The 115,343-nt window shown below is 71.2% G+C and carries 93 protein-coding genes and 1 pseudogene (2 of these 94 cut by a window edge); 33 read left to right on the top strand and 61 right to left on the bottom strand.

Annotation, left to right across the window (positions count from 1 at the left end; all coding sequences use genetic code 11):
* The 21 genes from I596_RS15920 to I596_RS15820 all read right to left on the bottom strand — a co-directional run.
* On the bottom strand, positions 1-2,467 hold the 5' portion of the coding sequence (locus tag I596_RS15920) for a winged helix-turn-helix domain-containing protein (RefSeq protein WP_083965650.1). The gene continues 62 nt to the left of window position 1, outside the view; the window shows 2,467 of its 2,529 coding nt (coding positions 1-2,467); its start codon is at positions 2,465-2,467; the stop codon falls past the left edge of the window.
* 3 nt (positions 2,468-2,470) lie between these two features.
* Positions 2,471-4,675 (bottom strand): WD40/YVTN/BNR-like repeat-containing protein, encoded by a 2,205-nt coding sequence (locus tag I596_RS15915; RefSeq protein WP_150132211.1) that lies wholly within the window; start codon positions 4,673-4,675, stop codon positions 2,471-2,473.
* 448 nt (positions 4,676-5,123) lie between these two features.
* Complete coding sequence (locus I596_RS15910) at positions 5,124-5,567, bottom strand: excinuclease ATPase subunit (RefSeq protein WP_067650175.1); 444 nt, start codon at positions 5,565-5,567, stop codon at positions 5,124-5,126.
* A gap of 31 nt (positions 5,568-5,598) precedes the next feature.
* Positions 5,599-6,849 carry a beta-ketoacyl-ACP synthase gene (locus I596_RS15905; RefSeq protein WP_067650172.1) on the bottom strand — a complete coding sequence of 417 codons (1,251 nt, stop codon included), beginning with the start codon at positions 6,847-6,849 and terminating at the stop codon, positions 5,599-5,601.
* Between the two features lie 10 nt (positions 6,850-6,859).
* Positions 6,860-7,591, bottom strand: a complete 732-nt coding sequence (fabG, locus tag I596_RS15900; protein WP_067650170.1) for a 3-oxoacyl-ACP reductase FabG — start codon at positions 7,589-7,591, stop codon at positions 6,860-6,862.
* Positions 7,588-8,067 carry a hotdog family protein gene (locus I596_RS15895; RefSeq protein WP_067650168.1) on the bottom strand — a complete coding sequence of 160 codons (480 nt, stop codon included), beginning with the start codon at positions 8,065-8,067 and terminating at the stop codon, positions 7,588-7,590. Before I596_RS15895 ends, fabG begins: the two co-directional genes overlap by 4 nt.
* Positions 8,064-9,251, bottom strand: coding sequence for a beta-ketoacyl-ACP synthase (locus tag I596_RS15890; protein WP_067650165.1), 1,188 nt, complete (start codon positions 9,249-9,251; stop codon positions 8,064-8,066). The genes I596_RS15895 and I596_RS15890 overlap by 4 nt, the downstream gene beginning before the upstream one ends.
* Positions 9,248-9,859 carry a DUF3261 domain-containing protein gene (locus I596_RS15885; RefSeq protein ID WP_223303854.1) on the bottom strand — a complete coding sequence of 204 codons (612 nt, stop codon included), beginning with the start codon at positions 9,857-9,859 and terminating at the stop codon, positions 9,248-9,250. Before I596_RS15885 ends, I596_RS15890 begins: the two co-directional genes overlap by 4 nt.
* Positions 9,847-11,073, bottom strand: coding sequence for an NAD(P)/FAD-dependent oxidoreductase (locus tag I596_RS15880; protein ID WP_067650162.1), 1,227 nt, complete (start codon positions 11,071-11,073; stop codon positions 9,847-9,849). The genes I596_RS15885 and I596_RS15880 overlap by 13 nt, the downstream gene beginning before the upstream one ends.
* A gap of 165 nt (positions 11,074-11,238) precedes the next feature.
* Complete coding sequence (locus I596_RS15875) at positions 11,239-13,569, bottom strand: MMPL family transporter (RefSeq protein ID WP_223303985.1); 2,331 nt, start codon at positions 13,567-13,569, stop codon at positions 11,239-11,241.
* A 1-nt stretch (position 13,570) separates the two neighbouring features.
* Entirely contained in the window at positions 13,571-14,227 is a 657-nt protein-coding gene (locus tag I596_RS15870) for an outer membrane lipoprotein carrier protein LolA (RefSeq protein ID WP_067650156.1), read from the bottom strand.
* Positions 14,224-14,661, bottom strand: coding sequence for an acyl-CoA thioesterase (locus I596_RS15865; RefSeq protein ID WP_067650153.1), 438 nt, complete (start codon positions 14,659-14,661; stop codon positions 14,224-14,226). Before I596_RS15865 ends, I596_RS15870 begins: the two co-directional genes overlap by 4 nt.
* A complete protein-coding gene (locus I596_RS15860) occupies positions 14,654-16,198 on the bottom strand; it encodes an HAL/PAL/TAL family ammonia-lyase (protein ID WP_067650150.1) in 1,545 nt (514 codons plus the stop codon). The genes I596_RS15865 and I596_RS15860 overlap by 8 nt, the downstream gene beginning before the upstream one ends.
* Positions 16,179-17,117, bottom strand: a complete 939-nt coding sequence (locus tag I596_RS15855; RefSeq protein WP_067650147.1) for a lysophospholipid acyltransferase family protein — start codon at positions 17,115-17,117, stop codon at positions 16,179-16,181. Before I596_RS15855 ends, I596_RS15860 begins: the two co-directional genes overlap by 20 nt.
* Positions 17,114-17,851, bottom strand: a complete 738-nt coding sequence (locus I596_RS15850) for a glycosyltransferase family 2 protein (RefSeq protein WP_067650144.1) — start codon at positions 17,849-17,851, stop codon at positions 17,114-17,116. Before I596_RS15850 ends, I596_RS15855 begins: the two co-directional genes overlap by 4 nt.
* Positions 17,848-19,533 (bottom strand): ApeI family dehydratase, encoded by a 1,686-nt coding sequence (locus I596_RS15845; protein ID WP_067652156.1) that lies wholly within the window; start codon positions 19,531-19,533, stop codon positions 17,848-17,850. The genes I596_RS15850 and I596_RS15845 overlap by 4 nt, the downstream gene beginning before the upstream one ends.
* A complete protein-coding gene (locus tag I596_RS15840; protein ID WP_067650141.1) occupies positions 19,530-20,087 on the bottom strand; it encodes a COG4648 family protein in 558 nt (185 codons plus the stop codon). Before I596_RS15840 ends, I596_RS15845 begins: the two co-directional genes overlap by 4 nt.
* A gap of 75 nt (positions 20,088-20,162) precedes the next feature.
* Positions 20,163-20,408 carry an acyl carrier protein gene (locus tag I596_RS15835; RefSeq protein ID WP_067650138.1) on the bottom strand — a complete coding sequence of 82 codons (246 nt, stop codon included), beginning with the start codon at positions 20,406-20,408 and terminating at the stop codon, positions 20,163-20,165.
* Between the two features lie 14 nt (positions 20,409-20,422).
* Positions 20,423-20,686 (bottom strand): phosphopantetheine-binding protein, encoded by a 264-nt coding sequence (locus I596_RS15830; RefSeq protein WP_067650135.1) that lies wholly within the window; start codon positions 20,684-20,686, stop codon positions 20,423-20,425.
* A 135-nt stretch (positions 20,687-20,821) separates the two neighbouring features.
* Positions 20,822-21,643, bottom strand: coding sequence for a lysophospholipid acyltransferase family protein (locus I596_RS15825; protein WP_067650132.1), 822 nt, complete (start codon positions 21,641-21,643; stop codon positions 20,822-20,824).
* Positions 21,636-22,346 carry a beta-ketoacyl synthase chain length factor gene (locus I596_RS15820; protein ID WP_223303853.1) on the bottom strand — a complete coding sequence of 237 codons (711 nt, stop codon included), beginning with the start codon at positions 22,344-22,346 and terminating at the stop codon, positions 21,636-21,638. Before I596_RS15820 ends, I596_RS15825 begins: the two co-directional genes overlap by 8 nt.
* A 162-nt stretch (positions 22,347-22,508) precedes the next feature.
* Here I596_RS15820 and I596_RS15815 point away from each other — a divergent pair, with 162 nt between their 5' ends.
* Positions 22,509-23,453: a lysophospholipid acyltransferase family protein gene (locus I596_RS15815; RefSeq protein ID WP_067650128.1), complete on the top strand. Its 945-nt coding sequence runs from the start codon at positions 22,509-22,511 to the stop codon at positions 23,451-23,453.
* A gap of 56 nt (positions 23,454-23,509) precedes the next feature.
* On the opposite strand, the gene I596_RS15810 is transcribed toward I596_RS15815, so the two are convergent.
* Both I596_RS15810 and I596_RS15805 read right to left on the bottom strand, forming a co-directional pair.
* Positions 23,510-24,115 (bottom strand): hypothetical protein, encoded by a 606-nt coding sequence (locus I596_RS15810; protein ID WP_150132210.1) that lies wholly within the window; start codon positions 24,113-24,115, stop codon positions 23,510-23,512.
* Positions 24,116-24,541: 426 nt separating this feature from the next.
* On the bottom strand, positions 24,542-25,309 hold the full coding sequence (locus tag I596_RS15805; RefSeq protein WP_067650123.1) for a glycosyltransferase family 2 protein: 768 nt from the start codon (positions 25,307-25,309) through the stop codon (positions 24,542-24,544).
* A 218-nt stretch (positions 25,310-25,527) separates the two neighbouring features.
* On the opposite strand from I596_RS15805, the gene hemF reads away from it, so the two are divergent.
* Positions 25,528-26,433 (top strand): oxygen-dependent coproporphyrinogen oxidase, encoded by a 906-nt coding sequence (gene hemF, locus I596_RS15800; RefSeq protein WP_067650121.1) that lies wholly within the window; start codon positions 25,528-25,530, stop codon positions 26,431-26,433.
* A 122-nt stretch (positions 26,434-26,555) separates the two neighbouring features.
* Here the strand turns inward: hemF and I596_RS15795 are convergent, their stop codons facing one another.
* A complete protein-coding gene (locus I596_RS15795) occupies positions 26,556-27,050 on the bottom strand; it encodes a DUF2782 domain-containing protein (protein WP_067650118.1) in 495 nt (164 codons plus the stop codon).
* A gap of 200 nt (positions 27,051-27,250) precedes the next feature.
* On the opposite strand from I596_RS15795, the gene I596_RS15790 reads away from it, so the two are divergent.
* Positions 27,251-28,126, top strand: a complete 876-nt coding sequence (locus I596_RS15790) for a pirin family protein (RefSeq protein ID WP_067650115.1) — start codon at positions 27,251-27,253, stop codon at positions 28,124-28,126.
* A gap of 200 nt (positions 28,127-28,326) precedes the next feature.
* On the opposite strand, the gene I596_RS18810 is transcribed toward I596_RS15790, so the two are convergent.
* The 9 genes from I596_RS18810 to I596_RS15745 form a co-directional block, all read right to left on the bottom strand.
* Entirely contained in the window at positions 28,327-28,710 is a 384-nt protein-coding gene (locus I596_RS18810) for a hypothetical protein (RefSeq protein WP_190278929.1), read from the bottom strand.
* A 320-nt stretch (positions 28,711-29,030) separates the two neighbouring features.
* Positions 29,031-29,588 (bottom strand): response regulator transcription factor, encoded by a 558-nt coding sequence (locus I596_RS15780; protein WP_067652147.1) that lies wholly within the window; start codon positions 29,586-29,588, stop codon positions 29,031-29,033.
* A complete protein-coding gene (locus tag I596_RS15775) occupies positions 29,581-30,888 on the bottom strand; it encodes an ATP-binding protein (RefSeq protein ID WP_150132209.1) in 1,308 nt (435 codons plus the stop codon). Before I596_RS15775 ends, I596_RS15780 begins: the two co-directional genes overlap by 8 nt.
* Position 30,889: 1 nt before the next feature.
* Positions 30,890-31,921: an alpha/beta fold hydrolase gene (locus I596_RS15770; protein ID WP_083965649.1), complete on the bottom strand. Its 1,032-nt coding sequence runs from the start codon at positions 31,919-31,921 to the stop codon at positions 30,890-30,892.
* Positions 31,922-31,967: 46 nt separating this feature from the next.
* Positions 31,968-33,365 carry an ATP-binding protein gene (locus I596_RS15765; RefSeq protein WP_067650109.1) on the bottom strand — a complete coding sequence of 466 codons (1,398 nt, stop codon included), beginning with the start codon at positions 33,363-33,365 and terminating at the stop codon, positions 31,968-31,970.
* Between the two features lies 1 nt (position 33,366).
* The gene (locus tag I596_RS15760) at positions 33,367-34,071 is read right to left on the bottom strand and encodes a response regulator transcription factor (protein ID WP_067650105.1); all 705 of its coding nucleotides are present in this window, start codon (positions 34,069-34,071) and stop codon (positions 33,367-33,369) included.
* 72 nt (positions 34,072-34,143) lie between these two features.
* Complete coding sequence (locus tag I596_RS18575; RefSeq protein WP_150132207.1) at positions 34,144-35,589, bottom strand: TolB family protein; 1,446 nt, start codon at positions 35,587-35,589, stop codon at positions 34,144-34,146.
* The gene (locus tag I596_RS18215) at positions 35,576-37,132 is read right to left on the bottom strand and encodes a M12 family metallo-peptidase (RefSeq protein WP_083965648.1); all 1,557 of its coding nucleotides are present in this window, start codon (positions 37,130-37,132) and stop codon (positions 35,576-35,578) included. Before I596_RS18215 ends, I596_RS18575 begins: the two co-directional genes overlap by 14 nt.
* A 140-nt stretch (positions 37,133-37,272) precedes the next feature.
* The gene (locus I596_RS15745) at positions 37,273-37,908 is read right to left on the bottom strand and encodes a phosphatase PAP2 family protein (RefSeq protein WP_067650096.1); all 636 of its coding nucleotides are present in this window, start codon (positions 37,906-37,908) and stop codon (positions 37,273-37,275) included.
* Between the two features lie 174 nt (positions 37,909-38,082).
* Between I596_RS15745 and gcvPB the strand changes: the two genes are divergently transcribed.
* From gcvPB to I596_RS15700, 9 genes are all read left to right on the top strand, one after another.
* The gene (gene gcvPB / locus I596_RS15740) at positions 38,083-39,546 is read left to right on the top strand and encodes an aminomethyl-transferring glycine dehydrogenase subunit GcvPB (protein WP_067650093.1); all 1,464 of its coding nucleotides are present in this window, start codon (positions 38,083-38,085) and stop codon (positions 39,544-39,546) included.
* 21 nt (positions 39,547-39,567) lie between these two features.
* Positions 39,568-39,939, top strand: coding sequence for a diacylglycerol kinase (locus I596_RS15735; protein ID WP_067650090.1), 372 nt, complete (start codon positions 39,568-39,570; stop codon positions 39,937-39,939).
* 110 nt (positions 39,940-40,049) lie between these two features.
* Positions 40,050-40,793: a TerC family protein gene (locus I596_RS15730; RefSeq protein ID WP_067650087.1), complete on the top strand. Its 744-nt coding sequence runs from the start codon at positions 40,050-40,052 to the stop codon at positions 40,791-40,793.
* A gap of 79 nt (positions 40,794-40,872) precedes the next feature.
* Entirely contained in the window at positions 40,873-41,775 is a 903-nt protein-coding gene (cysD, locus tag I596_RS15725) for a sulfate adenylyltransferase subunit CysD (RefSeq protein WP_083965821.1), read from the top strand.
* Positions 41,775-43,673, top strand: coding sequence for a sulfate adenylyltransferase subunit CysN (gene cysN, locus I596_RS15720; RefSeq protein ID WP_067650084.1), 1,899 nt, complete (start codon positions 41,775-41,777; stop codon positions 43,671-43,673). The genes cysD and cysN overlap by 1 nt, the downstream gene beginning before the upstream one ends.
* A gap of 186 nt (positions 43,674-43,859) precedes the next feature.
* Positions 43,860-44,168, top strand: a complete 309-nt coding sequence (locus I596_RS15715; RefSeq protein ID WP_067650081.1) for a lipid-A-disaccharide synthase N-terminal domain-containing protein — start codon at positions 43,860-43,862, stop codon at positions 44,166-44,168.
* 110 nt (positions 44,169-44,278) lie between these two features.
* Positions 44,279-44,887: a LemA family protein gene (locus I596_RS15710; protein WP_067650078.1), complete on the top strand. Its 609-nt coding sequence runs from the start codon at positions 44,279-44,281 to the stop codon at positions 44,885-44,887.
* Positions 44,888-44,907: 20 nt separating this feature from the next.
* A complete protein-coding gene (locus I596_RS19320) occupies positions 44,908-45,813 on the top strand; it encodes a TPM domain-containing protein (protein WP_067652138.1) in 906 nt (301 codons plus the stop codon).
* 10 nt (positions 45,814-45,823) lie between these two features.
* Positions 45,824-46,312 carry a TPM domain-containing protein gene (locus I596_RS15700; RefSeq protein ID WP_067650075.1) on the top strand — a complete coding sequence of 163 codons (489 nt, stop codon included), beginning with the start codon at positions 45,824-45,826 and terminating at the stop codon, positions 46,310-46,312.
* An 80-nt stretch (positions 46,313-46,392) separates the two neighbouring features.
* Here the strand turns inward: I596_RS15700 and I596_RS15695 are convergent, their stop codons facing one another.
* Genes I596_RS15695 through I596_RS15675 form a run of 5 tightly spaced genes read right to left on the bottom strand, consistent with a single transcriptional unit; the run spans position 46,393 to position 52,357 of the window.
* A complete protein-coding gene (locus I596_RS15695; RefSeq protein ID WP_150132206.1) occupies positions 46,393-46,971 on the bottom strand; it encodes a hypothetical protein in 579 nt (192 codons plus the stop codon).
* Between the two features lie 40 nt (positions 46,972-47,011).
* Entirely contained in the window at positions 47,012-49,750 is a 2,739-nt protein-coding gene (metH, locus tag I596_RS15690; protein WP_067650069.1) for a methionine synthase, read from the bottom strand.
* Positions 49,750-50,349: a short chain dehydrogenase gene (locus I596_RS15685; RefSeq protein ID WP_067650066.1), complete on the bottom strand. Its 600-nt coding sequence runs from the start codon at positions 50,347-50,349 to the stop codon at positions 49,750-49,752. The genes metH and I596_RS15685 overlap by 1 nt, the downstream gene beginning before the upstream one ends.
* Complete coding sequence (locus I596_RS15680; protein WP_223303852.1) at positions 50,346-51,431, bottom strand: homocysteine S-methyltransferase family protein; 1,086 nt, start codon at positions 51,429-51,431, stop codon at positions 50,346-50,348. Before I596_RS15680 ends, I596_RS15685 begins: the two co-directional genes overlap by 4 nt.
* Positions 51,428-52,357: an ArsR family transcriptional regulator gene (locus tag I596_RS15675; protein ID WP_067650060.1), complete on the bottom strand. Its 930-nt coding sequence runs from the start codon at positions 52,355-52,357 to the stop codon at positions 51,428-51,430. The genes I596_RS15680 and I596_RS15675 overlap by 4 nt, the downstream gene beginning before the upstream one ends.
* Positions 52,358-52,557: 200 nt before the next feature.
* Here I596_RS15675 and I596_RS15670 point away from each other — a divergent pair, with 200 nt between their 5' ends.
* The 4 genes from I596_RS15670 to I596_RS15655 all read left to right on the top strand — a co-directional run bounded on the left by I596_RS15670 (position 52,558) and on the right by I596_RS15655 (position 59,937).
* On the top strand, positions 52,558-53,718 hold the full coding sequence (locus tag I596_RS15670; RefSeq protein WP_067650057.1) for an acyl-CoA dehydrogenase family protein: 1,161 nt from the start codon (positions 52,558-52,560) through the stop codon (positions 53,716-53,718).
* A gap of 78 nt (positions 53,719-53,796) precedes the next feature.
* Positions 53,797-56,199, top strand: coding sequence for a winged helix-turn-helix domain-containing protein (locus I596_RS15665; RefSeq protein WP_067650053.1), 2,403 nt, complete (start codon positions 53,797-53,799; stop codon positions 56,197-56,199).
* A 180-nt stretch (positions 56,200-56,379) separates the two neighbouring features.
* On the top strand, positions 56,380-57,780 hold the full coding sequence (locus I596_RS15660) for a Kelch repeat-containing protein (protein ID WP_067650050.1): 1,401 nt from the start codon (positions 56,380-56,382) through the stop codon (positions 57,778-57,780).
* A 126-nt stretch (positions 57,781-57,906) separates the two neighbouring features.
* A complete protein-coding gene (locus I596_RS15655; protein WP_067650047.1) occupies positions 57,907-59,937 on the top strand; it encodes a bifunctional diguanylate cyclase/phosphodiesterase in 2,031 nt (676 codons plus the stop codon).
* Positions 59,938-59,959: 22 nt separating this feature from the next.
* Here the strand turns inward: I596_RS15655 and I596_RS15650 are convergent, their stop codons facing one another.
* The 5 genes from I596_RS15650 to I596_RS15630 form a co-directional block, all read right to left on the bottom strand.
* Entirely contained in the window at positions 59,960-60,883 is a 924-nt protein-coding gene (locus I596_RS15650; RefSeq protein ID WP_067650044.1) for a transglutaminase family protein, read from the bottom strand.
* Between the two features lie 3 nt (positions 60,884-60,886).
* Positions 60,887-63,415, bottom strand: a complete 2,529-nt coding sequence (locus tag I596_RS15645; RefSeq protein ID WP_083965645.1) for a circularly permuted type 2 ATP-grasp protein — start codon at positions 63,413-63,415, stop codon at positions 60,887-60,889.
* Between the two features lie 79 nt (positions 63,416-63,494).
* Positions 63,495-65,228, bottom strand: a complete 1,734-nt coding sequence (locus tag I596_RS15640; RefSeq protein WP_067650041.1) for a DUF2207 domain-containing protein — start codon at positions 65,226-65,228, stop codon at positions 63,495-63,497.
* Positions 65,225-65,779: a LemA family protein gene (locus I596_RS15635; RefSeq protein ID WP_067650038.1), complete on the bottom strand. Its 555-nt coding sequence runs from the start codon at positions 65,777-65,779 to the stop codon at positions 65,225-65,227. Before I596_RS15635 ends, I596_RS15640 begins: the two co-directional genes overlap by 4 nt.
* A 24-nt stretch (positions 65,780-65,803) precedes the next feature.
* Positions 65,804-67,165, bottom strand: coding sequence for a M28 family metallopeptidase (locus I596_RS15630; protein WP_190278928.1), 1,362 nt, complete (start codon positions 67,163-67,165; stop codon positions 65,804-65,806).
* A 191-nt stretch (positions 67,166-67,356) separates the two neighbouring features.
* On the opposite strand from I596_RS15630, the gene I596_RS15625 reads away from it, so the two are divergent.
* From I596_RS15625 to bfr, 4 genes and pseudogenes are all read left to right on the top strand, one after another.
* Entirely contained in the window at positions 67,357-67,950 is a 594-nt protein-coding gene (locus I596_RS15625; RefSeq protein WP_067650033.1) for a hypothetical protein, read from the top strand.
* A gap of 146 nt (positions 67,951-68,096) precedes the next feature.
* Positions 68,097-68,573: pseudogene (locus tag I596_RS15620) on the top strand (RNA pyrophosphohydrolase); the annotation flags it as partial.
* Positions 68,574-68,684: 111 nt separating this feature from the next.
* Positions 68,685-68,897: a bacterioferritin-associated ferredoxin gene (locus tag I596_RS15615; RefSeq protein WP_067650030.1), complete on the top strand. Its 213-nt coding sequence runs from the start codon at positions 68,685-68,687 to the stop codon at positions 68,895-68,897.
* 116 nt (positions 68,898-69,013) lie between these two features.
* Positions 69,014-69,484 carry a bacterioferritin gene (gene bfr / locus I596_RS15610; RefSeq protein ID WP_067650026.1) on the top strand — a complete coding sequence of 157 codons (471 nt, stop codon included), beginning with the start codon at positions 69,014-69,016 and terminating at the stop codon, positions 69,482-69,484.
* Between the two features lie 147 nt (positions 69,485-69,631).
* On the opposite strand, the gene I596_RS19240 is transcribed toward bfr, so the two are convergent.
* The 3 genes from I596_RS19240 to I596_RS15595 form a co-directional block, all read right to left on the bottom strand.
* Entirely contained in the window at positions 69,632-71,986 is a 2,355-nt protein-coding gene (locus tag I596_RS19240) for an ATP-binding protein (RefSeq protein WP_190278927.1), read from the bottom strand.
* Positions 71,970-74,576: an EAL domain-containing response regulator gene (locus I596_RS15600; protein ID WP_067650020.1), complete on the bottom strand. Its 2,607-nt coding sequence runs from the start codon at positions 74,574-74,576 to the stop codon at positions 71,970-71,972. The genes I596_RS19240 and I596_RS15600 overlap by 17 nt, the downstream gene beginning before the upstream one ends.
* Before the next feature lie 232 nt (positions 74,577-74,808).
* Positions 74,809-75,225 (bottom strand): CopD family protein, encoded by a 417-nt coding sequence (locus tag I596_RS15595; RefSeq protein WP_067650017.1) that lies wholly within the window; start codon positions 75,223-75,225, stop codon positions 74,809-74,811.
* A 64-nt stretch (positions 75,226-75,289) separates the two neighbouring features.
* Here I596_RS15595 and I596_RS15590 point away from each other — a divergent pair, with 64 nt between their 5' ends.
* From I596_RS15590 to I596_RS15555, 8 genes are all read left to right on the top strand, one after another.
* A complete protein-coding gene (locus I596_RS15590; RefSeq protein ID WP_150132205.1) occupies positions 75,290-76,105 on the top strand; it encodes a DUF6776 family protein in 816 nt (271 codons plus the stop codon).
* Entirely contained in the window at positions 76,095-76,508 is a 414-nt protein-coding gene (locus tag I596_RS15585) for a bactofilin family protein (protein WP_067650011.1), read from the top strand. Before I596_RS15590 ends, I596_RS15585 begins: the two co-directional genes overlap by 11 nt.
* Positions 76,509-76,564: 56 nt before the next feature.
* On the top strand, positions 76,565-76,933 hold the full coding sequence (gene erpA, locus I596_RS15580; RefSeq protein WP_067650008.1) for an iron-sulfur cluster insertion protein ErpA: 369 nt from the start codon (positions 76,565-76,567) through the stop codon (positions 76,931-76,933).
* Positions 76,930-77,889 (top strand): NAD(+) diphosphatase, encoded by a 960-nt coding sequence (nudC, locus tag I596_RS15575; RefSeq protein ID WP_067650006.1) that lies wholly within the window; start codon positions 76,930-76,932, stop codon positions 77,887-77,889. The genes erpA and nudC overlap by 4 nt, the downstream gene beginning before the upstream one ends.
* Positions 77,890-77,969: 80 nt before the next feature.
* On the top strand, positions 77,970-78,851 hold the full coding sequence (locus I596_RS15570) for a cobalamin biosynthesis protein (protein ID WP_067650003.1): 882 nt from the start codon (positions 77,970-77,972) through the stop codon (positions 78,849-78,851).
* A 2-nt stretch (positions 78,852-78,853) separates the two neighbouring features.
* Entirely contained in the window at positions 78,854-79,567 is a 714-nt protein-coding gene (locus I596_RS15565; RefSeq protein WP_190278926.1) for a PDZ domain-containing protein, read from the top strand.
* A 172-nt stretch (positions 79,568-79,739) separates the two neighbouring features.
* Positions 79,740-81,113 carry a M16 family metallopeptidase gene (locus I596_RS15560; protein WP_067649997.1) on the top strand — a complete coding sequence of 458 codons (1,374 nt, stop codon included), beginning with the start codon at positions 79,740-79,742 and terminating at the stop codon, positions 81,111-81,113.
* Positions 81,110-82,546, top strand: a complete 1,437-nt coding sequence (locus tag I596_RS15555) for a M16 family metallopeptidase (RefSeq protein ID WP_067649994.1) — start codon at positions 81,110-81,112, stop codon at positions 82,544-82,546. The genes I596_RS15560 and I596_RS15555 overlap by 4 nt, the downstream gene beginning before the upstream one ends.
* A 63-nt stretch (positions 82,547-82,609) precedes the next feature.
* On the opposite strand, the gene I596_RS15550 is transcribed toward I596_RS15555, so the two are convergent.
* From I596_RS15550 to I596_RS15540, 3 genes are read right to left on the bottom strand one after another with little or no spacing between them, the layout of a single operon-like run.
* A complete protein-coding gene (locus tag I596_RS15550; protein ID WP_067649991.1) occupies positions 82,610-84,880 on the bottom strand; it encodes a S8 family serine peptidase in 2,271 nt (756 codons plus the stop codon).
* On the bottom strand, positions 84,861-85,622 hold the full coding sequence (locus I596_RS15545; RefSeq protein WP_067649988.1) for an NAD kinase: 762 nt from the start codon (positions 85,620-85,622) through the stop codon (positions 84,861-84,863). The genes I596_RS15550 and I596_RS15545 overlap by 20 nt, the downstream gene beginning before the upstream one ends.
* Complete coding sequence (locus I596_RS15540; RefSeq protein WP_425478780.1) at positions 85,619-90,658, bottom strand: NAD-glutamate dehydrogenase; 5,040 nt, start codon at positions 90,656-90,658, stop codon at positions 85,619-85,621. The genes I596_RS15545 and I596_RS15540 overlap by 4 nt, the downstream gene beginning before the upstream one ends.
* Before the next feature lie 223 nt (positions 90,659-90,881).
* Here I596_RS15540 and I596_RS15535 point away from each other — a divergent pair, with 223 nt between their 5' ends.
* Entirely contained in the window at positions 90,882-94,193 is a 3,312-nt protein-coding gene (locus I596_RS15535; protein WP_067649982.1) for a transglutaminase family protein, read from the top strand.
* Between the two features lie 48 nt (positions 94,194-94,241).
* Here the strand turns inward: I596_RS15535 and I596_RS15530 are convergent, their stop codons facing one another.
* From I596_RS15530 to I596_RS15505, 6 genes are all read right to left on the bottom strand, one after another.
* Positions 94,242-94,625 carry a hypothetical protein gene (locus I596_RS15530; protein WP_067649979.1) on the bottom strand — a complete coding sequence of 128 codons (384 nt, stop codon included), beginning with the start codon at positions 94,623-94,625 and terminating at the stop codon, positions 94,242-94,244.
* Positions 94,622-95,767: a hypothetical protein gene (locus I596_RS15525; protein WP_150132203.1), complete on the bottom strand. Its 1,146-nt coding sequence runs from the start codon at positions 95,765-95,767 to the stop codon at positions 94,622-94,624. The genes I596_RS15530 and I596_RS15525 overlap by 4 nt, the downstream gene beginning before the upstream one ends.
* Before the next feature lie 7 nt (positions 95,768-95,774).
* The gene (locus tag I596_RS15520) at positions 95,775-96,347 is read right to left on the bottom strand and encodes a hypothetical protein (RefSeq protein ID WP_150132202.1); all 573 of its coding nucleotides are present in this window, start codon (positions 96,345-96,347) and stop codon (positions 95,775-95,777) included.
* Positions 96,348-96,547: 200 nt separating this feature from the next.
* Complete coding sequence (locus I596_RS15515; protein WP_150132201.1) at positions 96,548-96,931, bottom strand: fibronectin type III domain-containing protein; 384 nt, start codon at positions 96,929-96,931, stop codon at positions 96,548-96,550.
* The gene (locus I596_RS15510) at positions 96,931-98,010 is read right to left on the bottom strand and encodes a hypothetical protein (RefSeq protein WP_150132200.1); all 1,080 of its coding nucleotides are present in this window, start codon (positions 98,008-98,010) and stop codon (positions 96,931-96,933) included. Before I596_RS15510 ends, I596_RS15515 begins: the two co-directional genes overlap by 1 nt.
* 166 nt (positions 98,011-98,176) lie before the next feature.
* Positions 98,177-98,680 carry a hypothetical protein gene (locus I596_RS15505; protein WP_150132199.1) on the bottom strand — a complete coding sequence of 168 codons (504 nt, stop codon included), beginning with the start codon at positions 98,678-98,680 and terminating at the stop codon, positions 98,177-98,179.
* A gap of 379 nt (positions 98,681-99,059) precedes the next feature.
* Between I596_RS15505 and I596_RS15500 the strand changes: the two genes are divergently transcribed.
* Together I596_RS15500 and I596_RS15495 are read left to right on the top strand one after the other, a co-directional pair.
* Positions 99,060-100,142, top strand: coding sequence for a flagellar motor protein MotA (locus I596_RS15500; RefSeq protein ID WP_067649962.1), 1,083 nt, complete (start codon positions 99,060-99,062; stop codon positions 100,140-100,142).
* A complete protein-coding gene (locus tag I596_RS15495) occupies positions 100,139-101,200 on the top strand; it encodes a peptidoglycan -binding protein (protein ID WP_067649959.1) in 1,062 nt (353 codons plus the stop codon). Before I596_RS15500 ends, I596_RS15495 begins: the two co-directional genes overlap by 4 nt.
* Positions 101,201-101,214: 14 nt before the next feature.
* Here the strand turns inward: I596_RS15495 and I596_RS15490 are convergent, their stop codons facing one another.
* Entirely contained in the window at positions 101,215-101,754 is a 540-nt protein-coding gene (locus tag I596_RS15490; RefSeq protein ID WP_067649956.1) for a pseudouridine synthase, read from the bottom strand.
* Positions 101,755-101,805: 51 nt separating this feature from the next.
* The gene (locus tag I596_RS15485) at positions 101,806-102,693 is read right to left on the bottom strand and encodes a class I SAM-dependent methyltransferase (RefSeq protein ID WP_083965642.1); all 888 of its coding nucleotides are present in this window, start codon (positions 102,691-102,693) and stop codon (positions 101,806-101,808) included.
* A gap of 254 nt (positions 102,694-102,947) precedes the next feature.
* Between I596_RS15485 and I596_RS18210 the strand changes: the two genes are divergently transcribed.
* Positions 102,948-103,115: a DUF1328 family protein gene (locus I596_RS18210; RefSeq protein WP_083965641.1), complete on the top strand. Its 168-nt coding sequence runs from the start codon at positions 102,948-102,950 to the stop codon at positions 103,113-103,115.
* A gap of 843 nt (positions 103,116-103,958) precedes the next feature.
* Here I596_RS18210 and aceK read toward each other — a convergent pair.
* The gene (aceK, locus tag I596_RS15480; protein WP_067649953.1) at positions 103,959-105,698 is read right to left on the bottom strand and encodes a bifunctional isocitrate dehydrogenase kinase/phosphatase; all 1,740 of its coding nucleotides are present in this window, start codon (positions 105,696-105,698) and stop codon (positions 103,959-103,961) included.
* 167 nt (positions 105,699-105,865) lie between these two features.
* Positions 105,866-107,125 carry an NADP-dependent isocitrate dehydrogenase gene (icd, locus tag I596_RS15475; protein ID WP_067649950.1) on the bottom strand — a complete coding sequence of 420 codons (1,260 nt, stop codon included), beginning with the start codon at positions 107,123-107,125 and terminating at the stop codon, positions 105,866-105,868.
* 193 nt (positions 107,126-107,318) lie between these two features.
* Here icd and I596_RS15470 point away from each other — a divergent pair, with 193 nt between their 5' ends.
* Positions 107,319-110,684, top strand: coding sequence for a DEAD/DEAH box helicase (locus tag I596_RS15470; RefSeq protein WP_223303851.1), 3,366 nt, complete (start codon positions 107,319-107,321; stop codon positions 110,682-110,684).
* A 79-nt stretch (positions 110,685-110,763) separates the two neighbouring features.
* On the opposite strand, the gene I596_RS15465 is transcribed toward I596_RS15470, so the two are convergent.
* Both I596_RS15465 and I596_RS15460 read right to left on the bottom strand, forming a co-directional pair.
* The gene (locus I596_RS15465; protein WP_067649947.1) at positions 110,764-114,771 is read right to left on the bottom strand and encodes an Ig-like domain-containing protein; all 4,008 of its coding nucleotides are present in this window, start codon (positions 114,769-114,771) and stop codon (positions 110,764-110,766) included.
* Between the two features lie 139 nt (positions 114,772-114,910).
* Positions 114,911-115,343, bottom strand: partial view of a hypothetical protein gene (locus tag I596_RS15460; RefSeq protein ID WP_067649944.1) — the 3' portion only. It continues 311 nt past the right edge of the window; the window shows 433 of its 744 coding nt (coding positions 312-744); the start codon falls outside the window, past its right edge; it ends in the stop codon at positions 114,911-114,913.

Raw genomic sequence — 115,343 nt, 5'->3', positions numbered from 1 at the left:
GGGCGCGGTCGAGCGCCGAGCGCCAGGCCTGCGCCTGGCCCAGCGCGCGATACAGGCGGGCCTGCAGCGCGGCGGCGGCGAAGTCGCCGGCCGCGTAGCGGTCCAGCTGGCCGACGATCGGCACGGCACGGCGCAGCTCGCCACGGGCGATCAGCGTATCGGCCCAGGAGATCGCGACCTCGGCCAGGTCGAGCGGCACGTTCTGCCGGTTGGCGTCGCTGAGCGCCTGCGCGTACAGCGGATCGGCCGCCGATGGGCGGCCTTCGGCGACGGCCTGCTCGGCCAGCGCCAGCTGCGCCTGGATGCGCACCGAGCTGTTGCCGGTGCTCTCGGCCCAGGTCGAGAACGCCTGCGCGGCCTGCGTCGCTTCGGCGACCCGGTCCAGCCGGCGCAAGGCGCGCAGCGAGATCAGCCAGGCGTCGGCGCGCGCGCTGTCCAGGTCCGGGCCGGTCGTCGCCGCGCTGGCCGGTGCGGCCAGCGCCAGCGCGTCCTCGACCTGGCCGCGTGCCAGCGCGACGCGTGCGCGCTCGATCGCGACCAGCAGCGCCGACCCGGGCTCGCGCGCGGTGTCGATCGCGCGACTGAGTTCCTCGAGCAGGCCATCGGCCTCGCGCCACCGGCCCGAGTCCACCAGGGCCTGGGCGCGCCGCAGCTTGATGAGCTGGGCGGTCTCGACGTTCAGCGGTCCGGCGAGCAGGGCCAGGCCGCGCTCGCTGGTGGCGAGGCCGGCGGCGGGCTGCAGCAGCGCGCGATGCGCGACGACCTGGTTGGCCAGGGCGGCCGCCAGCTCGCCGGAAATGCCGAAGCGCTCGAACTGCACGGCGGCACGCTCGAAGCTGGCGAGCGCGGCGGCCGGATGGTTGCGCATGCCGTTGAGCGCGCCTTCGTTGAGTTCGATCTGCGCCAGGCCGAGCGAGTCGCCGGCCAGCTGCATCGCGATGCGCGCCTGCGCGAAGTCGGCCAGGGCATCGTCGTGACGGCCGAGCAGGCTGCGGGCGACGCCGCGCCGCATATGGGTCTTGCCGATCAGGGCCGGGTCGCCGTGGCTCTCGAGCAGGGCCAGTGCGTCGGTGGTCTCGCGCTCGGCCTGGGCGATCTCGCCCAGGCGCACGTGCACGGCGCCCAGCCCGCTGACGACGCGTGCCCGCAGCAGCGGATAGGTTTCGGCGGGAAGGTCGTCGAGCAGGCGCGCCAGCACGCGGCCGGCCTCCTCGTTGCGGCCGGCGACGAAGTCGATCTCCGCCTCGCGCAGCCGCAGTTCCGGCGTGGCGCGCACCGCGGCGGGGGCGGCCAGCACCAGGCGCCGCGCCGTCTCCAGGTCGTCGATCAGCAGGGCGGCGTCGATGCGCGACAGGCGCTCCTCCGCGTCCGGGCTGGCGGCCGGTGTCGCCGCCTCGGTGGCGGTGCCGCCGACCGCGCCGAGGAGCTGGTCGGTGGCGATCCGCGCCGCGGTCATCGCGTCGTCGGCCCGTCCCGGGAATGCCCGCGGGGCACCGCCGCGCTCGCGCAGCTCCAGGTTCACGGTCCAGCCGGCATCGGCCTGGCGGATCTGCGGGACCACCTGCCAGCGCGGTTCGAGCGTGCGCTGCACGCGTTCGGCCAATGCCGCCGCGTCGGTGCCCGACCGCAGCAGCGAGACGACGTTCTCGCTCGGCGCGACGCGCTGGCCGGCATGGCGCAGGCGGCCGGCCACGAATTCCATGACGCCCAGCCGCAGCCAGGACCATTCGGCCGGGGCGTCCACCGTGGCCGGCAGCACCGCGACCAGGTTGTCGGCCTGCGGCGGGACGGACCCGGCCGGTGCGGTGGTTGCGGCCGGGGGCGGTACCGCCGGTGCGCTCGCCAGGCGCTGGCGCTGCCAGGCGAGCGCCGCCAGGCCGGCGAGGACCAGCGCGAGTACCGCGCCCGCACCCCACCACCGGCGGTCGGGCGAAGTCGGCCGGGGGGCCGGCTCGGTCGCTGGTGCCGGGATCGCCGCCGGGCCGGCGGCCGGCGCTTCGTCCGGCGTGATGCCGGCGTCGGCGGCCGGCGGAGGTTCGGGGTCGTCGCTTTCGGCGACGACCTCGGCCACCCAGCGGTAGCCGAAGCCGGCGACCGTGCGGATCATCTGTTGCGCTTCGCCGGAATCGCCGATCGCGCGGCGTGCCTTCAGCATGACCTGCGCCAGCTGGGTATCGGCCACGTCGGCCTTGCCCCAGACCGCCGCCATCAGCTCGTCACGGCCGACGGCACGGTCGCGGTGCTCGATCAGGTAGGCCAGGCAGTCGAAGACGCGCGGCGACAACGGGCGCAGGCGGCCGTCCTCGGACAACTCGCGTGTCGCCAGGTCGATCAGATGGGAGCCGAAGCGCAGCCGTCGTGTCACCGGGGCGAGGGTAATCGCCGCGTGCGCGCGTGACCAGAGCGCCGCTGTGGGCGGCGCTCCGGCTGCGAATCCGCCCGGTGTCGCCAGGGCGGAGGATGTCATCGTTCAGTCGAAGCCGTCGGCGAACAGCGTTTCGCTGGACGGATCGCGCAGGGTGACGAAGCTGCCGCGGCTGGTGGCCAGGTACAGCAGCGGCAGGCCGCCGGTCTTGGACAGGGCCAGCTCCACCGGTGCCCCGGCCGCGCCGAGGCCGGTCGCGAACGGCGTGAAGCTGGTGCCGCCGTCGGTCGAGCGGATCACCGCGTCGGCGCTCTGCTGGGCCGCGTACAGCACACCCGGCTCGTGCGGATGGCAGGCGACGTCCGACAGGTTGCCGCCGGTCCAGCCACGGGTCCAGCTGGCGCCGTCGTTGGTGCTGCGGTAGATCGCGCCGGTGCCCCACGAGTCCCACATCGACATGTACATGGTGCCGGGCGTGGCGGCGGTGGAGCAGAGCCGGCCGAAACGGGCGAAGTCGGGCAGGCCGTTGCGTGTTTCGGTCCAGCTCAGGCCGCCGTCGCTCGAGCGCAGCGCACCGCCGGCCGGGCCGTCGTAGGTCGCGACCAGGTACTGGCCGCCGCGGCCGGCGACGCTCTCGATGTCGGCGACCTTGTCACCGTCGGTGCCCTCGTGCGTCTTGGCCCAGGTCGTGCCGCCGTCGACGGAGCGCCAGACCGTGCGCTCGGAGCCGGCCACGCCGAAGTCGGCGCCGCCGAGGTAGATCGTCGAGGCGGTGGTGCCGAAGCGGATCGTGATCAGGTCCGATTCGAACAGGGTGCCCTGGTCCGGGCCGAGGCTGGTCCAGCTGCCGTCGCCGTTGCGCCGGTAGAGCCCTTCGGGCGCCACCGAGCTGGGGCCGGCCGACAGGGCGTACAGCGTGCCGTCCGGCGCGAAGCGGACGCTGCTGTAGCGCGTCGGCGGCACGGACTCGGCGGTCCAGTCGATGCCACCGTTGCTGGAGCTCAGCACGCCGCCGTTGTTGTTGCCCTGGAACGCGACCGCGATGAGGTTGGGATCGGTCGGGCTGGTGTCGACCGCGTACAGCGCCAGCTCGGCGATGCCGATCGTCGACGCGGCGAACGCGTCGCCGCCGTCGGTCGAGCGGTACACGCCGAGCGAGGCTGCGCCGACCAGCACGGTCTGCGAGCTGCCGGGGGCGTAGCGCACCGACTGCGCCGACAGGATCGAGCTGCCGCCGACCGCGATTTCCCAGGTGTTGCCGCCGTCGGTCGAGCGGTTGATGCCGGCGCCGTCGATCGAGGCGAGGATCGTCTGCGGGTCGTTCGGGTCCACCGCGATGTCGGTCACGCACAGCAGCGGCCAGCTTTCGTCGTGCAGCGCGCTCCAGTTCTGGCCCAGGTCGTTGGACAGGTACAGGCCGACGAACTGCGAGCCGAACATCTGGCCGCCGCCGACCAGGAGGCGCGAACCGTCGAGCACGACGGCCCGCAGCGGGTTGCTCGGCAGGCCGGCCGAGCGGTTGGTCCAGGTGGTGCCGCCATTGGTGCTGACCCACAGCTCGGTGCCGCCGATCCAGCCGGCGAAGGTGGCGGCGACGTTCTGCGAATTGGTCGGGTCGACGGCGACGGCCGTGGCACTCATCGCGGTCGAGCGGGGCGGCGTGACGTTGCTCCAGGTCAGGCCGCCGTCGGTCGAGCGCACCAGGTTGATCGGCTGGCTGCCGAAGGCGTCGTCGACGCCGGCCCAGATCACCGACGGGTTGGTCGGGTCGATCGTGAGGTCGGTGACGAGCTGGGCCGTGCCGATACCGAGGTTGTGCTGCGTCCAGTTGACGCCCTGGTCGGAACTGCTCCAGACGCCGCCGTCGGTGGCCGCATAGGCGGTGCCGCTCGGCGTGAACTCGATGTCGAAGATGCTGCGGAAGGTCATCGCCGGAACGGCCGTCCAATTCGCGGCGCCGTCGACCGAGCGGTACAGCGTGCCGCCACCCCCATTGGCCGGCGCGGTGCCGGCGAGGACCAGCGCGGCGTCGACCGGCGAGACGGCCACGCTGGTGACGTCGCCGCCGTAGGGACCCAGTGCCGCCCAGGCCGCCGGCATGCCGGTGCCGCGGCCGGCGGCCGCCGGTGCCGCCTCGCCGAGCCGCGATGCGGCCAGCGGGCGGCGGCCGGCGTAGTCGCCACGCTCGACATGGCGGGCGTCGAAGCCGGCCGCTCCGGCCGGCAAGGGTTGTGGCGTTGCAGCAATGGTCAGCGGTGCTGCCAGTGCGGCACAGAAGCCAAGAGTCAGGGAAAGGCTGCGTTGGGTCATCGGACACCTCGGTGCAGGGGCGTGAAAACGAAAGCAGCGCGACCGCCGGGCAGGCCGGGGGGCGCTACCGGTCCAGCCTGCCGCAAATCCGCACCGAAGACTTTTGCGTCGTCTTTCGTTTGTGTTTGCCCGTGATGCGCAGTGGCTCCGCGGGCGGTTGGGAGCGTTCCGGGCCGCGGCAACGGGCCGTACCGCCATCATCCGGCGTGCATGCCGGCGATCGAGCCGGCGATCGGGCCGGGGTCGCGGAAGGCATCGCGGCCGGGCGGCGGTGCGTGCCACCGCTGCTGGCCGTTCCTGGCCGCGCCGGCGATGCGTTGAGAAGCCGAAAGAGATGTTGCGATGCCGCAGGATACGCCGGCGCCGCGGGCGAAACGCGAGGGGAAACGAGGCGGCCCGTCTGTGTACGCCGCCCGCTGCCGGCCGGCAGCGGGCGGGGCCGGATCGCCTACTCGGCGACCTTGGCGTAGTTGCCCTTCAGCGTCACGCCGGTCACGAAGGCGCCGTCGTGGCACTCGTAGTCGGTCGGGCTGGCCTTGGTGTTCTTCTTGTAGTAGCTGACCAGGTCGATCACGGCGTTCGCGCCGAGCTGCCTGGCCTTGTCCTGGAACGCGATCAGCGCCGAGAGCGCCGCCCACTGGCAGGCGCGGTCGATGCCCTTGCCGGCGCTGTTGGTCTTCTTGTTCGAGACGTCCGAGCTCAGCTTCTGCACCACCTTGGGCGTCTTCTGGCCCTGCAGGTAGAACTGCACCGTGCCATCGAGCTTGCCTTCGGCCTTGCCGAGCTCGATGACGTCCTTGAGCGGCATCATGTGGGCATCGTCACGGGCGAAGGCCGGCGCGGCGACGGCGAGCAGCACGGCGACGGCGGCGGAGGCGAGAGCGGTCTTCATAGGCGGTTCTCCTGCAGGTGGCGGGTGGCGTTCAGTCGCTCCAGCGGCGCAGCACCAGCGAAGTGTTGATGCCGCCGAAGGCGAAATTGTTGGTCATGACGAGGTCGGTGTCGATGTGCCGCCCGTCGCCGGTGACGTGATCGAGCGGGGCACAGCGCGGGTCCGTGGTCGCGAGATTGACGGTCGGCGCGAACCAGCCGTTGCGCATCATCTCCAGGCTCATCCACGCCTCCAGCGCGCCGCAGGCGCCGAGCGTATGGCCCATGTAGCTCTTGAGCGAGGAGATCGCCACGCGTTCGCCGAACACCGCATGGGTGGCGGCGGCCTCGGCGACGTCGCCCTGGTCGGTCGCCGTGCCGTGCGCGTTGACGTAGGCGATCGCCGACGGCGGCAGGCCGGCGTCGTCGAGCGCGAGCTGCATCGCCGTCGCCATCGTCTGGCTGTTGGGGTGGGTGACGTGGCGGCCGTCGCTGTTGGTGCCGAAGCCGACGATCTCGCCGTGGATCGTCGCGCCGCGCGCCCGGGCGTGGTCCAGCTCCTCCAGCACCAGGGTGCAGGCACCCTCGCCGAGCACGAGGCCGTCACGCTCGGCATCGAACGGGCGCGGCGTCAGCTGCGGCGCGTGGTTGTGGCGCACGCTGGTCGCGAACAGCGTGTCGAACACCGCCGCCTGGGTGGCGTCCAGTTCCTCGGCACCGCCGGCGAGCATCGCCACCTGGTGGCCGGCCTTGATCGCCTCGTAGGCGTAACCCAGCCCCTGGCTGCCGGACGTGCAGGCGCTGGAGGTCGTGACGACGCGGCCGGTCACGCCGAAGAACACGCCGATGTTGACCGGCGCGGTGTGCGACATCATGCGGATGTAGGTCGTCGCGTTGATGCCTTCGGTGGTCTTCTCGGCGATCATGCGGCCGAAGTCCCCGATCGCCACCGGCGAGCCGGACGAGGAGCCGTAGGCGATCCCGATGCGGCCGCTGCCGAGCAGCGGATCGCCGAGCAGGCCGGCATCGGCCAGTGCCATCTCGCTGGCGCGCGTGGCCATCAGCGCGACGCGCCCCATGCTGCGGGTGTTCTTGCGGTTGTAGGTCGGCGCCGGCAGCTCGAACGGCGCGGCCCGCGCGCCCACGCGCGTGTTGAGCCCTTCGTAGGCATCCCATTCGTCGATGTAGCTGACGGCGTTGCGGCGCTCGCGCAGCCGCGCCTGGACCGTCGCCCAGTCGTTGCCGAGCGGACTGATCGCGCCGATGCCGGTCACGACGACGCGGCGAGTACCCGCCGGCTTCATGCCTGACCCCTCATCCCACCAGACCTCCGTTGACCGAAATCACCTGACGCGTGATGTAGGCCGCGTCCTCGCCCATCAGGAAGCTGACCAGGGCGGCCACCTCGGCGGGCTTGCCGACCCGGCCGGCCGGGATCGCCTTGAGCGCCTCGTCGAGGACGCGCGCGTCGACCATCTCGGTGTCGATCAGGCCCGGCGCCACGCAGTTGACCGTGATCGCGCGGCTGGCCAGCTCGACGGCCAGCGCCTTGGTGGCGCCGATGATGCCGGCCTTGGCGGCGCTGTAGTTGACCTGCCCGCGGTTGCCGATGATGCCCGAAACCGATGCCAGCGTGACGATGCGCCCGGGCTTGCGGCGCCGGACCAGCGGCATCGTCAGCGGATGCAGCACGTTGTAGAAGCCGTCCAGGTTGGTGTGGACCACCGCGTCCCAGTCCTCCGGCGGCATCGCCGGGAACGCGTTGTCGCGGGCGATGCCGGCATTGCAGACCACGCCGTACGGGCAGCCGTGCGCCTCCACGTCGGCCAGCAGCGCCGCGGCCGCCGCGGCACGGTCGCCGACGTCGAACTGCAGCACGCGTACGCCGCGGCCGAGCGCGGCGATGTCCGCGGCCACCGCGGTGGCCTCGTCGAGGCGGCTGCGGCAGTGCAGGACCAGGTCGTAGCCGTCGCGCGCCAGGCGCAGCGCGATCGCCTTGCCGATGCCGCGGCTGGAGCCGGTCACCAGGATCGTCTTGTCAGTCATGTCGGAGCGTCTTGTCGGTCATGCGCCGCCCGTTGCAGCAGCGCGGCCGGGTCGGCCGGTTCGTACACCGTCAGCGCCGCGGTGGCGACCGGCGTGCCGTCGATGTCGATGCGGCAGTCGAACTGCCCGAGGCCGTTGTCGGCCAGGTAGTCGCAGCGGATCCGCACGCGCAGGGTCTGGCCGGGCAGGAAGTGCGCGACCTCGCAGCGGTAGCGGCGGCTGCCGAGCAGGAAGCCGATGCGCGGCGTCCCGCCGCCGGCGCGTGCCTTGAGCCCGGCCCAGGCGGCGATCGCCTGCGCCATGTACTCGATGCCGACCCAGCCGCCGACGCCGGTGCCGTCGAAGAACAGGCCGTCCGGGCGGATGTCGACCTCGGCCACCAGGTGCTCCGCATCGCCTTCGATCGCGCGGTCCAGCAGGCGCATGCGGCCCGCGTGGGGCAGCAGGTCGGCGACCGGCACGGTGATCGGCGTCATCGGCCGCGCCCCAGGACCAGGCTCGCATTGCTGCCGCCGAACGCGAACGAATTGCTGAGCACATAGGCCGGTGGGCGGCCGAGCCGGCTGCCGGGGCCGGCGATCGCGACCGGCGCCAGGTCCGGATCGACGGCGCCGTCCCACCAGTGCACCGGCAGGCGGCCTTCCGGGTTGCCGGCCAGCGTCAGCCAGCCGATCGCCGCCTCGATCGCACCGGCGGCGCCGAGGGTGTGGCCGGTCAGCGGCTTGGTCGAGCTGGAGGGCGTGTCCTCGCCGAACAGCGCATGGACCGCCAGGCACTCCATCAGGTCGTTCTGCGCGGTGGCGGTGCCGTGGAGGTTGATGTAGTCGATCGCGTCCGGGCCGATGCCCGCCCGGTCCAGCGCCGCGCGCATCGACGCCAGCGCGCCGCGGCCGGTCGGGTCGGGCGCGGAGATGTGGTGGGCATCGGAGGATTCGCCCCAGCCGGCCAGCGTGACCGGTCCGGGCTCGCGCGTCATCAGGAACAAGGCCGCGCCTTCCCCGATGTTGATGCCCGACCGGTTGCGGCTGAGCGGATTGCAGCGCGTAGGGCTGACCGCCTCGAGCGCAGAGAAGCCCGCCACCGTGAAGGCGCACAGCGAATCGCCGCCGCCGGTGATCGCCGCGTCGCACAGGCCGGCCCGCAGCAGCCGCGCGGCGCTGGCCATGGCCTTGGCACTGGAAGAGCAGGCCGTGGACACGACGATCGACGGGCCGGCCAGGCCCAGCAGGCCGCCCAGCGCCATCGCCGGCGAACCCAGTTCCTGCTGGCCGACGTGGTAGTGGCCGGGAAGCCGGCCGGTGCGCAGGTACTCGTCGATCGCCGCCTCGCTCTCGCCGATGCCCGACGTGCTGGTGCCCAGCACCAGGGCGACGCGGTCGGCGCCGTAGCGGGCGATCGCCGCGTCGACCGCCGGCCGGATCTCCTCCAGCGCGGTCAGCAGCAGCGCGTTGTTGCGGCTGCGCTGCGACGCCGGCAGCAGCGCCGGATCGGCCAGCGGGGCGTCGACGCGGCCCAGGTGCAGCCGGCGCCCCGGCAGCACCTGATCGTCCGCGGCGACGCCGCCCGGCGTGTCGGCGAACAGCCCCGCACGCAGCGCCTCGCAGCCGCGGCCGAGCGCGCAGACGACACCGAGCGCGTTGAGATAGGCGGGCGAGGTCACGGCGCCTGCTCGTGCGAGGCGATCGTCAGGCGATAGCCTTCGTGCCGGTTCTCCAGCACGACCTCGCCGGCCCAGCGCGACGCGGCGGCGTAGCGGATCGCGACGGCGACGCGTTCGCCGTGCAGCAGCTCGCGCTGCCGCTCGGCTTCGCGCAGCGTCCAGCCGGCCGGAAGCGCCGCGCGGATCGCCGCGGCCGGCCACAGCACCAGCTGCACGTCGCGCAGCACGCGCGCCGGATCGACCTGCGGCGGCAGCTGCGGGTCGCGGTCCACGTCCAGCCGCTGGCCGTCCCAGGTCAGGCTCAGGATGCGCCGGTTCAGCGCCAGCGCCGCCAGCCGGACCGCACCGGCATCGATTTCCAGCAGCGCGTCCAGTGGATGCGCCGCGACCGACCGGCCGTCGAGCCGGGCGAAGGTCAGCCGCTGCGCCAGGCTGACCGTGCCGCCGAACGCCGCCGGTGCCAGCGCCAGGTCCGGCAGCGGTGCGGTATCGCGGCGCGGCGCGTGGGCGCAGGCCGCCAGCAGCGCCGCCAGCCCGGCCAGCAGGAGCCGGTGCAGCCAGGGCCTCGCGCCGGCCGGTGTCGGCCGGCCGCGGCCTATGCCGCGCACAGCTGCTCCAGCGTCTTGAGCCGCCGCGGCTCGGCGACATACGGATTGCTGCGGTCCCAGGCATAGCCGGCCAGGATCGCGGAAATCATCCGGCGCACCTCGGCGGACTGGTTCGGGTGGAAGATGACGTCCTGGAAACCGCCCGCATACCAGCTCTCGACGAAGGCGCGGAATGCGTCGACGCCGCTCTTGAGCGGGTCGGCGTAGTCGCGCTGCCAGTCCACGCGCTCGCCGTCGAACTCGCGCGCGATCGCCGCGGATGCCAGGCTGGCCGACTTGAACGCGATCGTCACGCCGCTGGAGAACACCGGGTCGAGGAACTCGCCGGCATTGCCGAGCAGGGCGTAGCCCTTGCCCCACAGCGACTTCACGTTGGCGGCGTAGCCGACCAGCTTGCGGGCCGGGGTGTCCCAGACCGCGTCCTTGAGCAGGCCGGCCAGCGTCGGCGTCTCGGCGATGATCGCGCGCAGCCGGTCGGTCTCGCTGCCGGCATAGCGCTCCAGGAAATCGGTGCGGGCGACCACGCCCTGCGAGCAGCGGCCGTTCGAGAACGGGATCGTCCAGAACCACACGTCCACGTGCTCCGGGTGCACGCTGACCAGGATCTTGTTGCGGTCGAACGTGCCGCTGGGGATGTGGTCCTCGACATGGGTGAAGTAGGCGCCGCGGACCGGGAAGTCCGACGGCGTCTCCAGGTTCAGCAGGCGCGGCAGGATGCGGCCGAAGCCGCTCGCGTCGAGCAGGAACCGCGCCCGCACCTGGTACATCGCGCCGTCCGGCCCGACCACCTCGACGGTCGGCTGGTCGCCGTCGACATGGACCGCCACCACCTGGTGGCGGTAGCGCACCTCGGCGCCCGCCTTCTCGGCGGCCTTGGCCAGCACGTGGTCGAAGTCGGCGCGCTGCACCTGGTAGGTGGTGCCCCAGCCGGGCGAGAACTTGTCGCGGAAATCGAAGGCCGTGCTGCGCGCGCCGCGCACGAAGGCCGCGCCGTTCTTGTACTGGAAGCCCGCCTCGACGACGTCGCGCAGGAAACCGGCCTCCTCGATGTACTGCATGCTCTGCGGCAGCAGGCTCTCGCCGATCGAGAAACGCGGGAACTGTTCCTTCTCGAGGACCAGCACCTGCCGGCCCTGCTTGCGCAGCATGCCCGCGGCCACCGATCCGGCAGGGCCGGCGCCGACGATCAGGATCTGGGTGGTTTCGGTCTGCATGGTGTTCCTTCGTGAAAGGGGACGCCGCGGGGGTTCAGGTCGCGGCGCCGGCGAGCGCCGGCTGGCGCGCGCAGTATGCCGGCAACCCCGGCCGGCCCCCATCCTGCGCCGCCGCACGGTACCGGCGGGTTCGGCAATACGTACGCAGTGTGGCGGCGGATCCGATCATGCGGCGTGGTCGGCATCCATGAACAGCGGCGTCAGCAGCCAGGCCAGGAAGATGCCGAACAGCATCGTCAGGCCGAACGCGCGCAGTGCCGGCGTCTGCGACAGCGCCAGCAGGCCGAAGGCCAGCTCGATGCAGGCCGCCGCGATCGTCACCGACAGGAACGGCCGCCGCTCCGAGCGGCCGGGCTGTTCGAGCAGGAAGATGCCGTAGTCCACGCCCATGCCGAGGATCAGCAGCAGTGCCAGCACGTTGAACAACTGCAGCGGCTGGCCGAGCAGGGCCAGCAGCGCGATCGCCAGCGCGCTGGCGATCGCCGTCGGCGCCAGCGCGCGCCAGCCGCGGCGACCGAAGCGCAGGCACAGCGCGACCAGCACCAGCGCATAGCTGGCCACGATCACCCAGCCCATCAGTTGCCGGTAGCGCGCGAGCACCTCGGACACCTCGCCGACCTTGTCGACGAAGCGCACGCCGGGCACCTCGGCGGCGATCGCGGCCAGTGCGCCGAAGCGGGCCGGATCGTGGGCGCCGCGCAGCAGCATCACGCTGGCGTAGCCGTCGCCGAAGCGTCCCAGCCACTGGTGGCGCAGCGGTTCGGACACCGGCGCGGCCAGCCAGTCGGCCACCGCCAGCGGCACGACCGCCGCCGCGGCGGCCGGCGCGAGGGTCTCGCCCAGGCGCGCGGCGGCCAGCGCCAGCACCCCGCCGTCGCCGTCGATGCGGCGCGCGACCAGTGCCGCGTCCTGCTGCTGGCGCTCGCGCGAGGGCACCCAATCCGATACCGCCTGCCAGCCGTCGAGCGTGCCGTCGGCGACCCGGGCCGCCAGGCGCTGCTTGACGGCTTCCTCCGCGGCCAGCACGCCGTCCTCGCTCGGCGCCGTCACCAGGTAGAACTGCGCCGGGCTGGGCAGGTCGAGCAGTGCGCCGAGCCGGAGCTGCTGCTCGATCAGCGTCGGCGGCGAGTTCTGCAGCAGGCGGATGTCGTCGTTGCTGCGCAGCCGGGCCAGGCCCGCGCCGACCAGTCCGGTCACCGCCACGGCGAACACCACGGTGAACGCGTTGCGCCCGAGGGCCGGCCACAGCGCGCGACGGCTGCCGAGCCAGGCGGCGAAGCGGTTGAACTCGATCCGCCGCCGGTCCAGGAACGGGAACCACCACAGCACCGTCACGAATGCGGCCAGCAGGCCCACGCCGGAGAACACCGCGATCTGGCGCAGGCCCGGGAACGGCGCCAGCGCCAGCAGCGCATAGCCGATCACCGTGGTCAGCATCGCCAGCCACATGACCGGCGCCTGGCGCCGGCGCATCGCCCAGCGCTCCTCCGGCGGCCGGCCCAGCCGGTTGCAGAACCAGTTGGTGCCGTAGTTCTCGGCGACGCCGACCAGGCTGGCGCCGAACACCAGCGTGATCAGGTGGATCCGCTCGAACAGCAGCGCACAGACCGAGATCGCCGCCAGCAGGCCGACGCCGATCGACAGCGCCACCAGCAGGCGCGGCCGCAGGCCGTTGAACGCCAGCACGGTCAGCACCAGGATGCCGGCCAGCGAGCCCAGGCCGATCGTGTGCACCTCGCGGTGCGCCTGCTCGGCGGCGTGCGCGGCGTAGAGCGGAACGCCGGCGTTGACGACCTCGGCCGCCGGCACCGCCGCCAGTGCCGCCGCGCGCGCGGCATCGAGCACCGGCATCAGCGCGCGCTGGGCCGCGATCGAGAATGCCGGCCCGTGCTGCTCCAGCATCAGCAGTGCGTACTGGCGGCCGTCCCCGGCCACCGACAGGCGGCCGTCGACCACGCGCACCGGGCTCTCGGCCGCGCGCGCGGCCAGCCAGCCGCCGAACAGGTTCAGCGGATCGTCCTGCCAGGTGCCCACGCGCGGCAGGCCGAACGGCCGGTACAGCGCTTCCACCGCGCGCGCGGCCAGCCGGTCGGCCGGCTCGGTTTCCATCTGCGCGCGTTGCGCATCGGTCAGCAGTTGGTGGCGGTACGGTGTGAAGAAGCCGATCCAGTCGTCGGCCAGGTCGTCGCCGACGCGGTAGCGCAGGGCCAGCGACGGCCCCGCGGCGCCGACCGCCGCGGCGTAGGCGTCGGCCGCGGTGCGTGCCGACGGCCAGTCCGGCGCGCCGACCAGCACCACCACGCGCCGCCCGGCAGCGTCGGCCAATTGCCGCGTCGCGTCCTGCGCGGCACGGTCGCCGGCGCGCTGCGGCAGCATCGCCAGCATGTCGGTTTCCAGGTGCAGGCGGTCGCCGCTCCACAGCCACAGGCCGTGGCCGGCCATCGCCAGGACCACCAGCAGCCAGCCGATCGCCAGCCGGCGCGCCCGGAGCGGCACGTCACTCAAAGCGCCGGGCCTCCTCGGCCGTCAACGCGGCGGGCGTGTCGCGCTGCTCGCTGAAGACGATCCCGGTACGGTCGCCATTGGCCTCGGCCAGTTCGATGCGGCGCACGTGGCGGTCGCCCGCCAGCGTCACGCCGGCCAGCAGCTTGGCCAGTGCCGGCTGCCGCGGCGTCAGCGCCAGCGTCCAGCCCTCCGCGCCGCTCTCGCCGGCGATCGTGAAGTGCTCGCCCAGGCGATCGACGTCGCCGTTGAGCAGCGAGAACATCAGGCCGTTGATGACGCGCACGGTCGGTTCCTCCTGGGCGCTCAAGCGGAACGCGGTCTCGCCGCCTTCGGTCGCGACGATTTCCTCGCGTGTCAGGCGCAGCTCGCCGGCGAACGGTTCGCGCGTGCGCCAGAGCACGCCGTGGTCGCGTGCGACGAGGAAGTCGCCGCTCGACCGCAGCGGCCGGCTGAAGCCGGCCACCTGCTTGGTCTGCTCGAAGCGGCCACGCAGCACGGCCGGCTGGTCGAGCTGGGCGCGGATGCGCGAAGCCAGGGCATCGACGTCGGTGGCCGGCGCAGGAGCCGCCGCCTCGCCCGCGCCGATCGCCGGGCCGGCGGCGGCCAGTGCCGGCAGCAGCACCGCCAGGACGAACGGGATGATCTTCATGGATGGACTCCGAGGCGTTCCCACAGGACACGCGGGCAGACGTACTGCATCTGGCCGCTGGCGATCTCGACGGCGACCTGGATCGTATGCGCGCGCGTCATCCGCTCGCCGCTGGTGGCATCGCTGATGAGGTAGTCGATCTTCAGGCGGTTCTCCCACTCGACGATCGTCGCGCGCACGCTGAGTGGGCGGCCCCAGGTCGCCGGGCGGATGTACTTGCTGCGCAGGTCGACGATCGGCCAGAAGTAGCCCGACTCGCGCATCTGCGGGTAGTCGTAGTCGAACCGCTGCAGCAGCGCGCAGCGCGCCAGCTCCAGGTACTTGAGGTAGTGGCCGTGCCAGACCACGTTCATCGGGTCGAGGTCGTGGAAGGCCGGCGTCAGCTCAATCGCATGGCTGAACCGGTCCGGCACGGGGGCGCCGGCGTCAGGCATACAGGCTCCAGGCCTCGTCGCGGATCGCCGCCAGCAGGCGGCCGAGGTCGGTGTCCAGCGCGCGGTCCTCGTCGACCAGGGCGATGCGCCGCTCCAGGTCCGCCTGCATCGCCGCCAGCGGCGGGCTGAGCGCCAGCCGCGCGTCGGCGCGGGCACGCAGCGCGATGCCCTGGCGCGCGGCGATCAGCATCGCCGCCGCCACCTGCTCGGTCAGTTCCAGCACGCGCAGCGCGTCGCGCGCGGCGATCGTGCCCATGCTGACCTTGTCCTGGTTGTGGCACTCGGTCGAGCGCGAGAACACCGAGGCCGGCATGGTCAGCTTCAGCGCCTCGGCGGTCCAGGCCGAGACGCTGATCTGCAGCGCCTTGAGGCCGTGGTTGATCGCCGCGCGCGGGCCTTCCGCGGCGCTCAGGTTGCTCGGCAGGCCGTGGTTGAAGCGCGTGTCCACGAGCAGCGCCAGCTGGCGGTCGAGCAGGTCGGCGATGTTGGCGACCGCGTTCTTCAGGGCGTCCATCGCGAATGCGATGTGGCCGCCGTAGAAGTGCCCGCCGTGCAGCACGCGCTCGTCGTCCGGATCGACCAGCGGGTTGTCGTTGGCGCTGTTGAGCTCGTTCTCGATCAGCCCGCGCAGGAACGGCAGCACGTCCTCCAGGACGCCGATCACGTGCGGTGCGCAGCGCAGCGAATAGCGATCCTGCAGGCGTTGCTCGTTGCGCGGCGGGCGGTCGCTGGCCAGGTCCTCGCGCAGGCGCGCGGCGACGCGCTGCTGGCCCGGGTGCGGCTTGGCGGCAAAGAGCTTTTCGTCGAAATGGTGCGCGTTGCCGGCGCTGGCCAGCACGTTGAACGCGGTCAGCCGCGTGGCCAGGCGGCCCAGGTAGTCGGCCCGCGTCCAGGCCAGGCAGGCCAGCGCGGTCATGACCGCCGTGCCGTTCATGATCGCCAGCCCTTCCTTGGGACGCAGCCGCAGCGGCGCGATGCGCAGCTCGGCGAACACGTCCGCCGTGTCGCGCCGGACGCCGCCGTGCCAGACCTCGCGCTCGCCGCACAGCACCGCCGCCACGTACGACAGCGGCGTCAGGTCGCCGCTGGCGCCGACCGAGCCTTCCGCCGGGATCAGCGGCAGGATGTCGTGGTGCAGCAGGCGCTCGAACTGTTCGAGCAGGCCGGTGCTGACGCCGGACATGCCGACCGCCAGCGAAGCCATGCGCGTCGCCAGCACCGCGCGCGTCTCCTCCGGCGTCAGCAGCCGGCCGGTGCCGCAGCCGTGGTAGGCGTACAGGTGGTGCGGCAGCTCGGCGACCAGTGCCGGCGGGATCGTCACCGTGCACGAGTCGCCGTAGCCGGTGGTCACGCCGTAGATCACCCCATCGGTCGCCAGCAGGCGGTCGAGGAACGCCGCGCCGCGGCCGATCCGCGCGCGGAACGCCGGATCGGCCGACAGCTGCGCCGGGCGCTGCCGTCGCGCCAGCGCGACGACGTCCTCGATGGCGAGGGGGTGGCCGTCGAAGCGGACCGGGTCAGGTGCGGTCGGAGCCATTCGTCTGATCCCAGAAAGGGAAGAAATTGAACCAGTCATAGGGTGAACGCTTCAGCATCCCGGTCAGCGCGGCGACGTAACGCGAAGCATAGTCGGCAATGGCCTCGCCGCGGCGGCCGCGCGGCAGCTCCACGCGATCGGCCAGCGGCTCGAAGCGGATCGTGTAGCTGCCGTGCTCGTGGATGCAGGCCAGCAGGTGCACCGGGCACTTGAGCAGGGCCGCCAGCACCCAGGGGCCGGCCGGCAGCGGCGCCGGATGGCCGAGGAAGTCGACCTGGACCGTCTGGCTCGCGAACACCGGCACGCGGTCGCCGGCGATCACCACGTACTCGCCGGCCGCCACCTTCTCGCCCAGCAGCAGGGCGGTTTCCGGGCCGATCGCGGTGACCTCGATCAGGTTGACGTCCTGGTCCGGGTTGAGGCGCTTGAGCAGGCGGTTGAACTGCGCCGCATGGCGCGTGTGCACGAGGATGTTGAGCCGGAACACGCCGCGGTGCCCGGCCATCGCGCGGCCGATCTCCAGGCAGCCCAGGTGCGCCGTGACCAGCAGGCCGCCGACACCGCGGCCGGCGATCGCATAGATCTCCTCGCGCCCCTCGGTGTGCACGTTGGCGAAGCGGTAGCGTCCCGACACCGCCAGCAGCTTGTCCAGCAGCGTCTCGGCGAACAGGCCCACGTGGCGCAGGCCGTCGCGCCAGGTCGGCGCGTGGCCGAGCGCGCCGGTCGCCGCCTGCAGGCGCGCCAGGTACTGCAGCGAGGCCGCCCGCACGTCGCCGCGGGCCAGCCAGTAGGCCGCGATCACCGGGTACAGCGCCAGGCGGAACGGCCAGCGGCCGAGCAGGCGATGGATCCAGTACAGCAGCCAGATGCCGGCGACGAAGGTGTTCTCGCCGATCTGCGCCCAGTGCCGCACGCTCATGACGCCACCTTGCGCCAGAGCAGCTGCGGCAGGCGGGCCAGCATGCCGAAGAACAGCCGGGCATGCATGCGCGAGATCAGCAGGTTGTCGCGCAGCACGTCGAAGTGCGACACGCCGTCGGCCGGGTAGCGCACCTGGGTGGGCAGGTTGACGATGCCGACGCCGCGCCAGTGCAGGCGCACCAGTACCTCGCTGTCGAAATCCATGCGCCGGCCCAGCCGGACCCGGTCGATCAGGGCCACGGTCGGCGCCAGCGGATAGACGCGGAAGCCGCACATCGAGTCGCGGATCGCCAGCGACAGCGTGTTGATCCAGACCCAGACGTGGGTCGCGTAGCGTCCGTACAGGCGGCCCTTGGGCACCGAGTCGTCGAAGATCGGACAGCCGCAGATCACCCGGTCGGGGTGGCGCGCGGACAGTTCCAGGAAGCACGGGATGTCGCGCGTGTCGTGCTGGCCGTCGGCGTCGATCTGCAGCGCGTGCGTGAAGCCGCAGTCGTGGGCCGCGCGCAAGCCGGCGATCATGGCGCCGCCCTTGCCCTGGTTGACGGCCAGGCGCACCAGGCGCACGCGGTCCGGATCGGACGCGGCCAGGAGGTCCAGCACGGCCGCGCAGCCCGGCTCGCTGCCGTCGTCGACCAGGATGCACGGCAGGCCGTGCACCTTGATCGCCTCCACCACCGCGCCCACCGCCTCGCCGTGGTTGTAGACCGGGATGACCGCGCAGGTCTTCATGGCGATCCGGAAAAGACGATGCGGCCGCTGGCGTGGGCGCCGGCCGCCGAGCCCAGCCGGAATGCGAGCTGGCCACGCTCGGGCACGAACTCCAGCTCCAGCAGCAGATCGGCACCCGGCACGATGACCTGCTGGAACTTCAGTGCCTCCAGGCCTTCGAACCGCGCCGGCAGCGCGAACAGCTCGCGGCCGAAGCCGATCGCCCAGTCGACCTGGGTCACGCCCGGGAGAATCGGCGCCTGCGGGAAATGACCGTCGAACCAGGGCAGGGTGGCGTCCGCCACCAGCCGCAGGCGCGCCTGGCATGCATCACGCGTCAGCAGGCGCGCGAACGGCCGTCGCGGGTCGAACAGCGCCAGCAGTGCCGCCTCGGTGGTCTTGCCCTGGCTGTTCACCGGCAGCGCCCAGGTCGCGCGCCAGCGGCGCGGGCGGGCGCTGGCTTCCACGTGGCCGGCCAGCGCATCGCGCAGGGCGGTGTTGAATGCACGGCGGCCATGCGCGTCCAGGCAGGCCCAGCCCGCCGCGCTGGGCACCACCACCGCGCCGATCTGGCTGCGCGCGCCGGGCAGCACCACCAGGCGTGCCGCTTCGACCCGATCGTCGGTGGCCAGGGCGTGCTCGATCGCGTCCAGCGAGATGCGCTTCTCCTCGATCTTGGCGATGCGGTCGCTGCGGCCGAGCAGCACGAAGCCCGCGCCTTCCGCCCGCGCGCGGTCCGCGCTCGGCTGCCAGTCCGTGTCCGCCAGGTGCGGCGAGCGGACCCACAGCTGGTCGGCGTCGATGCGGATCGCCACGCCGGGCAGCGGTTGCCACGGCGCCTCGTCCGTGTCCTCGCGCCGGCGCCAGGCGATGCCGCCGGTCTCGGAGCTGCCGTAGACCTCGGTCGGCGCCCGGCCGAGCAGGCGGCGGCAGTCCGGCAGCGCCTCGGCCGGCAGCGGGCCGCCGGACGAGAAAAGCCCCCGCAGCTGCGTGCGTGCCGCGTCCCACGGCAGGTTCGGCGGCAGGCGCTTCAAGTGGGCGGGACTGGCCACCAGCACCGCCGGGCGCCGTCCCAGCGCCGCCACGATGTCCTCCGGGAACGCCAGGCGGGCCGTCGCGAACGGCCGCCCGGCCGCCAGCGGCCACAGCACGCGGAACAGCAGGCCGTAGATGTGCTGGTGCGAGACCGTCGCCTCGACGACCGCGGCCGGCCCGAGCGCCGGGAAGGCCTGCTCGAGCGTCGCCGCCTCGTCGAACACCTGCCGCAACCGCTTGCCGATGGCCACCGGCTCGCCGCTGGAGCCCGAGGTATAGACCGCCAGGCCGTCCCAGTCCGGGTCCAGCGTGTTCCAGTCCGCGGCTGCCGCCGTCCGCGGCGCCAGGGCGGCCGGCACGTCGCCGGCCCAGGCGCCCACGCAGGCGTCCAGGCGCGCGCGCGTCGCCGGCAGCGTGTCGGCCGGCAGCCATACCCGCGTCCCGGCATGCCAGGCGCCGAACAGCGCCGCGGCGAAGTCGAAGCTGTCCTCGAAGTAGAGCGCCGCATCGGTCCTGGCGGCCGCCGCGAAGCACGTCCGCCAGGCCGCCGCGGCGGCCGCGAAGTCGGCGAACGTCAGCACCGTGCCGGCGCGCAGCGCCACCGGGTGGTCCGGCGCACGCCCCTCGGCCAGCAGGCGGTCCAGGGCGATGAACGGCGCCGCCGTCATCGTCCGCCCCGCGAAGCCGCCGCGTGGCGCGCGCGTACGCGCCGGCGCACCAGCCATTCGCCGGCGAACAGCGCGCCGATCAGCCCATACGCGATCAGGCCGTTGTAGAGCGCCCAGGTGGCCGCATCGGCCCACAGCGCCGTCGCCAGCGCCAGGCTGCCGTTGAGGACGAAGAAGCCGCACCACACCCAGGTGACCTTGCGCGTATAGGCGACCGCAGCCGGCGCCAGGTCCGGCTCGCGCAGCCGTGCCAGGCGCTCGATCGCGCTCGGCGGATGGATCAGGCTGGCGGCGAACACCGCCAGCAGCACCGCATTGACCAGCGCCGGGTACAGCTTGAGCGGCAGCAGCGCGTTGCCGAACGCAGCGAACGCCGCCAGGCCCAGCGCCCCCGCCGCGGCGACCAGCCAGAGCCGCTCGCGCGTGGCCGCCGCCCGCGCCAGCGCCAGCGCCGCCAGCAGCACGGCCAGCCAGCGCGGCTCGAAATGCGCCATGCCCAGCCACACCAGCAGCGGATAGGCCAGCGTCAGCAGGGCGATCAGTGCGACGCGCATGGCGGCAGCGGGTGCGCCGGCCGGCCGCGGTGCGGCGGCGCAATGCCGGGCGCGGCAGGTCGGGTCACGGCACGCTCAGTCGTTGAGCAGGCCGTGCAGCGCGTCGACGACATCCTGCAGCGTGCGCACCGACTTGAACGCATCCGGTTGCAGGCGCACGCCGACGATCGGCTTGAGCTTCACGATCAGGTCGACCGCATCGATGCTGTCGATGTCCAGGTCCTCGTACAGCCGCGCCTCCGGCCGGATCGCGGCCGGGTCGATCTCGAAGGTTTCCTGCAGGATCGCCGACAGGCGCTGGAAGATGTCCTCGGGGGTCATGGGTTTTCCGGGGTTCACGCAGTCCGCGAGGCGGCGACGAAGCCGGCCAGGGCGCGGACGCTGGCAAAATGGCGGCGGGTTTCCTCCGACTCGGCCGACAGCGTCACGCCGTAGCGCTTCTGCAGGGCCAGGCCCAGCTCCAGCGCATCGATCGAGTCCAGCCCCAGGCCGTCGACGAACAGCGGGGCCTCCGGGTCGATGTCGGCAGCGTCGACGTCTTCCAGGTTGAGCGCCTCGATGATCAACAGCTTGATCTCCTGCTCCAGCGGGTCGTGCATGGGGGATGGGGCCCTGGTGTTCGGTGGGGGCGAAGTTTAGAGGGTGTTAAGAACTTTTTGGGGGTGGATGCCGCGCGTCCGGCCGGCCGAGCGCACGGTCGCCGGCCGGCCCGCGCCGCGGGCCGGGACCCCGGTTCATCCCGCCGTCGGCTGCTGTCGCGCTTCCGCCAGGGGCGAGAAGGCCTCCCCGGGCTCGTCCAAGGACGAGAAATAGCGGTGCAGGCCATCGGTGATCCGGCGCGCGGCCACGCTCGCCTCGCCGCCGGCCGCTTCGAGGAAGCCGGCCACCGGGATGTCCTCGCCGACGCGGATCGTGTACTGCATGCGCCGCGGCGGCACGCGCCACCACGGCAGGCCCTTGGTCAGGCTGCGCGGCACGCAGCGGATCGTCACCGGCGTGATGTCGCACGGCGCCCGGGCCGCGATGTTCCCCGCGCCGCGCTGCAGCTTCATCGGCCCGTCCACCGGCGTGCGCGTGCCTTCCGGGAAGATGATGAGGTTGCTGCCCGCCTTCAGCGAGGCGATGCAGTCCTCGATCAGGCCTGCGCCCGAGTCGTTGCAGAGGTAGTCGGTCGCACGCACCGGACCGCGCGTGAACGGATTGCGCGCCAGCCCCGAGCGCACCACGCAGTCCGCCTCCGGCACCAGCGAGACCAGGAACACCACGTCGAGCAGGGTGGGGTGGTTGGCCAGGATCAGCAGGCCCTTGCGGTCCAGCCGCTCCAGGCCCTCGACGCGATAGTCCAGCACGCCGAGCACGCGCATCCATTCGACGAACAGCCGGAAGGCATGGTGCACCGAGCGCCGCGCCAGGCGCGTCCGGCGCGCGCGGTCGCGGACGATGAGCCCCAGCAGCGGAAACCACACCAGCCCCAGCAGCACGCCGCCGACGCCGAACGTCGCGAACGACAGCCCGGTGCCGATCACCCGCCAGCCGCGATCGATCGCCTCACGCATGGCGCCGCCACTCCCATACGCGTGCACCGGCCTGGTGGGTCAGGCGCTCGGCGTCCGAATGGAAGAACTCCAGCACGCGGCGGTCGGCCACGCGGTCCGCCGGTGCGGCCACCGCGTCCGTGCCGGCCAAACGCGAGGTCAGGCTGAAGCCGCCTTCGTCTATCGGTGCCACGCGGCAGGCCCAGGCATGCGCCGTGTCGGCGTGCCCGGCGTAGATGTCGTATGGCGGCGGCAGCGGCTCGTCGTAGCACACCACCATCGCCGCCGGCGTTCCGTCGGCCAGCAGGCCCAGCGCCTCGATGAACGCCGCTTCCACCGTTTCGTCGCCGGCCGCGATCGCCGTGTACGGCGCCGTATCGCCCGAGGCGATCGACCACAGCGCGCCGATCGCGTTGTGGACCGACAAGCTGAACGCCGTCGGCGACGGCGTCTCGCCGCCCACCAGTTGGCGCAGCAACGTGATCGAGCGTGCCACGTCGCCATAGCGCGAGGCGAAGACGACCGGCAGCGGCGCGTCGGCGCCGCGGCTGGCGTAGGCCGCGTGCAGGGCGATGCGGCCGAGCGGCTCCACCCGCCGCCGCATCATCGCCGGCATCGCCGCCAGGGCGGGCAACGGATCGCCGCCGGCGGCCCCGGGCGATGCCGGTTCGGCCAGCCGTTCCGGCCACATCGCCCAATGAGACACCCCGAAACGCATCGTCATTCGTGCAAAACCGCGCCGCCCCTCGCAAACCGCGCATCTTACGTGATCGGTGCGGCAACCGGCCCTGCTATCCTCGCCGGCCGCACGCGGCCCGGTCGGCGCCGCATGCGGTCACGGCGTCCGGCATCGCGGGCGCGTTCACGAAGGCCGGGGAGCCAAGCGATGACCGAATCGGCGCGACCCGCCGGCGAGCACTGGAGCGACCGACCCGAAGGCGGCGGGCGCTTTGCGCTGTGGCTGCTGCGCACGATCGCGCTGCGTGGCGGCCGCCCGCTCGCGCGCGCGCTGCTGTATCCGGTCACGCTGTACTTCTTCCTGCGGCGGGCGCCGGAGCGGCGGGCCTCGCGGGCTTTCCTGGCACGCGTCACCGGCCGTCCACCCAGCGCCTGGGCCGTGCTGCGCCATCTGCACGCCTACGCCGCGACCACGCTCGACCGCGTCTACCTGCTGGCCGGGCGCCACCGCCGCTTCGACGTGCGCGTGGCCGGCCTGGACGACCTGCGCGCGCGGCTGCGGCCGGACCGCGGCATCCTGCTGCTCGGTGCGCACGTGGGCAGTTTCGAGGTGCTGCGCGCGCTCCCCGGCAGCCGCGCCGACCTGGATGTACGCGTGGTGCTCGATACGCAGAAGACGCCGGCGATGACCGAGCTGCTGCACGCGCTCAATCCCACCCTGGCCGGCCGCGTCATCGACGCCTCGCGGCCGGGGCCGGAACTGGTCTTCGCGATCGACCGCGCACTGCGCGAAGGGGCGATGGTCGCCGTGCTGGCCGATCGGGCCCGGCCGCACGAGAACACCGTCGCCGTCGATTTCCTCGGCGCCCCGGCGCGTTTCCCGACAGCACCGTTCCTGGTCGCCGCACTGCTGAAGGTGCCGGTGATCCTGTGCTGGGGGATCTATCGTGGCGGTGCCCGCTACGACCTCGCCTTCGAGGTCTTCGCCGACGAGCTCGCCTTCGCGCGCGCCGACCGCGACGCCGAACTGCAGGCCGCCGTGCAGCGCTATGCCCACCGCCTGGAGCGGATCGTGCGCGAGCACCCCGACAACTGGTTCAACTTCCACGACTTCTGGGACGCTGCCGCGGCAGCGCCTGCCGACCGCCGCTGACCTCCATCCGCCGCACCGGCACGGCCGCCGCCCGCAGGCAGCGGCCGCCGCAGGGGCTACTCGACGCTGAAGCTTTGCAGCGTGACCGGCGTGGTGCCGGCGAACGAGGCTTCGTAGGCGAACGAGGCTTCGTTGTAGAACGTCGTCAGCACGATGACGATCGTGGCGCCCGGCGCGACCGGGACGTTGCTGACCGCCGCGCAGGGACCGTTGACGTCGTCCTCGGCGAAGGCGCAGTTGGCCAGCGGGCTGGCCGGATTGAAGCTGCCGTTGTAGACCGCCACGAACGTATCCGAACCGGCCGCGCCGGACGCGCAGGTCGTCGGCGTGCCGGCCGCACCCATCGCCAGGTTGATGCTGGCGGCGCTGGCGCCGGTATTGGTCAGCGTGATCGTGTCGTACGGCGTGGCCGTGCCGACCGCCGAAAGGCTGGTGCATCCGGACAACGGCCGGTTGAACGTCGCGCTGCCGGGGCCGAGCGTGCCGGTGACGTTGGCCGGCACCGGGCCGCCCGGGTAGCTGATCGGCGTATCGGCAGTGGGCGCCTGCGACGGCGGCACCGGCGCGCCGATGCGTGGAGCGTCGATCTTCTCGGCCTGGACCGGAAGTGCAATGGCACAGGCCAGCAACGGCAGCAACGGGATGCAACGACGCATTTTCATACAGACCCCTAGTCTGGTTGAAGGTATTCGTGCAGCGCGAGTGTAGCGTCGTGCTGGCACAAGGCAATCGAACGATTTGGTTTCATTGGAAACCGGACGTTTCGGCGGCGAGCGCATGCCTGTAGGCGCCATCGCGAGCCCGCACCGAAGTCTTCGGTACGGGATACGCGAATCGGCCATCGAACACGACATTATTCTCAATGGAAATCGCAGGCTGCCTTCGGCAGCGCATCGCGGCTTGAGTGCCACCATTGGAAAATGGGCATGTCATTCGATGGAATGTGGCGGCTGGGTCGATGTAGGGCATGCCGCCGTCACCCCGGGGTCGGGACGTGGCGCGGGCCTAGGACCCGTACGGCAAGACTCGCGTGACCGAGCTTCATCGCCTCCGCAGCGATCGATCCAGGAAAATCCGCAAGTGGCTTTTCAAGTGACTCGCAGACCCGCGGGATCGAACACCTGCGGCGCTCGCCCGTGCGAGCGCCGGTAGCTGGCGATGACGTCGCCGTAGCGGATCACGCTGGCGATCGTGTGGCAGGTGATGCGCGCGATGTCGCGGACGGGGCGGAAGTGGCTGCCGCCGCCTTCGGGGTAGCGGACCTGGATCGGCACGGAGAGGATGCCGAGGCCGCATTCGCGGGCGGCGACGATCAGGATGGCGGCCTCGAAGACGAAATCGTCGGCGGCGAGGTCCACGCGTTCGAGCACCCGGCGCGGGTAGTAGCGCTGGCCGCTCTGCGTATCGGCGACGGGGAGGCCGCAGGCCCAGGAGATGCCCCAGTCGGCGACGGCGTTGGCACGCCGGCGGCCGGTCGGCTGCTGCTCGCGGCCGCGCAGGCGCGCGCCGATCACCAGGTGGTCCGGGAACGCGCGGGCGGCGGCCAGCAGGCGAGGCACGTCGGCGGCGGCGTGCTGGCCGTCGGCGTCCATCGTGACGACGGCATCGTGGCCCTGCGCGAGTGCTTCACGGAAGCCGTCGCGCAAGGCCTGGCCCTTGCCGCGCGGCGCGGCATGCCGCAACAGCGTGACCGGGAGGTCGGCGATGCGTTCGGCGGTGCCGTCGGACGAGCCGTCGTCGACGACGATGACGTGCGGGCAGACCGCCAGGACGTCGGCCACCACGCCGCGGATCGTCGCCGCCTCGTTCAGCGCGGGAATCACGACGGCGACGGAGGGGCGGTCGAGTGCGGTCAACGGGAGCGATCCGGGCAAGGGGGGCGACAGGCAGGACAATAGCGCAGCCGTTTCGCGGGGGTTGTTGCATCGCAGGAGCGGTCATCGGCGGCGTGGCGCGCTTCGGGCGCCGAGGCCCGGGGCTGCGCGATCGGCCGGCGCCGGTTGCTACCATGCGCGTCCTGCGCACCGCCCGGTCGCGCCCTGCGGGGCGGTGCTTCCGCCACAGCGAGCGAGCAATGACCGAAGCGAGCATCACCCCTGTCGAAACCTTCCTGCAGGGACTCCAGGACCGCATCTGCGCGGCGATCGAAACCGCCGATGGCACGGCGCGCTTCGTCGAGGACCGGTGGCAGCGCGCGGAGGGCGGCGGTGGCCGCACGCGGGTGCTCCGCGACGGGGCGGTGTTCGAGCAGGCGGGCATCGGCTTCTCGCGCGTGCAGGGCACGACGCTGCCGCCGTCGGCCAGTGCGCACCGGCCGGAGCTGGCGGGCCGGGCGTGGACGGCGACGGGGGTCTCGCTGGTCTTCCATCCGCGCAATCCGCACGTGCCGACCACGCACATGAACGTGCGCTACTTCGAGGCGCGGGCGGAGGGACAGGCGCCGGTGTGGTGGTTCGGCGGCGGGTTCGACCTGACACCGTTCTACCCGGTGGATGCGGACATCCGGCAGTGGCACCAGGTGGCACACGACCTGTGCCGGCCGTACGGCGAGGGGCTCTACCCGCACTGGAAGCGCTGGTGCGACGAGTATTTCTTCCTCAAGCACCGCAACGAGACCCGCGGCGTGGGCGGCCTGTTCTACGACGACCTGTCCGAGGGCGGGTTCGAGCGCTGCTTCGCGCTGACGCAGGCGGTCGGCAACGGCTTCCTCGAGGCGTACCTGCCGATCGTCAGCGCGCGCAAGGACACGCCGTACGGCGAGCGCGAGCGTGAGTTCCAGCTGTACCGGCGTGGGCGCTACGTGGAATTCAACCTGGTCTACGACCGCGGCACGCTGTTCGGCCTGCAGTCGGGTGGACGGGCGGAATCGATCCTGATGTCGCTGCCGCCGCGGGTGCGCTTCGAGTACGGCTATGTTCCCGAGGCCGGCAGCGCCGAGGCGCGGCTGGCCGAGTACCTGGTGCCGCGCGACTGGCTCTAGGCGACACCCGCCGGCATTCGAAGCCGGCGGTCAGCGATCCGGGAACCGGCCGCCCGCGGGCATGCGGGCGGCGAGCGCGTCCAGGTGTTCGCGAGCGGTCCGACGGCAGCGGACGGGGCCGGTCAGTTCCACTCGTAGAGGCGGAAGTACACCGGGGCCACCGGTCCTTCGTTGGGATCGCGGGTGAGGCGGCCGTTGCCGGTCATGTCCATGAAGGTCTGGTCGGTGCCGTCCGGGCGGACGATGCGGATCATCCAGACGCGGCCGTTCTGCCGGTATTCCTCGACGGTATCGGTGCCTTCCTTGCGGACCGCCACGTCGCTGGCGGCGGTGCGTTCGGCAACGGCGGCGGCGTTGGCGCTGTTGCGGGCGTTGCGATCGCGGGCCGGGCGCGTGTCGGGTTTCGGCAGCGGCTGGTCGATGCCGGCAGGCGGCGGCGCGTCGGTGGTCCTGCGCGGTTCGGCGGCCTTGCCCGGTTCGACGGCGGAGGCGGCGGTGATGCCGGGGTCCTCCAGGGTCGGGGGCGGCGGCACCGGCGTCTGTTGACGGGCCGGCTCGGCCGCGCCGGCCGGCATCGCCAGGACGAGGAACGAAGCGAGAAGCAGGTGGCGGGCCATGGTCGATCTCCGGACGGGGATGGCAGCCTAGCAAACCACGGCTGTATGCGGTTTGACCCCCGCCAACAAAACGGCACCCGGGCCCTCCTCGCGGCCCGATCCGGTGGACCGCACCGGACGGACGTGGCGTTGCGTACAGCACGCAACGACCGGTGCGGCCGGTATGCTGTAGCGCCACCGTCCATCGGCCGAGGCCGCCCATGTCCGACGATTTCCTGACGATCGAGCCGCGCATCCATGATGTGGGCCATCTGGAGGTGGCCCGCTTCCTGCCGCACATGAAGTGCCGTCACCTGGGGCCGTTCGTGTTCTTCGACCACATCGGCCCGGCGGCGATGCCGGCCGGCGTCGGCATGGACGTGCGGCCGCATCCGCATATCGGCCTGGCGACGGTGACGTACCTGTTCGAGGGCGCGATCGAGCACCGCGACAGCCTGGGGTTCGACCAGGTGATCCGGCCGGGCGACGTCAACTGGATGACGGCCGGACGTGGCATCGTCCACTCCGAGCGCACGCCGGCGGCCGAGCGCGCGGCCGGCCAGCGCATGCACGGTATCCAGACCTGGGTCGCGCTGCCGCAGGCCGACGAGGAAACCACGCCGGCCTTCCATCACCATCCGGCCGCGACCCTGCCTTCGCTCACCCTCGACGAGGGACGCGTGCGCCTGCGCGTGGTCGCCGGCGATGCGTTCGGCCTGCGCTCGCCGGTCGCGGTGTTCGCGCGCACGCTCTACGTGGCGATCGAGTGCGACGCCGGCGCGCGCCTGACCATCGACGAGGAGCATCGCGAGCGCGGCATCCACGTGGCCGACGGCGCGGTCGCCATCGGCGGCCATACGCTCACGGCGGGGCAGATGCTGGTGCTGCCCGCGCGCGGCACGTTCGCGCTGCATGCGCTGGTACCTACGCGCCTGTTCCTGTTCGGCGGCGATCCGCTCGACGGCGAGCGTTTCATGTGGTGGAACTTCGTCTCGTCCTCGCGCGAGCGCATCGAGCAGGCCAAGCGCGACTGGAGCGAGGGCCGGTTCGACCAGGTGCCGGGCGAGACCGAGTTCATCCCGCTGCCCGATCGCTAGCAACTGTCGAGAAACAGCCTGCCGGGGCGATCCAGGAATGGGTCAATCGCGGGGTGGCGGTGCCGCCGCATTGATCTGCGGCGCCGGTCGCGGGGCGGTACCGTGACCGTGCATGTCGAGAAGGGCCGGGACAGGCCCTGACTGGACGATGCGCCGGTCCCGGATGCACCGCGCGGCAGGCCCGCGCGGCGCGGGCCGGGTCAGGCCTTTTTCTTGAAGAAACCGATGATCAGCGGCAGCAGGGCGCCGATGATCGCGGCCGCGCCGGCGTGGCCGGCGGTACCGCCGCCGATGCCGAGCTGGTCGAGGATGCCCGCTGCGTCCAGGCCTTGCCCGCCGGCGATGCCGCCGACGGCACCGAGGATCGAGTTCAGCACCGGCCCCAGGTTGCCGCTCTTGTTCAACGGTCCGGCAACATTGCCGCCGATCAGGCCGGCCACCAGATCGATGATGATTTTCACCAGCATGTTTTCCATGGATATCCCCTTCAGAGTGAAGAACGCGAATGGACGCTCGACCCGCCGTCGCCGACGTCCCCTGTCGCAGGCCGGTGACGGCGTTTGCAGGTCGCCGGAACCGTACATGGCTGCACGAGGCCGGCAGGGTGTCCCGGCACCCCGCGCCAGCCTACTCCTCTGGCACCGCGCCGGGCGAGCGCGGGATCAGGTTTTGTTGCCGGCCACCGTTCCGGCGACCCGTGCGGCAGGTGCACGGAATGGATCTTCCGGGCATCGGTGCCAGTCCGGCGTCGATCGGCAGCGTATCCGGCCTGGTGTGTACGAGCGGGTAGAGCGAGCGCCAGGCACCGCCGGTCTTATCCCGGCCGATGACGCCGCACAGAGACGCCGAAGTGCGATTCGACGCGTTGGCCGGAAACGCCGGCGCGGGCGTTGCGGGGGTGGCGTCAGTGCCCGGCTTCGCGCACCGGCCGCTTGGCCAGCTTGCGTTGCAGTGTGCGCCGGTGCAGGCCGAGGCGGCGTGCGGTCTCGGAGATGTTGCCGTCGCACTCGGCCAGTACGCGCTGGATGTGCTCCCATTCCAGGCGCTTGAGCGGTGGCGGCGCATCCGGCAGGGCCGCTTCCAGGTCCGCGTCGTCGCGGCCGTCGCCGAGCAGGGCGTGCATGACCTGGTCGGCATCGACCGGTTTGGCGAGGTAGTCGTGGGCGCCGCGCTTGATCGCTTCCACCGCGGTTGCGATCGAGGCATAACCGGTCAGCAGCAGGATGCGCAGGCCGGGACTGGCCGCCAGCAGCTCGGGGATCAGGGCCAGGCCGTTCTCGCTGCCGAGCTTGAGGTCGAGCACGGCGTGCTCGGGGTGCTGCTCGGCGCAGGCGGCGAGGGCGGAACTGCGGTCGTGCGCGGTCGCCACCGCGAAGCCGCGAGCGGTCAGCGCGCGCGACAGCACGCGCACGAAGACCTCGTCGTCGTCGATCAGCAGGATCCGGGTCGGGAGTTCAGACATCGTGTCCGGCATTGTCCAGTACCCGCAAGGGCAGGCGCAATCGCTGCAGCGTGCCGCCGCCTTCCGGGCGCTGCGCGACCAGCTCGCCGCCGAGGCGCTCGGCGGTGGCCTTGGTCAGCGCCAGGCCGAGGCCGAGGCCGTCGCGCTTGGTGCTGACGAACCCGATCGCGGGCGGGCCTTGCGGTGCGTCCAGGCCGTGGCCGAAGTCGCGCACGCGCAGTTCCAGATGGCCGCCGCTGATCGCCGCTTCCAGCGTGATGCGCACCTGTCCCGCGCTGCGCGAGGCATCACCGGCGTTGTTGAGCAGGTTGACCAGGGCGTGGCGCAACGCCGGGACGATGTGGACCGGACGGTCCGCCAGCGTCTCGTCGGGCCGGTAGTCCAGCTCGATCTCCGGCCGCAACAGCGCGAACGACCGGCGGGCGGCGTCCACATAGGCGCCGATCGTGGTGCGGTCCGCCTTGCCGGCGAGCTGGGTGCGGCCGACGGCCACCAGCTCGCGCAGGATGTCGCGGCAGCGGTCGGCCTGGCCGGCCAGCAGGGCGAGGTCCTCGGTCAGCTGCGGGTCCTGGCCGTGCTCGCGGCGCAGCTCGGTCAGCAGCGTGCGCATCGTCGACAGCGGCGTGTTGAGTTCGTGGGCGGTGCCGGCGGCTTGCGTGGCGATCGCCAGGATGCCTTCGTCGCGCAGCGCGCGCTCGCGCTCGTGCTCGGAGGCGGCCTGGCGCGCGCGCAGCGCGGCGGCCAGGCCGGCGATGAAGAAGCCGAGCAGGCCGGCGGTGATGACGAAGCTGATCGCCATGCCGGCGACGTGCAGGTTGAAGACGTTGTAGGTGTGGTCCGAATGCACGTACGGCAGCGGCTGGTACCAGCGCAGCAGCACCAGGTAGGTCGCCGCGGCGAGCGTCGCCACGGCGGCGACGTACAGGCGCGGCAGCGCCGCGGCGGTCAGCGTGATCGGCATCACCAGCAGCGACACGAACGGATTGGTCGCGCCGCCGGTGAGGTAGAGCAGGTAGCCGAGCACGATCGTGTCGATCGCGATGTGCACGACGGCTTCCACGCTGCCGACCGGCCAGGGCCGGGTCAGGCGCCAGAACGCGAACAGTGCGAACGCCGCCAGCACCGCGATGCCCGTGGCCAGCGGCAGCACGGCGATCGGCAGGTCCAGCCAGGTCGCGACGAAGGCGACCGTCAGGGCCTGGCCGGCAACCGCGCACAGACGCAGCCAGGCAAGGGTGGAAACCAGCTGGCGCGGGCCGTGCGGACCGGTGTCGGCGCTGTCGGGGAAGGACGTGGCCACGTCAGCGCGCCAGCTCGAAGGCCTTGAGCAGCTCGGCGCGGAAGCGGTCCGGTGCCTCGATCTGCGGCAGGTGGCCGAGGCCCGGCAGCTCGATCAGGCGCGCCCCGGGAATGCGCCGCGCGGCATCGCGGCCGAGCGCCGGGTAGTCGCCGAGCGCGTCGGCCACCGCCTTCGGCGCGCCTTCCCGCCCGATCGCGGTGCGGTCGCGCTGGCCGATGATCAGCGTCGTCGGCACGGCGATGCGTTCGAATTCGTGCACGACCGGCTGCGTGTAGATCATGTCCGCCGTCAGGGCCGCGTTCCACGCGTAGGCCTTGCCGTCGGGCCCGGCATAGACCGCCGCGAGCTGGCGCGCCAGCGCCTCGTAGGCCGGCGTCCAGTCGCCGTCGTAGTAGTTCGCGCGCTGGTAGCGCGCAATGCTCTCGTAGCTGCTCTCGAGCTCCGCCGCATAGGCGGCGTCGATCGTGCGGTACGGCGCGCCCTTGGCTTTCCAGTCCTCCAGGCCGATCGGGTTGACCAGCACCAGCCGCGCCGTCCTCTGCGGATACAGCAGCGCGAAGCGCAGTGCCAGCATGCCGCCCATCGAGTGGCCGACCAGCTCGGCGCGCTCGATGCCGAGCCGGTCGAGCAGGGCCTGCGTATTGGCCGCCAGCTGGTGCAGGCTGAACTGGTAGCGTTCGGGCTTGTCCGAGCCGCAGAAGCCGATCTGCTCGGGCACGATCACGCGGAAGCCGTGGCCGGCGAGCGTCGCGGCCGTGTCCTGCCAGTAGCCGGCGCAGAAGTTCTTGCCGTGCAGCAGCACGGCCGTGCGGCCCTTGGCGGGCGCCGCCGGTGCGATGTCGAGATAGCTCATCGCCAGTGATTGGCGCTGGCTCTCGAAGCGGAAAGTCGCGGGTGCCGGCAGGGCCGGCGGATCGGCAGCCGGCGCCGGCAGGGTCAGCACCGCGGCCAGCACCGCGAGCCAGCGGCACCGCCGGCCCGCGAGCCGATGGCGCGGGGGAGTGGAGGTGGGCGAAGCGGAGACGGCGCGCATGATCGGCTCCCGGCCAGGGCGGAGGGATCGCCGATGATAGCGGGCTCTAGGCGTCGACCGGCAGGCTGATGGTCACTTCGAGGCCGCCGCCTTCGGCATTGCAGGCGATGATGTGGCCGCCGTGGTTGACGACGGCGCGGCGCGCGATGGCCAGGCCGAGGCCGGTGCCGCCGCTGGAGCGCGTGCGTGCGGCGTCGGTGCGGTAGAAGGGGTCGAAGATCCGCACCAGTTCGCCTTCCGGCACACCGGGACCGTGGTCGCGCACGACGATGCGTGCGATGCCCGGATCGGCCGCGTCGCGCTGCAGCGCGACCTCGACCGTGGTGCCGTCGGCGGTGTACGCCAGGGCGTTGCGGATGATGTTCTCGACAGCGCTGTAGAGGGCATCCGGTGCGCCGTGCAGGCGGATCGGCGCGGAGGCGGCCAGGACCACCTTGCGGCCGCGTGGCGCGCCCTCGTAGTCGGCATTGGTGATCGCGTGGCCGAGCAGCTCGTCGAGCGCGATGCGCTCGCGCCGCGGCTCGGTGGCGGTCTCCAGCCGCGACAGCTCGATCGCCTGCGCCAGCATCGCTTCCAGCCGGTCGGCCTCGCGGTCGATACGGTCCAGCGACCGACGCGCCTCGGCCGGCTCGCCTTCGCGCGCCAGCTCCAGTGCCACACGCAGGCGTGCCAGCGGCGAACGCAGCTCGTGCGAGACATCGCGCACGAGCCGGCGGTTGTTCTCGACCAGCGCCTTGATGCGCTCGGCCATGCGGTCGAACTCGCCGGCCAGCCCGGTCATCTCGGCGCTGCGGCCGAAGCGCAGCCGGCCCACGCGCGAATCGAGGTCGCCCTCGGCGAAGCTGCGCATGCTGGAGCGGATGCGCCCGAGCGGATGGGCGACGTAGAACGCCAGCAGCAGGCTGACCAGGGTGCTGATCACCAGCGCCACGCCGATGTGGCTCCAGAACGTGAACGGGCGGTGGTACAGCAGGCGGCCGAACGAGGAACCGTCGAACACCGCCACCGCGGCATAGCGACGCCCGTCGCGCAGGATGACCAGGCGCAGGCGCACGCGGTCCGAGTCGGGATCGGCGGCCATCGCGTCGCGCACCGGGTCGGCCGGGTCCAGGCCGAGGAGCGCCGTGCGCGCCGCGTCGGCCGCATCCGCCGGCACGCGCCGGCCGAGCAGGTCGTGGCCGCCGTCGTCGAGCAGGAACAGCCGCACCGGCCCGCGGTCGTCGCTGGCGCGCAGCCAGCGGTGCGGGCCGTCGGGGCCGTTCCGGCGCAGGTCGCGCGCGACGCGGGCGAGCTGGTCGTCCATCGTCGCCTGCAGCCGCGTCACTTCCAGGCCCGGGATCTTCTCGGTCTCGAAGTTGCGTGTGGTGATCCAGACCAGTGCCAGGATCAGGACCACCATGGCCAGCCAGAACGCCGCGAAGATGCGCCAGAACAGCCGCCGCATGTCAGTGCTCGTCGAGCTTGCGGAACAGGTAGCCGCTGCGATGGATCGTCGTGATGTGCGACTGGCCGTCGGCGGCATTGCCCAGCTTGCGCCGCAGGTTCGACACGTGCACGTCGATCGAGCGGTCGTACGGGCCCAGCGGCCGGCCCAGCACGGTCTGCGAGATGCGCTCCTTGGTCACGACGCGGCCCGCCTCGCGCATCAGCAGGGCCAGCAGGTCGAACTCGGTCGCCGTCAGCGTGACCGGCTCGCCGTCCACGGCGACGCTGCGCGAGGCGGCGCGCAGCGTGACGTTCTCGCACTGCAGGTCGGTCATCGCCTCGCCGCCGTTCTCGCCGTGCGCGCGGCGCAGCACGGCGCGCAGGCGCGCGGCCAGCTCGCGCGGGTTGCACGGCTTGGGGATGTAGTCGTCGGCGCCCAGCTCCAGGCCGAGGATGCGGTCGATGTCCTCGCCCAGCGCGGTCAGCATCAGCACCGGCAACGTGCTGTCGCGGCGCAGCTCGCGCAGCACGTCCAGCCCCGAGCGCCCGGGCAGCATCACGTCCAGCACCAGTGCGTCGAACGGCTTGTCGCCGCGCACGGCGGCCACCGCGGCCTCGGCATCATGCGCCAGCACGACCTCGAAGCCTTCGCGCACCAGGAAGTCGCGCAGCAACTGCGCCAGCTCGACGTCGTCGTCGGCCAGCAGGATGCGGTTCTTGTTCATGCGGCCAAGCATAGCGCCGCCCCTGCCGGGAACGGGCCGGCCGGAACGAAGCTTGCCGGGTTTTGCAAGGCTTTACGTTGTGTTCCGGCGCCGTCGCAAGGCGATCCAGGCACCGAGCAGCAGTGCCACAAAGGCCGCGAATCGGGCCATCGGGGCAGTCGCCGGTACCGGCTCGGGCTCTGGCGGCGCAATCGGCGTGCCATGGATCGAGACGGTGTAGATCAGCTGGCGGCCCGCATACGGTTGCGGCGCGTCGTCGTCGTAGCGCCAGGTAAAGGCTAGCGTCGAGCCATCGGCAGAGAGGTTGACTTGCGCAAAGTAGAAATACAGAGGCCTGGCCAGCGTGGCGGTGACGTTGACGGTCTCGCCGGTGAAGCGATCCTTGAGATACACGGCGGGCCCCGGCCCCGGATCGACCATGATGTCGGGTGATCGCGAGTAGAAGGCCAGGTAGCGACCGTCGGCGCTCATCGAGGGGCGCCAGCCTTCGGCCGAGTGTGTCGATCCATCCCATCCGCGAGAGATTAACTCGATCTGACCGGTCTGGATGTCGAGCAGATAGGTGTTGGCCTGAATGGTGCCAACGCCTGGCACCAATTCGCCGCTGGTCGCGCCGAAGGGGACATAGCGATCGCCAATGATTCTTCCGGCAGTGGAATCTAGGTAGTAGGACGGCGATGCGATAAATTCTCCGCCGGTCCAGGGACGTGTCAGACGACGAGTCGTGCCGAGCCAGCGGTCGCGCAGGAACAGGTTGCCCGTGCGGAGTGGGTTGTCGTCGGAGAGATTGCTCGCGCAACTCATGAACACGATGTAACGGCCACTGTCGGAGATGATGGAATCCCCTTGTGTATAGCAGTTTCCTTGATGTCCTTCGGTTGATGTCGATACGAGCTCGATTGCCGCTGTACGCCAGTTGCGTACGTAAAGATCTTCCATGAGAGGGCCATTGGTATCCTCTCCCAATAAGTTGGCGCCGCTAAGAAGAAGCACTTCTTCGCGGCGATGGTGAGCGGTCACCAGTCTCGTGCCGAGCCGTTCCGATTCTCTCCGGCTGTTCAGGCCGATTAGCGAGGTAGTGCCTCGCTCCAGGTCGCGCAGAAAGACATTGCTGATGCCGAGCTTGTAGTAATCCCAAGGGATCGAGGGGTCGAGTTTGGCGTTGGAGTTGAATACGACACGGCGTCCATCGGCGGACGCAACTCCCCTGTTACTGTCGAACCGATGCTCTTGGCCGAGGCTGTCAACGCTGACGCGCTGGGTCTGCCTCGTTTGGCGGTCGAGCAGGAAGGTGTCATAGCGATCGTTGTCGTCGCCAGGCACGATATCCCTGGAGAAGCACGAGAAAGTCAGCCAGTGCGCGTCGTCGGACAGCACGGCGTTTCCGCACGGCCCATAGGAAGGTTCGCCTTCGTAGCCATAGGTCTCCAGCATCGGCGGGCCGACTGTCAACGCCGCATCGGCGGAGCCGGCCAGCGACGCGGCGAGAACCGCGATGAGCAGTCTATTGGAATCCATTGGCGAAGATCAGGTCTGGTCTGGTCCGGAATGCAGCGACGATGGGTGCCAGTCGCGCAAGGGTATCGTTCGCTCGCGCTGCGGGTCCCGCAGATCCTCCCGTCGCGACGCCGATGGGTAGAGCACCTGGGGTGGGGTTTGGAACGATCGCACCGTTCCACGCATAGGCTGGATTGGAGTAGGCATCGATCAGTGGGCACGCGTGCTTCCCGGTGCAGATTGGCCCGGAGCCGCTGCCCATGTCAGCGTACGACATCACGGTACGAAAGGCCGCATTGGGATTGGAGCTGGAGTTGCGATGCCCATAGGACCAAGGACATGACGTAAAGGCGGTGCCCGGCATGCCGGCATTGCGCGGGTCGTGTTCCATGCCGAGTAAATGACCGAGTTCGTGTGCGAGATTAAGCCGGTCGACACCGCAGCGCGGATCGAAGACAAGGTAAGACTTGCGCTCGAACTCCGGTCCGGGTTCGATTCTGCCGCCAATCAAGTCATACAAACGCTGTACGAAGGCGACGCCACATGTGTCATCACCGGAGATATCTATGCGGGCCAGTGCGACCACATCCGCCTGTAGCGCATTGCGTCGGCTGCTGACCGCCGGATTACCGTTGTAAATCCAACCTGGATAATTCGTGGTCGTACCCTGAACGCCTGCAAGATGGAACATGGCTTGCTCTATGTTGACTAGCCCATAGTTGAAAAAGGGATCAGCCGGTGGTGGAACCTGTTCCACGCCGCGTAGAAAGAAGCGCACCGACCAGATGCCACTGTTTCGCAAACTATCGTTGGCATCTTTGATCGCTCTGATCGCTTCTGTCTCGACGCCAGCATGAGAACCATACTGGCCGAGTACGTCCGTCGTATACATCACCAGCACATCGATCGTGCTCGCCGTCGTCGGCAGTGGGGCCGTGCAACCAAGGTCCCAGGTGGGTGGCCCGGACGGGGTCAGACCATCGGGAGTGCCGTGAAGCGGCGTGTCGGTTGCCGCTTGACCAGGGTGCTGCTCCTCGCGATCCGGATGCATCTGCCACCAGTCCGGATTGACCTCGGCCAGCTCGGTGACATCGCCCGGCCTGGGCTGCAAGGCGTACTTGTGCTCGGGGGTCCAGATACGTGCGGCGATCACGCCGTAGTTGAAGACGATCGAGACCGTATGGCCTTCGGAGCGGCCGTACCACTCCCAAGCGAAGTCGTCCGGCTTCGCGCTCGGATCTGGTAGCCAGATGACTTCAGGGCCATCACCAACCAACTGCGAGAGATAGCCGGCCTTCGGCGACCAGTACATCTGTCGCACGACGATCTCGCGCTGGCCCGGAACATTCAGAGTGATCGTCTCGGCCGGCTGCTGGATGGCCTGCTGATCGATGGTGATGTGCCAGCTTTGCAGCCAGGGACCGGGTTCGGAAGGAGGAGGTTGTTTTTCGGTCGTGACGAACAGGCGTGGCGCCTGTTCCTGCTCGCTGGCCGACGCGGTAGCCGTGAATCCCGCACACGCAAAAAAGAACGAAATCAATAGCGGTCGTTGCACGATGTGCATCCCTGTTTCCCCTGTGACTCACGCAGCCTACCTAGCCCGTGGCGATGTCACAACCGGCCCGAGTCGGTCACCCGCAGGGCTGGTTTGTTATGCGACGGAAGAGGCGAAGGGGTTCGTCGCAACGTCGCTGCGAGCCTCGTTCAGCGCGGTGGCAGCCAGCGACGGAATGCGAACGAAGCCAGAAGCGCATACAGCGCGGCGATCAGCGCCGACGTGGCGACATCGGACAGGAAATGCCGTGCGAGGTCGATCCGCGCGACGACCACGAACAGCGGGATCGCCAGTAGCACCACGCGCAGCCAGACCGGTCGCGCGACCGCGGCCAGCGGCAGGAACAGGCCGAAGTAGAACGCCGCATGGCCGGACGGGAACGAGCCGCCGCCGGCGAACCAGATCCGCGACCAGTCGCCCGATTCGAGCACCTGGAACGGACGCAGCCGGCCGAAGGCGTCCTTGCCCTGGATCATCGTCGCGATCGTGGCCACCTGCACCAGGCCGGCGGCGAGCAGGACGGCCCCCAGCCGGGGCGGCAGGGGCAGGCGCTTCCAGGCCAGGGCGACCAGGCCGATGCCGATCGCCGCCACGCCGGCCAGCCAGAACCACAGGTGCATGCCGAGCGCGGTGTCGAGCACGGCCAGGCCCTCGCGGAACAGCGCCGCGTTCTCCAGCCCGGCGGCGCGGATCGCGCGCGCCAGCGGATAGTCCAGGCCGGCCAGGCCCGCCAGCATCAGCGCCGCGGCGATCGCGGCGGTCCACAGCAGCAGGCGTCGGCTCATGCGCATCGGTTCCGGGGAAAGGTGGCCTATCGTAGCGGGCGACCCCCGCGTCGGGTCCGCCCGGGTGCCGGCGCGGGCATCGGCACCCGGGCGGCGGCATGCCGCGGGCGGCGTGGCCGGGGTGCTTTGTGGCATCATTGCGCGCTGATTTTTCCTCACCTGGCGTGCCTGTCCATGCTGATCTTCGAGCTTTCCCAGCCCGGCCGCACCGCGGCCGCGCAGCTTCCGGCCGATACCGCGATCCCGTCCGACCTCCCCGCGAGCCTGCGCCGGCAGACGCCGCCCGCGCTGCCGGAAGTGTCGGAACTGCAGACGGTCCGCCACTACACCAACCTGTCGCGCAAGAACTTCTCGATCGACACGCAGTTCTATCCGCTCGGGTCGTGCACGATGAAGTACAACCCGCGCGCCTGCCACACGCTGGCGATGCTGGACGGCTTCCTGGCGCGCCATCCGTATGCGCCCGAGTCGCTGAGCCAGGGCTTCCTGGGTTGCATGTACGACCTGCAGGAGATCCTCGCCGACGTCACCGGCATGAAGGGCGGCGTGTCGCTGGCGCCGATGGCCGGCGCCCAGGGCGAGCTGGCCGGCGTGGCGATGATCGTCGCCTACCACCGGCACCGCGGCGACACCGAGCGCACCGAGATCATCGTGCCGGACGCCGCCCACGGCACCAACCCGGCCACGGCGACGATGTGCGGCTGCACGGTGCGCGAGATCCCGACCAAGGACGACGGCGACATCGACGTGGAGGCGCTCAAGAAGGCGCTGGGCCCGAAGACCGCCGGCATCATGCTGACCAACCCGTCCACGATCGGCGTGTTCGAGCGGCGCATCCAGGAGATCGCCAGGCTCGTGCACGAGGCCGGCGGCCTGCTCTACTACGACGGCGCCAACCTCAACGCGATCCTCGGCAAGGTGCGTCCGGGCGACATGGGTTTCGACGCGATCCACATGAACCTGCACAAGACCTTCTCGACGCCGCACGGCGGCGGTGGTCCGGGCGCGGGTGCGGTCGGCGTGTCCGAGCGCCTCAAGCCGTTCCTGCCGGTGCCGATGATCGAGAAGAAGGACGACGGCCGCTACGGCTGGGTGCGCCGCAAGGACCGCCCGCTGTCGATCGGCCGGCTGACCACGTTCGCCGGCAATGCCGGCGTGCTGCTGCGCGCGTACATCTACGCCCGCCTGCTCGGCCGCGAGGGCATGCGCCGCGTCGCCGAGTACGCCACGCTCAACGCCAACTACCTGGCACGCCGCCTGGCCGATGCCGGCTTCGACCTGGCCTATCCCGAGCGCCGCGCCAGCCACGAGTTCATCGTGACGGTCGCGCGCCAGAAGAAGGCCAACGGCATCACCGCGCTGGATTTCTCCAAGAGCCTGCTCGACCGCAACATCCACGCGCCGACCAACTACTTCCCGCTGCTGGTGCCCGAGTGTCTGCTGATCGAGCCGACCGAGACCGAGAGCAAGGAGACGCTGGACGGTTTCGTCGAGGTCATGACCGAGCTGCTGGCCCTGTCGGCGTCCGATCCGCAGGCGATGAAGGACGCGCCGCTGACGATGCCGGTGCGCCGCCTCGACGACGTCAAGGCCGCGCGCGAGCTGGACATCGCCTGGCAATCGCCCGCGGCGGCCTGAGCGCGTCGGCGGACGGGCGACATGCCGAGCATCGAGCCGCGCGGCCCGCGCCAGATCGTCCGGGCGCTGAAGTGGTCCTGGAAGGGACTGCGCGCAGCCTGGTCGTACGAGGCCTCGTTCCGGCTGGAAGTACTGGTCTGCGTGGTGCTGCTGCCGGCCGGACTGTGGCTCGGCCAGGGCGCCGTCGAGAAGGCGCTGCTGGCCGGCAGCCTGCTGCTGGTGCTGGCGATGGAGCTGCTCAACTCGGCGGTCGAGGCGGTGGTGGACAAGGTCAGCCCGGAGTTCCACGAGCTGGCCGGACGTGCCAAGGACATGGGATCGGCGGCGGTGTTCCTGCTGCTGGTCAACGTCGCGCTGTGCTGGGGGCTGATCCTCTGGCAGCGCTTCGGCTGATGCAGTGGCCGGTGCCGCCGCGATGCCACGCGGGCGCGCCGTTGCGGCGCGGGCCCCGTGACGCCGTGCCCGCCGCGCGCGCGGCCTGATTCCAGCCCTTACCAGCACCGATGATCGAACTCCTCTCCGACCCGCAGGCCTGGATCGCGCTGCTCACGCTGGCGGCGCTGGAGATCGTCCTGGGCGTCGACAACCTGGTCTTCGTCTCGATCGCGGTCAGCCGGCTGGCGCCGGCGCAGCGGCCGGCCGCGCGCCGGGTGGGCCTGGCCCTGGCCTGCATCACGCGCATCGCCCTGCTGCTGGTGCTGGCGACGCTGGCGGGTTTCGACGACGAGCGCATGGGCCTGTTCACCGCGGCGGGCCAGGTGATCTCGCTGCGCGACATCATCCTGGTGGCCGGCGGCCTGTTCCTGCTGGTCAAGGCGGTCATGGAGATCCACCAGGAGCTCGAAGGCGCGCGCGGCGGCGACAGCGAGGAAGGGCGCGTGTTCGCCTCGTTCGGCTTCGTCATCGCCCAGATCGCGGTGATCGACATCGTGTTCTCGCTCGACTCGGTGATCACCGCGGTGGGCATGGTCAACCAGATCCCGATCATGGTCGCGGCGATCGTGCTGGCGGTGGCGGTCATGATCTTCGCGGCCAACACGGTCGGCGAGTTCATCGACAACCATCCCACCATCCGCATGCTGGCGCTGGCGTTCCTGATCCTGGTCGGCATGGTGCTGATCGCCGACGGTTTCGAGCTGCACATCCCGCGCGGCTACGTCTATTTCGCGATGGGCTTCTCGATCGCGGTCGAGTCGCTGAACCTGTGGGCGCGCCGGCGCGCCCGGCAGGCGGGTCCCGATTCCTGATTCTCGCCAGCGCGATCCCGGCGGCACGATCCCGGCGGTGCGCCATGACGGCCGTCGCGGCCGCGCCTACAATCGCCCGATGCCCGCCTTGAGCCACCTCGACGCCCTGGAAGCCGAAAGCATCGACATCCTGCGGGAGGCGGTGGCCGAGGCCGAGCGGCCGGTGATGCTGTACTCGGTCGGCAAGGACAGCGCCGTGATGCTGCACCTGGCGCGCAAGGCGTTCTTCCCGGCGCGGCCGCCGTTCCCGCTGCTGCACGTGGACACCACCTGGAAGTTCCGCGCGATGTACGCGCTGCGCGATCGCATGGCGCAGGAGGCGGGCATGGCGCTGATCGTGCATCGCAATCCGGACGCACAGGCGCAGGGCATCGGTCCGTTCACGCATGGCTCGGCGCTGCATACCGACCTCTGGAAGACCCAGGGTCTCAAGCAGGCGCTGGACCGGCACGGCTTCGACGTCGCCTTCGGCGGCGCGCGGCGCGACGAGGAGAAGTCGCGCGCGAAGGAACGCGTGTTCTCGTTCCGCAATGCGCAGCACCGCTGGGATCCGAAGGCGCAGCGGCCGGAGCTGTGGCGGCTGTACAACACGCGCAAGCACCCAGGCGAGAGCCTGCGTGTGTTCCCGCTGTCGAACTGGACCGAGCTGGACGTGTGGCAGTACATCGCGCGCGAGCAGATCCCGGTCGTGCCGCTGTACTTCGCCGCGCCACGGCCGGTAGTGGTGCGTGAGGGCCGCCTGATCGTCGTCGACGACGATCGCATGCCGCTGGCCGAGGGCGAGACGCCGGTGCTGCGGACGGTGCGTTTCCGCACGCTGGGCTGCTGGCCGCTGACGGCGGCGATCGAGTCGCAGGCCGACACCGTCGAGGCGGTGATCGCCGAGATGCTGCGCGCCCGCACCAGCGAGCGCGAGGGCCGCCTGATCGACCACGACAGCAGCGGCTCGATGGAGAAGAAGAAGGCCGAGGGCTACTTCTGATGGCGACACGGACCGCATCGGCCGGCGACGCCGCGCAGACCGCGCCGGCGCAGGGCCTGCTGCGCTTCATCACCTGCGGCAGCGTGGACGACGGCAAGAGCACGCTGATCGGCCGGCTGCTCTACGACACGCGCACGCTGCTGGAAGACCAGCTCGACGCGCTGGCCGCCGATTCGCGGCGGCTCGGCACGCAGGGCACGGACCTGGACTTCGCCCTGCTGGTCGACGGCCTGTCGGCCGAGCGCGAGCAGGGCATCACGATCGACGTGGCCTACCGGTTCTTCGCGACGCCGCAGCGGCGGTTCATCGTCGCCGACACGCCGGGCCACGTGCAGTACACGCGCAACATGGTCACCGGGGCCTCCACGGCGGACCTGGCGGTGATCCTGGTCGACGCGCGCCAGGGCGTGCTGACGCAGACGCGCCGGCACAGCCACCTGGTCGCGCTGCTCGGCATCCGCCACGTGGTGCTGGCGGTCAACAAGCTGGACCTGGTGGACTACTCGCGCGAGGCGTTCGAGCGGATCGAGGCGGACTATCGCGCGTTCGCGGCGCGCATCGGCCTCGAGGCGGTCGTCGCGATCCCGCTGTCGGCGCTGCGCGGCGACAACATGGTCGCGGCACCCAGCCCGAACACGCCGTGGTACCGCGGGCCGAGCCTGATCGGGCACCTCGAATCGGTGGTGGTCGACGCGCTGCCGGACGAGGCGCCGCTGCGTTTCCTGGTGCAGTGGGTCAACCGGCCCGGCCCGGACTTCCGCGGGTATGCCGGCCGCGTGCTCGGCGGCCGCGTGCGTCCCGGCGACGCCGTGTGCGTACTGCCGTCCGGCCACGCCGCGACGGTCGAGCGCATCGTCGGCTATGCGGGCGACCTCGACGAGGCGGTCCGCGGCCAGTCGGTCACGCTGACACTGGCCGAGGCGGTCGACGTCAGCCGCGGCGACGTCATCGCCGCCGCGGCCGCTCCGCCGGCCGTTGCCGACCAGTTCGAGGCGACCGTGGTCTGGATGGACGAGGCGCCGATGCTGCCGGGGCGCGGCTACCTCGTGAAGCTCGGCGCCACCACCACCGGCGGTGCGCTCGGCCCGCCCAAGTACCAGGTCGACCCGGACAGCCTCGATCACCTGGCGGCGCGGACGCTGGCGTTGAACGCGATCGGCGTCTGCACGCTGACGCTGGACCGCACCGTGCCGTTCGACCCCTATGCCGACAATCGCGACATGGGCAGCTTCATCGTGATCGACCGCGTCAGCAACCGCACGGTCGCGGCCGGCCTGCTGCACTTCGCGCTGCGCCGCTCGCAGAACGTGCACTGGCAGGCGCTCGCGCTCGACAAGGCGGCGCGCGCGCACCGCAACGGCCACGGCCCCGGCGTGGTCTGGCTGACCGGCCTGTCCGGTTCCGGCAAGTCGACGATCGCCAACCGGCTCGAGCAGCGCCTGCACGCGCTCGGCGTCCACACCTACCTGCTGGACGGCGACAACGTGCGCCACGGTCTCAACAAGGACCTGGGCTTCACCGCCGCCGACCGCGTCGAGAACATCCGCCGCATCGCCGAGGTCGCCGGCCTGATGGTCGATGCCGGCCTGGTCGTCATCTGTGCGTTCATCTCGCCGTTCCGGTCCGAGCGCGCGCTGGCGCGCCGGCGTGTCGCCGAGGGCGAGTTCGTCGAGGTCTACGTCGACACGCCGCTGGCCACCGTCGAACGGCGCGACCCCAAGGGCCTGTACGCCAAGGCCCGCCGCGGCGAGCTGAAGAACTTCACCGGCATCGACTCGCCGTACGAGGCGCCGGAGGCAGCCGAGGTCCACGTGCGGACCGAGGACACCGACGTCGACCGGGCGGTCGAGCAGGTCCTCGCGCAGCTGCGCCGCCAGAAGATCCTGGCGGCCGGTTGACGCCGCGCATCCCGGCGCCCCGGGCCCCGGGGCGACGGTTTTCCGACGCACCCCGGCCCAGCATCGGCGGTTTGCGGTTTGCGGTTTGCGGCTTGCGCCGCGGCATCGGCGCCGCGCGGCGATGCCGTTACCGCGATGCCCCTACAATCGGCAGCCGCGCAGCCTGATCCCATTCCGAGCGATCCGATGAACGAAGTCCTTTTCTACGTGCACAGTGTCGGCGTCACGCCGTGGAAGCTGGTCGGCTACCTGGGCGTCTTCCTGTTCACCAGCCGCTGGTTCGTGCAGATGTACGCCACGCGCAAGCTCAAGCGCGTGCACATGCCGCGTGCGTTCTGGTGGCTGTCGGTCTTCGGCAGCCTGCTGCTGGTCAGCTACTTCACGTTCGGCAAGAACGATTCGGTCGGCATCCTCTCGAACCTGTTCCCGTCCGTGGTGGCGATCTACAACCTGGTGGTGGACCTGCGCCATCGCCGCGATCGCGCGGTTTCCTGAGCACCCCGCCGGCGGGCGTTCAGCGCGCGGCCGGCCAGCGTGCCGATACTTGCGTGCCGGTCCGTCGCGGCGCAGAGTGCGCCCGGGGCCATCGATACGGGAGAGGTGCGATGCGTACGATCCGGTGGGTGCTGGTCGGGCTGGCGCTCGTGTTGCTTTCCGGCTGCGGCTACAACGCGATCCAGCAGAAGGACGAGGCGGTGACGGCGGCCTGGTCGGAGGTGCTCAACCAGTACCAGCGGCGCGCCGACCTGGTGCCCAACCTGGTCAATACCGTCAAGGGCTACGCCAGCCACGAGGAGACGGTCTTCACGCAGGTGACCCAGGCGCGCGCCCAGGTCGGCACGCTGAAGATCACGCCGGACATGCTGAGCGATCCGGCGATCCTGGCCAAGTTCCAGGCCGCGCAGGGCGAGCTGTCGAGCGCGCTGACACGGTTGATGGCGGTCTCGGAGAACTACCCGCAGCTCAAGGCCGATGGCCTGTTCCAGAACCTGCAGGCGCAGCTGGAAGGCACCGAGAACCGCATCGCGGTGGCGCGCAACCGCTACGTCGCTGCGGTGCAGGACTACAACACCTACGTGCGCAGCTTCCCGCAGAACCTCACCGCCAAGTTGTTCGGCTACGCGACCAAGGCCAACTTCTCGGTCGAGAACGAGAAGGCGATCTCGACCGCGCCGGCCGTCGATTTCAGCAAGCCCGCGCCCGCCGGCAACTGACGGGCACGCCGATGGCCACGCTGCGGGCCGCCTGGGCCCGGCCGGTGCTGCTGGCCTGGCTGCTGTTCGCCGTCGCCGGCGTGGCCGCGCAGGACGGGCCGCAACCGGTGCCGGCGCTGGCCGGGCGGGTGGTCGATCTGACCGCCACGCTGGACGCCGGCCAGCGCGCCGGCCTGGAGGCCGAGTTGGCTGCGCTGGAGCAGCGCAAGGGTGCGCAGCTGGCCGTGCTGATCGTGCCGACCACCGCACCGGAGGACATCGCGGCCTATGCCATCCGCGTCTACGACCAATGGAAGCTCGGCCGCCAGGGCGTCGACGACGGTGCGGTGCTGATCGTGGCCAAGAACGATCGTCGCGTGCGCATCGAGGTGGCGCGCGGCCTGGAAGGCGCGATCCCCGACGCGGCGTCGGCGCGGATCATCCGCGAGTACATCACCCCGCGTTTTCGCGAGGGCGACTTCTACGGCGGCATTCGCGATGCGGTCGGTGCGCTGACCAAGCTGGTCGACGGCGAGCCCCTGCCGGAACCGTGGAGCGGCGGCCGCGAGCGCCGCCCGGCCGGCGATTTCGGCAGCGCGCTGCTGTTCGGCTTCATCGCCGCCGTGTGGGCGCGCAGCCTGTTCGGGCGCCTCAAGCCCACGCCGCGCGCCGGGCTGGCCGGCCTGGCCGCCGGTGGCGTCGCCTGGCTGATCAGCGGCCTGGTGCCGATCGGCCTCGGGCTCGGCCTGGTCGGCGCGCTGATCGGCTTCATCGGTGGCGGCGGCGGTGGCGGCTTCGCCAACGGCGGCGGCTGGGGGGGCTGGGGTGGTGGTGGCGGCTTCGGCGGTGGTGGCGGCTGGGGCGGTGGCGGTGGTGGCGGTGGTGGCGGCGGTTTCAGCGGCGGTGGCGGCATCTCCGCCGGCGGCGGTGCCTCGGGCAGCTGGTGAGGGCATGAGCATGCGTTGGCTACGGCATCTGTTCGCAGGCGATCCGGCCGCCCGCCATTTCCCGCCGGCGACGCTCGATGCGATCCAGCACGCGGTCGCCGCCGGCGAGCGCCGGCATCGCGGCGAGGTCTGTTTCGCCGTCGAGGGTGCCTTGCCGTGGCGGCTCGCGCTGGCGCGCCGGAGCGTGCGCGAGCGCGCCGCGGACGTGTTCGCGCACCTGCGTGTCTGGGATACGCGCGAGAACACCGGCGTGTTGATCTACGTGCTGCTGGCCGAGCACGCCATCGAGATCGTCGCCGATCGCGGCATCGCCGCGCGCATCGACGATGCGTACTGGCAGGGCGTCTGCGAGCGGCTGCGCCAGCGCTTCACGGCCGGCCAGTTCCAGGCCGGCGCGGTCGCCGCGGTGGAAGAGGCCAACACCGTGCTGGCCCTGCACTTCCCGGCCGACCGCCGCGACAACCCCGACGAACTGCCGGACCGGCCGGTGATCCTGTAGCTGCGCCGCCGGGCACCCTGCACGGCCGGCGTCGATAGCGCGCGCCGGAGGCCTTGATGGCGTGTGGCCGCGCGGCGAGGCTAGCGGCCGGCGTCGTCGGGATTCGCCTTGCTTGGAATGGCTGGAACGGGCGTTGCCGAGACCTCGATCGCGTAGCGCGCGGCGTTGCGTTCCGGGTCGCCGACACGGATCGACGCCGGTCGGCCGTCGAGCGCGACCTGCAACGTCGGTTCGGCAACCTGTCGCCAGGTGCCGTCGACAAAATCGTAGAGCGTGGCGGCGATGACGACGCTCGCCGGGTCGGCACCGGCGACCGGGTCGGCCCGGACATCCAGCCGGTAGTCGCCGCCGCCACCGCCGCGCACGGCGGACTGTGCCGGCACGCCGGGGGCGACGACGAGACGGGGTTCGCCGACGAGGCGGCCGTCGATGCTGATCTTGAACGCAAGATCGAGGTTGTCCGGTACCTGTGCGAGCACGTTGCCGGCGAACGCCAGGCCCGCGATCCAGCCGAATGCATGATGGAGCATGATGTCCGTTCCTTCGTGTGCGTTTGCGACGGCGGTTAGTCCTCGCCGAGGGTCGCCCAGTTCCCGGGCGGGACGGGTCATCGGCGAAATGCCGGCGACGGCGATGACGGCATGATCGGCGCCGCGCACGCTGCCGGCACGCCATTGCGTGGCCCGGCCGGGTATCCGGTTACTCCGGATCGTAGTCGAGGTTCGGCGCCAGCCAGCGCTCGGCCTCGGCCAGCGTCCAGCCCTTGCGTCGCGCATAGTCCTCGACCTGCTCGCGCGTCAGCCGGCCGACCACGAAGTACTGGCTCTGCGGATGGGCGAAGTACCAGCCGGAAACCGCCGCGGTCGGCAGCATCGCGAAGCTCTCGGTGATCGTGATGCCGGCATTGGCCGGGGCGTCCAGCAGCCGGAACAGCGTGTCCTTCTCGGTGTGGTCGGGGCAGGCCGGGTAGCCCGGTGCCGGCCGGATGCCGCGGTACTTCTCGTCGATCAGCGCGTCGTTGTCGAACGCCTCGTCGGCGGCGTAGCCCCAGTGCTCGCGGCGCACGCGCTGGTGCAGGCATTCGGCGAAGGCTTCGGCGAGGCGATCGGCGAGGGCCTTGAGCATGATCGCCGAGTAGTCGTCGTGGTCGCGCTCGAAGCGGGCGACGTGCGCGTCGATGCCGATGCCGGCGGTGACCGCGAACGCACCGATCCAGTCCTGCACACCCGCGGCCTTGGGCGCGACGAAGTCGGCCAGGCAGAAGTCCGGTCGTTCGACCGGCTTGTCGGCCTGCTGGCGCAGGAAGCGCAGCGTGGCGATGCGCGGGCCCGGCGCGTCGCCTTCCGCAGCCGGCGCCGCGAAGACCTCGACGTCGTCGCCGACGCCGTGGGCCGGCCACAGGCCGATGACGCCGCGCGCGGTCAGCCATTTTTCCTCGACGATGCGCGCGAGCATCGCGCGGGCGTCGCGGTAGAGCTCGGTGGCCTGGGCGCCGACGACGGCGTCGGTGAGGATCGCCGGGTAGCGCCCGGCCAGTTCCCAGGCGTTGAAGAACGGCGACCAGTCGATGAACGGCACCAGATCGGCGAGCGGATAGTCGTCGAAGACGGTGATGCCGGGCGTCCGCGGCGCGGGCGGGCGGTAGCCGTCCCAGCCGCCGTCGAAGCGCTGTGCGCGGGCGGCCGCCAGCGGCACCAGCTTCTTGGCGCCGCCGCGGTCCTTGTGGCGCTCGCGGATCTCGGCGTACTCGCTGCGGATCTTGGCCATGAACGTATCGACCAGGTCCTTGGAGATCAGCGACTGGGCGACGCCGACCGCGCGCGAGGCGTCCTTGACCCAGACGATCGGCGCCTCGTAGTGCGGGTCGATCTTCAGGGCGGTGTGCGCGCGCGAGGTGGTGGCACCGCCGATCAGCAGCGGCATGCGGAAGTTCTGCCGCTGCATCTCGCGGGCGACGTGGCTCATCTCCTCCAGCGAGGGCGTGATCAGGCCGGAGAGGCCGATCATGTCGGCGTTCTCCGCGCGTGCGGCGTCGAGGATCTTCTGCGCCGGCACCATGACGCCGAGGTCCACCACGTCGAAGTTGTTGCAGCGGAGCACCACGCCGACGATGTTCTTGCCGATGTCGTGCACGTCGCCCTTGACGGTCGCGATCACGATCTTGCCGTTGGACTTGCCGGCGTCGCCGGTGCGCAGCTTCTCCGCCTCGATGTACGGCAGCAGCCAGGCGACAGCCTTCTTCATGACGCGCGCGGACTTGACCACCTGCGGCAGGAACATCTTGCCGGCGCCGAACAGGTCGCCGACGATGTTCATGCCGTCCATCAGCGGCCCTTCGATGACGTCGAGCGGGCGGGTCGTTTCCAGGCGCGCCTCCTCGGTGTCCTGGTCGACATGGGTGTCGATGCCGTTGACCAGGGCGTGCGCCAGCCGCTCGCGTACCGGCTTGTCGCGCCAGGCCTGGGTTTCGACCGGGGCCTCGCCCTTCTTCGCCTTGTAGCGGTCGGCGATCTCCAGCAGCCGCTCGGTGGAATCGCGCCGGCGGTTGAGGATCACGTCCTCGACCCGCTCGCGCAGTTCCGGATCGAGGTCGTCGACGATCGGCAGGGCGCCGGCGTTGACGATTCCCATGTCCATGCCGGCCTGGATCGCGTGGTACAGGAACACCGAGTGGATCGCCGCGCGCACGGTTTCGTTGCCGCGGAACGAGAACGAGACGTTCGACACGCCCCCCGATACGTGGCAGTGCGGCAGCGTCCGCTTGATGACGCGCGTGGCCTCGATGAAGTCGACCGCGTAGTTGTCGTGCTCCTCGATGCCGGTCGCGACCGCGAAGATGTTCGGGTCGAAGATGATGTCCTCGGGTGGGAAGCCGACCTCCTCGGTGAGGATGCGGTAGGCGCGCGTGCAGATATCGACCTTGCGCGCGCAGGTGTCGGCCTGGCCGACCTCGTCGAAGGCCATGACCACGGCGGCGGCGCCGTAGCGCAGCACCTTGCGCGCCTGCTCTACGAACACGGCCTCGCCTTCCTTGAGCGAGATCGAGTTGACGACGCCCTTGCCCTGCAGGCACTTGAGGCCGGCCTCGATGACGGTCCACTTGGACGAGTCGACCATGACCGGGATGCGCGCGATGTCCGGCTCCGAGGCGATGAGGCTCAGGAACCGCGTCATCGCCTTTTCCGAGTCGATCAGGCCCTCGTCCATGTTGACGTCGAGGATCTGCGCGCCGCTGGCGACCTGCTGGCGCGCGACCTCGACCGCCTCTTCGTAGCGTTCTTCCTTGACCAGCTTGCGGAACTGCGCGCTGCCGGTGACGTTGGTGCGCTCGCCGACGTTGATGAACAGCAGGTCCGGCGTGATGACCAGCGGTTCGAGGCCGGACAGGCGGGTGTAGCGCGGAGCAGGCGCTTCGGGAAGGGGCGATGCCGATGTCATTACCAGACCTTGTAGACCTGGCCGGTCTGCACGCCTTCGACGCTGCGCTGGTAGGCCAGGGCGGCGCGTGCGGCGGGCACGGCCTCGAAGCCGGGGAAGAAGTCGCGATAGGCGTCCCAGGCCTCGGCCAGCACGCTGGGACTGACGACGTTGATGCGCAGGCCGCGCGGCAGCTCGCAGGCGGCGGCGCGCGCGAAGCCCTCGATGGCCGCGTTGACGGCCGTCGCGTTGGCGCCCAGGCGGATCGGCTGGTCGGCCAGGATGCCGGTCGTCAGCGTGATCGAGCCGGCGTCACGCAGGTGGTGCTGGCCGATCAGCACCAGCCGCACCTGGCCCAGCAGCTTGTCCTGCAGGCCCTGGTCGAACTGCGCCGCGGTCATGCCGGCGAGCGGTCCGAAGTGCACGCTGCCGGTGGTGGCGACGATCGCGTCGAGCGGGCCGGTCGCGTCGAACAGGGCGCGCACGCTGGCCTCGTCGCGCAGGTCGACGCGGTGGTCGCCGCTGCTGCGGCCGGCACCGATCACCGCGTGCCGCTCGCCGAGGTTGGCCGCAACGGCACGGCCCAGCGTGCCGCTGGCGCCGACCAGCAGGATCTTCATGCGGCCTCCTGCAGTGCGCCCGGCAGCCGGCGCGGCGGCAGGCCGTGCACCACCTCGGCGATCGCGCGGATGTGCGCCGGCGTGGTGCCGCAGCAGCCGCCGACCAGGTTCAGCAGGCCCGACTCGGCGAACTCGCGCAGCGTGGCGGCCATTTCCTCGGGTGTCTCGTCGTACTCGCCGAAGGCGTTCGGCAGGCCGGCGTTCGGGTGCGCGCTGACGTAGCCGGTGGCGACGCGTGCCAGCGTTTCCACGTGCTCGCGCATGTCGGCGGCGCCGAGCGCGCAGTTGAGGCCGATCGACAGCGGCCGGCTGTGCGCCATCGAGGCGTAGAACGCCTCGGCGGTCTGGCCCGACAGCGTGCGGCCGGACCGGTCCGTGATGGTGCCGGAGATCATGATCGGCAGGCGCCCGCCGCGCGCGTCGAAGGCTTCCTCGATCGCGAACAGGGCGGCCTTGGCGTTCAGGGTGTCGAAGATCGTCTCGACCATGATCGTGTCGGCGCCGCCGTCGATCAGGCCGTCGGTCGCTTCGCGGTAGGCCGAGCGCAGCTCGTCGAAGCTGGTGTTGCGAAAGCCCGGGTCGTTGACGTCGGGGCTGATCGAGGCGGTGCGGCTGGTCGGCCCGAGCACGCCGATCACGAAGCGCGGCCGGTCCGGCGTGGTGGCTTCGATCGCGTCGCAGCAGGCGCGTGCCAGTCGCGCGCCTTCCTTGTTGAGCTCGTAGACCAGGTGCTCGAGGTGATAGTCGGCCTGGCTGACGGAGGTGGCGTTGAAGGTGTTGGTCTCGACCAGGTCGGCGCCGGCCTCCAGGTAGGCGGTGTGCACCGCGGCGATCACGTCCGGGCGCGTCAGCAGCAGCAGGTCGTTGTTGCCCTTGAGGTCGTGGCCGCACTGCGGACCGTGCACGTGGCGGCTGTCGTAGCCGTCGGCGAAGCGCTCGCCGCGGTAATCGGGCTCGTCGAGCTTCCAGCCCTGGATCATCGTCCCCATCGCACCGTCGATGATCAGGATGCGGCGTGCCAGCGCGGCTTCGAGCGCGGCGACGCGCGTTGGATGCAGCCAGGGCAGGGTGCGTGCGTTCATCGGTCTTTGCATGCCAGCAGGGAAATCACTTCGAAATGCGGCGCCTTGCTCTCGCGCGTGATGCGCTCGCAGGCCAGGACGCTGAGGCCGGCGGCGGTGGCGAAGCCGCGCAGGTCGTCGGGCTTGAAGCCGAGGTTGCGGTGGTCGAACGGCTCGACCGCGGTACGGTGGGCATGGCGCGCCAGCGTCGCCGCCAGCAGGCGGCCGCCGGGCCGCAGCAGCCGCGCCGCCTCGGTGACGACGGCCGCCGGGCGCTCGCTGTAGGTCAGCGCGTGCATCAGCAGGACGAGGTCGAAGCGCCGCTCGCCGAGGTCGAGCGCGTGCATGTCGCCGTCGAGGACCTCGACGTTGCCGAACGGCGCCAGCCGCGCGCGCGCGGCGGCGACCACGCGCGGGCTGGCGTCCACGCAGACGATCGAGCGCGCGCGCGGCGCCAGCAGTTCGGCGAGCACGCCGTCGCCGGAGGCGATGTCGAGCACGTCGCCCGGGTCGACCAGTCGCGTCATCGAGCGCGCCAGCGTCTCCCAGGTGCGTCCGGGCGAGTAGTGGCGTTCCATGTCGCCGGCCACGGTGTCGGCCCATCCCTCGGCGCGGGCGCGCTGCGCCAGCACCGACGGCAGCCGGCGCTCGTCCTCGCGCAGCAGGGCATCGTCGATGTTCGCGCGCAGCGCGTGCAGCAGCGCGCTGGCACGTGCGTCGAGCTCGCCGTTGAACCGGTAGTAGGACGACACGCCGGCGCGCCGGTCGCGGACCAGGTCGGCCTCCTTGAGCTTGGCCAGGTGCGTGGACACGCGTGGCTGCGCCAGCCGCAGCACGGCGGACAGCTCCGCGACGGTCAGTTCCTCGCGCTCCAGCAGCGCCAGCAGCCGCACGCGGGTCGCGTCCGACAGCAGCCGCAGCAGGGCCGAGGTCGCGGCCAGGTCCAAGGTTTATCCCTTTATCTTGATTGAAAGATGGATCAGCCTATCGGGCGCGCCCGGCGGCGTCAATGCACCTGCACCGCCGCGGCGCGCCAGGTGTCACGGCGGCGGCGGCGCGCGGACCGCGATCCGGCGGATATTGCGGTGCATTAGGCCGGACGGGCCCTGCGCGCTAGAATTCGCGTCCTTTTTTCCAGGGCGTCCCCATGGATTTTCGTTTCAGCGAAGACCAGCTTTCGATCCAGTCCATCGCACGCGAGTTCGCGCAGAAGCGCATCGCGCCGATCGCGGCGGCCTTCGACCGCAGTGGCGAGTTCCCCCTCGAGACGATCCGCGAGATGGGCCAGCTCGGCCTGATGGGCATCGAGGTGGCGCCCGAGTACGGCGGCGCCGGCATGGACACGGTGGCCTATGCGCTGGCGATGATGGAGATCGCCGAGGCCGATGCCGCCCATTCCACGATCATGTCGGTCAACAATTCGCTGTTCTGCAACGGCATCCTGAGCTACGGCAGCGAGGAGCAGAAGCAGAAGTACGTGCGCGCGATCGCCTCCGGCGAGGCGATCGGCGCCTATGCGCTGACCGAGCCGCAGTCGGGCTCGGATGCCTCGAACATGCACACCCGAGCGGCGCGCAACGCGAACGGCGACTGGGTCATCAACGGCAAGAAGAGCTGGATCACGTCCGGCCCGGTGGCCAAGTACATCGTGCTGTTCGCGATCACCACGCCGGGGATCGGCGCCAAGGGCGTGTCGGCCTTCATCATCGACACCGGCCGGCCGGGCTTCCACGCCGGCAAGACCGAGCCCAAGCTCGGCATCCGCGCGTCGGCCACCTGCGAGATCGAGCTCAACGAGTACGTCTGCCCGGCCGCCGACCTGCTCGGCAAGGAAGGCAAGGGCTTCGGCATCGCGATGGGCGTGCTCGACGCCGGCCGCATCGGCATCGCCTCGCAGGCGGTCGGCATCGCGCGCGCCGCCTACGAGGCGAGCCTGGTCTACGTGCGCGAGCGCAAGGCCTTCGGCCACGCGATCGGCTCGTTCCAGATGATCCAGGCCAAGATCGCCGACATGAAGTGCCGGCTCGACGCCGCCACGCTGCTGACGCTGCGCGCGGCCTTCGCCAAGACCGAGGCGGCGCGCACCGGCGGCCGCTTCAGTACCGAGGCGTCGATCGCCAAGCTCTACGCGTCGGAGACGGCGATGTTCGTCGCCCACCAGGCGGTCCAGATCCACGGCGGCATGGGCTACTCCAAGGAGATGCCGCTGGAGCGCTATTTCCGCGATGCCAAGATCACCGAGATCTACGAGGGTACCAGCGAGATCCAGCGCCTGGTGATCGCGCGCAACGAAAGCGGCGTGCGCTGAACCCGCGGCCGGCCCGCCCTGCCGGCGGGCCGGCCGCGCGCTTGACACTCCGCGCACGCGCGACGTATCAACCGTCGCATGTCTGCTGACCCGGTCTACGCATTCGGCGATTTCCGCATCGACATCGCCACGCGGCGCCTGGTCCGCAGCGACGGTGCGGCGGTCACGCTGCCGAACCGCCTGTTCGACTGCGTCGCCCACCTGATCGAGCACCGCGGGCGCGCGGTCGGCCGCGACGAGCTGATCGCGGTCATCTGGGGGCGCGAGGACGCCGGCGACAACCTGCTCGGGCAGCTGATCGTGCGTGCACGGCGCCTGCTGGACGACAGCGGCGACCAGCAGGAGGTGATCCGCACGCTGCCGGGGTTCGGCTATCAATGGGTCGCGCCGACACAGCGGATCGAGCCGGGCCGGACCGTCGCCGCGTCGCCGCGGGCGCTGCCCTCCGCCGTGGCCGACACGGCCGCATCCGCCACCGCCAGGCCCAGGTGGCGCGTGCATGCAGGACTGGCCGCGACGGCGGTGCTGGTCATCGGCGCCGGCGCCTGGCTGCGGCCCGCGCCCGCTCCGCCGCCGCCCGCGGACGAGGCCGCCCAGGCGGTGGTCGCGTCGGCGGCGATGCCCCGGCCCGACTTGGTCCTGCCGGCGATCCTGGTGGCCGACGCCGCCCAGGATTGGCTGCGGCTCGGTGTCATGGCCCTGGTCGGCGAGCGTCTGGCCGAGGCCGGGCAGGCCGTGGTGCCGAGCGACAACGCGGCGGCGCTGACGCGCGGACTGGCGATCGACGAACTGGCGCCGGCGGATCATGCCCGGCTCGCCGCCGCGGCGGCGGCGGGGCGCGTCGTGTCCACGCGCATCGAGCCGGCCGGTGCGGGCTGGCGGGTCCGTCTCGCGGTCGTATACGGCGCCGAGCCGCTGGAGGTCGCCGCCGAGGCGGGCCAGGTACTCGACGCCGCGCGCGACGCGGCCGACCGCCTCGCCGCCCGCCTGGTGCCTTCGCCGCCGTCAGCTCCGGTTCCGGCGCGCGACGCGGCGCTCGATTTCGTGCTCAAGAAGGCCGAGGCGATCTTCCTCGGCGGCCGGCCCGATGCCGCGGCGGACCTGCTGATGGCCGCGCGCGATGCCCATCCGGATGCGCCCGAGCTCGACATCCAGCTCGCCGCGATGGCGTTCCGGGCCGGCCGCTTCGAGCAGGCCGAGGCCGGCTTCGCCGCACTGGCCGAGCGTGCCGCGGTGCAGGACGCGCCGGTGCTGCGCGCGCGTGCGCTGATCGGCCTGGCGAACCTGGCGCTGGTGCGGCGGGATACCGAGGCGGTTCTGCAGCGTTCGCAGCAGGCGATCGACCTGCTGGAGACCGCCGATGCGGGCGCTGCGGCACTGGGCAGCGCCTATCACGGCCGGGCGATCGCCGCCTCGTTGCAGGGGCGCTACGAAGCGGCGTTCGCCGACTACGCCCGCGCGCAGGAGATCCACGCCGGTGCCGGCAACTGGCTCGACGCGGCACGTGTGGATTCCAATTTCGGCATCGCGCTGCGCCAGCAGGGGCGGGTGGAGGAGGCGCTGCCGCGGCTGCAGCGCACGGCCGACCGCCTGGCCCTGTTCCAGGCGGTCGACGACGAGATCGTCGCGCGGGTCCATCTGGCGACCACCCTGCTCGATCTCGCCGATCCGGTCTCCGCGCTGGCCGAGGACGGCCGTCTCGCCGCGCTGGCCGAGCGCAGCCGGTGGCCGCACCTGCGCACGTCGATCGAGCTGGCGCGCGCGGAAGTGCTGATCGCCAACGGACGCCTGCGGGACGCCCAGCCGCTGCTCGAGCGCGGTGGCCAGGGCGCCGCCGACGGGCCGCTGCCGAACCGCTACCGCGTTCACTCGATCGCCGCGCGCTATGCCTGGAGTCGCGGCGAATCCGGACTGACGCGGCGCGAAATCGATCAGGCACTCGGCGTGCTGTGCGAGGCCGACGCCTGCGCCACCGGCGACGGGCGCGACCTGGCGTACCTGCACCTGCTGCGCGCGCGTGCCGTGCTGCCGGGCGACCGGCCGGCCGCAGTGGCGATCCGCGCGCAGCTGGCGAGGCGGTTGGCGGAACCGGCCTATGCGACGGTCTATCTGCACCTGATCGACGCCGACCTCGCGATCGCCGCCGGTGATGCCGCCGCGGCCGACCGCGCGTTCGAGGCCGCATCCGCGGTCACCGGCGCGATCCCGATCGATCGCGAGCGGATCGCCGAGGCCTACGTGCCGTGGCTGATGGCGCACGGTGCGATCGACCGGGCCGGCGGCGTGCTCGCTGCCCTGGGGCCGCTGCCGCAACGCAGCTTCACCGCGGCGCTGCTGGAGCTGCGCGTGCTGCGTGCGCTCGGCCGGCCGGCCGCCTGGCGCCGCAGCCTGGATCGTGTCATCCGGCTGGCCGGTGAGCGCGACGTCCCCGAGGAACTGCGCCGGCCGGATTTCCTGGCGCTTTCGGGGGCCGCGTCCTGATCGCAGGCGCGTTCTTCCGGTCTCCTTGAAGATCAACGGCTTGCCGCCGCGCAATGCCGATCATGCGGTGATCTAGCGCAACGCGAATGCGCCTGCGGCCGGCCGTGGCGTATCCAGTTCACGGCCCGCACGCCCTCGATCGCGCCGTCCGGCGCCTCACGTCCATTGGGAATATCGTCCATGCGCTTCCGAAACGTTCCAGGTCCATTCCTACTCATCCTCGCGCTCGGCGCCGGCCTGCCGCCCGCAGCCGCCGGCGGCTTCGTCGCCACCGGCACGATGGTCACCGCACGGCAGAAGGCGGTCGCCACGCCGCTGGCGGACGGCCGGGTGCTGATCACCGGCGGCCGCATCAGCCCGGCCGCGGCGTCCAAGACGCGCAAGGCCGAGCTCTACGATCCGGCCACCGGCACCTTCACGGCGACCGGCGACATGCTCACCGCGCGCCAGGACCACACCGCCGTGCGGTTGGCGGACGGCCGCGTGCTGGTGTTCAACGGCGGCGACCTGTTCGCGCCGCTCAACGACGTGCCGCCGACCCTGGCGGAACTCTACGACCCGGTCACCGGCACCTTCACGGCGACCGCCGCGCCACTGGTGGAGCGTGACCTCGCGTCGGCGACCCTGCTCGCCGACGGACGCGTCATCGTCGCCGGCGGTCGCGGCTGCAATCCCTGCGCGGACCTCGGCGGCGGCGTGTTCACGCTGCGCGACACGGACGTGGTGGAACTCTACGACCCGGCCACCGGCCAGTTCGTCGCCGCGGGGACGCTGAGTTCCTCGCGTGGCCTGGCGACGGTCACGGCGCTCGTCGACGGCGGCGCGGTCGTGATCGGCGGCAACCGCGAGGAATTCATCGACGACGGCGGCGCGGTCACGATCGTCAACCACCCGCTGGCGACCGCCGAGCGCTTCGATCCCGTCACCGGTGCGCTGGTGCCGCTGGCCGGCACGATGGCCACCGCCCGTGCCGGGCATGCAGCCGCCGCGCTGGCGGACGGCCGCGTGCTGGTCGCCTACGGAGCGCTCGACGCGCAGCAGACGCTCGTGCCGGCGGCCGTCGAGGTCCTCGATCCGGCTGCCGGGACGTTCACCGCCGTGGGCACGCCGGTTCCCGATCGGCCGATCTTCGGCCTCGCCGTGACCCTGGCCGGCGGTTCCGTGCTGTTCGCCGGCGGCGACGGCGGCCTGGCGGCCTCGGCGGACGTGTACGACGTCGCCGGCGGCACGCTCGCCGGCGGGCTGCCGATGCTGAGGAAGCACCTCTACCATGTGGTTGCGCCGCTGCCGGACGGCCGTGCGCTGGTCGCCGGGGGCCTGGACCCGGACAACCCGCCTGTGCCGCGCGGCGGAGCACAGCTCTACGATCCGGACCTCGTCCCGGATCCGCTCTTCGCCGACGACTTCGAAGCGCCGCCGGTGCATCGCGTGGCGGCCGAATCGGGTGCGCCGGCGGGCAGCGACTGTCCGTTCGCGCTGCCGGCCGCCGTGCGGCGCGGCGCGTCCGGCGTCGTCGAACGCCTGCTCGTGCGGACGGCCGACGGGCGGATCTGCAGCGTGCACTACGTGCCGGAAAGCTGAACCACCGCGCGCCCGGCGCCGGCACCAGGACCGTGCGCCGGTTCGCAAAACCGCCCCATCGGTCTCTTTCCCGGTGGCCGGATTTGCGTATACATGCCATTCGTTGCTGGCGGCGACGGAGCGGACATGTCGGCATGGGAGGAAGTGGCGTTGCGCCCGGCGACGGCCGGGCCCGCGCAGGCGCGGACCCGGCGCCGCGGCTTGCGCGCCCATCTGGCGATCCTGGTGGTGATCGCCCTGCTGCCGGCCCTGGCCGCGATCGCGATCGCGGTGTGGCGCGCCGGCAGCGCCTACCACGCTGCGTCCCGGTACCAGCTGCTCGCCTCGGCCCAGGTGATGGCACGCGCGGTCGAGAGCGAGCTGGCGGCCAATGTCGAAGTGATCGCGACCCTGGCGGCCCCGGCCGCCCGGACCGACGATGCGACGGTTCCGGCCCGGGCCGGCCTGGCACAGATCGCCGAGCGCTTCGGCGGCCGGCTCGACCTGCACGCCGCGTCCGCGCCGGCGGCGCCGCTGCCCGAACCGCTGCGCGGCGCCGTCGCGCAGGCGGCAGACGAAGGCCGCTGGGTGGTGTCGGACCTGTTCGAGGCCGACGGCGCGGTACGCCTCGGCGTCGCCGTCCCGTACCCGGACGGGGACGGTCGCGACGTCCTCGCGCTGACGGCACGCCCCGAATACCTGGTGCGCGCACTGCGGCGTGCCGGCAGCGTGCCGGCACAGACCCTGGTGGCGATCACCGACGGCCAAGGCCGCTTGATCGCGCGCTCGCGCGATCCGGATCGCGCGGTCGGCCGGACGGTGCCGGACTGGGCCGCACTCCAGGCGGTGGGCGGCGCCGCAGGGGTCTTCGAGGCCCGCGCGGTGGAAGGCGCACCGGTGATCTTCGGCTTCCGCGTACTGGCCAATACGCCGGGCTGGGTCGTGGTGGTCGGCGAATCGCGCGACGCCTTCGACGCACGCTGGCAGGGACCGCTGCTGGGACTGGTCGCCGGCAGCGCCCTGGCGATCCTGCTCGCCCTGCTGCTGGCGATCATCGCGGCGCGCTGGATCCTGCGGCCGGTGCAGGCGCTGGCGCGGCGCGCCGAGCATGTCGCCGGCATCCGGCCGGACGTGGTCGAGCCGCGCGAACTGGTGTCCTCGGTCGCCGAGTTCGAGGCGCTGCGCGAGAGCCTGGACCGGTCCGAATCGGCGCTGCGCCACCAGGCCGAGGCCGAGCGGCTGAACGCGGCGGTGCTGATCGCCAGCGAGCGCCGCTATCGCGCGCTGGCCGAAGCGGGTGCCTTGGTGCTCTGGCGGCGCGCGGTCTCCGGTGCGGTGACCGCCGTCGCCGGCTGGCAGCCGCTGACCGGGCGGCCCGACGCCGCGGCGATCGGCGACGGCTGGCTCGAACAGGTCCACCCCGAGGACCTGGCATCGGTCGCGCAGCGCTGGGAGCAGGGCCGGGCCGCGCGCAGTCCGGTCGATGCCGAGTTCCGCGTGCGCACCGCCGACGATCGCTGGCTGTGGGTACGCGCGCGCGGCGTGCCGGTGTCGGGCGAGGACGGCGAGGCGGAGGAATGGGTGGGCGTCCTCGAGGACGTCGACAAGCGCCGGCAGGAGCAGGAGCGGCTCGCGCACCTGGCGCTGCACGATCCGCTGACCGGACTGCCCAACCGCGCTCAGCTCGCCGACCGGATGCGCGTCGTCATCGCGGGGGCCGCCGACGGCCGCCGTGGCGCCTTGCTCCTGCTCGACCTCGACGGCTTCAAGGAGGTCAACGATACCCACGGCCATCCGACCGGTGACGCCCTGCTCTGCCTCGCGGCCGAGCGCCTGCGGGCGCTGGCCGGCGCGACCGACGTCATCATCCGGCTCGGCGGGGACGAGTTCGCGATCGTGCGTTCGCACCCGCACGCCGGCGCCGATGACGGGCGCCTGGCCGAGGCGATCATCGACTCGCTCGGCGCCCCCTACGAACTGGACGGCTGCCGGGTGGTGATCGGCGTCAGCGTCGGCATCGCGCCGATCGTCCGCGGGGACGAGGACACGAGCCGGTTGGTGCGCGAGGCCGACGGTGCGTTGTATCGCGCGAAGGCGGCCGGTCGCGGCCGCTACCGGGTCGTCGAGGCGGCCGCGGGCACGTCCGGCGGCGAGGCGACGCCCGGCGGGCATCCGTAGGCGGGCACGCCCGGCGCGGGGCTCAGCCGAGCGGCGTCATCGTCACGCGCACGTCGAGTTCGTGGGCGCCGCCGCCGAGGATCACGCCGCGCAGCGGCGAGACGTCGCCGAAGTCGCGTCCCCAGGCGACGGTCACGTGGCCCAGATCGGGCAGGACGTCGTTGGTCGGGTCGAAGTCGATCCAGCCCTGTCCCGGGCAATGGACCGACACCCAGGCGTGCGAGGCATCGGCGCCGATCAGGCGCGGCTGGCCGGGCGGCGGCGTGGTCAGCAGGTAGCCGCTGACGTAGCGCGCCGGCAGGCCGAACGCACGCAGGCAGCCGATCATCAGGTGCGCGAAGTCCTGGCAGACGCCGCGCCGCTGCGCGAGCACGTCGAGCAGCGGCGTGGCGACCTGGGTCGCCTCGGTGTCGAAGCGGAACTGGCGGTGGATCGCGCTCATCAGCCGGCGGACCGCGACCAGCAGCGGCGTGCCGGGCGCGAAGCAGTCCCGCGCGAAGTCCGCAAGCTCGATGCCGGTGCGCACGAACGGCGAGTCGGCCCGGTAGCGGTAGGCTTCCAGCGCGGCGGCATCGGGGACGCGGCCGGCGCGATAGGCGTGGTGGTCGGCCACCGCCTCCCAGGCCGGCGACGCCGCGGGGTCGCCCGGCAGCGTCCGCGCGCGGATCTCCACGTCCGATTCGGCGACGGCCAGCAGCGTGCGATGCGGCTGGTCGATCTCCAGGCGAACCAGCGGATTGCCGAAGCAGTCCGTGCTCGCATGCCGGTAGGTGGGCTGCGGCTCGACGCGCAGCGCATGGCGCAGGTTGCGCTGCCAGGGGCAGTCGCGCGGCGCCAGGTGCGCCGTCTGCCGCGACATCGACACGGTGCTCGAATAGCGGTACTCGGTCTCGTGCACCACGCGGTAGCGGGCGTGGTCCGGCCGCGGTCGGGTCCGGGCATTCATGGGTCAGGCCGACACGGTGGGCTGGCTGACGTCGACGTGCGCGAAGTGCCGCAGTGCCAGCTCGTCGGATACCTCGCGCGCGATCGCGGCGCTGCCGGCCAGCAGGTCGGCGATCGCGTCGCCGGCATCGGCGCGCAGGCCCTCGCCGAACAGCGATTCTTCCAGCGCGGACAGGTCGCAGGCGCCCAGGCGGCCGGCGACCGCCGCGAAGCGCTCGGCGCAGCGGCTGCCGAACTCGGCGTCCACGCTGCCCAGCTCGCGCGCCAGTTCCAGCGCCTGGAACACCACCGAATGCGGATTGGCGGGATCGCAGACGATCAGGTCGAGCGTCGGGATCAGCTGCGGCGGCGACAGGTAGCGCATGCGGTAGGTGATGATGCTGTCGGCCAGCTCGAGCAGCCATTCGAGCGTTGCCGCGTCGGCCTGCGGCCGGTGCCGCAGCAGCCAGGCCGTCACGTCGGCGACGAACTGCAACCGCTCGATGCGCCGGCCGATCACCAGGAAGCGCCAGCCGTCGTCGCGGGTCATGTCGTCGAACGCGAAGCCGGCCAGGGCCGAGGTGGCCATCAGCACGCGGTTGAGCAGGTCCAGCGTCTCGCCGAGGTCGGCGCGGTCGCGCGTCAGCGCCTGCGTTTCGCGCTGGATCTCCACCAGGCCGCGCCAGTTCTCCTGTGACAGGCGGCCGCGCACCTGCGCGGCCGACCAGAACAGGCCCGCCAGCACGCTGGCCAGGCTGTTGGGCGAGGACGTGTCGGTGACGGCTGCGAACAGCGCCTCGCGCACCGGGCGATCCGCCGCGACCAGTTCCAGGTGACGGCAGGTGTCGAGCGCGGCGGCCAGGGCCGGCGTGGTGCCGCCGGCGGTCTCGACGTAGCGGGCCAGCACGACGCGCAGCAGCCGCGTCGTGTCCTCGCTGCGCTCGGCGTAGCGGCCGGTCCAGAACAGGTTCTCGATCAGCCGCGACGGCAGGAACTGGTCGCGGCGGATGATGTCGCGCGCGCCCAGCGGCCGCCGCTGCGGCGGTTCGGCGCCGGCGGCGCGGGCCGGCGCCAGCACCCAGGTGTCCTTGCTGCCGCCGCCGCGCTGCATCGACACCACCGGCGCGCCGGCCTTGGCCGCGATGCGCGACAGCGCACCGGGCATGACCTGGTAGCCGCCGCCGGGGGTGGCGACCGCATAGACGCGCAGGCTGATCGCGCGCGGGACGATCGCGCCGCGTGCGTGCTGGCGCTGCCAGACCGGGGCCTGCGACAGCTGGACCAGTTCCTGCGCGACCCAGTGGCCCGGTGCGGCGGCGATGCGGGCGCGCAGTTCGTTGAGGCGGCTGCGACCGAGTTCCGGGCCGAACAGCGGATCGGCGCGGCGCGCCGGGAAGGCCGGCTTGACGACCAGGCGCTGCAGCTCCGCCAGCGCCTCGGCGCAGACCGGCGGCTCGCCGCACCACCAGGTGGCCACCGCCGGCAGCGCCAGCGGCTCGCCCAGCAGCCGCTCGCAGACCGCGGGCAGGAAGCCGAGCAGGCCGGGCGACTCGAGCACGCCGCTGCCCAGTGCATTGGCGACCAGCACGCGGCCGGCGCGCACGGCGGCCAGCAGGCCCGGCACGCCCAGCGCCGAATCGTCGCGCAGTTCCAGCGGGTCGCAGAAGTCGTCGTCGACGCGGCGCAGGATCGCGTGCACGCGCCGCAGGCCGCCGAGGGTCTTCATGAAGACCGTGTCGGCGCGCACGATGAGGTCCTGGCCTTCCACCAGCGGCATGCCGAGCAGGCGCGCCAGGTAGACGTGCTCGAAATAGGTCTCGTTGAAGCGGCCGGGCGTCAGCAGCACGACCAGCGGGCTCTCGCCGGCAGCGGCGGGCGCGAGCTGCTCCAGCGTGGTCTGCAGGGTCCGGAAGAACCCGCCGATGTCCTGCACGCGCAGGTCGCGGAACGGCTCGGGGAACGCGCGCGAGATGATCTGCCGGTTCTCCACCGCGTAGCCGGCGCCGGACGGCGCCTGGGTGCGGTCCGCGACCACCCACCAGCGGCCGTCCGGCGCGCGCGCCAGGTCGGCGGCGTACAGGTGCAGGTGGCGGCCGCCCGGCGGCACGACGCCCTGGCAGGGCCAGAGGAAATGGTCGTGGCCGAAGATCAGTTCCGGCGGCAGCAGCCCGCCGGCGAGCAGCGTCTGCGGGCCGTACAGGTCGGCCAGTACCCGGTCGAGCAGGCGCGCGCGCTGGGCGATGCCGGCTGCCAGGGCTTCCCAGTCGTCCGCTTCGATGATCTGCGGCAGCAGGTCCAGCTCCCAGGGGCGATCGGCACCCTTGGCATCGGCGTAGACGTTGTAGGTGACGCCGTTCTCACGGATCTGCCGCGCCACCAGGTCCAGGCGGTGGCGCATCTGGGCCGGCCCGCTGCGCTCGATGCCGGCCATGAAATGGCCCCAGTGCGGCCGCAGCTCGCCGTCCGCGTCGAGCAGTTCATGGTGCCGCGCCGGGTCCAGCTCGTAGTGGCCGAGCAGCGGCGAACGACGGACGGCGGCGTCGGGAGCGATCATGCAAGTGCGGGCGGCCGGCGGATGACGCGGAAAGAATGACGATCGCTCCCGCCGGGAGCAAGCGTGGCGGTGGCGCGGATCAGCGGCCGCCGCCGCCCCCACCACCGCCGCCGCCACCGGAAAAGCCGCCACCACCCGACGCGCTGCCGGGCGGTGTCGACGCCGAGGCGATCGTCGCGCTGAGGCCGGTGCCCAGCGCCTGCGTGAAGCCGGCCGGGTTCATGCCGTGGTGCCCGTGGTACCAGGCGATGGCGCTGGTGGCCGCGGCGGCGGCGGCGGCGCCGACGGCCTGGGTGAACCGGCGCGTCCAGGCTTCCTCCACGTCCAGCGCCACCGCATAGGGCAGCAGGTGCTGGTAGCGATCGGCGTCGAGCGCCGGTGCCGGCGGACCTTGCAGACCGGCCAGTTCGTCGCGTTCGGCCACGCCGAGGTAGCGGCCGAGACCCTCGATATGGTCCAGCAGCTGCCGCCCGGCCGGCGTCGGCGCATGCACCAGAAAGGCGAAGCACAGCGCGACCGCCAGCATCGCGGCGGACAGCGCCATGATCAGCGGGATGCCGCCGCCACCGGACAACGCGAACGCCAGTACCGTGGCGGCGATCGCGATCAGGAACGCGACCACGATGCTGGTGCCGTTGCGCACGAACAAGGCCGGGTTGAACGCCTGCTCCAGCGCCTTGCCGTGCGCCGTCCGCGCGCCCTGCAGGCGCGAGGCGTTCTCGCTCTTGAGTTCCAGGTGGTCGCCGTCCTTGAACAGCGCCTCGGCCAGCGCGGCCTGGGTTGGCGGCAGTGGGGCGGTACCGATGCGGACGAGCGACCAGCCCTCCTTGTCGTCCGCGGCCGGCTGCTGGTCGATGCGCAGCACGCCGGCCACCGCCAGCTCGAGCACGCCGGCGCTGAAGCAGCGCGTGTCGTAGGCCATCTTGCGCATGTAGCGCAGGGCGGCGGCAGGCTGGTCCGCCGGCGGCTCGTAGCGCGCGATGATGACGCCGGGCTTCGGATCACGGCCGACACGCCGCCAGCGCAGCACGCAGTAGCCGGCCAGGACCAGCAGGCCGGCCAGCGCGATCAGCACGCCACGGTTGTCGCGGAAGAACCAGCCGATGCGCTGGTCGCGCGTCGGCTCGGCCAGCAGGCCCTTCGGGAACGACAGCACGACCGTGAACCCCTCGCGCGGTGCGAGCGGGGCGGTCAGCTGCCAATGGGCGGTGCCGGGTGCCGGCAGCGTGGCCTGGTAGGCCTGGCCCTTGGCGCCTTGTGCGCCGGTGAAGCCCTCGGCGCGCAGCCGGTCGGTCGGGACCGGCTGCGGCAGCCGGACCTCGACCTGGCCGCTGTCGATCGGGAACACCCAGCCGGTGCCGATCGCGTTCCAGTACAGCTCGTCGTGGTCGGCGAAGAAACCGATCTGCCGCGAGGTGCGGTAGCGCAGCGTGAAACGGTGCACGGCCGGCCGCTCGATGAAGGCGTCGCTGCCGGTGTTGATGCGCAGGCCGTTGGCCTTGCGCTTGATGAACCACGGTTCCTCGACGCCGTTGCGCTCGACGCCGAGCATCTGGAAATCGACGACGACGCGATTGCCGTAGCGATCCTTGTAGCGGGTCGGGAAATCGCGGTAGATGCCACGGTTGATCTGGTCGCCCTCGGCGCGCACGGTGATGTGCTCGGTGACCGTCAGGTCGCCGTTCGCCTCGATCTGCACCTCGCTGTCGTAGGCGAGGATCCGTTCGTCGGCCTGGACGGTCGCGGCTGCCAGCGCCAGGCCGGCAATGCCGGCGAGGAGCCGGACCAGGACGGCGTTGCATCGGGTCTTCATCGCGATACCTCCACCTGCACGGCCGGCCGTTCGTCTTCGCGCGCCTGGTAGAACTCGCCGGCCGCGAAGCCGAAGCCGCGCGCGACCAGGAGGTCCGGCGCGCGCTGGACCGCGTCGTTGTAGTCGCGCACGGCGCCGTTGTAGTAGCGCCGTGCGTACTGGAGGTGCTCTTCCACGTCCACCAGGCCCTGCTGCAGCTGCATGAACTGCTCGCTGGCCTTGAGGTCCGGATAGGCTTCCTTCAATGCCAGCACGCGGCCGAGCGCCTGCTCCAGCGCGGCCTCGACCGAGGCCAGCCGTGCCGGGCTGCGCAGGCCCAGCGCCTCGCCGCGCAGCGTGGTCACGGCTTCCAGCACGCTCCGCTCGTGCGCGGCATAGGCCTGCACCGCCGTCACCAGCTGCGGCACCAGGTCGTGCCGGCGCGTGAGCTGGACGTCGATGTCGGCCCAGGCATTGCGCATCTGGTTGCGCAGCCGGACCAGGCGGTTGAAGACGAGCACGGCCCACGCCAGTGCCGCCGCCACCAGGATCAATCCGATCGTCGTCGCCATCGTTTTCCTCGCGGCCGCGTGCCGCTACCGGCCCGCGGCGCCGTTGTCCCCGGGGTCGAGGCCGTCGGCGAAGACGCGGTCGCCGGCCCCGGCCAGTTCCGCCAGCATCGCCGCGTTCATGCGCAGGATCGCACCGCCGATCGATTGCGACCAGCCGCCGGCATCCATGTTCGCCGGGGTATCCGTCGCGCGGTGGTAGTGCGGATAGGTGGTGTCGTCGCCCTGGATCGTCAGCAGCGCGCGCACACCGGCCTGCAAGTACGGGACATGATCCGATCCGAACGGATTGGTGCTGAGCAAGGTACCCAGCTCCGGTGCGTAGGCGGCGGCGACGGCGGCGAAGCGCTCGATGTACGCGCGGTTCTGCCCGTTGGTCTCCAGCAGCACGTCGAACGTGCCGTCGCGGCTGTAGCCGATCATGTCCATGTTGATCATCGCCGTGACCTTGGCCAGGTCGCCGCCGCTGCGCAGCGCCGCCACATGGGCGATGCTGCCGTGCAGGCCCTGTTCCTCGCCGGAGTAGCAGACGAAGACCACGGTGCGCTGCGGCCGGAATGCGGTCAGCGCGCGTGCCAGCTCGATCACGCCCGAGCAGCCGGAGGCGTTGTCGTCGGCGCCCGGTGCGATGGCGCCGCTGCCGCCGCCGGACTGGATCGCATCATAGTGGCCGCCGACGATCACCCACTCGTCCGGCCGGCGCGTGCCGGTCCAGACCCCGACGACGTTGTTGAGCGTGCGGCCCTGCAGCGTGAACGCGGGCAGCGTCACGGCCAGGCCGGTCGCGGCGAACGCGCCGCCGATCCAGTCGCGCGCCAGGACGATGCCGCTGCCGAAGCTGTTGCGGTCCCAGGCGGCGAGCGTCTCGACGCCGGCGTACCAGCGTGCCGGGTCGATCGCCGCCACCAGCGGCAGCACCAGCGGATCGGCCGCCGCACCGCTGCCGCGATAGCGCTCGATGGCGACGCGGTTGCGGGGCAGCGGCTGCCAATGGCTGTTGTCAGCGGTGGGCAGCGTCTCGCCGGCGCGCAACGCGCGCAGCTCCCAATGGCCGACGCGGGCGATCGGGAGGCCGGGATCCGCATGCGGGGTGTCGCCGTCCACGCCGTGCGCACAGCTGGCGGCGTGCAGGAACAGGCGATCCGGGTCGATGCCGTCGAGCACCTGCATCGGCGCCGCGCCGCGCGACTGCAGCACGCGATCGGTGTCGCCTACCAGCAGCAGCCGGTCGCCGAACTCCGCCCACCAGGCGACACCGGGGGCCTGCTTGAGCGCCTGTACGGCCTGCGGGCCGGCATCGTCCAGCGTGACCAGGACCGGGGCCGCACCCACGCCCACGGGCGTGCCGGCCAGCAGGCCCAGGACGGCGATCGTCGAGAGGAGGCGCATCGGCGGCGGATACCGGAAGAGGGTGGCCGGCGTCATGGTAGCGGAACCGCCTGCGGCAGGCGCCGGGCCTGATGGCGCTGTTCTTTCCGGACGGCCGTTGCTAGTCTCCGGCCACACCGCGGGCAGATGCGCCGGGCATCGCCGTCTGTGCCGTCCGGTGCTCCACAGGGGACTCTCAAGGGGAACAATCGATGAAGGCAACAACCCTCGTTCTTGCGCTGCTGGCGGCCATGGCGCTCGCCGACACCGCGCAGGCGCGCTCGCCGGCGACCGTGGTAGGCCCCGTTCCGGGCGAGCCGGTGCCGCTGGTGCCGACCGGCAGCTGTGCCGCGCCGACCGGCTCGATCGTCGCCTCGCCGTCGGCGGCGAGCGGGAACACCAGCGGGGGTGCCAACAACGTGCCCGGCCTGCCGGACACCGGCGGCCTGTGCGACGAGTACGCCTGGGAGCCCAACAACCGCAAGGGGCCGGAGGACGTGTGGGTCTTCACGCCGGGCAGCGGCAACAACCTGACGTTCTCGCTGTCCGGCGCCGACAGCTGGGACCCGGCGATCTACATCCTGGAAACCTGCGGCGATGCCAACAGCTGCATCGCCGGCACCGACGACGTCGGCGGCCAGCGCACGCCGTCCGTGTCCTCGACCTTCACGCCGGGCCAGACGTACTACTTCCACGTCGACTCGTACTACCCGGCGGCCGGCGGCGACGAGCCCGGAGCCGGGCTGTACACGCTGAACGTCAGCGGCACGTTTCCGGTGACGCTGAACGAGTTCCGGATCGACTGAGGTCCTCCGTCCGCGCCGCTCCGCGCGCGGATCCGCGATCAACGCTCCCGATCGGCCCGACTGGGCCGGTCGCAGGGCGCCGTTTGCCCGTTCTTGCCGCGGTCCTGCGCGCTATGGAAGAATGAATCGCAACCGGAGCGCGAACCGTGATCGATCCCGACGGCTATCGCCCCAATGTGGGCATCATCCTGCTCAACCCGCACGGCCGGGTGTTCTGGGCACGCCGGGTGACGCGTGACGGCTGGCAGTTCCCGCAAGGGGGCATGCGCACCGACGAGACGCCGCTGGAGGCGATGTACCGCGAGCTGGAGGAAGAAACCGGCCTGCGCAACGAACACGTTCAGGTGCTCGGCGCCACCCCCGGCTGGCTGCGCTACCGCCTGCCGCAGCGCCTGGTCCGCCAGCGTCAGCGTCCGATCTGCATCGGCCAGAAGCAGGTCTGGTTCCTGCTGCAGATGCTGGGCAGCGACACCGACGTCCGGCTCGACCTCACCCATGATCCGGAATTCGACCAGTGGCGCTGGGTCGATTTCTGGTATCCGGCCGACCACGTGGTCACGTTCAAGCGCCGCGTCTACCAGCAGGCCCTGCACCATCTGGCGCCGGTCGCGGCGCTGATCGCCCCCCTGGCGCCGCGCGAGAGCGGCTGGGAGCTGGGTCCGCTGGCCTGCGCCCGTTCGGGTTGACAATCATTCTCGTTTGCATTCCAATGGCGGCACTTCCAGGAGTGCTCCATGTACGTGTGCATCTGCAACGCCGTCACCGACCGCCAGATCCGCCAGGCCGCCGCCGATGGCGTGTCGTCGCTGGCCGAGCTGAGCGAGCGGACCGGCTGCTCGGACTGCTGCGGCACCTGTGCCCCCCTGGCCGGCGAGATCCTCGCCGAGGCACTGCGCGCGACGCCGGCACGCCGCGATTTCCCGCTGCCGCTGGCCCTGGCCGCCTGACGCCGGTCGCGCCTTGATCGCACGCGCCAATGCGTGCGATTTTCGTTTGAACATGGAATTTTCGACGCCGATATAGTCCTCGGCGGCGCCGCCTTCTGCGGTGCGAGGACGATTCCATGAAAGGCGACGCCAAGGTCATCGCGCATCTCAACAAGGTGCTCTACAACGAGCTGACCGCGATCAACCAGTATTTCCTGCATGCCCGCATGTACAAGAACTGGGGCTACAAGGAACTGGCCGAGCACGAGTACCACGAGTCGATCGACGAGATGAAGCACGCCGATCGCCTGATCGAGCGCATCCTGTTCCTCGACGGCCTGCCCAATCTCCAGCAGCTGGGCAAGCTGCGGATCGCCGAGAAGCCGGTGGAGGCCATCGACTGCGACCTCGCGCTCGAGCGGGCCGCGGTGCCGGACCTCAAGGAAGGCATCGTCCACTGCGAGCAGGTCGGCGACTACGTCAGCCGCGACCTGTTCAAGGACATCCTCGCGTCCGAGGAGGAGCACATCGACTGGCTGGAGACCCAGCAGAGCCTGATCCGCGATCTGGGCGAGGTCGCCTACCTGCAGACCAAGGTCGGCAGCTGAGGTCGCGCGACCGGTCGGCCCGCACCACGGCCACGCCGGGGGCCTGAAGGTCCGGCAGCGGCCCGGGCCGGCCCGTGGAATCCGGCGACCGCCGTCATCCGGTGCACCGGCGCCGGGCGGGCACCGCGGAAGCTTTCGCGGGCCGCGCTAGCGCTCGCCGTCCGCCAGCAGCGCGCGCAGTGCCGTTTCCACGCGCAGGTACTCCGCCTCGACCGCTTCGGCGGTGGCCGCGAGATGGCCGGTCACCCCGTTGCGCGCGTCGTGCTCGGCGCGCCGCGCCAGGTCCGCCAGGGTGGTGGCGCCCAGGTTGGCGCTGCTGGACTTGAGCGTATGCGCGCAGGCGGCGATGCGCTCGGCGTCGCCGTCGGCCGCTGCATCGCGCAGCTGGGCGACGCGGCGCGGCGTTTCCTCCAGGTAGATGCGCACCAGCTCCGGGAAGCCGTCGCCCATGATGTCGATCAGGTCGGTGACGATCTCGGCGTCCAGCGCCGCCGCGTGGACGGCCGGTTCGGCGGGCGGCATCGCCGCGGCGGCCGCCGGCGCGCTGCTGCCGGCGTCGCTTTCGGCGGCTGGCGCCGCCGCCAGCCAGCGTGCCAGGGTGCGCGCCAGCAGGTGGCGGTCGAGCGGCTTGCTGAGGTACTCGTCCATCCCGGCCGCCAGGCATTTCTCGCGATCGCCGGCCATCGCATTGGCGGTCATCGCGATGATCGGCAGGTGCCCGAGGCCGGACGCGTCTTCGTGCCTGCGCCAGAGCCGGCTGGCCGCATAGCCGTCCATCACCGGCATCTGGCAGTCCATCAGCACCAGGTCGTAGCCGCCGCGCTGCAGGCGCTGCAAGGCGCTGCGCCCGTCCTCGGCGGTGTCGACGACCAGGCCGAGCAGGCCCAGCAGGCGCTCGGCCACCTTGCGGTTGACGGCATTGTCCTCGACCAGCAGCACGCGGCCGCGCAGCTGCATGCGGTCGGCCTCGGAGAAGTCCGGTGCGCCGGCGCTGCGGACCATCGCCTCGCTGCCCGGTTCGGACAGCGACGGAATCGGCGGCTTGACGTTCAGCAGCGCATACAGGGCCTCGCGCAGCTCGCCGACTTCGTGCTGCCGCCCGACGCGAGCGACACGGTCGTTGCGCGCCAGGTCCGGCGGCAGCTGGTCGGTATCGTCGAGCACCAGGAAATGCAGGTGCTCCATCCGCTGCTCGCGCAGCAGGCCCTGCAGGACATTGCGCAGCTCGGCGCGGAAGCCGGCCCGGTCGATCACGACCAGCTCGTAGTTCCAGGCGGCGCCGACCCCGGCGCCGGCGCGCACCAGGGCGAGCGCCTCGGAGGCCGAGCCGGCCGGCTGCCAGGACAGGCCGAGCGCGGTGAGCCCGCGGTCGATCCGGCTGCGCGTGGCCACGTCCGCGCACAGCACCAGCGCCTTGGCGCCTTGCAGGTCCTGGCGCTGGCGGATGTCGCCGATCGCCTTCAGCAGCGGCACGTCGAACCAGAACAGCGAGCCCTTGCCGGGCTCGGAGCGCACGCCGATGCGCCCGCCCATCGCATCGACCAGCCGCTTGCAGATCGCAAGGCCCAGCCCGGTTCCGCCGAACACGCGCGTGGTGGAGGCATCGGCCTGCGAGAACGGCTGGAACAGCCGCGCGGCAATGTCCGGCGCGATGCCGATGCCGGTGTCGCGCACCGCGAAGGTGATCCAGTACCCGCTGCCGGTCTCGCTGCGCCTGCTGACCTGGATCGCGACGCGGCCGGAATCGGTGAACTTGATCGCGTTGCTGACCAGGTTGGTCAGCACCTGGCGCAGCCGCGCCGGATCGCCGCGCACGATGGGGCGCACGGTCGGGTCGATCGCGGTGGCCAAGCGCAGGCCGCGCGCGGTCGCCGCCCGGTCCATCAGCCGGGCCACCGAATCGACCAGTTCGCGCAGGTCGAAGCCGACGGTCTCCAGTTCGAGTTTGTTCGCCTCGAGCTTGGAGTAGTCGAGGATGTCGTCGACGATGCGCAGCAGTTCGTGGGCCGAGTCGTGCGCCGTGGCGAGATAGTCGCGCTGGTCGGCCGGCAGCGGATGGGACAGCACCAGGTCGAGCAGCGGCAGGATGCCGTTGAGCGGCGTGCGGATCTCGTGGCTCATCGTGGCCAGGAACTCGCTCTTGGCCAGCGTCGCGGCCTCGGCGGTCTGCTTGGCGGCGACCAGTTCCTTCTGCATCGTGCGCAGCGATTCGAGCTCGCGCAGCACCTCGGGCGGTATCGCGGGCGGTGCGGGGGGTGTTTCGGCGGCGACGGGCGCCACGATCGCGGGACGCCGCCGCGGCCAGGCCGCCAGCGCGACCAGCGCCGCCGCGACCAGCAGGGCCGCCGCGGTGACCACGCCCTGGGTCGGCCAGCGCCAGGCGGCCGCCGCGGCGGCCACGATCAGCACCAGCGCGGTGACCACGGCACCGCCGCGCCAGCGCGAACCGGCCGCAGCGTCCGGCGGGGACGCGGCGTGGCTGGAATCAGGGTGCCGAGGCATGGAAGTCGTAGCCGAGGTCGCCGGTGGCCTGCTGCACGAAGTTGCCCTGGATGTAGTCCACGCCGGCGCCCCACAGGGCCGCCGCGCCGCGTGCATCCTCGATGCGCGGCGCGATCACGCGGGCACCGCCGGCATGGACGAGGGCGACCGTCTCCTTCAGTTCGCTCCACTGGGCGTCGGTACGGCCGCCGGCCGGGCCGGGGCCGAGCTTGACGAAGTCGACCGCCGGACCGGCGGCGATCGCATGCGCGGCGGCGGGACCGTCGCAGCCGCTGATCGTCACCAGCACGCCCAGGTCGCGGGCCGCGACCGCGAACGCGCGGGCGGCGGCCGGTTCGGCATCGAAGTCGGCCAGCCGCAGGTCGATCGACAACCAGCCGCGCGGGTGCGCATCGCCCGCCAGGCGCGCTTCCAGCCAGGCCAGGTGCGCCGGATCGCAGGTGCTGGCCAGCGACTGGCTGACGAACAGCCGCAGCGGCTGCTCCTGGCGGTAGCGGTCGGCGGCGATCGCCAGGCAGCGGTCGAGCACGCATTGGTCGACCGCGGTCATCAGTCCCTCCCGCTCGGCGGCCGGGATGATCTCCGCGGCGGTGTGCAGGCGGCCGTCGTCGCCGGCCAGGCGCAGCAGCACCTGGAACTGCGCCTGCTCCTCGCCGTGCAGCGAGACGATCGGCTGGAACACCAGGTCCAGGCCGTCGGCGGCGAGCGCGGCGCGCAGCCGCGGCCCCAGTGCCGGATCGACCGGGGACGCGACCTGCACCGAGGCCACGCCGGTCAGGCCGGTGCCGGCCGCGGCGTGTTCGGCGGCGTCGAGCATCGCGCCGGCGTCGCCGATGCCGGCATTGAACGGACAGATCCCGACGGCGAGGCCGAGCGCGGGTTCCTCCAGCGCGGCGAGCAGGCGCGTACGCTGCGCGCCGGCCCAGTCCTCCAGGGCCGCGACGCCGCGCTCGCGTGTCAGCACGGCGAAGCCGCTGTCGCCGCAGCGCGTCACCAGGTCGCCCGGGCCGATCGCCTCGCCCAGGTGCCGGCCGAGCGCCTCGATCAGGCGATCGCGGCGCGACCAGCCGATGCGCTCGTGCGGTGCCGCCGTGTACTCGACGCCGAAGAACAGCAGGCCGCCCTCGCGACGGCCGGCATCGTCCATCGCCAGCAGGCCCGACAGCCGGTCGAGCAACTGGCGCTTCTCGACCGGCCCGGACAGCGCCCGCGCCTCGGCCGGCACCGGCGTGCGCCGCTGCTGGCGCCGCGCGCGGCGCACGCGGTTGAGGACGGCCGATATCAGGTGCTTGGGCCGGATCGGCTTGGAAAGGAAGTCGTCGCCGCCGGCGCTCAGTGCGTCGAAATGCTTGTCGGCGTCCTGCTCGCCGGACAGGAACACGATCGGCGTCGAGACGAAGGCCTCGCGCTCGCGGATGAGCGCCGTCAGCTCCATGCCGTCGCAACCGGGCATGTGCAGGTCCATCAGGATCAGGTCCGGACGGAACCGGTCCAGTTCGTCGAGCACCGCCAGCGCGTCGGTCAGCGTCAGGGTCTGCATGCCGCCCTTGCGCAGGATCGAATCGGCGAACAGCGCCTGGGTCCGGTCGTCCTCGATGATCAGGATGCGATACGGGTCGGGCGTGTGCGCATGGGCCAGCTCGTCCAGCCGTGCCAGCACCGCCGGCGTGGATGCGGGCAGCGCGATGAAGGCGTCGCAGCCCGCGCGCATCGCGTGCAGGCGCGCGTTGAGGTCGCCACCGGCCGAGAACGCGGCCAGGTGCACGCGGTGCATCACCCGTTCGCGCGCGCTCTTGACCAGGGCGCCGATCTCGTCGAGCGCGGTCTCGAAGCCGGCGTCGACGACGACCAGGCCGGGCGGTTGCCGGGTGAGCTGGCCCTTGAAGCCGTCGGCGCGATCGAAGCGGCTGAACCCGATGCCGCGCAGGGCCAGGTGCTGCTCGATCGCCAGCGCCAGGTCGCCGGCCGGTCCGAGGTAGTAGCACAGCGCCGGCTCCGCGCCGGTCGGGAGGGCGTCCTCCGCGCTCGCGGGTGGCACCGCGGCCGGATCGGTCCCGGTCCGGGCCGCGGCGGTGCGCGCGTCGGGCAGGTCCGGCATCGGCGCGGCCGCCGCCACCGGGAGCGGCGCCTCCTGCGGCTCGATCGCATGCCGGCGCCAGTAGTCCGGCGGCGGGCTGGCCAGCAGCGGGAAGCCGTTTTCCTCGGCCCGTGTCCGCTCGACCAGCGCCTGCGAGGCCAGCGTGACCGGATCGTCGGCGCGGGCACCGGCGCAGGCCGCTTCGACCGTGGCGACCAGCGCGGCCAGGCCGGCACGGGCCGCCGCATCGGGCAGCCGCGGCGGATCGAGGAACGGCTGCAGCAGGGCGTCGATCGCCGCCAGCGGGGCGGCCAGCTCGGCCGTGGCCAGGTGCTGCCCGACGCCGGCCAGCCAGCCGGCGTCGTCGGCCAGCAGGATCAGCGTATTGATGTCCCAGCCTTCGTCCAGCAGGCGTTCGCCGCGCGCGGCGAGCCGCTCGGCCCGCGCCGACAGCGCCGTCCTCATCCGGCGCCGGGTTTCCCCGTCGTCGATGTCGATGTCGTAGGCCTGCATCGCTCCCCCTGTCTGGGAACTCCGAGAAGCGCTCCCATGGAACGGTCCGCCGCCGCCCGCACCCGGTCACGCCGCTGGCCCGGCCACGCATGGCGGCACCTCTGTCGCAGGGCACTCAGCTGTGTCGGAACTGCCCTGCGCGAGGCCCGGATACGTCGCCAGGCCGGCAAGACTATAGCAAGCCGCCGCCGCCGGACGGCGCCCGCGACCGGCGCGGGAATCGACCCCTGCCCTAGAACGGCTTGACCACGACCAGCACGACGATGGCGACCAGGGCCGGGGCCGGCAGCTCGTTGAAGATCCGCAACGCGCGGCCCGACCAGTGGTTGGTGCCGGCGGCGAACTGCCGGACCATCCGCGCCAGCTGCACGTGGTAGGCGACCAGCGCCAGCACCAGCGCCAGCTTGGCGTGCATCCAGCCGGCGGCGAGCCAGGCGGGCATCTGCCACAGCGTCAGCAGGCCGAACAGCAGCGCCAGCGTGCCGCCGATGTGCGTCATCACCAGCAGGCGCCGCTCCATCGTGGCCAGCCGTGCGTGCACGTCCGGCTGCGTCGCCTCGGCGTGATGGACGAACAGGCGCGGCAGATAGAACAGGCCCGCGAACCAGGTGACGACGAAGACGACATGGAAAGCTTTCAGCCAGAGCATCGCGGCGGCAGGCTCCTCGGGAAACGCACGATTATCGTCTATCGCCGCCCGCCCCGGACGGCGAATGCGTCGCCGGCCGGCAATGCCCGTCGGCGAGGATGTGGGGATCGCCGGCCCTGGGGTTATCCTTGCCGATCCGTCGTTCGTGGTGACGCCGATGATCCGCCAACCGCCTTCGCTCGTCATCCGTGCGCTGGACCGCAACCGCGAGCGGCGACGCTGGGTGCTGCTCGGCGCCGCCTGGCTCGCCAGCCTGCTCCTGGCCGGCTACCTCGGTGCGCAGCTGGCGAGCGGGCGCGACGGTGCGCGCAGCGCGCTTTCGCTCGAACAGGTCCGTGGCGAGAACGAGGATCTCAAGGCGCGTGCGGCCGTGCTGCAGCGCTCCGAGCAGGTCGCGAAGGTGGCGATGGAAGACCTGCGGCGCTCGCTCGGCGAGCGCGACGAGGAAATCGCGAGCCTGCGCGCGGACCTGGCGTTCTACGGGCGCCTGGTCGGCGGGACGCGGCGCGAGGGCCTGGCCGTGCACGACCTGCGGCTGACGCCGGTGGACGGCTCGCGCGCCTGGAACTTCGTCGCGACACTGACCCAGAACATCAAGCGCGGACAGGACATCCGCGGGCGCCTGACGCTCAGCGTCGAAGGCGTCCGGGACGGCAAGCTGGTCACGCTCGACTGGAAATCGCTGGTGGACAGCGGCTCGGCTTCCGGAATCGAGTATGGCTTCAAGTATTTCGAACAGGTCAAAGGTACGATCATGCTCCCCGAGGGGTTCGCGCCCAATCGCCTGCACCTGCAGGCGGATGGCAGTGGAAATCGGGCCGAGCAGGATTTCCAGTGGGCAGACGCGGTGAAGAGCCAGGAGACGACCGATGTGGGGTAACGGCAAGAACGGCAACGGCAAGCCGGTAGCGGCGATCACCACGCTGATCGCCGAGGGGACGATGATCCGGGGCGACGTGAAGTTCAGCGGCGGGCTGCACCTGGACGGGACGATCGAGGGTTCGATCACGGCCGAAGGCAGCGAGGCCGTGCTGACACTCAGCAACAAGGGCCGCGTGCAGGGCAAGGTCAGCGCGTCCAATGCGGTCATCAACGGCCAGGTGCTAGGCGACATCGTCGCGGTCGAGCGGCTGGAGCTGGCCGGCGAGGCGCGTGTCGAGGGCAACGTCTACTACCGCGTGCTGGCGATGGCCGCCGGCGCCCAGGTCAACGGCAAGATGATCTACCAGGGCGAGCCGGTGCGGCAGCTCGCTGGACCCGAGCCGATCCCCGCCGAGGCTTGAAAACCGCCGCTGCGCTACGATCTGCTTCTCACCATCGCCGTCCTCCCGCCGCAGCCATGTCCGAAACCGCCGTTCCCACCTACCTCGATGCCGCCGGCTCGCCGCTGCTGTTCAGCGAGGCGGCCGCGCACAAGGTGCAGGAGCTGATCGCCGAGGAGGGCAACCCGGAGCTCAAGCTGCGCGTCTACATCAGCGGCGGCGGCTGCTCGGGCTTCCAGTACGGCTTCACCTTCGACGAGGAGCGGGCCGAGGACGATTTCGCGGTCGACCGCGAAGGCGTGACGCTGCTGGTCGATCCGCTGAGCCTGCAATACCTGATGGGCGCCGAGATCGACTACACCGAGTCGTTGACCGGCGCGCAGTTCGTGATCCGCAATCCCAACGCCAAGACCACCTGCGGCTGCGGATCCTCGTTCTCGATGTGAGCGCCGATCGCCGCAGTCGCAACAACGTGTTTGCCGGTCTGGCGCTCGATCGCCACGCCGAGCAGCGTGACGACACCGGCTGGCTCGACGCGCAGAAGGACGACGAGCTCGCGCAATTCCTGATCCTGCGCACGGACGGCCGCGCACTGGTGCGCGACGACTGCGATGCGCTGCGCCTGCTCGATGCCGGCGAGCGCCGCGCCCTGCTGCCGCTGGTGGCGCCCAGCTATCTCGGTGCGGACGAGCACGGTCCGCGCTTCGTGCTGCGGCTGGACGAGGACCGCGCCGACCGTCTGGCGACCGAGCTCGACGCCGGCTGGCTGGACCTGCGCAGCGCCGGCCTGCGGCTGCATCCGTTCCAGTCGGGCCTGTTCGCGTATGCGCGTGCGCTGTCGCACTGGCAGTCGCGCACGCGCCATTGCCCGGTCTGCGGCGCGCCGTTGGCGATCGTCGCCGGCGGCCACCGCGCGCGCTGCACGAACGGCTACTGCGAGGCGGAACAGTTCCCGCGCACCGACGCGGCGATCATCGTCATCGTCAGCCACGGCGATCGCTGCCTGCTCGGACGCCACGCCAAATGGGCCGAGGCACGCTACTCGACGCTGGCCGGCTTCGTGGAGCCCGGCGAGACGCTCGAGGACGCGGTACGCCGCGAAGTGATGGAAGAGGCCGGTGTCGAGGTCGTCGATTGCGACTACCACTCCTCGCAACCGTGGCCGTTTCCGGCTTCGCTGATGGTCGGCTTCACCGCGCGCGCAGACGACCCGACGATCCGTTGCGGCCCGGAGCTGGCCGATGCGCGCTGGTTCGGCGTGGAGGATCTGCGCCAGGCGCTGGCCGAGCGCACGATCATCCTGCCGCCGCCGGTATCGGTGTCCTATCGCCTGATCGAGCACTGGCTGCACGAAACGGCCGGCGTCGACCTCGCAGCGCTCGTCAACGACGAACGCTGGTAGCGCCGGCCCGGCGGACGGCCGATCCGCGCCGCGGCGATCCCGCTACAATCCCCGCAACGTCCTGCGGAAGCCTTCTCTTCATGGCCACGACCCTGCTCGCCGTCGTCCTCGTCCTGGTGGCCGCCCGAACACTGCCGGACCTCGCACGCCTGCGGGACTTCGCCTGGTTGAAGGCCTGGCTGGCGAGCTGGAGCGGCAATGGCCGCGAGCGGGCGGCACCGGCCCTGGTGGTGCCGATCATCGTCGTCGCGGTCTGCGGGCTGGTCCAGGTGGCGCTTTCCGGCTGGCTGTTCGGCCTGCCGGCCTTCGCGTTCGCGGTGGCGGTGCTCTACTACGCCTGGGGTCCGCGCGACCTGGAGGAGGACATCGGCCAGGTCCTGCAGGCGGCCGATGCCGATCGCCGTCGCGAGGCAGCGCAGGCGCTGCGGCCCGAGCCTGCCGATCGCGCGCTTCCCACCGATGCGGCCTGCCTGGTCGAGGCCACGTTCCAGTCGGCCCTGTCGCGCTGGTTCGGCGTGCTGTTCTGGTTCGCGATCCTGGGCCCGGCGGGTGCGCTGGGCTATCGCATCGTGCAGCTGATGGCGCGTACGCCGGTGTTCCGCGACGAGCTCTCGGCGAGCGACCGCAACCTGTTCGAGCGCATCGCGCTGGCCCTGGACTGGGCGCCGGCGCACCTGGTCGCGCTGACGCTCGCCCTGGTGTCGGACTTCGACCCGGTCGTGCGCACCTGGCGCGAGTACCACGCCACGCACGGCCGCGGCTACTTCACGCTCGACCTGGGCTTCCTGGGTGCCCTGGCGCGCGCCAGCGTCGATGCCGACGTCATCGCCGGCGACGGCTACGCGACCGACGTGACGGACCCGGTCGTCGAACTGACCGATGCGCGGGTCGTGCTGTGGCGCATCCTGATCGCCTGGCTGGCCATCCTGGCCGTCATCGTGCTGGCCGGATGGGTGCACTGAGCATGGCCGCGAGCGTCCGGTACCCGCTTCTCGCCGCGGTGGCGTCGCTGGCCGTCCTGGTCGCCGCCGGCTGCTCGACCCGGTCGATCCGCGTCGAGCCGGGGGCGCCGGATGCAGCGCCGGCCACCGCCGAACGCTACAGCGAGGAGCCCGGCCGCACGCCGGCCACCGTCGCGGCGTTCCGTGCCGCGCCGCCGCCGGCCGCGCCGGAATGGAGCGAGGGCGAGGATTTCCTGGCCGACCGTAACCGACTCGGCGCGGCGGGCATGGCGCATGTGGGCAGCAGCCGGTTCACGCCGTGGGATGCCGCCGCGCGCGAACAGGCCGTCGCGCGGGCGCGCGCCGTCGGCGCCGATCGCGCGATCGTCTATACGGGCACCGCGGCGGCCGCGGATGACACCACCCTGGTCGCCTACTACGTCCGCTTCCGCCTGCCGTTCGGCGCGACGTTCCGCGACCTGCGCGAGGAGGAGCGTGCGGCCGTCGGCAGCGCCGGCGTGCGCATCGGTACGGTGCTGGCCGGCACGCCGGCCGAAGAGGCCAACCTGATCGCGGGGGACGTGGTCGTGGCGGTCGACGGGGCGCCGGTGACCGATCGCGCCGGCTTCCAGGCCTTGCTGCGCAACCACGCCGGGCGCCGCGTCGCGCTGCGCCTGATCCGCAACGGCGAGCCGCTGGAGCGCAGCGTACGCCTCGGTGCCCCGGCACAGCCGTAGCGGCTGCCGCCGCGCGGGGCGGGCGGTAGGGGAGCGAGGGCCGCGCGCGTTCCTGTCCTGGCGGGTACCTCGTCCGCCGGCGGGATGCTTCCCGTCCGCGTGACGACCGGCAGGCGCTCCCGCGCTGCCGCCGCCGCTAGACTCCCATCACATTCATCCATGGAGACAAGGAATGGCTTTCCGTCGTCTGGTCCTGGGCCTCGCCGCCCTGGCGATTCCCCTGGGCGCCGCCGCTGCCGATCGATGGCAGCTGCCGGTCGCCGTCAAGAAGCTCGACAACGGCCTGACCGTGGTCGTATCCGAAGACGCCTCCTCGCCGACAGTCGGCATCAGCGTCGTCTATCACGTGGGCATGCGCCTGGAGCCGAAGGGCCGCACCGGCTTCGCGCACCTGTTCGAGCACCTGATGTTCCAGGGCACGCCGACGGCGCCCAAGGGCACGTTCGATCGCGTCATCGAAGGCGGTGGCGGCATGAACAACGGCTCGACCCGCACTGACTACACCAACTACATCGAGACCGCGCCGGTCTCGGCGCTCGAGCCGATCCTCTGGCTCGAGGCCGATCGCATGAAGACACTGGACTTCTCGCCGGCCAACCTCAAGAACCAGCAGGACGTGGTGAAGGAGGAGATCCGCGTCAACGTGCAGAACAAGCCGTACGGCCTGTTCTTCTGGACCGACCTCAACCGCCTGGCATTCTCCAAGTGGGAGAACGCCCACGACGGCTACGGCAGCTTCGCCGACCTGGAAGGCGCCAAGCTCGAGGACGTGCGCGCGTTCCACCGCGATTTCTACGGTCCCAACAACGCCGTCATCGGCATCGTCGGCGACGTCAAGGCCGAGCAGGCCTTCGCGCTGGTCGAGAAGTACTTCGGCGCGATCCCGGCCCGGCCGGTGCCGCCGCGCCCGGATGTCGACGAGCCGCTCAACACGCGCGAGAAGCGCGAGTCGCAGGTGGACCCGCTGGCGCAGGTGCCGGCGGTGGCGATCGGCTGGAAGATGCCCGAGCGCGGCAGCAAGGACCAGGCGCCGATGGCGGTGCTGTCCCAGCTGCTGGTCGGCGACAGCGCCTCGCGCCTCTACCAGGGCCTGGTCAAGGGCCGTGAGCAGCTGCTCAACATCGACGGCGGCGTCAACTGGCCGCTGGGCGATGCCTGGGACTACGCCGGCCCGGCGCCGCTGGTGCTGTTCGGCCTGTACAAGCCCGGCATGGCGGTGGACGCGGTGCTCGCCGCGATCGACGAGGAGATTGCGCGCATCGTCAAGGACGGTGTCGACGCGGCGACGTTGAAGCGCGTCAAGACCAAGATGCTCTCGGACTACAACCAGGGGCTGGAGGCGTTCATCTCGCGCGCCGACACACTGGCCAAGGCGCAACTGCTGTGGGGTGATGCGCAGACGATCAACCGCATCCCCGAATGGATCGACGCGGTGCAGGCCAAGGACATCCAGCGCGTCGCCGCGCACTACCTGACCACGGTCAATCGCGTGGTGATCGACCGCACGCCGGCGCCTGCCGGGACTGCCGCCGGAGAAACGCCGTGAGAACGACCTTCAAGACCCTCGCATTCCAGTTCCTGAGCGCCGGCGTGGTGCTGGCCGCCGGCAGCGCCGGTGCCGCCGAAGTGGCCCTGCCCAAGGACCTGCCGCCGTACGGCAACGACAAGCCGCTGCCGGTGCCGGCGATCACCCAGAAGGCGCTGCCCAACGGCCTGGCCGTCTGGGTGCTGCCGCGCACCGACGGCCCGCCGAAGGTCGACCTGGTGCTGGCGGTGCGCGGCGGCAAGGCGGCCGACGCGACCGAGCTGCCGGCGATGTCGGACCTGCTGGCGGCCTTGCTGACCGAAGGCACGAAGACGCGCAGCTCCGTGCAGATCGCCGAGCAGCTGCAGGCGATCGGCGCGTCGCTGGGCGCGTCGGCCGGCAACGACGGCATCACGGTCGCCGCCTCGGGCCTGGCTTCCGGTGCCGAACGCCTGGTCGACCTGCTCGCCGACGTCAGCCTCAACGCCAGCTTCCCGGAGACCGAGGTCAAGCTCGCCAAGGTCAACGCATTGCAGGAATTGAAGGCGGCCGAGGCGGAGCCGGACTACCAGGCCAATCGGGCGATCGCCCGCGCGGTCTACGGCGACCATCCGTACGGGCGCACGCTGGCGACCGAGAGCTCGATCGAGAAGACCGACCGGGCTACGCTCGCCGCCGCCCATGCCGCGCGCTTCCGGCCCGACCAGGCACTGCTGGTCATCAGCGGCCGCATCGATGTCGACACGGCGCTGAAGCTGGCGACCGCCGCCTTCGGAAGCTGGAAGGGGCAGGGCACCGCGCCGGCCGCCGTCGCGGCGGCACCGCGCGAGGCCAAGCCGCAGCATGTCCTGGTCGAGCGTTCCGGTTCGGTCCAGTCCGCCGTCCGGCTTGGCCGTCCGGTGTTCGCCGCCAATGATGCCGACGAGATCCCGGCGGCGCTCGCCAATACGGTGCTGGGCGGTGGCGGCCTCGACACGCGCCTCAACCGCAACCTGCGCGAGGAGAAGGGCTACACCTACGGTGCTTACTCGAGCTTCTCGATCGCGCAGCGCGGCGGTGCGTTCACGAGCGGCGCTGACGTGCGCAACGCAGTGACCGGTGCCGCCGTCGGCGAGTTCGTCAAGGAACTCCAGCGGCTGGTCGACGAGCCCGTCGGCGCGGCCGAACTGGAGCGTGCGAAGCGGGCGGCCGCCGGCTCGTACCTGTTCCGCAATCAGCTGCAGGCGGCCGTGGCGCGCAGCCTGGCCGGCAACTGGCTGGCCGGGCGGCCGCCGGAGTACCTCGGGCAGTTCGTGCCGCGTACGCGCGAGGTGACGTCCGCGCAGATCCAGGCGGTCGCGCGCAAGTACTTCGATCCGAAGACCTTGAGCGTCGTCGTCGTCGGCGACAAGGCGGTCGCCGACCAGCTCAAGCCGTACGGGACCTTCGCTCCGGCGGCCGCTGCCGGCCGCTGAGGTTCCGGTGGAATCGTTCCGCCGGGCGCCCAGGCGCCCGGCGGTCCGCACGAGCCGCGTGATTCAGTCGGCGGATGTCGGAGCGGGACCCAGGTCCCAGTCGAAGCCGTCGTCGAACAGGTCGTTCGGCATCGGCACGCTGCCGACGCGGCAGTTCACGCAGACCAGCGCGAAGTCCTGGCTGGTCGTCTCCGGCGCATTGGGCAGTGCCCTGGATGCGACCGCTGCCGCCGACACGGTGATCGTCAGCGTCGCGCCCAGCTGCGTCGGCGCCAGCATGATGCCCTCGGCGTTGTTGCGCGGATCGGCGCTGCCGCCGGTGGCCGACCAGCCGTCGCTGCCGAAGACGTTGCCGCGGTAGTCCTGGCCGTTGCTGGTGACGAGCAGATCCAGGTCGTTGTTCCAGGCGGGCGTGGCGCCGCCGAGGCCGTGGCCGGGTGCGTCGGTGAAGGTCAGCATGACCTTGGCCGGCCGGGTCGGGTCGACCACCTCGACCACCTGCTGCCAGGTTTCCCCGGTGTCGTGGAAGACGTGCTGCTGGTCGTAGTACCAGACCGGCGGATCGTCCTCCAGCAGCCAGTCGATGCGCATGCGGCCCCAGCCCTGCTTGGTGTCGGGCCGGTGGCCGAGGGCGCCGTTGTCGGCGTCGGTGCCGCCCTGGAGATCCTGGCTGCTCGCCAGCAGCGCGGCCTTGGCGATCGCCACGCTGGGGTTGGCGCCGTCGAAGCGCGCGCGATAGAACTGCGTGAACAGGCCGATCGCGCCGCTGACGTGCGGCGAGGCCATGCTGGTGCCGCACATCGTGCCGTAGCCGGATGCGCTGACCGCCGAATCGATGTTGCAGCCGGGCGCGACCAGGTGCGGAATGCGCCGCCCGTCGCGCGCCGGCCCGTGCGCGCTGTTGCTGGAGATGCTGCCGAGGTTGTTGCGCGGCGCGCCGGCGGCGTTCTCGGCCCAGGTCGAGCCGACCGTGACGATGTTCTTGGCGTCGTCGGGCGTGCCCTGGCTGCCGGTCCCGCCGTTGCCGTTCATGATCGACAGCACGAAGATCAGCGGCTGGTCGCCGGTGGTATCCGGATCGGTGTCGCGGCTGCCGACGTCGACCTGCATGGTCTGGTTGTCGTAGCCGAGCGGCGAGGCCGACGGTCCCCAGCTGTTGCCGGACAGCACGGCGCCGTTGGCGTAGGACTCGCGCATCAGCCGCAGCATGCCGCCGGGCGCGTTGTAGATCGACGAGCGCGAGATCTGCTCGACCAGGTTGGCACCGGGCGCGACGCCGAGGCCGCGCAGGTAGCCGTTGGCGACCGTGCCGCTGGAGCCGTCGCCGGCCATCGTCGCCGCGGTATGGGTGCCGTGGCTGTCGGTAGTGGAACTGTTGCCGCAGCTGCCGCCGCCCACGCACGGCAGCATGCGGTTGACGAGGTTGGGATTGGTCTCGGCGATGCCGCCGTCGACGTTGGCCATGATGACACCGGTGCCGTCGTAGCCGACCTGGGCCAGCCAGGTGCGGTACTGGCCCGCCTGCGGCACGCCGCTCTCGTTGAAGAGGCCCGCCACGATCGCATCGCCGACCTCGCCGCGCAGGCCGCCGTCGGTGGGCACCTCGTGCACGGCGTAGACACCGGCGATCGTCAGGCTGCGCTGCAGCGCGGCGTCGTCGGCACGCAGGGCGATCTCCTCGAAGCGCGCATCGATCGGCGCACGCTCACCGGGCACCGCGCCGCTGAGCAGGAACGACTCGTTCCCGACCGCGGCCGGCCGGTAGACCAGGGCGAGCAGGTCGCGCGCACCCTGGCGCGGCGCGGCCAGCGAAGCGCCGAGACGCCAGGCGGGCAGGAAGTCGCCGGCCCAGCGGATTTCCGGGCGTGCCGCCGCCGCCGCGAGCGCGCTGCCGCGCGCCCAGACGACATAGGCGAACGGCGGCAGGTACTGCACCGGCTCGATGCCCTGCGCGCGCAGCGTATCGAGCCATTCGCGCTTGAGCGGCCCGTGGAACTGCAGCAGCCGCAGCGCCGGTTGCGCATCGCGGCCGGCCGTGGCGACGGAATCCGGGTAGGCTTCCAGCGGGTCGAAGTGGCGGCCGCCGAGCGTCAGTCCGTAGGTCGCCAGCGTGTCCTGGGTCGCCGGTGCGCCGAGAGCGGACAGCGCCTGGCGTTCGCCGCGCGCCCACAGGAAGCTGCCGTAGTCGGCCAGGACCTCGACGTTCGCGGCCGCGGCGGCGCGTGCCTGGGCCGGCAGGCGGGCATAGCCGGTGTCGGCAGCGGCCGGAAGCGCAGCCCAGGCCAGGATGGCCGACAGGCCCAGGGTGCAGGCGCTAGAACGTGAACTGCTCATCAAGGATGCGCTCCTCCAGGTTGTGTTCCGGGTCGAACAGCAGGGTCATCGTCTGCTCGCTCGATTCGCGGATGCGTACGTCGATGACGTCGCGCACCTCGTTGGAGTCGGCGGTCGCGCTGACCGGGCGCTTGTAGGGATCGAGGATCTCGAATCGGACGTCGACCGTCGCCGGCAGGATCGCCCCGCGCCAGCGGCGCGGCCGGAACGGGCTGATCGGCGTCAGGGCCAGCATGTTGGAGCCGAACGGCAGGATCGGGCCGTGGGCCGAGAGGTTGTAGGCGGTCGAGCCGGCCGCGGTGGCGACGATGACGCCGTCGCAGATCAGCTCGGGGACCTTGGTCGCGCCGTTCAGATCCACGCGCACATGGGCCGCCTGCTTGGTCTGGCGCAGCAGCGAGACCTCGTTGAACGCCAGCGCCGAGATGGTGCCGCCGGCCTCGTTCTGCGCCTCCATCTGCAGCGGGCGCAGCGGCGCCGGCTGCGCGCGGGCGATCCGCTCGGGCAGGTCCTCGGGGCGGTACTGGTTCATCAGGAAGCCGATGGTGCCGAGCTTCATGCCGTAGACCGGCAGCTCGTGGCGCAGGTAGCGGTGCAGCGTCCGCAGCATGAAGCCGTCGCCGCCGAGGGCGACGATCACCTCGGCGGCATCCGGTGAGCAGGTGCCGTAGCGCCGCTGCAGATCCGCCAAGGCAGCCTGGGCCTCGGGGGTCTGCGCGGCGACGACGGCGATCTTGCTCATCCGGCCGACTGTACCAGCTGGGCCAGCCGGCGTACCGCCACCGAGACGATCGGGTAGTCGATCGTGACCTGGCTGCGCATGTCGGCGAGCATCGCCAGCGTGAACTTGAGCGCCGGATCGTCACGCTCGAGCCACGCCGCCACCTGCTCGGCGCCCGAGCCTGCGGCACCGGCCGCCAGCACCTGGCCGGCCAGCGCGCGCTGCTGGCTGTTGAGCTCGTCGCGCAGCGCGCCACGGGCATGGGCGTGCCAGCGGGTCTCGACCGGCAGTTCCTCGATCTTCTGCATCAGCCACTTGAGCTGCAGCGCATCGCCGAGCGCGAAATCCACTTCCGCGACCAGCGCGACCGGCAGCGCGTTCTGGCCGGCCACCAGCACGATGTCCAGCGCCGGGCCGAGGATCGGCAGGGCGGCCAGCTGATCGGCCAGCGCGACCGGGAAGTCGTGGCCGAGCCACCGCGCCCGCGCCTCGGCGCAGGCGGCGCGGTCGCCCTCGGCCATCGTCCGGTCCAGGTCGGCGCGCAGCGTCTCCATGCCCGGCTGGTAGCGCTCGACCGCGGCGGCGATGTCCTGGATTTCGCCCGGCCGGTTCAGCAGCCAGCGCGTCATGTTGCGCAGCAGGTTCCAGATCACCAGCATCGCGTCGATCTGGGCGTTGCCGTTGACGGTGCCGTCGAGCGCCTCGATCTGCGCCCACAGCCCGCGCGCGTCGAGCACTTCGCGGGCGATGCTGAAGGCCTTGGCCACGGCCGCCGGCCCCTGGCCGGTGTCCTCCTGCATGCGCAGCGAGAACGTCGCGCCCATCCGGTTGATCATCGAGTTGGTGACCGCCGTGGCGATGATCTCGCGCTTCAGGCGGTGGCGCTCCATGTGCTCGGCGTAGGTCTCGCGCAGCGGCTCCGGGAAGTAGCGGCGCAGTTCCTTGGACAGGTAGCTGTCCTCGGGCACGTCCGAATCGAGCAATTGCTGGAACGTGACGATCTTGGAGTAGGACAGCAGGATCGCCAGCTCCGGCCGCGTGAGGCCGAGGCCGCGCGCCTTGCGTTCGGCGAACTCGGCGTCGCTCGGCAGGAACTCGATCTGCCGGTCGAGCAGGCCCTGCGACTCGAGCGTGCGGATGAAGTGCTGCTTGGAGCCCAGCCGCGCCACGGACATCCGCTCCATGATGCTGATGGCTTCGTTCTGGCGGTAGTTGTCGAACAGCACCAGGCGCTCGACCTCGTCGGTCATCGCCCGCAGCAGCGCGTTGCGCTGGTCGTAGCTGAGCTCGCCGCGCTGGACCGCATCGTTGAGCAGGATCTTGATGTTGACCTCGTGATCGGAGGTGTCCACGCCCGCGGAGTTGTCGATGAAGTCGGTGTTGAGCAGCACGCCGTTCAACGCCGCCTCGATGCGCCCGCGCTGGGTCATGCCGAGGTTGCCGCCCTCGCCGACGATCCGGCAGCGCAGCTCGCCGCCGTCGGCGCGGATCGCGTTGTTGGCGCGATCGCCGGCGTCGGCGTTGGTCTCGGACGAGGCCTTGACGTAGGTGCCGATGCCGCCGTTCCAGAGCAGGTCCACCGGCGCCTTGAGGATCGCGTTGAGCAGCTCGTTCGGCGTCAGCTGGGTCACACCGTCGGCGAGGCCCAGCGCGGCGCGCATCGGGGGCGTGATCGCGATCGTCTTGAGCGTGCGCGGGAACACGCCGCCGCCCTGGGAGATCAGCTTCGCGTCGTAGTCGGCCCACGAGGAGCGCGGCAGCTTGAACAGCCGTTCGCGCTCGGCGTAGGAGGCCGTCGCGTCGGGGTCCGGGTCGATGAAGATGTGGCGGTGGTCGAACGCCGCCACCAGCCGGATGTGCCGCGACAGCAGCATGCCGTTGCCGAACACGTCGCCGGACATGTCGCCGATGCCGGCGCAGGTGAAGTCGGTGCTCTGGCAGTCGATGCCGAGCGCGCGGAAGTGGCGCTTGACCGACTCCCAGGCGCCCTTGGCGGTGATGCCCATGCCCTTGTGGTCGTAGCCGACCGAGCCGCCCGAGGCGAACGCGTCGCCGAGCCAGTAGCCGTGCTCGGCGGCCACCGCGTTGGCGATGTCCGAGAACGTCGCGGTGCCCTTGTCGGCGGCCACGACCAGGTACGGATCGTCGTCGTCGTGGCGGACCACGTCGGCCGGCGGCACCACCGCACCGTCGACCAGGTTGTCGGTGATGTCGAGCAGGCCGTTGATGAACATGCGGTAGCAGGCCACGCCCTCGGCCAGCACGGCATCGCGTTCGCCGCTGGCCGGCGGGCGCTTGACGAAGAAGCCGCCCTTGGAGCCGACCGGCACGATGACGGTGTTCTTGACCATCTGCGCCTTGACCAGGCCCAGCACCTCGGTGCGGAAGTCCTCGCGCCGGTCCGACCAGCGCAGGCCGCCGCGGGCCACCGGGCCGAAGCGCAGGTGCACGCCTTCCACGCGCGGCCCGTAGACGAAGATCTCGCGGTACGGCCGCGGCTTGGGCAGCTCGGTGAGCTGGGCGCAGTCGAACTTGAAGCTGACGTAGTCGTGCAGGCGGCCTTCGCGCGTCTGGTAGTGGTTGGTGCGCAGGGTGGCGCGGATCACCGCCATGAAGCTGCGCAGGATGCGGTCCTCGTCGATGCTGGCGACGCGCTCGAGCAGCGTGCGGATCGCCACCATCACCGCGTCGATCTGCGCCCCGCGTGGCTGGTCGCGCACCGCGACCAGGCCGTCGACCAGTTCCGGGTCGGCTTCGCGCACCTCGGCCGGCAGCAGCGTCTCCAGCTCGCGCTTGAGGCGCTGGCGCGCGTGCTCGACCACCGCCTCGCCGGCGGTCTCGCGCTTGGGATCGAACTTCGCCTCGAACAGCTCGACCAGCAGCCCCGCGATTGCCGGGTAGCTGACCAGGGTCTGCTCCATGTAGGTCTGCGAGAACGGCACGCCGGTCTGCAGCAGGTACTTGGCATAGGCGCGCAGCATGCTGACCTGGCGCCAGTCGAGCTGGGCGCCGAGCACCAGCTTGTTGAACGCGTCGTTCTCCGCGTCGCCGCGCCAGACCTTCTCGAAGGCGGTCTGGAACGCGTCGCGCACCTGGTCCACGTCGAACTCGCAGCGCGTGCTCGGCTGCACCTCGATGTCCTGGATCGTCAGCGCGCGGCCGCCGACGTCGAGCTCGTAGAGGTGCTCGGTCAGCACCCGCACGCCCATGTTCTCGAGCAGCGGGATGACCTCCGACAGCGCGATGTCGCCGCCGAAGCGGAATGCCTTGAAGTGCAGGATTTCCGGACGGCGCCGCGACCGGTAGAAGTTCAGCCGGATGTCCTCGACGCTGCCGAGGCTGGCCGCCAGCTCGACGTCGTTGGCCGCCACGTGCGGCGTGATCTCCTCGATGTAGCCGACCGGCAGTGCCTTGCCGTAGCGGCTGGCGAGCTTGCGGCCGGTATCGTCGCCGTGGCGCTCGACCAGGATGTCGCGCAGCTCGTCGTGCCAGTTGCGCACGATCTGGGCGATCTGGTTCTCCAGCTCGATCGTGGAATAGGTGGGGTTGTCGCCGGGCTTGGGACGGATCAGCAGGTGCAGGCGCGCCAGCGGGGATTCGCTGAGCAGCACCGTGGTATCGACACGCTCGCCGTGGAACGCGTTCTTGAGCAGTGCCTCCACCCGTTCGCGCACGCCGGTGTTGAAGCGGTCACGCGGCAGGTACACCAGGCACGAGAAGAAGCGGCCGAAGCGATCGCCGCGCACGAACAGGCGCGTGCGCCCGCGCTCCTGCAGCGCCAGCACGCCGATCGCCGTGTCGTACAGCTCTTCCTCGTTGCCCTGGAACAGCTCGTCGCGCGGCAGCGTCTCGAGGATGTGGCGCAGCGCCTTGCCCGAGTGCGAGTCGCGGCGCAGGCCCGAGCGGTGCGTGATCGCCTCGAACTTGCGGCGGATCAGCGGCACGTCCTGCGGCCGGCGCATGTAGGCGGCCGAGGTGTACAGGCCCAGGAAGCGCTGCTCGGACACCGGCTGGCCGTTCTCGTCGAAGGCGAGGATGCCGATGTAGTCCATGTAGCCGGGCCGGTGCACGCGTGCGCGCGCATTGGTCTTGGTCAGCACCAGCGGCGTGTTGACGGGCACCGGCTGGTCGCGGCCCGACAGCGAGCGCGGCGTGCCGGCGCCGCCGGCACCGCGCAGGATCCCGAGCCCGGTGCCTTCGCGGGCCTGCAGCACGCGGTCGCCGCCCTTGGCGGCGATGGCGTACTCGCGATAGCCCAGGAACGTGAAGTTGTCCTCGGCGGCCCAGCGCAGGAAGGCCTGCGCCTCGCCGATCGCGTCGGCGTCGGTCGAGGAGGCACGCTTGGGCAGCTCGTCGGCGATGTCGATCATGCGCCGGCGCATCGCCGGCCAGTCGGCGACCGCGATGCGCACGTCCTCGATCGCGCCGACGATCGCGTCGCGCAGCGCATCGATCTCGCCCGGCTCGGTGATACGGTCGACCTCGACGTACATGACCGATTCGGCCTTGCCGCGCTCGGACTGCTCGGTGTCGATCGCCAGCACATGGCCGCCCGGGTCGCGGTCGATGTGGTAGATCGGATGGATCAGCGTATGGGTCTGCTGGTCGGCGTGGGCGATCGCCATGCTGACCGAGTCGACCAGGAACGGCATGTCGTCGGTGTCGATCGCGATCACGGTATGGCTGCTCTCGAAGCCGTCGGCCTCGATCGACGGGTTGAGCACGCGCACCTTCGCGACCCCCGGCTTGCGCTCGCGCACGAACTCGTACATGCCGATCGCGATGTAGGCCCACATCACCTCGTCGCGCTCGCGCATGTCCTCCGGGATGACCCGGCGGAAGAAGTGCTCGGCGAACGCCAGGATGTCGCGCTGGCGCGCCGGGGCGACGAGCTTCTTGAGCTGCTGGTTGATCGATTCGACGGTGACGGCGGGTACAACCGCGCCTGAGGCACTCATGATGATCGCACTGTCCGGTTGGGGTGAACACACGATTCTACCCAGCCGCGATGACGCGAATCCAGCCGCAAACACCCGTAACTCAAGAAAAAAAGGCATCTGTGCGGTTCCTTTTCCGGTCGCTTCGCGGGCCCGCGGCGGGCCGGCTGCGCGAGGTCCCGGTGCCGGCGGACGGCATTCGCTGCAATGCACAATTTTGCTATGGTGCGGGGGGTCCGCCCGTGCACGCGCCGATGTCGTCCAGGAATCCCGGAGGCAAGGCGCAGCAGGGTGGCCGGACCGCGACCGTGAAACCGCCGATGCCGCCTTCGCCGAGGTCAGGATGTCGATTCATGTTGCGCTGAACCACGTCACCCGCTACCGCTACGACCGGCCGGTGCACCTGGGGCCGCAGCTGGTGCGCCTGCGTCCCGCGCCGCATTGCCGCACGCGCATCCTGTCCTACGCGCTGGTGGTCCGCCCGGCCGGACACTTCATCAACTGGCAGCAGGACCCGCAGTCGAACTACCAGGCGCGGCTGGTGTTTCCCGAACCGGCACGCGAGTTCAGCGTGGAGGTCGATCTCGTCGCCGAGATGGCGGTGCTGAACCCGTTCGACTTCTTCCTCGATCCCGGGGCGGAGCGGTTCCCGTTCGGCTACGAGCGCGCACTGCGCCGCGAACTGACCTCCTACCTCGTACGCGCCCCGCTGACGCCGCGGTTCGCCGACTACCTCGCGGCGGTGCCGCGCAGTCCGGCGCCGACCGTCGACTTCCTGGTCGCGCTCAACCGCCGCCTGGCACGCGACATCGCCTACCTGATCCGCATGGAGCCCGGCGTGCAGAGTCCGGAGCAGACGCTCGAGAACGGCTCGGGCTCGTGCCGCGATTCGGCCTGGCTGCTGGTGCAGCTGCTGCGCCATCTGGGCCTGGCCGCGCGCTTCGTCTCCGGCTACCTGATCCAGCTCGTGGCCGACGTGCGGCCGCTCGACGGGCCGGCCGGCCCCGCGGCCGATTTCACCGACCTGCACGCCTGGGCCGAGGTCTACCTCCCGGGCGCCGGCTGGATCGGGCTGGATCCGACGTCGGGCCTGCTCGCGGGCGAGGGCCACATTCCGCTGGCCTGCTCGCCCGAGCCGGGTGCGGCGGCGCCGATCAGCGGCGCGGTCGACCCGTGCGAGGTGGTCTTCGGCCACACGATGGCGATCACGCGCCTGCGCGAATCGCCGCGCGTGACACGGCCGTATGCACGGGCGCAGTGGCAGGCGATCGACGCGCTCGGCGAGCGCGTGGACGCCGAGCTGGCGCGCGCGGACGTGCGCCTGACGATGGGCGGCGAGCCGACCTTCGTCGCCGCCGACGATCCCGACGGTGCCGAGTGGAACATCGCCGCGCTGGGACCGACCAAGCGGCGTCGCGCGGTGGCCTTGTTCGCGCACCTCAAGGCACGCTATGCGCCTGACGGCCTGGCGCATTTCGGCCAGGGCAAGTGGTATCCGGGCGAGCAGCTGCCGCGCTGGTCGCTCAACTGCTTCTGGCGCCGGGACGGCGAGCCGCTCTGGCGCAACGCCGCCTTGATCGCCGACGAGACCACCGGCCACGGCGCCGACACGACGCTGGCGGGTGCCTTCGTCGAGGAGGTCGCCGTCCGCCTCGGCCTCGATCCGGGCTTCGCGTTTCCGGCCTACGAGGACCTGCTGTACTACCTGTGGCGCGAGCGGCGCCTGCCCGGCAACGTCGACCCGTCCGACCCGCGCCTGGGCGACGCGCTCGAGCGTGCGCGCCTGGTCCGCGTGTTCGGCCAGGGACTGGGCCGGGTCGTCGGCCACGCGCTTCCGCTCGCCCGGCCCTTGGATACCTGGCAGACCGGCCCGTGGTTCCTGCGCAGCGAGCAGTGCTTCCTCGTGCCCGGCGATTCGCCGATGGGATACCGCCTGCCGCTCGATTCGCAGCCGTGGGTGGCCGACGCCGACTACCCCTACGTGCACCCGCTCGATCCGGCGCGCGTGCCGGGGCCGCTGCCGCGGCATTCGCAGCTGCGGCGCGAGGTCCACGGCCTGCACCCGGAGGCTGGGTCGCTGCGCCCGCCGCCCGCCGTCGCGGTGCGCCGGCCCTCGCCGGGCGAGTCCGCCGCCTGGATCGCCCGTACGGCGCTGTGCGCCGAGCCGCGCGACGGCACGTTGTACGTCTTCCTGCCGCCGCTGGCGCGGCTGGAGCACTATCTCGCGCTGGTCGCCGCGATCGAGGCCACGGCCGAGTCACTGGGAACGCCGGTGATCCTCGAAGGCTACGAGCCGCCGCGCGATCCACGCCTGGAGGTGCTGCGCATCACGCCCGACCCCGGCGTCATCGAGGTCAACATCCAGCCCGCTGCATCCTGGCGTGCCCTGGTCGACCAGACGACGCACCTGTACGAAGCGGCACGCACCACGCGGCTGGCCGCGGAGAAGTTCATGCTCGACGGGCGCCACGCCGGCACCGGCGGCGGCAACCACCTGGTGCTCGGCGGCGCCACGCCGTTCGAGTCACCGTTCCTGCGGCGGCCGGACCTGTTGCGCAGCCTGATCGCCTACTGGCACAACCACCCGTCGCTGTCGTACCTGTTCTCCGGCCTCTTCGTCGGGCCCACCTCGCAGGCGCCGCGCGTGGACGAGGCGCGCAACGACGCGCTCTACGAGCTGGAGGTGGCGTTCGACCAGTTCCCGGACGGCACCGGCGAGCTGCCGCCGTGGCTGCTCGATCGCCTGCTGCGCAACGTGCTGGTCGACGTCACCGGCAATACGCATCGCGCCGAATTCTGCATCGACAAGCTCTATTCGCCGGATGGACCGGCCGGCCGCCTCGGGCTGGTCGAGCTGCGCGCGTTCGAGATGCCGCCCCATGCCCAGATGAGCCTGGCGCAGCAGCTCCTGCTGCGCACCCTGGTCGCGCGCTTCTGGAAGGCGCCGTACCGGCCGGCGCGCCTGGCCCGCTGGGGCACCGAGCTGCACGACCGCTTCATGCTGCCGTACTTCGTCGAGCAGGACTTCGCCGACGTCATCGCCGAGACGCGCGCCGCCGGCTACCCGGTCGAGCTGGACTGGTTCCGCCCGCACCTGGCATTTCGTTTCCCGCAGATCGGCGACTACGCGGCCGGCGGCGCCGTGCTGGAGCTGCGCCATGCACTGGAGCCTTGGCATGTCATGGGCGAGGAAGGGGCGATCGGCGGTACCGTGCGGTACGTCGACTCCTCGGTCGAGCGCCTGCAGGTGCGGTTGACCGGCCTGGCGCCCGACCGCTACCTGGCGACCTGCAACGGCCGCCGCCTGCCGCTGCGGCCGACCGGACGGGCCGGCGAGTACGTGGCGGGCGTGCGCTTCAAGGCCTGGCAGCCGGCTGCCGGCCTGCATCCGACGATCCCGGTGCAGGCGCCCCTGGTGTTCGACCTGGTCGATGCCTGGTCGCAGCGTTCGGCTGGCGGCTGCCAGTACCACGTCGCCCATCCAGGCGGTCGCAACTACGCCAGCTTTCCCGTCAACGCGTTCGAGGCCGAGAGCCGGCGGCTGGCGCGCTTCTTCCGGCTTGGCCATACGCCCGGGCCGATCGAGCCGCCGGACGAGGCGCCGAGCGCGGAACATCCGTTCACGCTGGACCTGCGCCGGGCCGCGCTGCGCTGACCCGGCGCGCTCCGGCCTGCCGCAAAGGGCAGCCGATGCCGCCTGCCGTCAACCGCCGCCGTGCTTGCCGGCGGTAGCCGGATCGATCCTGGTGGGCTCGCCGCCGACGGTCTTGTGCAATACCGGGCTCAGCTGCTTCTTGACGCCCGCGCGGCTGATGCCGTCGATGCGGTAGTAGTAGGTTCCTCCCTCGCGAACGTCGTGATCGACATAGGCGTAGTCGGGGTTGGTATCCGCGTCGGGGTGTGTCGGGATGATCCGCGCGTTGATCCTGCGAAACGGACCGTCCGGCGCGTCGCTGCGATAGATCAGGTAGCCGTAGGCGGCGGCCGTTTCGCGCGCTTTCCAGCGCAGCGTATTGCCGGCCGGCTCGGCCGCGCAGACGCCGGTGGCCAGCAGGCCGGCCACGAGCAGTGCGATCCGCGGCTTCATGGCTTGCCTCCGGTCTTCCCATCGATCTTCAGATCGGTCTTCTCGTCGATCACGCCGAGCACCTTGATGTTGGTGCCGGCCTTGACGATCAGCCCCGAGTACGGGATGCGGACGCGTTCGTCGCGGTCCTTCAGCAGGACGACGATTTCCCTGTTGCCGATCGCCTTCATCGCATCGGTGCGCAGCGCGGCATGCACGCGCAGGCAGCCGGTGCCGCAGGCGGTGCTCGACACGTCCAGCTCGGTGGGATCGGCCTCCAGCTTGGCCAGCTCCAGCCCCTTGCCGTCGCTCGTCCGCAGTTCGACGTCCAGTGCCGCCGGCTTGCCTTGCTCGACGGCGCCGAAGCTCAGGCTCGGCGGTGTGGCGGTGACGTCGCCATGGACATGCGCCCGGACCCGGACCACCAGCTCCGGCTGTGCCGTGACGTTGGTCCGCAGCACGATGCGCCGCGACAGTTCGCCCAGCGGCACCGAGCCTGCCAGTTTCGCGCGGAGCTGGACCTGCTGGGGCGAGCGGCCGGCCGCGGGCTCGAGGATCAGCCAGTCGGGCTTTTCGACGATCGACACCACCCGCAGCGCATCGGTTTCGAGGCTGTCGATCGTCAGCGTCCTGCTCGGTTCGGCGCGCCGGTCCGCGTAGCCGAAATCGATGTCCGGCAACTCCGGGTAATAGGCGGATTGGACGAACACCGGAAAACTCACCGGCTGCGAAGGCCGTGATGGATCGTCGCTCAGCAAATGGAAGCGCACCGTCTGCAGGCCACGTTCTTCGGCCATCGGCTTTTCGAGAACCAGCTGTCCGCTCTGGCCCGGTTCCACTACGCGCGGCTCGAAATGGGCCGTTCCCGGCGGCGGTGCCGGATCGACGCGGCGAATCGTGATGGGGCGGGTGCCGGTATTGCGCACGCGCATGACCTGGCGGGCGGTCTGGTTCTCGAATACCTCGATCGGCGATGCGCCTTCCGGCTCGAAAACCAGGGACGATGCGACCGGAGGCGCGGAAGGCGAGGCTTTTTCCTCGGCCGCGTGCACAACACCCGTGGCCGCTGCCAGCGAAACGGCGATGCCAAGAAAAATGGGTTTCATGAAAAACGCCACGCAAAAAGAAAGACGGCTGCCCGGAGGCAGCCGTCTTCGGGCCACGGATGGATCAGTCGATCGCGAACTCGGTCAGCGTGACCGGGAACGTGCCGGTGACGTTGAGGTTGTACGGACCGTTGTTGGCCGTGGCTCCGCCATTGGCATACCAGGAATCGACGTAGACGTAGTAGGTCGTGCCCGGCGTCATCGTCGGCAGGAGCGGCGACGGGTTGAGGTTCGAACCGCTGATATCGTCGCTGCCGACCATGCAGCTGGCGGCGCTACCGCAGGTCGACAGGATGTACATCATCGGATCCCAGCCGCCGCTGGCGGTCAGCGTGAACGTCAGCGAGTTGGCGGCGCCCGGCGTGATGACATAGATGTCCTCCGGACCCTTGGCGTTGTCGCCGGTGTATTCCGAGCAGGTTCCCGACGGCACCGCGTTGATGCTGTTGGTGCCGCCGGCATTGTTGCCGGAGATCGCGCCGGTCGCGGAGATGGTGCCGGACGGTGCCGCGCAGCTTCCGCCGGCCGGCACGGCAACCACCGGGTCACCCGGAACATAGGGCACCTTTTGTGCCAGCGCGGTATTACCAAAAGACAGAACGGTCAGTGCCGCCAGCGCAGAAAACTTGAGATTCATGTCGTATTCCCCGTAAGAGTTGACAAGACTTTTGCCCGCATTCATCCAAAATGCGGACTACCGAGTCTACCTTCGCCTTCATGACGGGGTAAAGGTGTTTCCGGCGTGCTTGCGCCAGGACACCACGGCGCCGTGCCGGAAAGGTCCCAGCGGGCGCCCCAGGGTTATTGGCCCACTCGCAAGCGCCGATGCAGTTACCTTTAGCGTGTGCCCTTGGTTTTGAGATCGGATACGGCCTGCTCGCCACCGGCGATTTTCGGCAGGACCGGGCTCAGCGGCTTCTTGACCCCATTGTCGTTGACTGCGTAGATCCGGTAGTAGTACGTCCGGCCGGCGACGACGTCGGTATCGGCGAAGGCGTACTGTTCGTCGGCAGCGGCGTGCTTCTGCACGACGCGTGCATTGAGCCGCTTGAACGGGCCGGTGGCGTGATCGCCACGATAGACGAGGTAGCCGTACGTGCCGGTTTCGCTGCGGGCTTTCCAGCGCAGCGTATTGGCGGTCTCCGGATCCGCTGCCGACGCGCTCGCGACGATGGCGGCGGTGACCAGGAACAGCAGAATCGAGCGACGGAAAATGTGCATCATTGCTCCTTGACCTCGCCCTGGACACGGACATCGGCATTGGCATCGAGCACGCCGAGATTCTTGATCATGGTCCCTTCTTTCACGATCAGCCCGTAATACGGGATCTTGATGGTCTCGCCGTGGCTGCCGACCTGGACCGTCACATAGCCGCGCAGAGGCTTCAGATTGGCCGTCTTGACCTTGGCGCTCAGGCGCGCGCAGCCTTCGCCGCACGGTTCGATCGAAAGATCGAGATTTTCGCCGGTTTCCTCCGCCTTGGTGATCTGGATCGGCTTGCCGTCGATCGCACGCAGGTCCACCGTCTGTACGATCTTCGCGTTGCGATGAATTGCGCCGATGTCCATCTGGGCCGGCGACACCTGGATCTTGTCGTAGGCGTTCGTGGCGACCTGCAGCACGAGTACCGGCTGGGTTTGGATGTTGGTCCTGATCTTGACCGTGCGCCGGGACTCGCCGAGCGGCAGGTTCTTGGTGAGACTGACGCGGAGCATCAGTCGCTGCGGGTCCTTGCCGGTCTCGCCGGGCACCGGTTCGACGAGGACCCAGTCCGGTTTTTCGATGATGCCCTCCATCTTCAGTGACGGTGCCTCGAAGCTCGTCACCTCCAACAGCTTTGGTTCGGCATGGCCTTTGCGGATCACCCCGAAATCAATCGCCGGCAGCTCCGGAACGTAGGCCGAGCCGACGAATACGGGAAGTGAGACGGGGACCGAGCGTGCCGCTGCGTCGGTGCTGTAGACGTGAAACGCGAACGATTGCTTGCCGAGGGCGTCGATCGCCGGTTTCTCCAGCTCGATGCGCCCGGTTGCGCCGGGCGCCAATTCAGCCGGCTCGAACCGCGCACTGCCTGGCGGTGGCGCCGGGTCGATTCGCTGGATGCGGATCGGGGATGTTCCGGTATTGCGGACACGGTAGGTGAATCGGGCGTCCGCACCCTGGAAGATCTCCACAGGGGTTTCCGACACGGCCTCGAAGACCAGGTTGCCGGCGGGAGGAGATGAGGGGGAGGCCGCGAAGGCGAAGCCGCAGGCCAAGGCCAGCGCCACGCCCGGCCAGTATCGAATGAGGGATTTCATCGGAACCAATACCGCTGATCGGCAGCCGGGTCTCCGACGCCCCGCGACGTGGCGGGAGGTCCCGGTACGACCGGGCTTGCGCGAGAAAATCGACGAAGCGCCGCGCAGGAAACGACGCTGGAAACGTGGACGGGCCCGAAGGCCCGTCCACGGACATGCAGGTGGATCAGTCGATCGAGAACTGGCTCAGCTCGACCGGCCACGTGCCGCTGATCTGGCCGGTGTAGGGGCCGCAGCAGCCGGAGGTGCCCACCCCGTAGAACGAGTCGACGTAGAAGTAGTACGGAACGCCGGCCGTGAACCCGGCATACGTGAACTGCGGGGTGTTGACGCCGCCCTCGTCGTCGGCACCGGCCACGCAGCTCTCCACGTCGCCGCAGGTCTGCAGCAGGTAGATGTACGGGTCGAAGCCGCCGGTGCCGTTGATCGCGAACGTCAGGCTGGCCGCGGTGCCCGGCGTGAACTGGTAGATGTCTTCCGGACCCGACGAACCGCCGAAGAAGGTGGGATCGATACACGCATCGACCGTCTGCGCGTCGATGCTGTTGGTGCCGCCACTGTTGTTGCCCGAATAGGAAACCGGTGTCGGCGGCGAGAGCGTACCCGTCGGTGCGGCGCAGGAGCCGCCCGTCGGAACCACGGTGCCCGGCGTCCACGAGGCGCGATCCATCTTGGCTGCGATCTGAGCAGAGGCGGTACCACCATAGACGGCCATTACGATGGCCGCGGTAACCATTGCGCGTTTGAGATTCATGTCGACTTACCCCGAAATAGTTTGGACATTCATTTCTAGTCGTGGCCCGCTCCGCAAGCAGACTAGCCAAAGCCTGCTTATCGAGCAGACCGGGCTATCCTATATCACGGCCCTATTTGATGAAAGTGCGTCTAACAAGCTGATACGCCGGTAATTTTATGTCTTGGTGTCCGTTTCGCCGGCAATCCGGCCATGCCGCCGGCGGCGGCGCACCTCGGACTTCGGGAACTCGGCGCTTCGACGCGCCTCCACTCAAGCCTCCGCTGCAACGCCCAACGTCGGATCCAGAACGCCCATGAATTCCTACCCCAGTCGCGTCTTGACCGGCATGTTCGTCTTTCTCCTCGCGCTGGGCGTCCTCGTCGCCGCGCTGGCGCCGCGGCTGGCCGACATCTTCATGGCCAATCCGTTCTTCAACGGCATCATCCTGACGGTGCTGCTGGCCGGCGTGGCGGTCAATCTGCGCCAGGTGCTGGTCCTGGCGGCCGATACACGCTGGATCGCCTCGTTCCGGCGCTCGAACCCGGATGCGCCGCCGCCGGGACGGCCGCACCTGCTGGCGCCGATGGCGCGCCTGCTGGCCGGCCGCGAGCGCGGGCGGTCCGCCCTGTCGGCGCCGTCGATGCGCACGATCCTCGACAGCGTCCAGATCCGCCTGGAGGAGTCGCGCGACCTGTCGCGCTACCTGATCGGCCTGGCGATCTTCCTCGGCCTGCTCGGCACGTTCTGGGGCCTGCTGGTCACCATCCGGTCGGTGTCGGAGATCATCGGCGCGCTCGGCATCGGCTCGGACGCTGCGGCGATGTTCGGTGCGTTGAAAGAGCAGCTGAAGGAGCCGCTGGCCGGCATGTCCACCAGCTTCTCGACCTCGCTGTTCGGCCTGGCCAGCTCGCTGGCGATCGGCTTCCTCGACCTGCAGGCCGGCCATGCGCAGAACCGCTTCTACAACGAGCTGGAGGAATGGCTTTCGGGCATGACCCGGCTTTCGTCCGGTTCGGCCCTGGAAGGCGACGCCTCGGTGCCGGCCTATGTCCAGGCGCTGCTCGAGCAGACCGCCGACGGCCTGGAGCGCATGCAGCGTGCCATCGTCGAGAACGAGCGCGAGCGGCGCGGTACCAACGAGCAGCTGGCCGAGCTCGGCGCCCAGCTGGCGCGGCTCAACGAGACGCTCGGCCGCGACGCGCGCGAGCGGCAGGCGGCGGTGGCCGCCCAGGACGAGCTGAAGGTCGTCCTGCGCCACCTGGCGCAGCAGTCCGGCGCGGGTGCCGGCCTGTCCGATGACCTGCGCAGCGAGCTGCGCCTGCTGTCGCGGACCGTGGCGGCCGCCGTGTCCGGGCGGTCCTCGCGCGACGGCGCCGATCCGGAGTCGCGCCCTTGAGCCTGCTGCGCCGCCGTCGTGCCTTCGACATCTGGCCCGGATTCGTCGATGCGCTGACCTCGCTGATCATGGTGATGATCTTCGTGCTGCTGATCTTCGCGATCGGCCAGTTCGTGCTGTCCGATTCGCTGGTCGGCAAGAACCGCGCGCTGGATGCGTTGAACGCGCAGGTGGCGGAACTGGCCCGCACGCTGTCGCTGAGCCAGGATGCCAACCGGGCGCTCGACGCCCGGGTCGCCGAGCTGGCTGCCAGCCTCGGCACGACCGGTGCCGAGCGTGACCAGGCGCAGGCGCAGGCCGCCGCGCTCGGGGCCGACATCGCCGCGCTCGACGCGCTGAAGAAGGAACTGGAAGCCGAAGTCGCCCAGCTCGGCATGCAGCTGGACACGTCCAAGGAGGATCTCGTCCGGCAGACCGACCTGACCGCGGCCGCAGTGGCCCAGACCGAGCTGCTGAACCGCCAGCTGGCCGCGATCCGCGAGCAGCTCGGCAGCCTGCAGGCCGCGTTGGATGTCGCCAGGCAAGACAACGTCGCCAAGGACCTGCGCATCGCCGACCTCGGCAAGGAGCTCAACCTGGCGCTGGCCAACCGGGTCGGCGAGCTGGAGCGCTACCGGTCGGAATTCTTCGGCCGCCTGCGCCAGGTGCTCGGCCACCGCGGCGACGTGCGCGTCGTCGGCGATCGGTTCGTGGTGCCGACCGACATCCTGTTCGAGTCCGGCTCGGCCGATCTCGGGCCCGAGGCGCAGGCGCAACTGGCGGGGCTGGCGGCGACCGTCGCCGAGGTCGCCGCCGAGATCCCGTCGAGCATCGACTGGGTGCTGCGCATCGACGGCCACACCGACCGGCGGCCGATCGCCACCGACCGCTTCCCGTCGAACTGGGAGCTGTCGACCGCGCGTGCCGTCGCGATCGTGAAGTACCTCGTCGTGCAGGGCATTCCCGCGCACAGGCTGTCGGCCAACGGCTTCGGCGAGTTCCAGCCGCTCGATCCGGGTTCCTCGGCGGACGCCTACGCGCGCAACCGGCGCATCGAGCTGCAGCTGACCAACCGCTGATCGCGCCGGCCGCGTCAGCGCGCCAGGCACCGGGTCGCGCCCGGCGCCAGGCCGTCCAGCGCGTGGTCGCCGACGCGGATGCGCACCAGGCGCAGCGTCGGCAGGCCTATCGCCGCGGTCATGCGCCGCACCTGGCGGTTGCGGCCCTCGCGCAGGACCAGCTCGATCCAGGCGGTTGGCGTGTCCTTGCGGAACCGGATCGGCGGGTCGCGCGGCCACAACCCGGCCGGCTCGGCCGGAAGCACGCGCGCCTGCACCGGCAGGGTCGGTCCGTCGTTCAGCACGATGCCGCGCCGCAGCGGCGCCAGGTCCGCGTCGGCCGGCTGGCCTTCCACCTGTGCGAGGTAGGTCTTGGGCTGCTTGTGGCGCGGATCGGTCAGGCGGTGCGCCAGCGCACCGTCATCGGTCAGCAGCAGCAGGCCCTCGCTGTCCCGGTCCAGCCTCCCGGCCGCGTAGACGCCGGGTGTCGTCACGAAATCGGCCAGCGTCGGACGACCGTCGCGGTCGGTGAACTGGCACAGCACGCCGTAGGGTTTGTTGAGCGCGATCAGCATCGGCGGTGCAGCGGCGCCGGCCCGGGGCGGGCCGGCGCGTCTTCCAGGCGCTTACTGCGCGGGCTTGACGAACTTCAGCGTCATCCGGTCCGACTCGCCGATCGCCAGGTATTTTTCGCGATCGACATCACCGAGCGTGAGCGTCGGCGGCAGCGTCCAGACGCCCTTCTCGTAGTCCTTCGTGTCCTTCGGATTGGCATTGATCTCGCTCTGCGCGGCCAGCTGGAAGCCGGCGTCGGTCGCCAGGCGGATCACGTAGTCCTGCGGGACATAGCCGGACTGGCGGTCCGCATCCAGGTCGGTGCCGACCGCGGCGCGATGATCGACGACGCCGAGCGTGCCGCCCGGCTTGAGCACCGCGAAGAACGCCTGGAACATGCCCGGCGCCTGGTCCTTCCAGTTGTGCACGTTGCGGAAGGTCAGCACCGTATCGGCCGATCCGGCCGGGCCCAGCACCGGCGCGGCCGGATCGTATTCGATCACCTGCGCCTCGCCGAAGCGCTCGCTGTCGCCGGCCAGCTTGGCGCGGAAGGCCTCGGCGCCGCGCTTGGCGTAGTCCGATGCGGACGGCGCGGTGATCGCGGCGACATAGGTGCCCGAGCCCTTGAGCCACGGCGCGAGGATCTCGGTGTACCAGCCACCGCCCGGCGAGATCTCCACGACGGTCTGCCCGGCACTGACGCCGAAGAACGCCAGCGTCTCCTTCGGATGACGCCAGGCATCGCGTGCCTTGTTGGTCTCCGAGCGCCAGGCACCGGCCAGGACGCCGTCGAGCTTCGCGGTGGACAGGTCCGCCGCCGTCGCCGGCGGCGTCGTTTCGGCGGGCTGGTCGGTGGCGGCCGGTGGCGACGGGGCGGTCGGTGCCACCGGCGGGGCGGCATCCTGCGAACAGGCGCCGAGGGCGAGCAGCGTCAGTGAAACGAGAAGAAGGCGGGACATCGGAAATCTCCAGGACGGAAACGAAAATCCAGGGACGACCCGCCTGCCACGCAGGGCAGACAGCCGCCGATCAGGTGGGCCGAGTGTACCGGAAGCCCGCGGAGCGACGACGATGCAATGGCTTCCGGAAACGACCGCGCCGGCGATTCAGGACATGGACAGAGAAAGCTCACGGCCGATTCATTGCGTTCGGTGTCCACTGGTCGCCGCTCCGTTGCTGCAGCGGGCATTCCGAGAAAAACGAGGAGAACACCATGCTCCACTACGCCGTAGTCTTTCTGGTGATCGCGCTGATCGCCGCCGTGCTCGGTTTCGGCGGGATCGCCGGTGCCGCCGCGGGCATCGCCAAGATCCTGTTCGTGGTCTTCCTGGTCCTGTTCGTGGTGTCGCTGTTCTTCGGCCGTCGCCGCCCGCCGGTCTGACCCCATCGCCCGAACTGAAGAAGGAGCCCGCAGCGCGGGCTCTTTTTTTGTCTTTCGCCTCTGCGTGGGAATCGATCGGCTGTCACCCCAGCGCTCGTTGTTGCCGTTGCCGTTGCCGTTGCCTTTGCTGTTGCTGTTGCCGTGCTCTCGCCCTTGCTGTTGGCGCCTAAAGCGAGCCGAGCATCGCAGGCCGGCCAGGCCGGAGAGCTGCCCCGTGTCTGAGCGAAGCGAGTTGGGGCAGCGTGCCTGGCCGACCGAGAAGCGCAGGGGACCGGCGCGGCGCAGCCGTGCCGGCTCGCGCCGGCGACCACGGTTTTGGTTACTTTTGCCAAGACAAAGAATTTCCTGGAGAAATTCTTGACGTCGCGCAGCGACGGCCCGAAGGGCGGCCGCCAGGGATGGCGGGCCGCAAAAGTGACCCGCGCGCGGAGCGTGCGGAAGCTGTTGCTTTGATCTTCCGCCGTGGCTTTTGAGGGATTGCCGGCACGGAGCAAAGCAGGAGCACGATCAAGAGCTTTCGTCCGCTGCGCGGCCGAGTCCCTTTTGCGGCAGCCATCCCTGGCCGCCGCCCTCCGGGCCATCGCTGACGCGATGTCAAAAATGTCTTCCGGACATTTTTTGACGGGCCAAAAGGAACCAAAAGCCCTCTCGCCCGGCGTCCCCTGCGCTTCTCGGACGACGAGGCACGGCGCCCCAACTCGCTTCGCTCAGACACGGGGCGCCTCTGCGGCCTCCTCGCCCTGCGATGCTCGGCTTGCTTTAGGGCGAAAAAAGCAGAGCCACGGCCACAGCGGAGCCGGAGCCGGAGCCGAATGATCTCGCGGAGGGACGAAGAATCACTACTTATGCCGGCAGCGCGGCCAGCCGGGCCGACGGAGGGTAGGGCGGCACGTCGGCATAGTCGCCGGCGGCCAGGCCGGCCTGCACCGCCTGCCACCAGCGAGGATCGAAGATCTCGCCGTGCGTGGCGATCAGCGCGGCGCGCAGCTCGGCCGGGATGCCCAGGAAGCGCGGGAACTGCTCCGGGAAGACGTCGTTCTCGCGCACGGTCAGCCAATCCTCCAGCGGCCGCGTCTCGTCCTCGTCGCGCGCGTCGGGCAGCGCGCGGAACCGGCACGACTCGACCAGGCACAGCTCGTCGTAGTCGTAGAAGATCGCGCGGCCGCCGCGCGTGATGCCGAAGTTCTTCAGCAGCAGATCGCCGGGGAAGATGTTGCTGCGCGCCAGGTCCTTGATCGCCTGGCCGTAGTCGAGCACCGCCTGCAGCGCCGCCGCCGGCTCGGCCTCGCGCGCGTAGAGGTTCAACGGCCGCAGCCGCCGTTCCACGTAGCAATGGGCGACCACCAGATCATCGCCATCGGTGGTCACCGTCTCGGCGCACTCGCGCAGCAGCTCGTCGAGCATCGGCGGGTCGAACTGGTCCAGCGGGAAGCGCAGGTGGCGGAACTCCTGCGCGTCGACCAGCCGGCCGATGCGGTCGTAGCGGAACACCAGCCGGTACTTCTCCTCCACCTGGCGGCGGCCGATGTCCTTCGGATAGGCGAAGCGGTCGCGGATCACCTTGAAGACCAGCGGGTAGTCCCTCGGCGTGAACACTGCCATCACCATGCCGCGCTCGCCGTCGGCGCGCACCAGCCGCTCCGCCGGATGCGCAGCCAAGTGCCGGAACAGGTGGCGGTAGCGCTCGGTCTTGCCCTGCTTGGCGCGACCGAGGACGGTGTAGAGCTCCTCGATGGGCTTGTGCGGCATCAGGCCGTGCAGATAGACGATGGTGTCGGCGATCGTCGGCAGGTCGGCCAGGAAGTAGCTGCGCGTGAAGCCGAACAGCATCGAGATCCGCGCGGCGTCGGTCAGTACGGCATCGGCGCGGATCCCCTCGGCGGTGCTGACCAGGGCGATCACCAGCGGCGTGCCGGCCCGCTCACCGAAGGCGCGGCCGACCAGGTAGGCGCGCCGCTCGCGGAAGAACGGCGTCGGCAGCAGTTCGATCGCCGTCGCTGCGCCGCAATCGAGCGCGTCCAGCTGCGCAGCGAGCGCGTCGAGGACTGCCGCCGCATCGGCGGCCGCATCGGCATAGCCGCAGGCGAACGGGAAATCGGCGAATACCCGCTCGACGGCGTGGGCCGGTTCCGTGCCGAGCGGGTAGGGCGTGCGCTCCACCGCCCGCACCACATGGGCGGTCGGGTCGCTGTCGAGCGCGACGAACTCGATGTCGGCGGCGACACCGGTGGTGTGGAAGAAGCGTCGCGACAGCGAGTTGAAGAACGTCTTGCTGAGCTCGCGGTCGAGCAGCGGCGCCACCTGATGATCGAAGGCGTCGCGAATTTGGCGCCAGAGCGGGCGCGAGCGGACGCGGTCGTCGAGCAGCAGCTCCAGCCGGCCCAGCGTCTCGGCCAGGCATTCCTCGTACAGGTCCAGGCGCCAGACCAGGTCGATCTGCGCCTGGCGCCAGCTGCGCCGCTCGAACCAGCGCTTGGCGCGCCGCGTGATGTCCGAGAAGCGCGCGTTGTAGTCGAGGAACGCATCGAGGATCAGTGCCGCGGCTCGCGCGGGCACGCTGGTCGGGTCGGGTCTGGCCTGCATCGTCCGCCTCGTCGTGTTCCGGTCGCCGCTTCGGTGCCCGGCCGGTCCAGCCGCCGGGTGGTCCCAGTCTAAAGGACGCCGGGGCGCGCGCCCGAGCCCCGGCTGCATGCTGCGGAAACGACGAGGCCGCCCGCAGGCGGCCTCGTCGGTGGCGCGGACGCGGACGATCAGAGGTGCTTGATCAGTTCGTCGGCGAATTCCGAGCACTTCACCTCGGTGGCGCCGTCCATCAGCCGCGCGAAGTCGTACGTGACCTTCTTGGACGCGATCGCCTGGTCCATCGCGGCGATGATCGCATCGGCCGCCTCGGTCCAGCCCATGTAGCGCAGCATCATCTCGCCGGAGAGGATCACCGAGCCGGGGTTGACCTTGTCCAGGCCGGCGTACTTGGGCGCCGTGCCGTGGGTGGCCTCGAACACCGCATGGCCGGTCACGTAGTTGATGTTGCCGCCCGGCGCGATGCCGATGCCGCCGACCTGGGCGGCGAGCGCGTCGGAGAGGTAGTCGCCGTTGAGGTTCAGCGTCGCGACCACGTCGTACTCGGCCGGCCGCAGCAGGATCTGCTGCAGGAACGCATCGGCGATCGCGTCCTTGATGACGATGTCCTTGCCGGTCTTGGGGTTCTTCAGCGTGCACCAGGGGCCGCCGTCCAGCTCCACCGCGCCGAACTCGCGCTGCGCCAGGGCGTAGCCCCAGTCGCGGAAGCCGCCCTCGGTGAACTTCATGATGTTGCCCTTGTGGACCAGGGTCACCGATTTGCGGTCGTTGTCGATCGCATACTGGATCGCGGCACGCACCAGGCGCTCGGTGCCCTCCTTCGAGACCGGCTTGATGCCGAAGCCGGCGGTGTCGGGGAAGCGGATCTTCTTGTAGCGGTCCGGGAAGTTCTCCTTCAGCAGCGCGGCGAACTTGCGGGCGTCATCGGTGCCTTCCTGGAACTCGATGCCGGCGTAGATGTCCTCGGTGTTCTCGCGGTAGATCGTCATGTCGACCTTGGACGGGTCGCGCACCGGCGAGGGCACGCCCTTGAACCAGCGCACCGGGCGCACGCAGGCGTAGAGGTCCAGCATCTGGCGCAGCGCGACGTTGAGCGAGCGGATGCCGCCGCCCACCGGCGTCGTCAGCGGGCCCTTGATCGAGACCAGGTAGTCGCGGCAGGCGGCCACCGTCGCGTCCGGCAGCCAGTTGCCGAACTCGTTGAACGACTTCTCGCCGGCGTAGACCTCCAGCCAGTGGATCTTGCGCGCGCCGCCGTAGGCCTTGGCGACCGCGGCGTCGAGGACGCGGACCGAGGCCGCCCAGATGTCCGGGCCGGTGCCGTCGCCTTCGATGAACGGGATGATCGGGTTGGCCGGGACGTTGAGCACGCCGTCGGCGATCGTGATCTTGGCGCCGTCGGCCGGCGGCGTGAGGGTGGGTTCTGCCATGGATTCCTCCAGAGGGATGACGGCGCCGGCGGCAGCTCGAAGCGCGCAGGGGAAGGGGGACGCAGGAAGCCGCCTATTGTCGCCGGAACGGCACGCCCGTGCCATGGGCGCGCCGGCCGCTTCGGACACCGATGCCGGACGTTGCGCCGGCTCGTGCGACAATCAGCGGTTTCCCCGGGCAACGACACCATTGGTGGATACGGCGGCACTGCAGCAGATACTGGCCCAGGGCGGCTGGCGCGAGCGCTTCGATCCGGGCGCGCTGCAGCGCGGCGGCGACTACTTTCGCAGCGGGCGCCTGCGCGCGCTGGCGTACCGCCCGCGCGGCGACGGCGGCCGCCTGGAGGCGGAGGTGCGCGGCCGGCACGGCGCGCTCTACCGCACCGTCGTGACCGTCTCGAGCCGGCCCGATGCCGGCGACTGGCTGTGCCAGTGCGAATGTCCGGTCACCTACGACTGCAAGCATGCCGTGGCGACGCTGCTGTTCGCCGAACGGCGGCCGCCCGGTGCCTGGCCCGCGTTGTCGCCGGCGCCGGTGGCCGCCGAACCGCCGCCGCCGGCCGCGCCGCCGCCGGCCGAGGAGATCGACTGGGGCGCCTGGCTGCATCGCCTGGAGACCATCGACGACGAGCACGCCGCGGCCGTCGCCGAGCCGGACCGCGTCTTCGCCCTGCTGCTGCGGGGCATCTCCGCGCCGCGCCAGCCGCGCCTGGAAGCCGCGCCGGTCTGGCTGCGGCCGGCGAAGAGCCGCAGCAGCGGCCTGGTCGATCCGCAGCCGCTGGTGCTGGACATCGGTGGACCGGTGCCGGCGCCGGCCGGCGGCTGGCCGGTGGCCGATGCGGTCGCGCTCGGTCTGCTGCTCGGGCGCAGCGAGGGCCGCCACGGCTCGTTCGTCCCGATCGACACGCGCGCGCTGGAGCAGGCCGTGGCCGATCTGGCCCGGCGCCACCGCGTCTACGTGGAGAAGCCGGCGGGAGGTGCCTGGACCCTGGCCGATCCGGTCAAGCCCGCGCTGGCCTGGAAGGACCAGGCCGACGGCAGCCAGGTGCTCGACATCGGCATCGACGGCACCGAGCCGGCCGCGCTGCTGCGCGGCGCCGGGCTGTGGTATTTCCTGCCGGAGGTGCGTCGGTTCGGTCCGGTGCAGGCCTCGCCGGCCTGGATCGACCTCGTGCAGGGCGCGCCGCGCGTCGCGCCGGAGAGTGCCGAGGCGGTGCGGCGCACCCTCGGCGGGCGGCCGGCCGCCGCCGCGCTGCCGGCACCGGTGGTCCGCACGGTACGCCACATCGAGGCGGTGCCGGTCCCCGAGCTGACCTTGCGGCCGGTCGAGGTGCCGTGGCGCCAGGCACTGCGCCTGCGCACCATCACCGCCGGCTGTGCGCGGCTGGCGTTCGATTACGCCGGCGTGCGCGTGCCGCCGGCGGCAGCCGCGACGACGCGCCTGCTGCACGAGGGCGACCTGGTCGAGATCCAGCGCGATCGCGCGCACGAGCGGCAGGTGCTGGACCTGCTCGAGCAGATCGGTCTGGTCGAGGCGGACCTCGCCGCGGCCGGTGGGCACGCCGACGACGGCGCGCAGGCCGACTTCCTGCTGCAGCCGGCCGAGCAGCGCCCGCCGCTGGCGCCCGATGCCTGGAAGCCGGTCGTCAAGCAGTTGGTCGAGCAGGGCGTGCGCATCGTCTATGCCGACGGCTTCCCGCGCGACGAGCTGATCGACATCGACGACTGGCATGCCGACCTGGCCGAAACCAATACGCCGTGGTTCGACGTCGCGCTCGGCATCGACGTCGGCGGCGAACGCGTGGACCTGCTGCCGATCCTGCGGCGCCTGCTGACCGACCCGCGCTTTTCGCTGGTCCCGCGCCGCGGCGAGCGCCGCGATGCGGCGTTGCGCGTGCCGATCGACGAGCGGCGCAGCGTGGAACTGCCGCTGGCGCGCGTGCGTGCGCTGGTCGGCCCGCTGCTCGAATGGATCGACGCCGACCGCGGCGAGCGCCTCAGCGTGCACCGCAGCGCCGCCACCAGCCTGCTCGCGGCCGGCGACGAAGCCGGCCTGGTCTGGGCCGGTGCCGCCCGCCTGCGTGCGAACCTGGACGCGTTGAAGGGGGCGCGCCGCGTCGGCGAACCGCCGGCCGGACTGCAGGCCGTGCTGCGCGAGTACCAGCGCGAGGGCCTGGCCTGGCTCGGCTTCCTGGCCGACGCGGGCCTCGGCGGCGTGCTGGCCGACGACATGGGCCTGGGCAAGACCGTCCAGGTGCTGGCGCATCTGCTGGACGAGAAGGCGCGCGGCCGGCTCGATGCACCGGCGCTCGTCGTCGCGCCGACCAGCCTGATCGGCAACTGGCAGGACGAGGCCCGCCGGTTCGCGCCGTCGCTGTCGGTGCTGACCCTGCACGGTGCCGACCGCGCGCGCGCCTACGAGGCGATCGCCGGGCACGACCTGGTCATCACCACCTACCCGTTGCTGCCGCGCGACCGCGAGCGCCTGGCGGCCACCGCGTTCGCCCTGCTGATCCTGGACGAGGCGCAGTCGGTCAAGAATGCGCGCAGCCAGGCCGCCCAGGTGGTGCGCGAGATTCCCGCACGGCGGCGCCTGGCGATGACCGGCACGCCGCTGGAAAACCACCTCGGCGAGCTGTGGGCGCTGTTCGATGCGGTCGAGCCGGGCCTCCTCGGCAGCGAGCGCCAGTTCGCGCGCTTCTACCGCGTGCCGATCGAGAAGCATGCCGACGCCGAGCGCGGCCAGCGCCTGTCGCGCCGCATCGCGCCGCTGCTGCTGCGCCGGCGCAAGGAAGACGTGCTGACCGAGCTTCCCGAGAAGACCGAGATCGTGCAGCGCCTGGAGCTGGAGGGCGCCCAGCGCGAACTCTACGAGACGCTGCGCCTGGCCCAGCACGAGCGCGTGCGCGAGGCGATGCGCGAGCGTGGCCTGGCGCAGTCGGGCATCGTCGTCATCGACGCCCTGCTCAAGCTGCGGCAGGTGTGCTGCGACCCGCGCCTGGTCAAGCTCGACAGCGCGCGCCAGGCGCCGGATTCGGCCAAGCTCGAGGCACTGCTGGAGCGGCTCGACACGCTGATCGGCGAAGGTCGCCGCATCCTGGTGTTCTCGCAGTTCGCGCAGATGCTGACCCTGATCGCCGAAGCGCTCGACCAGCGCGGCGTCGACCACCTGATGCTGACCGGCCAGACCCCCGGCGGCGCGCGCGCGGATCTCGTGCGCCGCTTCCAGGACGGCGAGGCGCCGGTGTTCCTGATCAGCCTCAAGGCCGGCGGCACCGGCCTCAACCTCACGGCTGCCGACGCGGTGATCCACTACGACCCGTGGTGGAACCCGGCCGTCGAGGCGCAGGCCACCGACCGTGCGCACCGCATCGGCCAGGACAAGCCGGTCTTCGTCTACAAGCTGATCTGTGCCGGCACCGTCGAGGAGAAGATCCAGGCCCTGCAGGCACGCAAGGCCGGGCTGGCCGATGCCGTGCTGGAAGGCACCGGCACCGGCGCGCTGCACCTGGACGAGACCGACCTGGCCGAGCTGTTCGCGCCGCTCGCGCCCGAATGACGCGGCAGCTCCCCGGCCGGCGGCGCAATGCGCGCGATCCGGCGAGGGATCGCGCGCGTCCGCAGGCCTCGGCCGCCGGCTAGTCGGCCTCGAAGTCGTCGGCGAAGATCCGGTCGATCGCCGCGGTCACCGTGAACGGCCGCGTCGCCTGTGCCGGCAGCACGGTGGCATTGCCAGCGTAGCCGGCGCTCAGCGTGTAGGTGCCGGGCAGTGGCAGCGTGACCGTGCAGCGTGCGATGCCCTGGGCGTCGGTAGTGCCGCTGCAGCCGGCGGCGCCGACCGTGAAGGCCACCGTCGCGCCGACGATCGGCGCCTGCGGCGCGACCGCGGTATCGACCAAGCGTGCCGTCAGCGTCGTCGGCCGGGCGGCGATCGCGCCTTGCGTGCCGGTCAGGGCGAGAAAGCTCGCGTGGCGGCCCGGTGCCCAGGTCACGCGTGCCGGGTTGGACGTCAGGTCCAGCGTGTCGGTCCGCAGCAGGGCAGTGACGACGTCGCTGCCGGCGAAGGTGCCGGTATGGACCAGCGTCGCCGTGCCGTCTGCATCGGTGCGCGCCAGGCGCAGCTGTGGATTGGCGCCCTCGATCAGGAAGCGCACCGCCGTGCCGGCCGGCACCGTTGCGTGGCCCACCGTCGCGCGCAGCGTCAGCGTCGTGCCCTGCGCCGGATCCGGTGCGGTCAGGCGCGGATCGAGCGCCAGCGACGGCGTCGGGTTGCTGCTGGCGAAGTCGCAGCTGCCGGAGACCGGCGTCAGCTTGTGTACCGCGTCTGCGGTGCTCGAGTAGAGGCAGCCGTCCGCGCCGATCGTGCCGGTGCCGAGGTGGTCGGCGAGCGGGGTGCGCGTGACCGGCGAGGTGGTCAGGTCGACGAGGTACAGCGTGTCCGGCTCGTTCCAGACCAGCAGCGAGCGCGCCGCGCCGTCCGGTCCGGCCTCGCCGATGTTGATCCAGTAGTACGAGTCGAAGCCCGGCACCGTGGTCACGGTCGCCGGCTGCGGCCGGTCGGTGCCGCTGACCTCGACCAGCGGCGAGTGCGGGAAGGTGGTGTAGGCGGTCGCCACGTACAGCGTGCCGTTCGGCGCGATCGCGATCAGGCCGTTCGGCGTGCTCGGCAGCGTCGCGTAGACGGTGACCGCGGTCGGCCGTGCCGGGTCGGTGTCGCCCGGATCGGTCAGCCGGTACAGCGAGGGGTTGTCCGAGCCGGCGCCGGTGCAGCTGTTGTCGAAGAAGAGGTCGCCGCTGAGCGGGTCGGTCGCCAGGCCATGCGGGCAGGTGAGGCTGCCGGCGACGATCCGCAGCAGCGCGCCGCTGGCCGGGTCGATCTCGATGATGTCGCCGCTGCCGAACGAGGCGCCGGTGACGCCGCGCGTCGCGTAGAGCTTGCCGTCCTTGCCGAACACCGGCTTGCCGAGCGTGACACCGAGATTCGACAACGGCCCGACCGCGGCGCCGCCGGTATCGCGCAGGCGGTACAGGTCGCCGCTCTGGAAATGCGCGACGTACGCGTCGCCGGTTGCGCTGAACGCGGGATTCGACGCGCCGGCGCAGCCCCAGTTGACGTTGCCGTAGAAGAACGGGTACGCGGCGAAGCCGTTGGCGAACGCGGCCAGCGCATGGCCGGGCCGCGCCTCCGGTGCCGTCACGCAGGAACCGATCGCATTGCTGAACTGCACGGCCGCCATGCCCGGTACCGGCAGGTCGCCGTCGGTCTCGTCCACCGCGGTATAGGTGACGGTTTCCTCGACCCGGTTGGTCGCGGTGAAGCGGATCTCGCCGTTGGCGTCGGTGAGCGGCGGGTTCGGGCCGGCCACCGCCGAGCGGCCCTGGCCCTGCGACAGCACGATGCGCTTGCCGGGCGTGGGGCGGCTGGCCGCGTCGCGCAGTGTCACGGTGATCGTGGTCGTGGCGACGCCATCGGCGGTGACGGCGGTCGGGAATGCCAGGATGCTCGCCGCCGTCGCCGGTGGTGCGACGAAGTCCACGGCCAGTCCGGTGCCGATGTCGAAGCCGTCGTCGACCGCGCGTGCGGTCAGCATCACGGTACCGACCGTCGCTCGCGTCACCGCGAACGTCGCCGTGCCGTTGGCGATCCCGGTGGTGACCGCCGCAGCCGGTGTGATGACCACGCCGGCGCCCGGCGGTGCGGACAGGCTGACGCGTCGCCCGCTGACCGTGCTGCCGGCCGCGTCACGCAGCTGCACCACGACGGCGGTCGGCGTCGCCCCATCGGCGATGCCGGTCGGCGGATCGGCGATCAGGCGCGACGCCGCCGCGCTGGCCGGTCCCGGCGCCTGCCCGGCCAGGGCCAGGTTCAGCACGCTCAGGTTCGGCGCGCCCAGGCCCACGTGCGCGAAGTCGCTGGCCAGCTCGGCCGCCCCGTGGAACGCGGCGGTATTCGCCAGCGGATAGGCATGCGCGTTGAACAACCCGAGATTCTGGCCCTGCGCCTGGTTCAGCGTGGCCGCGAACGCGGCCATCAGCGGTGCCGACATGCTGGTGCCGCCGTACAGCAGGCCGCTCGGGCAGCCGCCGCGGCTGGCCTGGCAGATCGGTACGCCGCTGGTGACCGGATCGGCATTGACGGCCAGGTCCGGCACCGAACGCATCGCCGACGCGCTCAGGCCGTTCTGGTAGGCCGGCCGCGCGAAGAAGCGGCTGACGCCATAGCCGCCCTGGCTGTGGCCGGCGCTGCCGCCGGCACCCCACCAGGTGGCGCTGGCATAGGTGCCGCCCGGGCCGGCCAGCGCCGAGGTGCCGCCGACCGCCGTGCCGTGCGGCGAGCCGGCCGGCACGGTGATCGTGTTCGGCGAGCCGTCGAGGCAGGTGCTGCCGGTATCGCCCGATGCGTTGAACACGCTGACGCCGGCCGCCGCCGCGCCGGCCAGGATCGCGTCGATGCCCTGCACGTCGGCCAGTGTGGTCTGGTCCTCGCAATAGGCCCAGCTGTTGGAGATGACCGTCACGCCATCGCCGATCATGCGGTTGAACAGCGCCTGGAAGCTGCCGGCACCGGTGAACGGCGCGCTGTAGACGGTGACGTTCGCCCCCGGTGCGATGGCCATCACCACGCTGATGTCGAGCAGCACCTCGTCCTCGTTCGCGCCGATCGCCGCGCCGCCGTTGACGGCCACGCTGGACAACTGGCCGAGCTGGCCGGCCGGCGCGCCGATCAGGTCCAGGAAGTCGCGGATGTCCGACACGTGGAAGTTGTCGAACTGCACCAGGCCCACGGTCTGGCCGCTGCCCGGCAGCGGCGCGCCGCCGGCCGCCGCCAGCGGCGGCGTTGCCGGCAAGTCCATCGGCGCGGCCAGGATCGGTACCACCTTGCACAGGAACAGCGTCAGCAGGATGCCGAGCGGATTGCTGCAGATGCCGTTGTGCAGGCCCAGCGCATCCTTGTAGACGCCGTAGCAGAACGTCTTGGTGTACGGGTCCAGGCCGCTGTTGCCGGCGCAGTTGTACCCCCAGTTGCCGACGAACAGCGGTGCCGGCAGGCGCCGCACCTGTGCCAGCGTGGACAGGCCCGCGATCGACTGTACGTGCGGCGCGATCGCCGCCGGCAATGCCGGCTCGCCGGTGTTGGCGAGGAAGCGCTCGGCCGTACCCGGCAGCGCGTAGGCCTCGATCGCCACGTCCAGCGCCTGGGCCACGGCGGTGCGTGCGCCGCTCAGCGTCAGTGTCATCCGGTTGGCCGATTCGGCCGTCACCTGCAGGCCCTGCGCGGTGAAGTAGTCGCGCACCTGCGCATAGGCCTGCGCGCTCGGCCCGAAGCGCTCGGCCAGGTCCGCCGGCGTCAGGAAGCGGCGGTACTGCGGCGAGGCCGGATCGTAGGCGGCGGCGAGATAGCGGTCGAAGCCGGCCGGGTCCGTGCGCCGCATCACCACGGTCACGGTCATCGCCTCGTCGAGCGCCGCCGCCTGCGCTGCCGGCAGGCGCTCGGCCTGGGCCAGTGCCGGCAGCACGTGGCCGGCCAGCGGCGTCTTCTCGCTTGCCGCCAGCGCCGATGCCGGCAGCAGCGCTGCCAGGCCGAGCAGCCAGCCCAGGCAGGCCGCAGCCGCTCGGGCTGTGGAATGAACCGATGTGCGCACCATGATCGCCTCCGGGACGCGCAGCGGATGCGCCGCGCCGTATTCCAGGTGAGCGAATCGGCCGAAGCATCACGCGGGCCGGCGCGGACCGCCCGTGTTCGGGTGCATCGGCCGGGGTGCCGTCCCGGCTATGAGCCCGCGCTCACGGCACGGTGGTGTCCAGCTCCCAGGCGGTCGCCGCGGCCGTCGGTGCCCCTTCCGGCAGCAGGCGCACCGTGCGGTGGCCGGGGCCGGCCGCCGCCGCCGGGATCACCACCTCGACGAACGCGTACGGTCCCGCCCGCCGCAGCGTCAGGCCACCGGCGTGGAACCGCACCGTCGCGCCGTCGCTGATCGACACCGCGTAGCGGCGCGGCTGTGGATCGATCGCCTCGACCTGCAGCCGCAGCCAGCCCGTGTTCGGCGGCAGCGTCAGCGCCGATGCCGTCCCGCGCGTCGCTGCTACGCGCAGGCTGACGGTGGGCAGCGTCGCCGCATCGGCCGGCGGTCGCGACGGCAGTGGCGGCCGCACCAGCAGCACTGCCAGCACGAGCACCGCGGCCAGCGCACCGATCGCGGCCAGGCGCGGGCGCGCC

This window comes from Dokdonella koreensis DS-123, assembly GCF_001632775.1.
Lineage (GTDB): Bacteria > Pseudomonadota > Gammaproteobacteria > Xanthomonadales > Rhodanobacteraceae > Dokdonella > Dokdonella koreensis.
The sequence above is the reverse complement of the archived record's forward strand: the minus strand, read 5'-3'. Positions and strand labels throughout refer to the sequence as shown.

Coding starts and splice junctions, on each gene's coding strand:
- I596_RS15915 (WP_150132211.1), bottom strand. CDS start 4,675: ATGACCCAACGCAGCCTTTCCCTGACTCTTGGCTTCTGTGCCGCACTG.
- I596_RS15910 (WP_067650175.1), bottom strand. CDS start 5,567: ATGAAGACCGCTCTCGCCTCCGCCGCCGTCGCCGTGCTGCTCGCCGTC.
- I596_RS15905 (WP_067650172.1), bottom strand. CDS start 6,849: ATGAAGCCGGCGGGTACTCGCCGCGTCGTCGTGACCGGCATCGGCGCG.
- fabG (WP_067650170.1), bottom strand. CDS start 7,591: ATGACTGACAAGACGATCCTGGTGACCGGCTCCAGCCGCGGCATCGGC.
- I596_RS15895 (WP_067650168.1), bottom strand. CDS start 8,067: ATGACGCCGATCACCGTGCCGGTCGCCGACCTGCTGCCCCACGCGGGC.
- I596_RS15880 (WP_067650162.1), bottom strand. CDS start 11,073: ATGCAGACCGAAACCACCCAGATCCTGATCGTCGGCGCCGGCCCTGCC.
- I596_RS15870 (WP_067650156.1), bottom strand. CDS start 14,227: ATGAAGATCATCCCGTTCGTCCTGGCGGTGCTGCTGCCGGCACTGGCC.
- I596_RS15865 (WP_067650153.1), bottom strand. CDS start 14,661: ATGCCTGACGCCGGCGCCCCCGTGCCGGACCGGTTCAGCCATGCGATT.
- I596_RS15860 (WP_067650150.1), bottom strand. CDS start 16,198: ATGGCTCCGACCGCACCTGACCCGGTCCGCTTCGACGGCCACCCCCTC.
- I596_RS15855 (WP_067650147.1), bottom strand. CDS start 17,117: ATGAGCGTGCGGCACTGGGCGCAGATCGGCGAGAACACCTTCGTCGCC.
- I596_RS15850 (WP_067650144.1), bottom strand. CDS start 17,851: ATGAAGACCTGCGCGGTCATCCCGGTCTACAACCACGGCGAGGCGGTG.
- I596_RS15845 (WP_067652156.1), bottom strand. CDS start 19,533: ATGACGGCGGCGCCGTTCATCGCCCTGGACCGCCTGCTGGCCGAGGGG.
- I596_RS15840 (WP_067650141.1), bottom strand. CDS start 20,087: ATGCGCGTCGCACTGATCGCCCTGCTGACGCTGGCCTATCCGCTGCTG.
- I596_RS15835 (WP_067650138.1), bottom strand. CDS start 20,408: ATGACCCCCGAGGACATCTTCCAGCGCCTGTCGGCGATCCTGCAGGAA.
- I596_RS15830 (WP_067650135.1), bottom strand. CDS start 20,686: ATGCACGACCCGCTGGAGCAGGAGATCAAGCTGTTGATCATCGAGGCG.
- I596_RS15825 (WP_067650132.1), bottom strand. CDS start 21,643: ATGCGTGAGGCGATCGATCGCGGCTGGCGGGTGATCGGCACCGGGCTG.
- I596_RS15820 (WP_223303853.1), bottom strand. CDS start 22,346: ATGACGATGCGTTTCGGGGTGTCTCATTGGGCGATGTGGCCGGAACGG.
- I596_RS15815 (WP_067650128.1), top strand. CDS start 22,509: ATGACCGAATCGGCGCGACCCGCCGGCGAGCACTGGAGCGACCGACCC.
- I596_RS15810 (WP_150132210.1), bottom strand. CDS start 24,115: ATGAAAATGCGTCGTTGCATCCCGTTGCTGCCGTTGCTGGCCTGTGCC.
- hemF (WP_067650121.1), top strand. CDS start 25,528: ATGACCGAAGCGAGCATCACCCCTGTCGAAACCTTCCTGCAGGGACTC.
- I596_RS15795 (WP_067650118.1), bottom strand. CDS start 27,050: ATGGCCCGCCACCTGCTTCTCGCTTCGTTCCTCGTCCTGGCGATGCCG.
- I596_RS15790 (WP_067650115.1), top strand. CDS start 27,251: ATGTCCGACGATTTCCTGACGATCGAGCCGCGCATCCATGATGTGGGC.
- I596_RS18810 (WP_190278929.1), bottom strand. CDS start 28,710: ATGTACGGTTCCGGCGACCTGCAAACGCCGTCACCGGCCTGCGACAGG.
- I596_RS15780 (WP_067652147.1), bottom strand. CDS start 29,588: ATGTCTGAACTCCCGACCCGGATCCTGCTGATCGACGACGACGAGGTC.
- I596_RS15770 (WP_083965649.1), bottom strand. CDS start 31,921: ATGCGCGCCGTCTCCGCTTCGCCCACCTCCACTCCCCCGCGCCATCGG.
- I596_RS15765 (WP_067650109.1), bottom strand. CDS start 33,365: ATGCGGCGGCTGTTCTGGCGCATCTTCGCGGCGTTCTGGCTGGCCATG.
- I596_RS15760 (WP_067650105.1), bottom strand. CDS start 34,071: ATGAACAAGAACCGCATCCTGCTGGCCGACGACGACGTCGAGCTGGCG.
- I596_RS18575 (WP_150132207.1), bottom strand. CDS start 35,589: ATGGATTCCAATAGACTGCTCATCGCGGTTCTCGCCGCGTCGCTGGCC.
- I596_RS18215 (WP_083965648.1), bottom strand. CDS start 37,132: ATGCACATCGTGCAACGACCGCTATTGATTTCGTTCTTTTTTGCGTGT.
- I596_RS15745 (WP_067650096.1), bottom strand. CDS start 37,908: ATGAGCCGACGCCTGCTGCTGTGGACCGCCGCGATCGCCGCGGCGCTG.
- gcvPB (WP_067650093.1), top strand. CDS start 38,083: ATGCTGATCTTCGAGCTTTCCCAGCCCGGCCGCACCGCGGCCGCGCAG.
- I596_RS15735 (WP_067650090.1), top strand. CDS start 39,568: ATGCCGAGCATCGAGCCGCGCGGCCCGCGCCAGATCGTCCGGGCGCTG.
- I596_RS15730 (WP_067650087.1), top strand. CDS start 40,050: ATGATCGAACTCCTCTCCGACCCGCAGGCCTGGATCGCGCTGCTCACG.
- cysD (WP_083965821.1), top strand. CDS start 40,873: ATGCCCGCCTTGAGCCACCTCGACGCCCTGGAAGCCGAAAGCATCGAC.
- cysN (WP_067650084.1), top strand. CDS start 41,775: ATGGCGACACGGACCGCATCGGCCGGCGACGCCGCGCAGACCGCGCCG.
- I596_RS15715 (WP_067650081.1), top strand. CDS start 43,860: ATGAACGAAGTCCTTTTCTACGTGCACAGTGTCGGCGTCACGCCGTGG.
- I596_RS15710 (WP_067650078.1), top strand. CDS start 44,279: ATGCGTACGATCCGGTGGGTGCTGGTCGGGCTGGCGCTCGTGTTGCTT.
- I596_RS15700 (WP_067650075.1), top strand. CDS start 45,824: ATGCGTTGGCTACGGCATCTGTTCGCAGGCGATCCGGCCGCCCGCCAT.
- metH (WP_067650069.1), bottom strand. CDS start 49,750: ATGACATCGGCATCGCCCCTTCCCGAAGCGCCTGCTCCGCGCTACACC.
- I596_RS15685 (WP_067650066.1), bottom strand. CDS start 50,349: ATGAAGATCCTGCTGGTCGGCGCCAGCGGCACGCTGGGCCGTGCCGTT.
- I596_RS15680 (WP_223303852.1), bottom strand. CDS start 51,431: ATGAACGCACGCACCCTGCCCTGGCTGCATCCAACGCGCGTCGCCGCG.
- I596_RS15670 (WP_067650057.1), top strand. CDS start 52,558: ATGGATTTTCGTTTCAGCGAAGACCAGCTTTCGATCCAGTCCATCGCA.
- I596_RS15665 (WP_067650053.1), top strand. CDS start 53,797: ATGTCTGCTGACCCGGTCTACGCATTCGGCGATTTCCGCATCGACATC.
- I596_RS15660 (WP_067650050.1), top strand. CDS start 56,380: ATGCGCTTCCGAAACGTTCCAGGTCCATTCCTACTCATCCTCGCGCTC.
- I596_RS15655 (WP_067650047.1), top strand. CDS start 57,907: ATGTCGGCATGGGAGGAAGTGGCGTTGCGCCCGGCGACGGCCGGGCCC.
- I596_RS15650 (WP_067650044.1), bottom strand. CDS start 60,883: ATGAATGCCCGGACCCGACCGCGGCCGGACCACGCCCGCTACCGCGTG.
- I596_RS15645 (WP_083965645.1), bottom strand. CDS start 63,415: ATGATCGCTCCCGACGCCGCCGTCCGTCGTTCGCCGCTGCTCGGCCAC.
- I596_RS15640 (WP_067650041.1), bottom strand. CDS start 65,228: ATGAAGACCCGATGCAACGCCGTCCTGGTCCGGCTCCTCGCCGGCATT.
- I596_RS15635 (WP_067650038.1), bottom strand. CDS start 65,779: ATGGCGACGACGATCGGATTGATCCTGGTGGCGGCGGCACTGGCGTGG.
- I596_RS15630 (WP_190278928.1), bottom strand. CDS start 67,165: ATGCGCCTCCTCTCGACGATCGCCGTCCTGGGCCTGCTGGCCGGCACG.
- I596_RS15625 (WP_067650033.1), top strand. CDS start 67,357: ATGAAGGCAACAACCCTCGTTCTTGCGCTGCTGGCGGCCATGGCGCTC.
- I596_RS15615 (WP_067650030.1), top strand. CDS start 68,685: ATGTACGTGTGCATCTGCAACGCCGTCACCGACCGCCAGATCCGCCAG.
- bfr (WP_067650026.1), top strand. CDS start 69,014: ATGAAAGGCGACGCCAAGGTCATCGCGCATCTCAACAAGGTGCTCTAC.
- I596_RS19240 (WP_190278927.1), bottom strand. CDS start 71,986: ATGCCTCGGCACCCTGATTCCAGCCACGCCGCGTCCCCGCCGGACGCT.
- I596_RS15600 (WP_067650020.1), bottom strand. CDS start 74,576: ATGCAGGCCTACGACATCGACATCGACGACGGGGAAACCCGGCGCCGG.
- I596_RS15595 (WP_067650017.1), bottom strand. CDS start 75,225: ATGCTCTGGCTGAAAGCTTTCCATGTCGTCTTCGTCGTCACCTGGTTC.
- I596_RS15590 (WP_150132205.1), top strand. CDS start 75,290: ATGCGTCGCCGGCCGGCAATGCCCGTCGGCGAGGATGTGGGGATCGCC.
- I596_RS15585 (WP_067650011.1), top strand. CDS start 76,095: ATGTGGGGTAACGGCAAGAACGGCAACGGCAAGCCGGTAGCGGCGATC.
- erpA (WP_067650008.1), top strand. CDS start 76,565: ATGTCCGAAACCGCCGTTCCCACCTACCTCGATGCCGCCGGCTCGCCG.
- I596_RS15570 (WP_067650003.1), top strand. CDS start 77,970: ATGGCCACGACCCTGCTCGCCGTCGTCCTCGTCCTGGTGGCCGCCCGA.
- I596_RS15565 (WP_190278926.1), top strand. CDS start 78,854: ATGGCCGCGAGCGTCCGGTACCCGCTTCTCGCCGCGGTGGCGTCGCTG.
- I596_RS15560 (WP_067649997.1), top strand. CDS start 79,740: ATGGCTTTCCGTCGTCTGGTCCTGGGCCTCGCCGCCCTGGCGATTCCC.
- I596_RS15550 (WP_067649991.1), bottom strand. CDS start 84,880: ATGAGCAGTTCACGTTCTAGCGCCTGCACCCTGGGCCTGTCGGCCATC.
- I596_RS15545 (WP_067649988.1), bottom strand. CDS start 85,622: ATGAGCAAGATCGCCGTCGTCGCCGCGCAGACCCCCGAGGCCCAGGCT.
- I596_RS15540 (WP_425478780.1), bottom strand. CDS start 90,658: ATGCCTTTTTTTCTTGAGTTACGGGTGTTTGCGGCTGGATTCGCGTCA.
- I596_RS15535 (WP_067649982.1), top strand. CDS start 90,882: ATGTCGATTCATGTTGCGCTGAACCACGTCACCCGCTACCGCTACGAC.
- I596_RS15530 (WP_067649979.1), bottom strand. CDS start 94,625: ATGAAGCCGCGGATCGCACTGCTCGTGGCCGGCCTGCTGGCCACCGGC.
- I596_RS15520 (WP_150132202.1), bottom strand. CDS start 96,347: ATGAATCTCAAGTTTTCTGCGCTGGCGGCACTGACCGTTCTGTCTTTT.
- I596_RS15515 (WP_150132201.1), bottom strand. CDS start 96,931: ATGCACATTTTCCGTCGCTCGATTCTGCTGTTCCTGGTCACCGCCGCC.
- I596_RS15510 (WP_150132200.1), bottom strand. CDS start 98,010: ATGAAATCCCTCATTCGATACTGGCCGGGCGTGGCGCTGGCCTTGGCC.
- I596_RS15505 (WP_150132199.1), bottom strand. CDS start 98,680: ATGGATCGCGCCTCGTGGACGCCGGGCACCGTGGTTCCGACGGGCGGC.
- I596_RS15500 (WP_067649962.1), top strand. CDS start 99,060: ATGAATTCCTACCCCAGTCGCGTCTTGACCGGCATGTTCGTCTTTCTC.
- I596_RS15490 (WP_067649956.1), bottom strand. CDS start 101,754: ATGCTGATCGCGCTCAACAAACCCTACGGCGTGCTGTGCCAGTTCACC.
- I596_RS15485 (WP_083965642.1), bottom strand. CDS start 102,693: ATGTCCCGCCTTCTTCTCGTTTCACTGACGCTGCTCGCCCTCGGCGCC.
- I596_RS18210 (WP_083965641.1), top strand. CDS start 102,948: ATGCTCCACTACGCCGTAGTCTTTCTGGTGATCGCGCTGATCGCCGCC.
- aceK (WP_067649953.1), bottom strand. CDS start 105,698: ATGCAGGCCAGACCCGACCCGACCAGCGTGCCCGCGCGAGCCGCGGCA.
- icd (WP_067649950.1), bottom strand. CDS start 107,125: ATGGCAGAACCCACCCTCACGCCGCCGGCCGACGGCGCCAAGATCACG.
- I596_RS15465 (WP_067649947.1), bottom strand. CDS start 114,771: ATGGTGCGCACATCGGTTCATTCCACAGCCCGAGCGGCTGCGGCCTGC.